The organism is Acaryochloris marina MBIC11017 (genome assembly GCF_000018105.1).
Classification (GTDB): domain Bacteria; phylum Cyanobacteriota; class Cyanobacteriia; order Thermosynechococcales; family Thermosynechococcaceae; genus Acaryochloris; species Acaryochloris marina.
Genome location: NC_009925.1, coordinates 5,131,816 through 5,247,158 on the forward strand (window position 1 = coordinate 5,131,816; position 115,343 = coordinate 5,247,158).

Consider the following 115,343-nt stretch of genomic DNA (forward strand, 5'->3'; position numbering starts at 1 on the left):
ATTATCCGGTTTGCCATTCGTTTCCAATTTGACCAAGCGCTGGGTGGCCCCCCGAACAATACCTGCATTGTTCACAACCGTACCGTCGTTTGTGTTGCGACCGATGTTGCTAACGGTGTAAGCAGTGGTGCCTAGGGCAAAAACCGTCAAGCCTGCAACGGTCCATCGGAGTTGGTTTGTAATTTTCATTGAATTGCTGGTGTCCTTTGACTAGTAAAGGTTTGATACGAAGTCCGCAAATAGCGGTCATAAAAAGATTGATCGGCCATCCCTGGCCCTAGGTTCAGATCAGCTAAGCCACACTCAAGACTCCTTGGCTAATCATTTTGGGTAGATCCAGAAGATTGAGGTATTGATTGTCGTAGAGAATCATGCCCTGCAAAAACTCACGGTAAGTAGCGGAGACAGCGGCTGGAATCGGAGCAATCTGGGCTGATGATAAAGCAGTCACATCGATCACCTCATCAACGGTGAGACCTGCCACCACATCGTCCACCTCAAAGACGACTGCTTTTTGAGGTGACTCCCTGGAGTCGTCGGACAGATTTAAAGCTTTTTGGATATTCACTAAGGTCATCACTTCCCCTCTTAAATTGATATTGCCCACAATATGTTGGGGACAACAGGGAATGGGGGTCACGGACCGAATATTGATAAATTCTCGAACCCAACTTAAGTCCAAACCAAAATACTGATTGCCTAGTCCCACAACGGCTAAAGACCGCAAATCAGCAGGATCGGTGTCGGTGGGTGCCTCTCTTAAACTGGCCGCCCGTTGCCGAAAAATGTCTTGATCGGCCTCAGACGCATCGGGGCAGTAACGCTCAAAAAAAGTACCCAGCTTAGGAGGTTGAATGGCAGTGGGTTCAGGCTCAAATGCCTCTTCCAGAGCAGCCTCTAATGGCTGATCTGAGTCAGACTCAGCCGCTTCTAGATCAGCCGTTAACATTTGTTCTGAATCAGAGCCTGATTCAGAATCATTCAGTAACGCTTCCCACTGTTGATGCAGGGCTGCGATCTCATCCGGATCTTCAACCTCTTCTAGGGTCTCTGATGATGGTTCTGATTCTAGGTTGAGTGGAATTTCTGGAAAGTCGGGCTCTGTCCTGTCCAGTTCAGATTCCCAGGCCAGGCTAGCGACCTGATCCGGCTGGCGGATCAGGGTTTCTGGGTTGAGAAACACAATAGGGACCTCTAGTTCCCGGGTGACGCCTTTGATGTAAGGGGAAGCTTGAGACCTTCCGTATTCAACAGATGTATCAATTGCAGCTGCGCCAAACGTCAGTACATCTTGGACCTGATTAACGACGATCCCGACTTGAATGCCTTGCCAGTCCATAATGATGACGGCATCCTTGAGCTTACAATTGGGCTGAGATTGGCCCAATCGACAAGCTAAATGCATAACGGGGACAATTTTTCCCCGTAGATTTAGCATGCCAATAATATCTGGGGGAGCTTCTGCCAGAGGCGTTAGTTCCGGTAAAGGAAAAACTTCTTGTACGAGCTCAGCATCAATTCCATACCACAATTCTTGCAGCTGAAAGATCAGATAAGCTTGATTGTCCATAACCATATGTCCTTTGGAAAAATATTGAACCCATTAGCGACTCATTTGGGGGGAAGGAATGTACTTTTCGATGGCGTTGAGTAATGTCTCTTTTTCAACGGGTTTGGTTAAATAGTGGGTTGATCCCGCCATTTGTCCCTTTACCTTATTTAAAAGGCCGTCTTTGGCCGTCAGCATAATTACAGGTAGGTTTTGGAACTGTGGGATAGATCTCACCGTGCGACAGAGTTCAAAACCATCAACATCAGGCATCGTGACGTCTAACAGCAACAGCTCCACTGAATTTGAATTGTTGTTCAGCACCTGTAGGGCATCTATCGCACTATTGGCGGTCAAGACTTTATAGTGATCTCCGATGGCCCGTTTAATCATGGTTTGGACAACGAGGCTGTCGTCCACACTTAATATTACTGGCAAGCCTTTTTGTTCTGTTGTCGATGGTTGAGCCGTAATTTTAGGCTGAGCTCCCGTGAAGGTTATCCACCCTAGCTTGTGCCAACGGAGATAAAGCTGTCCCAATGCCAACGGGTCTTGCTTCATTTCAGATGCAATTTGCAACAAAGATCTCTGACCGTCTATCCATGTCTGTAAATGTTTCTGTGCATGAGCATCATCAACTGCATGATTTTTGTTGATTTGGATGGGATGGGGAATGGCATCAATGGACGGAATATCCGGTTCAAGGTCAGTCCAGGCCTGTTGACGCTTCACTAATGTTGCTTGCAGTTGTTGCCAATCTAGTCCATGCCGATCTTCTCCATAACAAAGATCAAACTCTGCTTGAGCATTGGTTACCAGTCGGCCTTCATAAGGTAAAAGCTGGTCTAACCTCAAGACCGTTTGGTTAAATATCAATTTCTCGATCTGCTCCCAGGTAAAGAGATTGATGCGAGTATAAATAGATAAATAAGAATGAATGGAGGTTGGATCCTTTACCTTTTTCTCTGCCATTTTGATGGCAGCATTGATAATTTTCAGATTCAACAGTTTCCCAATTTCTTGTGAGAAGTCTATGGGATTAGGCAAGTCATTACCGATATAAGTAATCGCTCCTTCTTTGAAGAAAGCGACTTGTGAGCGGACTATATTTTGGGTATTGATAGAAACATCAATATAGGCGGCTCCACTAAAAGCGTCTTGTCGGAGTTCTTCTAAAGATTGCTGTAATTGTCCAGCTTGGAACTGAAGCATTATTGACCATCCAGATGAAGCATCATTTTTTCTTTTTATACAGGAGAAAAAAACAATCCCAGTATTCTAGTGCCGCGATAAAAAAGCTCAGGTATATAGAGTCCTATAGAGCCTTCTTGTTGAGCGACATCAACTTATACTTAACCGTTGATAATCGCAATCATATACCTGGGTTGCTGTCTAATGTCATGCTTGACATCCTTTGGCGCAAAAAGGGATCTATCTCCTTAGCATGCCCAACAGTTAGGGGATTCTTTTAATTTTTCCTTAAGGAAAAATTAATTTCTTGTTATGAGTGTTTCAATTGGCTGAAATCTCCTTATGGTCAGGCTTTAGGGCTGGGTGGGGGATCATAACCAGCGGTTAATGAAGTCTCCAACTCATCACTTTACTGGACGGCAGGTTCTTTTCTATTACATTGAGTAACTTTTCTTTTCTGACAGGTTTGGTTAGATAGTGGGTTGATCCAGCCATCTGGCCCTTAACCTTATCAATCAATCCGTCCTTGGCCGTCAGCATAATCACCGGCAAATCTCTGAACTTAGAAATGCCTCGAACCGTTTTACAGAACTCGATGCCATCGATATCGGGCATTGTCACATCCAATAGCATCAACTCTATGGGATAGCGATTTAGAAGATTGAGAGCTTCAACAGCGTTACTAGCGGTCAAGAACCGATAGTATTCACATAACGTTCGTTTAAGCATGGTTTGGACAACGACGCTATCATCCACGCTCAAAATTAAGGGTAAGCTCTGTTGAGCAGTTGTAATGGGGTTTCCGCCTAAATATGGGAGCTGATCACCAGCGAAGATTACCCAATTCATCTTTTGCCAATGTAAATAAAGATGGCCCAATTCCAGTGGATCACGCTGTAACCCCTCGGCAATATCCAGTAAGGATCGGTTGCCATCAATCCATATTGTCAGATGCTGTCTAGCATACTCATCCTCTACCGCTTCATAATTCCCTTGCACAATGGGCTGAGGGATCGCGTCCATAGACGGGATTGCAGGAGTCAGAGAGGCCCATGCTTGTTGGCGCTGGGTTAAGGACAAACAGAGCTGCTGCCAATCAAAACCGTGGCCATCCTCACCATAGGCCAGATCAAACTCAACGGTCTCTTCCGTTCTCAGGGTACCGGCATAGGACCAGAGTTGATCGAGATGAAATACCACTTGCGATCGCATCACCTTTTCCAAGGCGTCCCAGCCAAACAGATCGAGGCGAAAGTAAATGGCTAAGTAAGCCAGAATTGAAGTGGAATCTTTGGCCCTTTTTTCTGCTAACAGCATGGCCGCCTTCATGACTTTAAGCTTCAGCTTTTCGCCAACCAGTTGGGAAAACTCAAGAGGCGTAGGTAAGGTTTTACCTGCGTAGGTAATTGCCCCTTTATGAAAGGCAATAACCCGTGATCTGACTTTGTCCTGTTGGCCAAGGGCTGCATTGATATAGACGACACCTGAGAACTCTTCCTGGTGTAGTTGGCCTAGCGTTTTCTGTAATTTTCCTGCCTCGAACTTAAGCATTTCATTCCTCCCCCAAGAGAAAAGTGCCAACTTTAGAAGTCTGTAAAGGGCGACTTTTGAATACTCAGCTTACTAGTTAAAAATCTAGATAAAGCCCACCCTTAAAAAGAGTTGAATCTAGAATAGACGGATATTTTTAAATTCGCTGTTGTTAGTGGCACTGTGCACTTTTAAATTAGTTTGCCCATTTGAAAGGCGGATTGTTGCAGGAGGATTTGGGAAGAAAATAATGCTCAAGAAAATAAATTCAGACACTAAAAAAGTTAAGTTCTGATTGAAAGAAAAATCCTTAAAATCATCATTGATTTTGTATCGGATGTAACTAAATTATTGAATTTTGTATAAAATAATACGGTTTTTATTCATGGCTTATTAAACTCGGCAGTCTCTTGCAGAAGGCTCAGAATTTTATCTATAGATTGGGAAACTCTCAGGGAAAACTCATACCGCTTCGTTTTAATGAGTCTGTAAGTTAAGGGGGCTAGCCCCTCAGTCCCTTTGTTTAATGAGCAATACGCGCTTTCGACCCATACTCAAATCCTCTCGATTGATGTCTTGAAGCTGCAAAAAATAAACAAACATGGCATAGTGCCCATGAATGACCATTCATTACAAATCCATCGTTGACCAATATGACGTATTTAGAATCCGCAGCAAAGTTTTACAGTCAAGTCGCTGAAACCCCAGAAGTGGGCTTATGTTGTGTCCAAAGTACTCCTTTGCAACTGCCGGGCCTGGTGGTGCCTCCGCAAATGCAGGAAATGAACTATGGATGTGGTACAACCGTTCATCCGACAGAATTATCGGGTAACCCTACGGTGCTGTATGTTGGCGTGGGCGGTGGCTTGGAAGCCCTGCAATTTTCCTACTTCTCCCGTCGCCCCGGCGCTGTGGTTGCAGTAGATCCAGTGGATGAAATGCGCAAAGCGGCTGCCCGCAACCTGGAAATTGCCGCCAAAGAAAATGAGTGGTTCGATACCAGCTTTGTCACGATTAAAGAAGGCGACGCCTTTGCCCTACCCGTCCCTGATAACTCCGTGGATGTTGTCGCTCAAAACTGCCTCTTCAATATTTTTGAGCCAGAAGATCTGTCTCGAGCCCTACACGAAACCTATCGCGTCCTCAAGCCTGGTGGTCGCTTGGTCATGAGTGACCCCATTTCCACTCGCCCCATTCCAGAGCATCTCCAGCAGGATGATCGGTTAAGAGCCATGTGTTTGTCTGGTGCCTTAACCTACGAACAATATGTTCAGCGCATTATCCATGCTGGCTTTGGACAAGTCGAAATTCGTGCCCGTCGCCCCTATCGCCTGCTCGATCAGGAAAACTACAAGCTAGATCAGCATTTGCTATTAGAGAGCTTAGACTCCGTTTCCTTTAAGGTAGATATTGCCGATGATGGGGCTTGTGTGTTTACGGGCAAGATGGCGGTTTATACCGGACCTGAAGAGTATTTTGATGACAAGGCTGGTCACATTTTGAGTTTAGGCATTCCCCTCGCCGTGTGTGACAAGACGGCAGCCAAACTCGCCAAAGCCCATCCCCAAGCAATTATGATCACCGACTCAACTTGGTACTACGACGGTGGAGGATGTTGCTAAACGACGCCGTTTGTTGTTGTGGATCGAGCTGTTATGACTGTATCAACTAACTCAACCCTCACCCCGTTTGCCCAAAAGCTGGTTGCCCCCCTGACGAAGCAGACAATTTCAGTGCTGCAAATTAATTTAGGGCGACGGTGCAACTTAGCCTGTAGCCACTGCCATGTCGAGGCTAGCCCTAAGCGGACAGAAGAGCTATCCCCAGAGATCTGTGAGCAGTTGGTTGAATTGATTCATCGATTCCCTCAGATTGAAACCGTAGACTTAACGGGGGGTGCCCCGGAGATGAATTACGGCTTTCGTCCCCTAGTAGAGGCGGCTCGCTCCCACAACAAAGAAGTCATTGTCCGTTCAAATTTAACCATTTACTTTGAGCCGGGTTTTGAAGATTTACCGGACTATTTTGCTCAGCATCAACTACGAGTGGTGGCTTCCTTGCCCTGTTATCTGGAGCAAAATGTAGACAAAATGCGGGGTGATGGCGTTTTTGACAACTCAATCAAAGCGCTGCAGCGGTTGAATCAGTTGGGCTATGGCTCCGATTCGAACTTAACGCTGAACCTAGTGTATAACCCTCAGGTGCCGACTACCCTGGACTTTGCCCTAGCGCCAGATCAGCAGCCCTTAGAACTGGCCTATAAACAACATTTAGGGGAGCAGTTTGGGATTACGTTTAACCATCTGTTTGCGATTACCAATCTCCCCATCGGCCGCACCAAGTTTCATCTGGAACACCGTCAGCTTCATCAGCCCTATCTGCAGTTTTTGGAAGGTCACTTTAATGACTCGACCGTTGAGCATTTAATGTGCCGCAATGAGCTATCCGTGGACTATCTGGGCAATATCTATGACTGCGATTTTAACCAAATGGAAGAGATCCCTGCCACGACCCCTAAGGGGGAACGATTAACGGTGAAGAAGCTATTGGATGCTGGCAGTCTCGATGTAATTGAGGACGTGAAAACAGCGCCCTATTGCTATGGCTGCACCGCTGGGAGTGGTTCGAGCTGCGGCGGTTCTTTGTTATGACATCACACACATTTTTAAAGGTAAATCTATGAATCTTCGTCGCTGGAAAAAAATTCAACCGATATTATTGGCCGCCTTTGCCTTTTTGGTGATTACGGCTTCACCCGCTTGGGCCGCAGATGGGGGTGGGTTTAACCCCCAACAGCTCTTGAAGGATGCTTTATTGTGGATCGAGAGTTTAGGTACTGTAGGTGCGATCGCATTTATCGGTATCTATATTGTTGCCACTGTGGCCTTTTTACCCGGCTCCGTTTTGACCTTAGGAGCTGGTGTTGTTTTCGGGGTGGTTCAAGGCTCTTTTTTGGTCTTTATTGGCGCTACCATCGGTGCGACTCTCGCATTCCTCGTGGGCCGATATGCGGCTCGGGGTTGGATCTCTAAAAAAATTGAAGGCAACGATAAATTCGCAGCCATTGATCGGGCTGTGGGCAAAGAAGGATTTAAGATTGTTCTGTTAACCCGATTGTCCCCCATCTTCCCCTTTAACCTCCTCAACTATGGCATGGGCGTTACGGGTGTCTCTCTTAGAGATTACTTCTTCGGCTCCGTGGGCATGATTCCCGGCACCATTATGTACGTCTATCTGGGATCTCTCGCGGGGAATATTGCTACCCTCGGCACAGGCGATCAACCTTCTAACCCCACCATTACCTGGGCCATCCGCATTATCGGTTTTGTGGCCACGGTTCTTGTGACCGTCTATGTGACGAAAGTGGCCCGCAAAGCCTTGGCAGAAGCAGTCCCTGAAACTGGTACTGCGGTTGAGCAAGAGCTAAGTTAATGCTGCAAGAAGGACTACGCCATCGGCAAGTGAAAGGTCGCAGACGATTACTAGCAGGATTGGTAGGGGTGTTGTTGCTTCCCTTCGCCATCCGGTATGTTCCCTTGCTGTTTGACCAGATGCATTTGGTGGAGTTTGTTCAATCCCATGGTTTATGGGGGGCGATCATCTTTATCCTGCTGCATATTGTCGCCACGGTGTTGGGGGTCCCTGGAGTCATTTTGACCATCGTGGGAGGTGTCTTGTTTGGCCTGCTGTGGGGGAGCTTTTTATCCCTAGCAGGAGCCACCTTGGGAGCCATGGGAGCCTTCTGGATGGCCCGTTACCTATTGTTAGATTGGGCCCAGAGACGTGTGCGAGATCGCAAGCTGCTCTGTACGTTTAACCAAGCCGTGCTCCAGCATCCATTCAGCTTTGTCCTGATTGTTCGCTTTGCGCCTATTTCTCCCTTTAATTTAGTGAATTTCCTGTTTGGCATGACCACCATTCATTGGTTTCCCTACAGTTTAGGAACGCTGATTGGAATTATTCCTGGGGTGATTGCCTATACCTGGATCGGGGTTGCCGGGAATGATGCCATGCATGGTAAAGGCCCTTGGCCCTTGGTGATTGCCTGTACCTGCCTAGCGGTGCTGTCGGCAATGCCTTTGTTACTGCGTAAGAAGCGATCGCTGACTTAAGCCCTTTTTAGGTTCGCGGCCCCTAAACCAGAAGCTGCCACAGAATCACAAATAGAGACAAGATAGACCCGACAAATCCCAACGACCGCAAAACTGGTACGCCAATAATGTAGGCAAAGGCATGAAAGACCCTGCAGGCCACCATAACGATTGCGGTCAGATTAATCAGTGGGTTGGCAGTTCCCGACAACTGAACGACGAGCAGGGTCACCACCAACATCGGTAAATTTTCATAATGGTTGCGCTGAGCCCGCTCTGCCCGTTGAGCCCAGGGGGGAATCTCTGGCATAGTGTCCCGGTTGCTGGTGGCCCATTCCATTCCCCCTTCTGCAAACCGCGCCAGGGTGGGGATGTAATTGAGGGGAAGAGACCACATGGCTAGTGCCAGGGCACAAAATAATACTGTTGTCATAGCCGGTTAATCTAAGCAAAATACCAATAGCCCTAATGGTACTGAGCAATGGAATATTTGTGTGCTACAGCAAGGTAAAAGTCCTGAAAATTGCCCTATGCCATATATTTAGACTCAGGGGCAAGACTGAAATGGATTTTAAGCAGATTGGTACTCGAATCGATCTTGCGATCGCAACAAGGATGTCGCGCCCCTCGCCGTTAGGGGTGGGGCAAACAAAAAGCCTTGGCCGTGGGTACAGTTGAGAGAATTGAGGTAATTAAGCTGGATTTTATTTTCAACCCCTTCTGCTACTACCTGTAGATCCAAATTATTGGCTAATAAGAGAATCGAACGGATAATGGCTTGCCCCTCTGCTCCCATATCGATTCGTTGGACAAAGGTTTGATCGATTTTTAGGGCATTAATCGGTAGGCTATACAGGTAGCTGAGAGAAGAATAGCCCGCTCCAAAATCATCCAGATAGAGTTCTAGCCCCAGCTCCCGCAATTGTTTCAGTAAACTTATCGTCGTCTGATCATTGCGAATAATCGTGCTTTCCGTTAGCTCTAGTTTCAGATGGGTGGGGTCGATGCGAGAGGCAGCTATGATATCCGCCACCTTAGTGACCAAATCGCTATGAAACAGCTGTTTAGCCGATAAATTAACGCTAATGCGCAGGGTCTCATAATCTGGAAGACGCTGCCATTGACGGAGTTGATTGCAGGCCTGCTGCAAGACCGATAATCCTAAGTCCTGGATCATGCCGGACTCCTCAGCAATGCCAATCAGATCCGAGGCGGCGATGGGTTGATGGTTGCTGTCGTACCAGCGGATCAACGCCTCGAAGGCGTCAATGGCTCCAGTTTTTAGACAAACAATAGGCTGGTAGTAAATTTCAAAGGCTTGGCGTTCAATGGCTCGCCGCATTTCCGTTTCCAACTGAGATCGCGCCATTGTCTGGGACTGCATGCCCGTATTAAAGACCTTATGGCAGCCCTTGCCGGCGGACTTAGCCTGGTACATGGCCACATCCGCATCCTGAAGCACCTGTTCAGCATCGTGGTAGCCAAAGTTGCTGAGGGTAATGCCAATGCTGACATCAATGAAAATTTCATGTACCCCTAAATTAAAGGGTAGGGTCAATTGTTGTCGCAGGCGCTCTGCTGTGGAGGTCGCATCTTCTTGGTTTTGGAGGCCATTGAGCAAAATAACAAATTCATCTCCACCTAAGCGAGAGGCCGTATCACCGGGACGCAAAGAAGAGAGCAGCCGTTCAGCAATGCCCATCAGCAACTGATCGCCCACTCCATGTCCCATGCTGTCGTTAATGATTTTGAACCGATCTAAATCCAAGAACAGTACTGCAAACAGATAATCGGGATAGCGCTGCAGCTGTTTGAGGGATTGTTCGAGCCGATTAATAAATAGGGCGCGATTGGGTAGATCCGTTAGGGGATCGTGGAAGGCATGATGGAGCAGTTCTGTCTCTTTTTGGTGATGCTTTAAGGCTCCACTAAGACTTGCCACCAAGGTTTGCAATAGGGAAATATCGGGCGTAGACCATTGGCGCTCAATATGACGATTTTCAAAGCTCATAAATCCCCAGAGCTGGTCCTCGATAATGATGGGGAGTAGAAACACCGAGCAAATGTCAGCTCGTTTTAGATGCGATCGCTCAATCTCATGAAAATCTCGGGTTAGCTGGGAAAACGGTAGACGACGAACCAAGGACTGGTACCACCGTCGTTGACCAATCACATCGGAGGGAACGGTCCAAGGCAAATGTAAACTGGACGCTGACTCGGTCTTTTTTACCCAGGCATAGCGCAGCTGGGGGGTAAGCACGCCAGCGGTCGATGTATGGAGTTCACAAACATAGAGGCGATCGATCTGGGCGGCATTGCCGACTACTGCCAGGGCCTTGGTGACAGCTGTATTGAAATGGGAACCCGTGAGCAGATATTGACTGGCTTCTGCCACGGCGGTCAGTAGGTTATCCCGCTGTTGCTGAGCTAGTCGATGCTGGAGGTGTTCCGTGCGATCCAGCCAACAACCGATCAGTTCTAGTCCGGGTCCGTTGGGTTTCGACACGAGCTGAAAAATATTCTGAACCCAGCGATACCCTAACTGTTTATGAAAAAAACGGTACTCACACTCCTGCCAAACATCTAATGTGCCTTGGCTAAGGGTTTCTAAGGCCAGAGACCGATCGTCAGGATGGATCAGGGAGAGCCAGCGGGTTGGCTCTGCTAGCAAATCCTGATCTGTATAGCCAAACAGGGAGGTAACGCTCTTAGAAACAGCCGTTAATTCATAGGCACCTGGACAGCTGCTATACATAACCGCAGGGCAAGCAGCAGACAGATGATCTAATTTGGACTGTTGGTCGCTTTTCACGATTTCGGACAGCGGAGGGAACGTCACACCAAAATTACTCCAAGCACAGGTAAAACATGACTTTCACCAATTGAAATGGCGTAAATTCACGTATATTTCTGAATACTGGCTGAATAAACCTGCTTCCCTCAAAGGGTACGAGGTGATTTAGGCGGTTGTCCTCCGCAAATATACGGACATGTTTAAACAGAATATTTCGTATTATTAAGCTCGATTTCTAGGACTAGTAATTGGTCCTATTGACGGGCTCTTTTCATGAGAGCTGTAATTCTTCAAAGCCTTGTAGTGCTATGGCTTGTCAATCTTTGATCGGAGGATAGGGGTTGTTGCAGTTTGAGATTGCTTTGTGTCTAACCACGCTAGACCTGCCCCCAAGGCTTCGGCAAGGGTGTTCATCAATCGATACAAAGCGACACTGCCCAACGCTACCCCGTAGGAAAGGGTGGAGGCCTCGGTCAGGACGCCGGGGCGAATCATCAGCTGACAAACGGTGAGTTCAAACACGCCGACTCCCCCTGGAATCCCAGGAGTGACAAATCCCAGCAGCCAACCAATACTGAAAATGCTAATCAAACGCGGAATCGCTTCAATCTCTACAGGCGTAAGGGCTTGGACGGTGAGAGCAAATCCCAGACCCCTCAGGACAATAATGCTAATTTCACCCAGTAAAGGACGCCAGGGATAGTGCTTGAGCAGGAAGGGTTTAGGTCTTCTTTTCGATTTGGATTTAGAAATAACGGCTCCGAGTTGAGACAGCCGTCGAATCAGAAACCGCAAAATTTTAGGATGGACAATAACTAAGGCAGCTAGTAGTCCCAAGCCTGCCGTCCATAGCCCCCCCTGCGGTACGCTTAATAACCCCAGAATCAACCCTGCTGAAATCATTAGAAGAGTGTCGAGAATGACACTAAGGGAGGCAGCGGTGAGAGGAATTCCTACGTTTTGGGCAGCAAGGGTTCGACCATAAAGGTGGAGGAGATTGCTGGGTAAGTATTTGGCAATATTAGTGGTTAGGTAAATCTGGGTTGCCCAAATATTGCTGACGGGATGTCCTAAATCCTCTAAAATCCAGCCCCAAACCCACCCAGTCCAGGTAAAGGCAAATAGGGTGATACCGGTTGCGATCGCAACGCTAGCCCAAGCCGACAGAGTAATCTGAATGGCTGCAATCGCCTGCCAATGCTCGAATAGGGCTTTCCCTAAAAAGGCCAAAACCGCCATCAGCAAGCCAGCGAAAAAAACGGACTTATAGCTTGCCCATAGCTGCTTCACCCAGCTCCATCGCTGCTCCATAAAAATATGCTCTAACTTGGGTATAGACCGCTAGTCTTTATTAATCAGGACTGAGTCCTTTGGCTTTCAGCCAGTCTGGATTAAACAACTTAGACTGATAGCGAGTGCCGCTATCACAAAGCACCGTGACAATGGTATGCCCAGGCCCCATCTCTTTGGCGAGGGCGACCGCTGCGCCCACATTGATGCCGACCGATCCCCCTAAAAACAGGCCATCTTCTCGCAATAGCTGGTAAATGATCCGTAGCGCTTCGGGGTCATCCACTTGAATGGCATCATCGATGGGAGCCCCTTCCAAATTAGCGGTGACCCGGCTATTGCCAATGCCCTCGGTAACCGAATTGCCTTCCGGCTTAATTTCTCCGGTTTTGACATAGCTATAGAGACCGCTCCCCATGGGGTCCGCCAAAATCGTTTTGAGATTGGGGTTTTGCTCTTTGAGATAGAGAGCTACTCCGGCATAGGTGCCGCCGGTCCCCGTGGAGGTGACCCAGGCATCGATCTTGCCATCGGTCTGCTGCCAGATTTCGGGGCCGGTGCCTTCATAATGGGCGAGACGATTGGCCAAATTGTCGAATTGGTTGGCCCACACAGCATTGTCTAGTTCGTCAGCGATGCGGCCCGACAGTTTGACATAGTTGTTGGGATCACGATAGGGCACCGCTGGCACCGCTCGAACTTCAGCCCCCAATAGCCGTAACGCATCCATCTTCTCTTGGGATTGGGTTTCGGGAATCACGATTAAACATTTGTAGCCCTTAGCATTGCAGATATGGGCCAGGCCAATCCCCGTATTACCTGCCGTCCCTTCTACTACTGTGCCGCCGGGTTTAAGCACCCCTCTTTTTTCAGCGTCATTGATCATAAACAGAGCAGCCCGATCCTTAACGGACCCCCCCGGATTTAAGAACTCAGCTTTGCCCAAAATTTCGCAGCCGGTTTGCTCACTGAAACTATTGAGGCGAATGAGGGGAGTGTTGCCAACTGCGCCGACAAAGCCGTGTTTAATGTCCATGGTCGCGGAAAAGATTTACATATTTGCCTATCTTCCCACGACATGTCCGGCTGTGACCAAGGGTTATGGCTCCGCTGTCCCAGTGTTTCCCAAAATTGAGAAATTCCCCAAACCGATGGTGCAAAGGGTCTGCTGTGTATGTTACGCTAATAAACCGTCGGCGCTTGATGAAAGCTAACGCATCAGCTACTTTCACTAACCGACCAATTGGCTCAGTAGCTCAGTGGTTAGAGCAGGGGACTCATAAGCCCAAGGTCGCAAGTTCAAATCTCGCCTGAGCCATTTATCAAATTTGGAGTATCTGAAGGCTCACAAAGAAGATGGCCTTCGATATAAGTTAGCTTAAATTGTCGGTTTGTGAGGTTGAGACAGTCTCTCCTTACCCTTTGGCTAGGCAACACAAAGACACCTACTCTGCATTTTTCGCCGATTGGGATGTGATCTACTGCTCAAGATTAAGTGAGGGACGTGATCTGTCCGCAACCTGTAAGGGATTGAACTCCTGTTTAATTTCGTAATGAATTCAACATGGCCTCTCGAAAACGTGACTTACCCACTAAGATTTGCCCAGTTTGTGGATTGCCATTTACCTGGCGCAAGAAATGGCGCAATTGTTGGGACGATGTTATTTACTGTTCTAAGAAATGTCGCAGAAATCGTAAATCATCGTCTTAACGTAAGGTTTTTTCATGTATTGAGAAAGTTAGGAGGCGTAACATACTCGGCTAAGTCCTAGAATGCTAAAGATCCTGGATTCAATGTCTTGGAGCTGTTCAAAGGTGCTGGCGTAGAGGCTGTTTTGGCTGCGGAGATGCTGGTGGACTTTGACCAGCAGTTCTAGTTCACTCATCATCCGAGTGGTCTCTGACTCATTTGGGTAGAGACTGGCAATAACTCGATTGATATCGGCGGTGGTATTAGCTATCAGCTGAGCACCTTGTGCAACGGCGGATTGGAGTTCCTGACCATGTTGTTTGATCAACTGACGAATGTAATAACCTGTGGTGGCTAAAAGTTGGTGTTGAGGCATCATGCTAATCAGTCCTGTAGAGATGGATGAAGACGAGATGGAGCCTGAGACAGGCTACTGGTGCGTTCTGATCGTGATGGGGACTTTTGTGATGTTCTGAGTATTGCAGGGTCAGTTTTTTGTTCTTGTCTGATTCTGCGTTTTAGTTGTATAAGTTCGTCTTTCCTTGCTGGTGTTCATATTAAAAGTCTGCAAAAAATCCTGAATCCGTCGATGCTCTTCGGCAATTTCCTTAAAATATTGACTATAGAACGTCCGTTGCAGGTGATTTTAGTTTGATTCGATGCCAAAAATGATGCAGATTGATCCTGCCGAGATCATTGCGGGGTACCGTCAAGGCTATTTTCTGATGGATAACGGTGATGGGTTGGGATGGTATTCCAGTCAGACCCGAACGATTATGCCTTTGGATGAACGGTTTCGCTACCCAAAATCCCTCCGTCGGAGTCTGAACCAAAACCGATTTACCTCAGCCATCAATCGCGATTTTTTTGGGGTGGTTGAAGGCTGTGCCAATCGTGACTCGACCTGGATTTCTGATGAACTGAAGATGATCTATTTGCTTTTGTATAAGGCCGGGTGGGCATTTAGCTTTGAAACTTGGCAAGATGATCAGCTGGCAGGCGGCATCCTCGGATTAGTGATTGGTGGGGTATTTATTGGTGAATCGATGTTTTTCCACATCTCTGAAGGGTCTAAAGCTGCAATGGTGATGTTGGTCGATCATTTGAGATCGCAACAATTTACCTTGTTCGATGTTCAGATTATCAATCCCCATTTGGAGCGATTTGGGGCTTACACTATTTCTGAGCAAGAGTATCAGCAGCAGCTTCAAGCCGCGATTCAGCTGCGGCGGGCTTTTAAGACTGGTTCCTAGAAGACAGCAATCTTAAATGTGGGGTTTTGTCCTGAATAACACCCAAACTTAGGTGTATACTGCGGACGACTTGTGACTTAACATTGTGGTAGAGAGATTTGGCACACTGGGAGTATCCCCGCACCTATCCTCCACTCCCATGATTAAAATTGATTTCACCGCAGAGGAAATCCAACAACTCAATTACGAACGCTATCATCACCCTCACCCACGGGTGCAGCGACGGATGGAAGTGCTCTACTTGAAGAGTCAAGGTCTTTCCCATACCCAGATCTGCCAGCTTTGTCAGATTAGTCGCCCCACTTTAGCCAAAACTCTTCGTCAGTATCAACAAGGAGGGATTGAAGGGCTGAAGACCCTTGAATATAAAGGTCAACCGAGTCTACTCAACGCTCATAGCGATAGTGTGAGAGCTTACTTTGAGCAACATCCTCCCCGCACCAGTGCAGAAGCTCAAGCGGTCATTGAGCAATTAACAGGCATCAAACGCAGTCCCACCCAAATCAAAGCCTTCCTCAAACGCATCGGTTGTCGTTATCGAAAAGTGGGGTATGTGCCGGGAAAGTCGAGTCTGCCCGAGAAAATTGAGGAGCAAGAGCAGTTTCGACACACTCGCCTTGAACCCTTATTAGAGGAAGCTCAACGCCAAGAGCGTCTTGTCTTTTTTGTGGATGCTGCTCACTTTGTTCACCGTGCTTATCTAGGGTTTGTCTGGTGCATCACTCGGATCTTCATCCCTTCTCCTTCTGGTCGCCAACGTTTCAATGTCCTGGGCGCGCTCGACGCTATCACCAAAGACCTAGTCAGCGTTACCAACCACACCTATATCAATTCTCACAGTATGTGCCTGTTACTGGCCAAGCTGGCGCTACTTGACCCAGTCATACCCATCAGCGTGATTTTAGACAATGCGCGATACCAGAAATGTCAGCTTGTAACGGACTTTGCCGAGATCGTCGATATTGAGCTGGTCTATCTGCCCTCCTATTCACCCCATTTGAATTTGATTGAGCGACTCTGGCGTTTTGTACGCAAGGAATGTCTCTATTCAAAGTATTATGCTGATTTTCCCGCCTTCAAAGGGGCCATTCAACAGTGCATCGACCAGTGTAATGGAGAGCATAAGGCGAAACTCACCACCTTACTATCACTCAAGTTTCAGTCTTTTAAGAAAGTTAATATCTTAGCCGCCTAGAGTATAGTTTTCACAATATTGCAGGAACCCCCTGCATCACCTTTCGTCAAAACGGGAATGGGATTTTATTGACATGGGGAATACACAGTTCAACCTGTTCAATCCAATCCTAAAAAAGGTGTTAGAAACATGTTTAGTGCTCCTCAGCATGCAGTGGCTGTCGCTTGTCTAACTTCAGTGATCGCCGTTGCCCCTGTTCCTATGCGCTCTGCCTTTGCTCAGTCCCAATTTACGGACGTCAGTAGCAATTGGGCTCAACCTTTCATTGATACCCTTGCTCAAAAAAATATAATTAGTGGTTTTCCCGATGGCTCCTTCCGACCTGACCAACCCGTGACTCGGGCTCAGTTTGCTGCCATTGTCCGCCAAGCTTTTAAGTCTCCAGCTACTCGCCTTTCACGCCCTTTTAAGGATGTAAGCTATGCTTACTGGGCTTCTCCAGCCATTGACTATGCTTACACCACAGGGTTCTTGTCGGGCTATACCAACGGATCCTTCCAGCCAGATCAAGAGATCCCTAAGGTACAAGCGTTGGTGGCCATTGCCAGTGGATTAAAGATTCAACCTGTGGGGTCTGTGGATAGCACCTTGCTCCGCTTCTACGATGCAGCTCAAATTCCCAACTATGCTAAACCGGGGGTTGCTGCGGCAACGCAACGTAATATTCCTGTGAATTATCCAAATGCGGCTACCTTAAATCCGAATCAACAAGCCACTCGGGCCGATATTGCTGCCTATATTTATCAAGCATTAGTTAGTCAGGGACGCTTGGCTCCCATTGGCAGTAATTTCCCTGCCTCACAATATATTGTTCAGGGCGGCTCTCTCCCGGCGACACCCTCAGAAGCTGGTACTGGAACTTTAGCGGTGGGGACTGAGCTTCCCGTTCAGTTAGAAGGAGCAGAACCCGGTGCCAATCTCGTGATGACCGTGGGCGAAAATGTTGAAACCACGTTTGTCGTTGCGGAAGATGTGGTGAATACCCGTCAACAGGTTGTTATCCCTGAAGGCAGTAAGATTGTCGGTCGTTTCCAGCCCTTTGAAGTAAACAAGACCTTAGGGACTCAGTTCACGGCCAGTAAATTAATGATTGGCAATACGCCCTATACCGTTAATGCGTCTTCTGTTCCCATTGCTGCTCGCAAAAAGAGTTCTCTAAGTATTGCTGATTTAACCGGAAGTATCACCACTCTGGCCGCTTCAGCCGCTTTGGATTCTGCTATTAGTGGGAATGTGCGATTTGGTTCCTTAGTGCCTGGGATTATCCAGACTGGGCAAACCATAGGCAAACAGGTGATCGGCAAATCCGATACCAGTGATGAGGTCATTCTTGTTGAACCCGATCTGATGGGATTAAAGCTCAATGCTGATTTTGAGTTTTTACCGGGTTCAACCACAGCCTTTGTGGATCCTAATTCTGCCAATCTATATCAGGTGGACTCTGGGACAAAGGTCGATCTGGCAGCCCAAACAGACAATGCCAGATACGTCATGGTTCCCGGTGAAACGGTTCCCGTGGAGCTAAAAACGGGACGTTCTATCTATAACCGTCAAAATGAAGTTCTTGTGCCAGAGGGGAGTCTGATTCGTGGCCAGATCGTACCGATGACGGTGAATGGCAAAGAAGGAGCCCAATTTGTGGCTAATGAAATTGTGATTGGCACCCAAACATATCCCATTACTGCTGCTTCAGCAGGGATTTCTCCCTCTTCCTTGCAGTCTTTAAGCCCAGCTGATTTTCAAGGGAATGTGATTGCTTCTCCTGAAGCCAGTCAATCTCTTCGCGGGGTTAGCTCAACTGGCGAGCAACAGTCAGGTGGCTTATTAGGCCTAGGAAGTCTGATTGGTGGAAGCGGTTCCGGTAAAAAGGTGATCTTATTTAACCCCACCTCTGTACAGATGGAGTTTCGTGCTCCCTTGAGCTTAAATAACTTCAATAACTAGAGATAATGGGCTGCCCAAGTTGCCTCGATCAGAGGCAATCCCGGTAGGGGCTTGGGCGGTTACCTTGTCAAGATTTTCATAATTGAAGATTGGCTTTGTCAGGGTTTATCTGCATTATTTGCGATGTAGATAGGCTCTGTATCCATTTTGGAGAAAGGATTGCAGGCTGTTTTTGGGCAATAGTCTACGGGGTATTCAATCTTGCAGAATGTTAACTTATATTATAAATTATAATTATTTATAACCAATTTCTCGCTTTGTTCACCTTGTCAGCATGGACTGAAGCAACTCCTATGGATGTTGTAAGGGTGTCGTTCGTTTTTGCGCTTATCAACTTGTTTTTAAAATAGTCTGGAGATTTAGGTCCCTTGGGTAGGCAACATAAAATTTTGATTGTTGACGACGAAGCAACGATTCGTCGGATTTTGGCGACCCGTCTATCGATGGTTGGATATGAAATTGTGGTTGCTGCTGATGGGGTAGAGGCACTTGAGCAATTTGAAGCTGAAAAACCTGATTTGATTGTGTTAGATGTGATGATGCCCCGCATGAATGGGCTGCAGGTTTGTCAGACCTTACGAGAATCAACGGGTGTTCCTATTATTATGCTGACGGCTCTAGGAGAAGTGAGCGATCGCATTAAGGGATTGGAATTAGGGGCAGATGACTATTTACCCAAGCCTTTTTCTCCTAAGGAGTTAGAAAGCAGAATTCAGGCTATTTTACGGCGAACCGTTCCTGGTAAAGGCAAAGCAGGAGCGGGCCACGCTGCAGAGCAGGTCATTATGGAAATTGGGCCGTTGCGGATTGAAACCCATAAGCGACAGGTTTACTTGCATGGCCAAAGAATTCAACTGACTGGCATCGAATTTGATGTCCTCAAGCTATTAGTCTCCAAGGCTGGTCAGACCGTCTCCCGCTCCGATATTTTGCAGCAAGTATGGGGATACTCTGCTAACCACTATGCCGATTTGCGAGTGGTCGATGTGAATGTCTCCCGGCTTCGTTCCAAGATTGGCGATAGCTCCAAACAACCCGAGTACATTCATACGGACTGGGGGATTGGCTATTTTTTTCAAAAAATGAGAAAAAAATCTCCTGAACAAGTGATGTGTTAGAAGGATTTGATATCCTGTTTTTCTGTCGTACCGAGTAGGGTGTGATGGACTTTTCTTTGAATACCTAAAAACAGTTTTCAAAATGGACAGCTCTGTTTTGGGGATGAATTTTTCAGCGCATTTCTGCCCCTAGGAATTATCTTGAAGACCTTAATGGGCCTTGGCTATACTGGATAAACTAGCTTGAAACAAGGAGAGCTGATTTTGAACGGGCTCGAAACCCTTGAGTTGATCGGCAAAGGCTTCTAAGAACGAACAAAGGTTTGTTATCCTAGGCAAAATTCACCAAAAATTTCGGAGTTAAGGAATTGCAATTATGGCGCTGAGAGATCAAGTCAAAGACGAAGAAACTCAAGCTAGTATTGCTGCAGATTGTGCTCAACTTATGGATCAGCAAGTCGCAGCAAAAACAGGAATTTCGGGTCTAGCCTTGAAGACCGCTTATAAAGCGCTAAAGGGAATTGGTCCAGGATACATTCCCCGGGCTCTCAAAAGCCTAGTGCCTCAAGCTTTAGACGCCTTAGATCCCATGTGGACCGCAGGGGTACAAGCCGGAAACCCAGTAGAGCATCTGAGCCAAAACTCTGCGGAGACCGCAGATGTTTTATTAGGGGTGACGGATAATAAGTTGAGTGTCGCGAAGAATAAGATCGTGATTGCCACCTATAAAAAAGTCCGAAAGTCCGTGAAAGGCGATGTGGAAGCAGCGGTGCCTGGGTTAGCTGAAATTCTTGGTAATTATGCCCATAATTAGGTCGGCTCCATTTCATACCTATTAATTGCTCCATACCTAATTAATTGCTTCATACCTGTTGATTGAAGAGGGTGAGTAGATGTATCCCTCTGCTGGATTAGGTGCTCAGCCCTTTATGTCATCCACCCATGCTGGGTTGGATAAACCTAAATGATCTTCCTCTACTCGTTGGTCGCATTGATCCCCATTGCAACAGTATTCTTGCTGTTGGTGGTGGCTCGGCGGCCTGCGAGTCAAGCCATGCCTTTGTCTTACCTAGTGACGGTTGGTATTGCGTTGGGCGTTTGGCGGGTTCCTGGGGTAGAAGTGGCCGCCTCTAGTCTTCAGGGCTTGGTGGCCGCGGCTGAGATTCTGTATATCGTTTTCGGCGCAATTTTGCTGCTCAATACCCTACAAGAATCCGGTGCGATCTCAACCATTCGCCAAAGTTTATTAGGTATCTCCCCCGATCCTAGGGTGCAGGTGATTATCATTGCCTGGTTGTTTGGCAGTTTTATTGAAGGGGCTTCTGGGTTTGGTACCCCTGCAGTAATTACCGTGCCGTTGTTGGTCGCCATTGGCTTTCCGGCCATGGCCGCCGTGGTGGCTGCGTTAATTATTCAGAGTACGCCTTCGACCTTTGGGGCAGTGGGGACGCCGATCATTATCGGTATTGAAGCGGGCTTAGACGGTGTGCCTGCAGTCAAGGAACAGCTGGTTGAATTAGGATTAACTCAACCTGAGTATCTGACCCTGATTGGGCGATGGGCTGGTCTGATGCATGGTGTCGTGGGGACTTTTCTGCCCCTGGTTCTCGTGATGGTACTCACGGCTGGTTTTGGGGCACGTCGATCCCTTAGGGATGGGCTAGGGGCATGGAAGTTTGCCTTGTTTGCCGGACTTGCGTTTACGATTCCCTATACCCTAACCGCTTACTTTCTGGGACCGGAATTCCCTACTTTGATTGGGGGGTTAGTGGGGTTGGGGCTGGTGATTCCTGCTGCTCAGAGGGGGCTGTTTACCCCTCAAACCCTTTGGGAATTTCCGTCCGAATCAGAGGTCAATCCCGCCCCCTTGGTCAGCAACCCACCCCAAAGCGGTCTGACTGCTCGGCAAGCATGGTTGCCCTATGGGTTACTGGGGGGTTTTTTACTATTGTCGCGTCTGGAGTTTTTGCCCCTTCGCAGGGGACTGCAGTCTTTATCGCTAACTTGGACGAATATCTTGGGGACAGAGGTCGGTGCTGCGACGCGGCCTCTCTACCTGCCGCCAACGGTTTTTCTTCTGGTGGTCATGATTACGTTTTATCTGCATCGGATGTCGATTCAATCGATGCAGCGAGCGGTCATCCGAACCCTGCCCATCTTGCAAAAGACAGCGCTGGCCTTGGGGTCGGCAGTTCTGATGGCCAGGGTATTTATCAACACAGGTATCAATTCAGCCGGTCTGGCGAGTATGCCCCTGGCGTTAGCGGAGGGTATGGCAACCCTCGCGGGGCAATCCTGGCCGTTTTTTGCCCCGATGGTGGGGATGGTGGGGTCCTTTGTGGCGGGGAGTGTAACTGTAAGCAATATGATGTTTGCGCTCTTTCAATTTGGGGTTGCCTCCCAAATCGATGTACCGACGGCAGTGATCTTAGGGCTGCAATGTGTGGGAGCCTCTGCTGGCAATATGATCTGTGTGTCCAATATTGTCACGGCGGAAGCGACGGTTGGTCTGGCGGGCTGTGAAGGTCTGCTGATTCGAAAAGTCTTGATGCCGACACTGTACTATTTGATTTTTGCAGGTATTTTAGGTGGATTAATTGTCCTGCTGGCCCCAATCGTTATAGGTAGCAGCTAGCGAAGTGGGGGTGTAAAGACATTGCGAAGGGTTCAAAACTCACATTTTTAGGTCGGGAGTAATCCAACGATTAATCCCAAAACTGCACCGAGCGGGACTAAAAGCCAGGTTGGGGTTTTGTAGCGGATCAAAGCGACTAAGGCGAGTAGTCCCATCACCCCAGACATAATGGAATAGAACAGAGTCGGTTGGGCCAAGGTGGTTCTGAGAAGGGGAAGGGTCGCGGCTGCGATCGCACCCAGTACTGCAGGTGTAACTCCCTTTAAAAATGCCTGTATCCAAGGATTCTTGCGGGCACGGAGTAGAAATGGGGCTGCCAGCATAATAAAGGCAAAGGAGGGTGCGAAAATGGCGATGGTTGATACCAACGCGCCTAAAACTCCTGCCACCTTAAAGCCGACAAAGGCTGCCGTTAACACTACTGGACCTGGCGATAGCTGACCGATGGCAACGCCATTAATAAACTCCGTTTGGGTTAGCCAGTGCAACTGCTCGACCACTTCAAATTCCAGCAAAGGGATAATCACTAACCCACCCCCAAAGATAAAGCTACCCACCTTCAGGAAAAAGGTGGTGAGGGGGAGGAGAAATTCACCGATTCGTTCCAGTCCCCAAAAGCTAGAGAGAGTTAGGGTATCTGCTGGTAGATGGGCCAGTAATAAAGGCATTGGCGGTATCCACCAGTTCCGTATTGGAGAATCGGTTCCTCGGGGGCGGAACCACCAGAGTCCGACCAGGCCAGCCAAAATAAACTGAATCAGGACGTTAATGGCAGTGGTGAGGGTGAGGATAAAGATTGCGATCGCAATACCCATCCCCGCAATATCCTTCAGGGTTTTCCTGGCCAGCTTCCAACAAAAGGCCAGAATAATAGCGATTACGACGGGGGAAACCCCCAGAAAAATATCATTAATCTGAGGCAACCCTTGGAAACGAAAATAGCCCCAGGCCAAGGCCACCACAATTAAAAACGCAGGTGCAATAAAGCAAAAGCCGGAGACTAAGGCGCCCAACTGTCCCGCCCGAACGTAGCCAATATAAATGCCCATTTGGGTTGAGGCGGGCCCCGGCAGCATTTCACAAACAGCCAGCCCTTCTGTGAACTGTTCTGAGGTCAGCCATTGACGACGAACCACAGCTTCATCATTGGCCATAGCGATATGGGCTTGAGGACCACCAAAGCCAATGGTTCCCAGTTTTAAGAAGACTTTGGCCAACTCAGCGAGGCGTTGGGATAGGGGTTGTCCAGGAGCAGGCTTGATCTCTGACTGAACCATCTGGCGCCCCCACAACGAAGAGAAACACTCGAAAATATGGCTGATAGAAAGCCATCCTCACTTGTACAAGGGGCAGCTTAAGTTACGGTTAATGGGGTGAAAGTCCGGTACAGTCTTAGTGCCAAGATATCACTGAGCCGGCTGGTAAACCGGTAGATCCTGGCACTAACTCCCTAGCCGTTTCGACAGACTTCCCCTATGAATATTGAGCAGCTTAACGCGGACTATGGCATTGCCGATCAACTTCAGTTCAGCCTGGGTCAGGGCGATTTCCCCATCATCAAAATTAATAACGCCCATGCCCAAGCGATGATTTCTGTCTATGGGGGACAAGTCTTGTCCTACCGCCCCACCTCTGCTCCAGAAGATTTGATGTTTATTAGCGAGCAGGCTTATTACCAAACTGGAAAAGCCATTAAAGGGGGAACGCCCATATGCTGGCCCTGGTTTGGGCCGGACCCTGAGAGCTTAGGGCGAGCCAGCCATGGGTTTGTGCGCAATCGTTTGTGGACGGTGCAATCTACCTCTACCACCCCCAGCCAAGAGATAAAAGTCAAACTGGGTTTAGTGGATACACCTGAAACCCGAGACATTTGGCCCCATTCCTTCGACCTATCCATCGAATTTACGATCGGTTCGACCCTCAAAATTGAGCTAATAACCCACAATACGGGGGAGCAGCCTTTCTCCATTACCCAGGCCCTGCACACCTATTTTCAAGTGGGGGATATTGCGCCTCTAAGGGTCAAAGGTCTGGAAGGCGCCGCCTATATCGATAAAGTGGATGGGGGAGTGCAAAAACAGCAGTCCGGTGAGATAGCCATTGCCGAAGAGGTGGATCGAATTTATTTAGGGGTGTCCCCAGCATTAGCCGTTGAAGATCCCACTCTTAACCGCCGGATTGAAATTACGGCATCGGGGAGTCAAACGGCTGTAGTCTGGAATCCTTGGGTCGATAATTCCACCAAAATGGCTGACTTAAAGGATGATGATTATCAAAAATTTGTCTGTGTAGAGACCGCAAATGCAGCGAATGAGGTGATTGAGATACAGTCGGGGACTGCCTATAGCCTGACTGCAGACTATCGAATAGTCCAGCTTTAGCGAGCTACGGATCGAAGCTACCCAGGAATAGGGGACATCAATCTAGCCCCTATCCCCCGGTGAGACCATTCAATTAAAGGGAATCTTCCAAAATGCGATGTTCTGGAGGAATTTTTTCAATGGCAGCCCTTTGCCGGGCATCTTTTTCAGCCTTCTGCTTGGCTTTAATACGAGCTTTGGCCGCTTTGGCTCGCATTTTTAAGGCATCGTCATTATAGTTTTTGCGAATCACCTCAGTGTTTCTTGAGGGCACAACCGTGTATTTATCTTGATCCGACATAAACAGATGAATGATGAGACAACGTAAGCGCCTGCATTATGACAGTTATTGATAGGAGTTAAAACCAAGAGGGGGGAGGTTTTAGAAAACGTAATAACTCCGTTAAAGAACTAAAGGGAAAATCGGGTAAAAAAACATCAAATGTATAATTTGCCTGGCTTCTAGAGAATAAATGATAAATTATTGAGACGCCTCAACCCCTTTAGCTGAATATCTCTGTTATCGACCCATGCAGCAACTTGAAAAACAGTCAGACTTGGCAAGCTGGCATGGTCGTCTAAGCTTAACCTACGAGAAAAAAGCTCACCAAACTCAGGTTCAGCAGAGCTATCATCAAGCCCCTCTCAATCTACAACGCCCTTTTTATCCTGAAGGGCCAGTTTGCCATAGCGTCATGATGCATACCGCTGGGGGCATGGTGGGCGGCGATCGTCTCTCCATTAATGTGACGCTGCAGCCCCAGACCCATGCGCTACTGACAACAACATCTGCAGGCAAAGTCTATCGGTCTAATGGTCATGGAGCCCAACAGACGGTCCAGTGCCAGCTGGATACTAACGCGATTCTAGAATGGCTGCCCTTAGGAACAATCGTCTTTGACCAGGCTCAGTTTCGCCAAACCTTACAGGTTGAGCTTGGCCCTGGGGCTATTTTTTGCGGATGGGATCTGACTCGATTTGGTCGCAGTGCCCGAGGTGAGCGATTTATGCAGGGGGACTGGCGATCTCATACTGAGATTTGGCAGCAGGGCGCGCCCCTCTGGATTGATCGACAGTGGTTGCCGGGGCAACCGGACATTTGGGAAAGCCCCCATGGCTTGGCTGGACAACCGGTTGTTGGCAGTTTTCTGTGGGTCGGACAAGGGGTTGAACCCAATCTGGTCCAGACGGCTCGTGACCTTTGGCAGCCCACTACCGATGGGGCTGAGATGGGGGTAACGCGCTTACCCCTTGGACTGGTCTGCCGATATCGTGGTCCCTCTAGTCAAGCGGCCCGTCAATGGTTTATACAGGTGTGGAATCTGTTGCGATCCACCCATTTGGGACGCCCAGCCTGTCCTCCCCGTGTTTGGCCACTCTAAAACGAGGTAACCCATGCAGCTCACTCCCCAGGAAAAAGATAAATTGCTCGTGTTTACCGCGGCACTGTTAGCAGAACGGCGGAAGAACCGAGGTATCAAGCTCAATTACCCTGAGGCAGTGGCCTATATTACGGCTGGTATTTTGGAAGGGGCTCGGGAGGGACGCACGGTTGCTGAATTGATGAGCTTTGGCACGACTTTGCTGAGTCGTGCAGACGTGATGGATGGCATTCCGGAGATGATTCCTGAGGTCCAGGTGGAAGCGACGTTTCCGGATGGAACCAAACTAGTGACGGTTCATCATCCCATTACTTAAATTGGCACGAGAATTGGAACGAGGGGGATAATGCCCAATCAAGGGGGATGGAAACGTTGGATCAGCGTCATGGTTTGCTGGTGGCTGCTTCTAAGTGGTCCAGCCTTTGGGTTTGTTACGGACAATGCCCTGACGAACAATACACCTAACAATTTTGCAGATGATCTCCAAGATGCGGCTCGGTGGAGTAATGTGCCGGGCTCCGTATTGTCTAATGTGCGGGGACTGGGGGAGGGATTGGAATATGCGATCGCATCCGACTTTTGCCCCCAAATCATTCCCCTCTTCCAAGATCGCCAACCGCCCACCTGTAACCAAATTGAGAAGGAGATTCAGAGCGCTTTAGATCACTGGGGAGAGAATCATACCGTCCTTCACTTTACGCCAGTGACCGCCAGCTTAGCCGCCCAAATCCCCCCGGATGGTGCTCGGGAGCCGTGGCGAGGGTTTGGGGCAGAGATTGATCTGTTTGTCCGGAGTCCAGAAGACTATCCCCTCGTCGCTAATTTTGGGGCTTACACTAGCTTTTGGTTCACCAATGAAAACCCCATTGGTCTGCAGGGACAGCCGGTTCCAGGAAAAACGATTACCAGTGCTGATATTGTTTTCAATAATCGCAGCTGCTACTTTTGGGATACCCAAGCCCCAATTGCTGGCTGTAATCACTTTGAGTCTTTGTTGATTCATGAGGTGGGGCATGCCTTGGCGTTAGATCACCCCAATGAGTTTCCCCAACGTAACTTTGATACGGACCAGATTCCCGGCAATGTGATGCCCATTGACTGTCAACAGCCAACGAAGGCCCTGAAGCTGGTTTCCAAAATTGATGCGGCGGCCATCATGAATAGTAGTTTGGGGGAGGCTGCTAAGCCGCTACCGCAGCTCAGTCCTGATGATTTGGGCGGTCGGAATTTCCTCTACCCCCTTTGCCAAACCGTGAGTTCTATTAACCTCTCTGGTACTGGACCGAACCCTTGGCAGCTATTTGGTCTCTTGCTGGTGATCAGTTTTTCGGGGGTGTTTGGTATTGCGGCGATTTTGCAGCGGTTAGAAAAGCAGCGTCGCAAACAACGCCGAAAATGATTCTAAATTGAAGTTCTAGACCTATGGGAAAAAGTACCGTACAGTGGCTAGCAAGTGTACTCCGGTCTGACCCATCATGATACCTGGCGAACTCTTTCCTGAAACAGGCGATATTGAACTTAATGCAGGGCGGGCAACGGTGAAGGTGGCCGTTGCGAACACTGGAGATCGCCCCGTGCAGGTGGGGTCTCATTTTCACTTTTATGAAGTGAATCCAGCCTTAGCGTTTGATCGAGCGCAAGTTAAGGGAATGAGATTAGATATTCCTGCCGGAACGGCCGTACGCTTTGAGCCGGGGGACCAGCGAGAGGTCACTTTGGTTCCCTTAGTCGGGCAGCGACAAGTGTTTGGCTTTAATGGAAAAATCCAAGGTGCTTTATAATTCTTTTGAGCGAAATACCTGTTTTTGAACTAGCGTTTTTATTTAGTGAAATCTTTCTCTAGAATTATCTCTTGATAGATTTTTTGGGGAGAATTTCTAAATCTAAAAACAGTAAAATTTTCGAGTTAAACAGTTTGTTGATAGAGAAAAATAAGATTGGGGAATGATTCATCATTCTCCGGGGCAGATGCTTTCATGATTGTGATGTATGGGGCATCCTGATTAGAAAGGTGCATTGTTAAGGAGTCTGTTCCAAATGGAGCTTGCTATCTCCCAAAACTTACCCCAGTACAAAATTTTGCATGTTTTGTACGAGAGTCAGCGAACGCGAGTCTACCAAGGGATAAGAGTGGCAGATCAGTTGCCTGTGGTCATCAAAACCACGGCTCAGCCTTTGCACTTTTCAGAACATGTTGCTTTTCGCAATCAGTATGTAATTGGTCAAAATCTCAAGCATCCTAGCATTATTCAGATGCTCAGCTTGGAATGTTTTGACAGCACTTATGCCTTGATTATGGAGGATATGCAAGGAGTTTCTTTGGTGAAATTCCTTGAGTCGAAGATTTCCATTGCCGATGGATTACGCATTGCTCTGCAGTTAGCAGATGCCCTCCATTATTTATGTCAGCAACGGGTGATTCACAAGGATATTAAGCCTGCAAATATTATTATTCACCCCGAAAGTAAGCAGGTTAAGCTAACGGATTTTGGCTTGGCTTCCTTGTTACCGAAGGAAATGCAAGGGATTAAAAGTCTCAACGCCCTAGAAGGAACCTTGGCTTATCTGGCCCCTGAACAGACGGGGCGTATGAATCGAGGGGTGGATTATCGAGCCGATTTCTATGGCCTAGGCGTCACCCTATATGAGGTGCTGACGGGGCAGCTACCGTTTCCTTCTACAGACGTGATGGAACTGGTACATTGCCATATTGCTAAAGCCCCAACACCGCTCCATGAGATTAATCCTCAGGTTCCCGTTCAGGTTTCAGATATCGTCCTCAAGCTATTGGCGAAAAATGCCGAAGATCGCTACCAAAGTGCGTTGGGCTTAAAGCATGACTTGGCTATTTGTCTGAGTCAGTTGAATGAACGAGGAGTCGTTGAACCGTTTGAGCTGGGGGTGCGAGACGTGTGCGATCGCATCTTGATACCCGAAAAACTCTATGGCCGTGAAGCCGAAGTTCAAACCTTGCTGGATGCCTTTGAGCGAGTGACTCAGGGGCCTTCAGAACTCCTGTTGGTTGCTGGTTCCTCGGGAATTGGTAAAACGGCGGTTATCAGCGAAGTTCACAAACCCATTACTTGCCAAAATGGTTACTTTATTCAGGGCAAGTTTGATCAGTTTAATCGTAATATTCCTTTCTCTGTTTTTGGGCAAGCGTTTCAAAGTTTGATTGACCAGCTACTGGGTGAATCGGATACGGTTTTGGCAGATTGGAAAGCCAAAATTTTAGGAGTTTTAGGAGAGAACGCTCAGGTTTTGATCGACGTCATCCCTAACTTAGGACAAATCATAGGAGCACAACCTGCGGTGCCTGAACTCTCAGGTTTGGCTGCGCAGAATCGTTTTAATTTACTGCTTGGCAAATTTATTCAACTTTTTGCCAGGGCAGAGCATCCCCTGGTGATTTTCTTGGATGATTTGCAGTGGGCTGATTCTGCCTCTTTGAGCTTGCTAACACTGTTGTTTGATGAATCCGAGTCAAGCCATCTGCTGGTGCTGGGAGCATATCGGGAAAACGAAGTGTTTCCAGCCCATCCCCTCATGCTGACGGTGCAGGGGCTACAAGAACGAGGGAATGTCCTGGATACATTACCCCTGGTACCTTTGGCCGAATCTGATGTCAATCAGCTTGTGGCAGATACGTTGTTATGTGGGGCCAATACTGCTACGCCGCTATCCCAGCTGATATATCAAAAAACTGGCGGAAATCCGTTTTTCACGATTCAATTTTTAATTGAGCTATACGATCAGCACTGTATTTCTTTTGATAGCGATGCGGGCCATTGGCTTTGTGACATTACCAAGGTTCAACAGCTGGCCCTAACAGATGATGTTGTGGACTTCTTGATCGAAAGATTAAAGCAGTTACCCGATACAACCCAAAAAATACTCAATCTTGCTGCTTGTTTGGGGGATTCATTTGATTTATCTACCTTAGCGATTATTACTCAGCAAACCCAAACAAGCCTGGCCGATAGTCTGTGGCCGAGCTTGCAAATGGGGTTAGTCATCCCGACAAATAATACGTACAAATTCTTTCAAGGCACGTTGCAGAATCAGTCCTCGTCAACGGTTTGTGTTGCCTATGAATTTCTGCATGATCGTGTTCAACAAGCAGCTTACGAGTTGGCCTGTAACGAGCAGGATGCCCAATCCCTCAGACTTGAGATTGCCCGCAAACTCTTGCAAAAGCATTGCTTTGAAGCGGACCAACGGCGGCTGTTTCTGATTGTTGAGAACTATAACTGTGGTTCATCCGTTCTTACAACCCCTGAGGAGCAAAAGCTCCTTTTCTCGCTGAATCTCCAGGCCGGTCAACAAGCGCTGTCTACCCTTGCCTATGACGCTGCAAGCCTATATTTCACTAAAGCGAGGGCTCTTTATGATGACTACGGCATCACGAATAGCGACTTAAAGTTCCAGCTGTATAGAGCCTCGATTGAGGCTGAATACCTCAATAGTCGGTGGGACAAAGCGACAGAGCTATTAGAGACGCTTACTTTATCTCAGCTCAGTGAGCATCAACAGCTTCAGATCTCGGCGCTCACGATTCGGGTATGGGTTGCTCAACAGCGGTTTGGGGAAGCACTGGATAGAGGCGTGTCTGTCCTAGCCAGTCAAGGCTTACACCTCGTTAGCCCAACCGAGAATGATCGCATTAAAGCCCAGCTGCTCACGATTCAACTTGAGAAGATTCCATTGATGGATCGTGACATCACCCTGAAGATGGGACTTTTGCTGGAGATGTGCAGCTCTGCTATCTTCACCAATCCCCCCCTATTCTTCCAAATTATCCTGACATTGGTGGATCTCTCCCAGCAATTTGGTTATTCGGAGCAGTCGGCTTTTGGGTTTGCGAATTACGGCATGCTATTAGGCAATATGGAGGATTATGCGGCGGCCTATCAAGCTGGTCAAGTCTCTCAAGTATTGCTGAAGTACTTTAATAGCAAGCTTTTTCGCACCAAGGTTGATATGGTTCACTTTTCCTATGTGGCGTCCATTCAAACCCCTTTACGAGACTGTTTGCAGCCTCTGATCGAAGGCTATCAAAACGGTTTAGATATTGGTGACTTAGAATTTGCAGGATATTGTGCCAATAACTATTGCACATATCTTTGGATGAGTGGCAAACCTCTTGATGAGATCCTAGACCTTCAAAAAAACTACGTTAATTGGCTCCAATCCAAAAAACTGTATTTTTCCTGGGCCTATGTCCAGTTTTGGCATCTGTTGTCTCTTAATCTCTCAGGACACTCCAGTATCGTCACGGAGTTTAAGTCTGAAGACTTTGATGAATCTGTGGTCATTGCTCAACTGGAAGCTGTCCAGGCAGGGACAGGACTATATGCCTATTATCTAGCGAAAGGTATTTTGTTTGTCTATTTAAGCTTATGGAAAAAAGCTGATAGCGCTTTTCAGAAAGCTGCGAACTATCAATCATCTATTGCTGGCTATCAGGCAAAGTTGCTGCCCTTTTATCAGGCAATAACCGCTGCCAATCTCGATTCTGAGTCTACTTACATTTGCATAAACACAGCCAAGAACTTTTTGGCTGTGTTAGCCCAGTGTGCTCCCGAAAACTTTCAGCATAAATATCAACTGGTGTTGGCTGAGCAACATCGTTTGGCGCAGAATTATGCTGAGGCTATTACCTGCTATGAAGCGGCGATTCAGGGGGCGAAAGAGAATCAATACCTCCAGGACGAAGCGCTTGCCAATGAGCTAGCGGCTAAATTTTTTCTCAACTGGGGCAAAGACAAGATTGCTGCTGGTTTTATGCAGGAAGCATACTATTGCTATGCTCGTTGGGGAGCCAAAGCCAAAACGGATGCGCTTGAACAGCACAATCCTGATTTGCTACAACCGATTCTTCAACCCAGTCTTCAGCCTATTAATACTTTGGACTCCATAGCGGGTCTTGCTGGGATTAACCTTTCGATTCATTCTTCTGCTTCTGTTCATTCCAACTCCCGTATTAATACAGCTTTTGACTTAACTGCCCTTCTCAAAAGTAGTCAAGCGCTTTCTGAAGGTCTAAATCTGGATGAACTGCTAAAGCGACTGGCACCAATCATGCTACAAAACTCTGGTGCAGATCGACTAGCACTTTTGCTGCCTGAACCAGAGGGGAGCTGGCTGATTCGTGCCACTGCTACCCCTGAAAATACCGATTTATCTTCTATCCCTTTTGCCAATGCTTCCGATTTACCGGCTCAACTGATTCAATATGTCAAAAATACCCACGAAGCGCTGGCCGTTGATGATCTAAGGACTGACTTGCCGATCATAGACGATTATCTTCAGATTTATCAGCCTCGGAGTGTTCTGTGCTTACCGATTCTGCATCAAGGTCACCTCAACGGTTTGCTTTATTTGCAAAATCAATCTGCGGCGGGAGTATTTACGCACGATCGCATCACTGTTCTTAATTTTCTCTGTACTCAAGCTGCGATCGCATTAGCTAATGCCCGGCTATTTCAGACGCTAGAACAACATGTGGATGAGCGAACGAAAGCACTCCAGAAAAATAAACATATCTTGGAAAACCTCCTGTTCAGCACTGGATCAGTGACGGGAGAAGCCGTGTTTCCCACGCTGGCAGAGCAAATGGCGAACGCCCTGCAATGTGCCCACGTGTTGATCTCCCAAATCAATGGAGAAACCTTAGAAACCTTAGCTTGGTATACCAATAACCAGTTACAGGCCAAACTGACCTATCCAAGGGCCCATACCCCTTGTGAAACATCAATTCAGCAGGGCAATTATCACTGTCCTTGTGGGGTACAGGAAGCCTTTCCCCTTGACCCTGATTTAGTCGAGATGGGGGTCGATAGTTATCTGGGTACTGCCTTGAAAGATCGCTCAGGGCAAGTGATTGGGGTGATTTGCATATTAGACTATGAGACCATTGAGAATATAGAATTTGCCCGCATGGTGCTGCAAGTTTTTGGAGAGCGCGCAGCAGCAGAGCTAGAGCGTCAGCAAGCGCAAGAGGCTTTAGAACAGCTTAACCAGGAATTGGAAGCCCGAGTTCGAGATCGCACCGCCCAATTAGCTGCATCAGAACAGCGTTTGCAAACCTTATTTAATCAAGCTGCCGATGCGGTTCTATTACTCGGTGAAGAAGGGTTTATCGATTGTAACCAGGCAGCGATTGATCTGTTCAGATATACCCAAAAATCTGAAATAGTAACGCTACAGCCTTACCAAATTTCACCGGAGAGGCAGGCCGATGGTCAACTCTCAGTGGATAAGACTGCAGCCATCATGGAAGAAACCTTACAAAAGGGCAGCTCCCAATTTGAGTGGCTCCATCAACGTGCCGACGGAGAAACCTTTTGGGCAGAAGTTTCCCTTACACCGATTCAATATCAGGGGGAACTGATCGTCCATAGCATTATTCGAGATATTAGCGATCGCAAGGCCGCTGAAATCTCTTTGCGAGAAAGTGAGGCGAAATACCGTAACCTGCTCTCTAATCTTGACGGTGCGGTCTACCGCAGTCAGTATGATGCCGATTGGACCCTAGAGTTTGTCAGCGATGCCATTGCCGACTTATCTGGTTATCCCGCGGCTGACTTTATTGATAACCGACATCGTAGCTATGCCAGCATTATTCACCCTGATGATGTTGAACGGGTGGATCGGATTGCAGCCAAAGCCGTTGCTGCTCGTCAATCGTTCTCGATGGAGTATCGCATCCTTCATCGAGATGGTTCGATCCGCTGGGTCACTGAAAAGGGAAAAGGCATTTTTAATGAATCAAATCAATTCCTATATTTTGAAGGAGTGATTTTTGACATTAGTGATCGCAAACAAATGGAGACAGCCCTCCATTTGAGTGAAGCCCGTGCCAAAGCTACGTTTGAACAAGCAGCCGTGGGATTTTTAGAAGTTGATATTAGCACCCAGCAATGTGTCCGCGTGAACGACCATTTTTGTCAGCTCATCGGTTATTCCCGCGCTGAACTTCTGGGGATGTCGGTGATTGAGTTTACTCATCCTGACGATATCCATGAGTCTAAAGCAATGCTCCAACAGCTTTATGCCCAGGAGATTGAGGATTTCACTTTGGAAAAACGCTATCTGCGCAAAGATAGCACCTATTTTTGGTCTGAAACAACGGTCTTTTTGGTGGATTTGCAAGATGGTGAAGCCGTTTATAGTGTTGGCTTAGTGCAGGACATTAGCGAGAAAAAGCGGTTAGAAGCTGAGCACGAGCAGGCGGAGGCCAATTCTCGCTTATTGGCCTCCGTCGTTGAATCTACGGATGATGCCATTATTACCAAGACCCTTGATGGCACCATCACTAGTTGGAACCAATCTGCAACTAACCTATTTGGCTATACCGAGGCTGAAGCAATGGGCCAGCCTATTCTGATGCTTTTTCCTCCAGATCGGTATAAGGAGGAGGTCGAGATTATTGCTCGTCTTAAGAATAAGGAGTGTATTGAGCACTTTGAAACGATTCGGCTTCACAAAACGGGGCATCCCATTGATATCTCTGTAACTATTTCTCCTTTAATTGACAGTCAAGGTGAAGTGATCGGTGCCTCTAAAATTGTGCGAGATATTCGCGAACGCAAAGCAAGAGAACAGGAGCTTATTCTCACAAAGTTTGCCCTTGAAAATACAGAGATTGGAATTTTTTGGATCAACTCAGATGGCCAGTTTATTAGTGTCAATGAGTCCGCCTGTATTCGCTTAGGCTATGATCCAGATGAGCTGTGTAATCTTTACGTTTGGGATATTACGCCTGGTTTTTTTGCGGAAGATTGGTTAGAACACTGGACTGAAATCAGCAAAAAAGGCTACTCAAGATTTGAGGTTTTTCATCAAGCAAAAGATAAAACGATTTTCCCTGTGGAAATCATGAGTAACTACATTGAGTATCAGGGGATTGGTTATTTATTTGCCCAAGTTCAAGATATTAGTGAACGAAAAGCAGCTGAAAAAGAGCGTATCCTCACTCAATTTGCATCTGAGAATACGGCGACTAGTATTTTTTGGATTAACCGGACAGGTAGTCTGATCAATGTCAATCGTTCAGCCTGTGCAACCTTAGGCTATCCTCCGGATGAGCTGAAGCAGATGTTTATTTGGGATATCGACCCCCTTTTCCCAGCCGAGGTCTGGTCAAATTATTGGGAACAGCTCAGTCTCAATGGATACGAACGATTTGAATCCCTTTTCCAAGCGAAGGATGGCTCGACGTTCCCCGTAGAAATTATGGGTAACTATCTGGAATATGAAGGGGAGGGGTACATATTCGCAGAAGTGCAAGATATTAGCGATCGCAAAGCCGCTGAAAAAGTATTGCAGTTTACTCAATATTCCGTTGATAACGCTGCTGACTGTATCTTTTGGATCAAACCCGATGGCGGTTTTGCCTATTCTAACCATGCGGCATCTCGGATGCATGGGTATTCAATTGATGACCTCATGCTAATGTCCGTATTTGATGTGAATCCCACCATCTCTAAGGCGTTTTGGTCACCCCATTGGCAGACTATCAAAGAGCAGGGGAGTGTGAGCTTGGAGTCCCAACATCAGAATAGAGATGGACAATTGTTCCCAGTGGAAATCGTTGCCAATTACTTAGAGTTTGAAGGAGAAGAATATAACTTTGTTCGGGTGCGAGATATTAGCGCTCGTAAGGCGGCTGAACAGGAATTAATCCTCAAACAAAATCACCTAGAAGCGCTTCTCAATAATATTCCCCAGATGGCCTGGCTTAAAGATGCTGATAGCCAATTTATTGCTGTCAACGAGCCGTTTGCCCAGGCTTGTGGGTTGTCGGTTGGTGAAATCATTGGTCTGACGGATTGTGATATTTGGCCACAGGATATGGCCCAAAGCTATCGAGAGGATGATTTCAAAGTGATGGCTTCTGGGCATCGCAAAAGGGTTGAAGAACCGTTTTCCCAAGCCGATGGAACGTTAGGCTGGCTAGAGACGACCAAAACGCCCTTTCAAGATGAGCAAGGGAGAATGGCAGGGACGGTTGGTATTGCTGCAGATATCACCGAACGCAAGGCTGCCGAACAAGAGCTTTATGAGTCCAAGCAGCTACTGAAGCTTGTCTTAGACACAATTCCCCAAAAAGTGTGTTGGAAAGATAGAAACTCCGTTTATTTGGGCTGTAACCAGGCCTTCACAGAGATGGCAGGTTTCACCTCATCTGATGAGATTGTGGGGCAAACTGACTATGAGTTGCCCTGGAAAACCGAAGAGGCTGAGTTCTTTATTGAATGCGACCAGCGCATTATGTCAACTGCAAAAGCAGAACTAGGGATTGTTGAACCAATTTTAACGGCAGATGGAAAGAATGCTTGGCTAAGTACAAATAAGGCACCCCTTAGAGATGTTCAAGGCAATGTCATGGGGATTTTGGCCATGATCGAAGATATAACTCCACTTAAGCAAGCAGAAGAGACGCTAAAAAACATTAATGAAGAACTTGAAGCCCGAGTTTCAGAGAGAACAGCTGCTCTAGAACAAACCAATCATGCATTAGCCGAGGCCAAAGAAATTGCGGATAGTGCGAATCAGGCCAAAAGTGAGTTTTTAGCGAATATGAGCCATGAGCTTAGGACGCCTCTGAATGGGATCCTGGGCTATGCCCAAATCCTCAACCGCTCGGACCAAATCTCGCCTAGAGATAAGCGGGGGCTTGAAGTGATTCACCAGTGTGGGTCGCATTTGTTAACCCTTATTAACGACATCCTTGACTTATCCAAAATCGAAGCCCGCAAGTTAGAACTCAATCCCCATCCGACCGATTTACTGACATTGCTATCCTCAGTGGTGGATATGTTCCACCTTAAAGCGACCCAGAAAGGCATTGAACTCCTGTTTCAACTGGATAATGATCTTCCCAAAGGGGTAGAGATAGACGAGAAGCGATTCCGGCAGGTGTTGATTAATTTGATGGGCAATGCCCTCAAGTTTACTGAAAAAGGTAGTGTGACCTTCCAGATATTGCAGCTTGAGGCTAATGCAGGTCAAGCAACCCTCAGATTCGCAATTATTGATACAGGGGTTGGTATTGCCACCGAACAATTGTCTCGACTCTTTAAGGCGTTTGAGCAGGTTGGCGATCCACGAAATCATACCGAAGGTACCGGGTTAGGATTAGCGATTAGCCAACGGATTGTGCAACTCATGGGTGGAGACATACAAGTATCGAGCCAGCTGGGGGCAGGTAGTGAATTCTCCTTTTGTGTGACGGTTCCACTGGCCCAAGATGGGGCTATGACAGTGACTGAATCTCCTTCCCAGCCAGTCGTGGGCTATCTAGGAGATCGTCGCACCCTATTAGTGGTGGATGATCGCTGGGAAAATCGAGCCGTCATTGAAAACCTGCTAGCCCAGCTTGAGTTTGAAATTGTGGAAGCCACGAATGGAGAAGAGGGGTTGGAAAAACTTCAGGTTTGTCAACCCGATGCGGTGATTCTAGATTTAGCGATGCCGGTGATGGATGGCTTTGAATTTCTACAGCACCTGCGCCATGACGCTGCTTTCACCTCTTTTAAAGGGATTCCAGTGATAGTTTCTTCGGCATCTGTTGGACCAACCGATCAGCAACTGGCGGTAGAGCAAGGGGGGGATACCTTCCTGACTAAACCGGTTGATGCCCAGGCATTGTTTCGAGTGTTAGCTGAGCAATTGAATTTGGCCTGGGTGTATGAGGATCAATCTGGAGAACTTGAAACCCAGGTCATCTCTAAGTCTCAAATGGTGATGCCCGCATCACACATTCTGAAAACCTTGCTGACCTTTGCTCAGATGGATAATGTCGGTGATCTCAGGGAACACTTGGAACATTTGGTTGAAACAGATATTCAGTATCTCCCTTTCGCTGAACCTCTGCTGAAGTTAGCAAAACAGTATCGTACGGAAGAAATAGAAACTTTACTCCAGGAGTATTTGGCCCAGGAGCAAACAGATGGAGAGTAGTACTGAAATTATGGTGGTGGATGATACCCCCGCCAATTTAGAGGTTATTTCTGAAACCTTGTCTTCTGCAGGTTATCGAGTTGCCGCTGCTATTAGTGGGGAACGGGCTCTCAAACGCCTCCATACTCATCCTCCTGCCCTTATCCTTTTGGATATCCAAATGCCAGTGATGGATGGGTTTGAAGTCTGTCGGCAAATCAAAGCCAATGCAGCAACGGCCAACATTCCCATCATCTTTATTACGGCTCGCTCAGATACCCAAAGCATTCTCCATGGCTTTGAGATGGGTGCCGTTGATTACATCAGCAAACCGTTTCAAGAAGCTGAACTCTTAGCTCGCGTTAGAACGCATTTGCAGCTTTGCCATGTCAGTCAACTCTATGATGTGGAGCGCGAAAAAGCAGAGCAACTTCAGCAGCTCAATCAGCAACTGTCCCTCACCCAATTCTCGGTGGATCATTCCGTAGATGGCATTCTCTGGTTCAATCCAGATTCGAGTATCGCCTATGCCAATGGGGCAATCTGTGAATTGCTGGGATACGCCTTAGAAGAGTTATTGCAACTATCCAGTGCGGATCTAAAAGCAACCGGCCATCATTCTGAATGGAACGACTTTCAACAAAAGGTTAGAGAACAACACCGTTTAAGGTTTGAAGCTCAGTTACTTACTAAGGGGGGGCAAGAGCTGCCCGTGGAGATTGCCCTTAACTATCTTCAATTCTCTAGTCGTGAATATTATGTGGTGCATTGTCGCGATATTCGCGATCGCAAAGCAGCAGAAGCAAAGCTGCGACAACTCAATACTGAACTAGACCAGCGGGTTCAAGACCGTACTCAAGAACTCTCGCACACCCTAGAAACCCTGAAATCAGCTCAAGCGAGTCTGGTCGAATCCGAAAAAATGGCTGCATTAGGGGCGCTTGTGGCCGGTGTCGCCCATGAAATAAACACGCCGATTGGCAATACCATCACGGTAGCGTCCACCCTTGCCGATGAAAGTGCAGTCTTTGTGAATGCAGCAGAAGCAGGACAACTCAAGCGTTCAACCCTCAATCACTACCTTGATGTGGTCAATCGATGCACGAAGTTAATTAATAGCAATCTGGGCCGAGCCGGAGACTTGATTCAAAGCTTCAAACAAGTTGCAGTGGATCAATCCCATCGCGAACTGCGGACGTTTAATCTGAAAGACTATGTGGGAGAAGTGGTAACCAGCTTAGAACCCCAGGCAAGACGGTCAGGACTCACCTTAGACTTGGCAGGGGATGATTCCATTGTCCTCACTCATGATCCAGGGGTGTTTGCTCAAGTAATTACGAATCTAGTCACGAATTCCATCAAACATGCATATCAGCCTGGAGAGGTTGGACAACTCCAGATTCACCTTGAACAGCAGAACGATCAGGTCCTGTTGACCTATCGTGATGATGGCTGTGGGATTTCTACTGAAAATTTGTCCAGGGTTTATGAACCCTTTTTTACGACTGCCCGGAATCAGGGGGGGACGGGATTAGGACTCAATATCGTCTACAACATTGTCACTCAATCTCTAAAAGGCACCATTAAGATTGATAGTCAGCTTGGACAAGGAACAACCTTTACAGTTGCGCTTCCCTACGCATCCTAGATTGCCTCACCCCAATGGTTAACGGGCTAAATCTGAGGCAAACTCTTTATGGCTGTGGTCCAATATCGAGTTTTGTAAAGGTTACAGCGATCAAACGTTACCGTTCGATTTAGAATTTACTGGATCAGTCTTCATAAAGGGCAGCTATGGCATATCGAATGGACCGCCGCGCCTATGCGGAAACCTATGGCCCTACGGTGGGCGATCGCATTCGCCTGGCTGATACTGAGCTGATTATCGAAGTGGAGCAAGACCACACCACCTACGGAGATGAGGTCAAGTTTGGTGGCGGTAAAGTGATTCGCGATGGCATGGGCCAGTCGCCGATTACCAATGCCGATGGCGCCGTGGATACTGTGATTACCAACGCCCTTATCTTGGACTGGTGGGGCATCGTCAAAGCGGATATCGGTATTAAGGACGGTAAGATTGCTGCCATTGGCAAGGCGGGTAACCCCTATATCCAAGACAAGATTGATATTGTGATCGGCCCAGGTACAGAGGCAATCGCGGGGGAGGGGATGATTCTGACGGCGGGAGGGATTGACTCCCACATCCACTTTATTTGTCCCCAGCAAATTGAAGTTGCGATCGCATCCGGTGTCACAACCATGCTTGGCGGCGGCACAGGTCCTGCGGCAGGCACCAACGCCACCACCTGCACTCCTGGCCCTTGGAATATCTATCGGATGCTGCAATCTGCCGATGCCTTTCCTATGAACTTAGGCTTTTTAGGCAAAGGCAACTCCAGCCAGCCCGCCGCTTTAGTCGAACAAGTTAAAGCCGGAGCGATGGGCCTGAAGCTTCATGAAGACTGGGGCACGACTCCTGCTGCCATTGATACCTGCTTGAGCGTTGCCGACGAGTTTGATGTCCAGGTGGCGATTCACACGGATACCCTGAATGAAGCGGGCTTTGTCGAAAATACCATTTCAGCTTTCAAAAACCGCGTCATTCACACCTATCACACGGAAGGGGCCGGGGGTGGCCACGCCCCGGATATTATCAAGGTTTGTGGAGAAGCCAATGTCCTACCGTCCTCCACCAACCCTACCCGGCCCTACACCGTCAATACCCTAGATGAACACTTGGATATGCTCATGGTGTGTCATCACCTCGATGCAGGCATTCCTGAAGATGTGGCCTTTGCTGAATCCAGAATTCGCCGAGAAACCATCGCTGCTGAAGATATCCTCCATGACTTGGGGGCGTTTAGTATGATTGCCTCGGATTCCCAGGCTATGGGCCGTGTAGGTGAGGTGATTATTCGTACCTGGCAGACGGGCCACAAAATGAAGGTACAGCGGGGACCGCTTTCAGAAGACTCAGATCGCAATGATAATCATCGAGCGAAGCGTTACGTCGCCAAGTACACGATTAATCCAGCTATTACCCACGGGATTGCCGACCATGTGGGTTCGGTGGAAGTGGGCAAGCTAGCCGATCTTTGTTTGTGGAAGCCAGCTTTGTTTGGCGTCAAGCCAGAAATGGTGATTAAAGGTGGCTTTATTGCCTGGTCCCAAATGGGAGATGCCAATGCCAGTATTCCCACGCCCCAACCGGTGCATATGCGACCGATGTTTGGGGGATTTGGAGGTGTGATCGCAGCGACGTCTCTTACGTTTGTCTCTCAAGCCGCTATGGAGATGGGGATTCCTGGCCAAATTGGTTTGCAGAAAAACGTCGTTGCCATTTCCAATACGCGCAATCTTAGCAAGGCGGATATGAAGTTAAATGATGCTTTGCCAAAAATTGAGGTGGATTCTGAGACTTATGAGGTGAGGGCCGATGGAGAATTGCTTACCTGTGAGCCTGCAACAGTGTTGCCCATGGCACAGCGGTACTTTTTGTTTTGAAAGGCCAATCCATTGGAGTGAAAGGTGAACTAGATATATCGACGCTTTTATGGTTTTGGCTGTAACCCTCATATTGACAGAATTGAAGATTTTTTAATAAATAGCCTAAGTTCGGGTTAAGCTTATTTTTGAGATTTTTCTGCGAAAGGATAAAGGTTTCAGCTTACTCAAGAATAAAGGGTTTAGCTTATTACGAACTCAGGTTAACTATCTTTTTGAATTTTGTTCAGTGTAGGGAAGCAAGGGAAAAGACTACCTCTGCTTATTCGATTTCATGATTTTACTTCTCCTGATCTGTGCTTCCTTTAAGATCTGTATGCAGACGAAAGATCTTGAAGTAATGGAATCTTTTTGTATGAAATACTCAAATGAGTAAAAAAATCCCAAAAATAATGTCAGGAAAGATGTCGTAACAACAATATCTTGTATTAAGATGATTGCGAAAGAGATTATAGTTGCTAAAAACCTGTTTGCATATTGAGTGCTTTTTGTAGATAGCTTTTCTTGCCTTTCTAAGAAATTCTCTACGATCTTTAAATCTTCTTCTGAGAATAGTGATAAATTCTTGATCTTATATTCTATTAGGTGATTATTGAAATTTGGTAATAACTCTTCCTCCAAAGGCATTCTCTTCCTATAGAAAACTCCATTCTTAACCTTTTCTATATAGTTCAATCTTCTTTCTGTTTTACCTCTTCTGCTTTTGAAATATGATAATAAGCTATGAAGGCCAATAACTGGAAGATATATTAATATCATTATTATCAGAAGTGCGAGATATATTCTTGTGAATTCAATGAAGTTGAATATTCTTAAGCTGCTAAAGAGTATCAATAGTAAGCATATTAATATAGAGACTAAAACAGACCCTAGTAATATTTTTTTTATTTATGAGGAGCTGCATGATTAAATAATCTATACAGAAAAATTTTTAGGAGTTTTCCAATCTTTGGTTCAAACCCTTCTTCGAATATATCTTGAAATTCATCTATTATTGGACCATATGCTTGCTGCCTCCGTATAGGCCATTCAGTATCAATTATTGGGGAGTATCTCTTTTCTCTAAAGAGGAACCACTCATCTTCTTCTTTAGATTTATCTTTATTAGAGTTAAATTGATTTGAATATTGCATGTTTGCTATTTAGGATATTCAACTAACTCATATTGACATTGAGATTGCTTTGATGATGCTCAGATTAAAGAAGAATACTAAATTTTTTAAACCGATTCTCAGATGTTGTTAGCGCTGTTGATGCAAGAACTTGCTTATCCTCGCTGACATCATCCTTGTTTATCAGCTTCTTCACTAAAGGAGTTAGCAGTTAGGATTAAGAGGAAGTACTTCAGATTCATGAGCATGGATGCTCTTGTTGTTTCAGTGCCACCCTCCACTCAACTGACTGATCGGCAGTTCTATGACTTGTGTCTAGCGAATCCTGATCTAAAAATTGAACGAACTGCCCAGGGAGAACTCATCTTTATGCCGCCCACAGGAGGGGAAACGGGAAAGCGGAACGCTACATTAGACCTCTTGCAATATTCATTTGACGATGTGGTATTGCTGTTTGCCATCCCTCAAGTTGTCAAAGATAGCTCGTAGTTATAGATAGCTGCAATCAAGTTACACCGCAGCGCGTAGCGACGACGACGATTGCGATAGCGCTCCGACAGAATTCTGAAAATCTTCAGGCTGCGATTAATGTGTTCAATGCCCATTCGTTCCTGACTCAGAGCACGGTTATACTCTCGCTGCAGGGAAGTCAGTTCACCGTGTTGTGGCTTCTTGAGAGGAACATAGCTGTTGGCATGATAGGCTGCAATCCCTTGATATCCGCTATCTTGCAGACTCTCGGTATCTGGATGGATATGGATACCTGAACCCTTGAAGATCTGAAAATCATGCCGACGACCTGGACCAACGTTAAGGCAGATAATCTCTAAAGTGTTGCGGTTAGCGATAATCTGGCATTTGAAGGTATGTCTCTTTTTTTTCCTGAATAATACGCTTTTTGTCTTGTCTGGGGACGTTCAATGGGCGTTTCAGTCACATCCATCACAACGACATCCGGTCGCTCGAACCCTTGTAGCAGAGATTTCTGACCGGGTAAGCGAAAGAGTCCTGAGTTCATCAGAGCGGTCTCGACCTGGTGGACAATACGGCAGACGGTTGATTCAGAGACTTCCCAATCTCCAGCAATGTGGAAATAGGTCCGATATTCTCGCCAATATTGAAGGGTTACCAACAGTTGATCACATTGACACAACTTTGGAGGACGCCCTGCATTGGAGCGACTCAGGTGATAGGTATGCCATGCATGGAGCATGCGTTTAAAGGTTCGCTTGTAGACTCCAGTTCGTCGCTTAAAGTCCTTTGCACTCAGCTGTTGGGCTGTTTCGTAATTCATTGGGTATGGCACTGAATAGAAAGAACATCAGGCTCAATACCATATCGCACATTCAATTATGCAAGAGGTCTATTGACCAGTCGCTTTGTCATATGGAACGAGAGCGCTAGCTTAGGAGAAGTATTTGACTCTTCTACTTGTTTCAAACTGCCCAATGGTGCAAATCGCTCTCCCGATGTCGCTTGGGTGGGCCAAGAGCGATGGAATGCTCTTTCTCCAGAAGCGCGAGAACAGTTTCCTCCCATTGCACCTGACTTTGTTCTAGAGCTGATGTCTCCTTCAGATACTTTGACGGTTACCCAAGCCAAAATGCATGAGTATAAGCAGATGAACAAAATTAATTACATAGAATTTCCTGGTTGTAAACTACCTGAGTCCTCTGTTTACATCCATTGATTTGATGTTATTAGTCCGTCCTATCTCCACCGAAAGCTTACGCTTATTGCATCGGATTTATCACAGTAGTCGCCATCATCAGGTCAGACAACGCGCCCATTGCCTCATTTTGTTCGCCCAGGGTTGGCCCCCCTACACCTTAGCCTCCCTTTTTAGTGTGAGTCCTAAAACGGTTTACAACTGGCTTAAGGCTTGGAACAACCGAGGATTTGCAGGACTCTATAATCACCCAGGTCGAGGTCGAAAACCGATGTTTAATCCCGACCAACAACAGCAGATTTATGAGTGGACTCAGGCATCTCCCATCCAACTCAATCAGGTGTTAGCTCAGATTGAACAACAGTGGTCAGTACGCGTGTCAAAGGCCACAGTTAAACGCGTCTTGAAGCAGATGGACATGAGCTGGCATCGCTTTCGCCAAGGGACATCAGGCCAGCCTTTATATGCCCACTACCTCGAAAAAAACAGCAGTTAGAACATCTCAAGGAACAGGAAGAGAAGGGAGACATCCATCTATTCTTTATGGATGAGAGTGGTTTTTCGTTAGTCCCCTGTATTCCCTATGGATGGCAACCCATAGGGACGTATCTGGAAATACCGACTCGTTCAAGTAAACGCTTGAATGTTCTGGGGTTTTTGAGTCGACGACAAGGGCTACATGCTTATACATCAGAACAGACCATCACCAGTGAGGTTGTCAGTCATTGCATTGATACCTTTTTTGCTGACGTGGAGTTGCCCACCGTCATTGTGGTGGATCAAGCCCCTATCCATACGAGCCAATCAATCTATGAGATGAAAGCAGAGTGGGCCGAACGGGGAATTACCTTGTTTGAGTTGCCAAGCTATTCTCCCCATCTAAATTTGATTGAGCGTCTGTGGCAATTCATGAAATATCAGTGGATTGAAATGAGTGCCTACTGGGGGTGGTCATCTTTGGTCGAATATGTGGAAAGAGTTTTGAAAGCCTACGGCGATGATTATGTAATTAATTTTAGCTAGGTGCTTATCGATAATGGTGTGCGTTTAGGCTGGCTAATCAATCGTCAACAAAGCTTTGTGGAAGTCTATCGTCCTCATCAACCCGTTAGTCGATTAGATTCGCCTCAAACTTTATCTGAAGAGGAAGTCCTACCTGGGTTTACCTTAGACCTATCTACTATTTGGAGATAGGGCTGAGTACTGCGGTTAAACCTTGTGGACGCTTTTTGAGCTTCGCTCTATTGCCACATCTTGAGTTTCTAACCAACCATCAATCATGGGGTAAAAACTCTTTGGCAAAGTTGGAAACCTCTTTTAGCGGCATGGGGTTAGCACAGTAAAAACCTTGTAAGAGGTGAACCTTGAGTTGTTTCATAACTTCGATATCCTCAGGCTTCTCAATCCCTTCACCAATCACCGTAATCTTGAAACTACTGGCCATTTCCACCATGGCGGACAGTACATTTTGCATGCGCTGGTCTTGAGTTGCACCCGCGACTAGAGAACGATCAAACTTGAGGAGATCGACTGGAAGCGTCATGACGGAACGCAAAGAGGAATACCCCGCCCCAAAATCATCAATGGCGACCCGAACCCCCAGGGTATGCAACCGATCAATTTGAAACCTGGCTTTCGATTCAGCTTCAATCAGCCCCCTCTCAGTAATTTCTAGAATCAGTTTGGCTGGATCAATTTGTTCTGTAAAAACGAGGTTCTCCAGATAATCAACAACCAGACCTTCTACTAAATCCTGTGCTTCGACATTGACCGTAATGCAGGTCTCTTTGAGCGCTGGAATCTTTTTCCACTTTTCTAGAGATTTCTGGGCTTGGTTAACCATGAACCGGGCAATATCGCTAGTGAGACCAATATTGGCTGCAATGCTAATAAACAAATCAGGAGGAATATTTTTTTGATCTAGCTTCCAGCGGGCCAATAGCTCAACCTTGGCGATGGTGCCCGTTTGATAGTTAATGATCGGTTGTCCCCAAGCTACGATCTTATTTTCTGCAACGGCCTGTCTGAGGCTGCTTTCTAGCCCCAGGCGTTCTTGAGCATCTTGGCGTAACGATTGGTCATAGTAAATGACCCGCCGCCGCCCCGCTTCTTTAGCGCGATACATGGCCTGATCCGCATCTCTGATCAGCTGTTCTAGATTGGCGATATCTCCGCTGGTTGTAGCAGTACCAATGCTGGCTGAAATATAGGCTTGGCCTGAGGTTAATGTAAAGGGTTGTTCTAGGGTGTTGAGGATCGTGTCTGAGATCGCAAGTAAGTCTCGCAACGGACATCCCGGCAATACTAGAAAAAATTCATCTCCCCCCAACCGAGCCAATAAATGGGACCGATGCTGGATAACATCTTGAACCCGTTGACCCACTTGTTCGAGCAGCTCGTCCCCCATCGTATGACCCAGGCGATCATTGACCTCCTTAAATCGATCGAGATCCACAAACATCGCTGCTAAAGGTCCAGGAGGAAGCTCAGAGAACTGTTCCTCAATCCCCACACGATTGAGCAATCCCGTGAGGCCATCGTAGCGAGCTTGGTAGGTGAGAGTGGTGCGTAACTTCACCTCATTCATCCGAACTTGTCGAGCTGAATCTAATGCTTTAATCGCCGGGATCAGGAAGAAAATGGTACCGATGCTAATTTGCCATTGACGCGTGGCAGCCATCATCACAATCGCCGTTGCCAGAATTGCTTGAATAAAATAGTCATTGCCAACGGTCACCATAATGGTCTGGGCTGCTAAGGCAATGGCCCATAAGGTCGTCAATGTCCAAAAAAACTCTCCGCCTTGAATAAAGGCTGGCCAATTGGTTAAGGCAATTCCACAGATCCAAATGCCTCGACTGGCGCTAATCATATTGACTAAAATTGGAGTTTCGTAGCGATCTCGCCATTTCCCCAGAATCCGACCGGAATGGGCCAAAAAGGTGATGCCGATCCAGATTGCATAGCCACTCATCCAAACGATGAATAGATTTGAGTTGACTTGAGGCCAGACAGCAACCGTAAAGGCCAGCATCATTGCAAATGAGCCTTGAACAATGCGCCATCGTTCACTCACCAACCTCCGATCCACATCCCGTTGGAGAGCGGTTTGAATCGTCTGAAGATGTGGCTGATTGGAATAACTCAAACTTTTATTGCCGCAATGCTACCCAACTCCATTGTGTTGATTGAACTCTCTCATGTCAGTATTTTGTGATGGAATCTACCCCTGCATAGCTTATAAACAGAGATAAGTACCCATGGCAACAGTGTAAGGGATGCCCTTAAAAGAGAGGGCTTGTTACAAGCCATTATGCCCACGTTAATTCACGAAAGTTTTATTCAATCGTTAAAATAATATTTCAAAAAATATAATTCAAGTCTTTCAGCTTAGGGAGCCAACTGTATCGGATTGTTTAAGCTCCAGCCACAGGCATTATTTCGACTTTGAAGAAATTTGAAAAAATGCATCTTTTGGTATTGGATTTGGCCTGATCACCATTATTAATTGATGAAATAGACAGTTTATGAATGATTGCGTGGATCAGAATAGATTTGGAAGTATGCTAATAGAAATAGTGCAAACACGTTCTTCCTATGGGCATCGAATACTCCGTCCATATCCCTAGTGAATTTATTAGCTCAAATGTCTGCCAGCTCCTCCCTGACTGGCTAGTTCCTGTTCTATCTGTCTTAATTGTGTTTCAACACTGCCCAGTCCTCCTAGTAGAGAAAACAGCAGAAACAGAATTTCATAAACAGCAACTTCGAGCCCAATTTGTTCAAATGGGGAGGTTGATTGTGTTGTCGTTGCAACACCTGGGATATCGAGCTGAGATATTTGATCCCCGTACCGGCTATCCCATTCTTTCCCAGCCAGGACCATTACGGCTAGATGACGTTGCTGTTGTGCAAACGAGTTTGGGATATCCTCTAACCGAAACGGGAGGATGTTGGATCGTCGAGCATCCCCATTGGGGCAATGCCGTGTTCCCCTCCGTGTTGTTATCGTCTGCATCCCCGGACGTCACCCAAGCCGTAGTAGAAAAAGTCCTAGCCTCTTATACCTGCTGACCCAAGAGCTGTAGCCGATACAAGCTCGCGTAGAGGCCATCCTGCTCCATCAGTTGATCATGGCTACCGGACTCCGCTAAATGCCCTCGATTCAGAACCAGAATGCGATCAACATTGCGAATGGTCGATAAGCGGTGGGCGATAATAATGGCAGTTCGCCCCTCCAGCAATCGTTCCAATGCCTCTTGAATCACTGCCTCTGTGCCTACATCTAAACTAGCTGTTGCTTCGTCTAGCACCAAGATTCGTGGATTCCGAATCGCGGCTCTGGCAAAGGCCAAAAGCTGTTTTTGGCCCCCCGATAGATTGGTCCCCCGTTCCCTCAGAATCGTATCGTAACCATCCGGCAAGGCTTCAATAAACTGGGCCACATTCATTTGCTCAGCTGCTGCCTTGACTGCTTCTAGGGAATACTCCTCGCCCAGGGAGATATTGCTTTTCACATCCCCAGCAAAAATAAACCCGTCTTGAAGAATGACCCCCACATGGCGTCGCAACTCTGCCTGGGGTAGATCTCGCACATCCACCCCATCCACGAGAATTTGGCCTTTGGAGATCTCATATAGCCGACATAGCAAGCGAATGATGGAGCTTTTGCCTGCCCCTGTGGGACCCACAATCGCGACTTTCTCGCCGGGATGGATACAAAAATCTAAGTCTTTGAGCACCCAGTCTTCTTCTTTATAGGCAAAGGACACATCCGCAAACTTGACCTCCCCTAACGGCTGATGGTTGGAATGAACGGGCAAAATCTGGGGATGTTCCGGGTCTCGGATTTCGACGGGCTGGTTCATCAAATCATTGATCCGCTCCACCGCCGTCAAACCTGCTTGGATGGCCGTAAACTTCTCTGCCAACTGCTGCAACGGAAAAAATAAACGCTGAGAATACAAAATAAAGGTGGATAAGGTGCCCAGGGTGAGGGCTTCTCCCACCACCTGAACACCACCAATCCAAAGCACCCCTGTTACGGCAATAAAGGCAATCCATTCTAGGGTTGCTGAAACCGCAGAATCGTAGAAAATGGTGTGATCAATTGCGGTGACATAACGCTGATTGATTTGGCGAAAAAGTTCAGCATTATAGGATTCACGCCGGAACAGCTGGACGATACTAATGCCCATAATGTTCTCTTGCAGATTAGAATTGAGGGCCGACAATTCTTCTCTAGCTTTGTAATTGGCGCTCCGATAGCGATGTTGAAAAAAGATAATAAGTCCCGTAACCGGAATCAGCAATAACACCAGCATCAATGCCAATTGCCATTGTTGGAGAAACATAAAAAGCACAATGACGAGGATTGAAAACAAGTCACTAACAATTCCCACTGCACCGGTTGAAAACACATCTCCCAGGGCTTCAACATCATTAGTTAATCGGGTAATCAGTTGACCCACGGGAGTGCGATCAAAGAAGCGAACGGCTAAAGACAAGACATGGGCAAATAAATCATTGCGAATATCTGCTGTAATCTCTTGTCCCACTTTTTGGACTAAATATCCCTGTACGGACTGCAGTCCAAACCGGATAACCACTGTGATCAGGAGTAAAACGGTTAATAGGTTAATGGTTTCGGGCAGGGTTAATCCTTGGAGCAAGGCCGCAAACCCCTCAACCCAGCTATTGATCAAGGACGGTAAGGAAAGATTCTCTAACCCATTAAACAACCAGGCCACGGCATCATAGAGTTGGGACTCGCTGCGAATGGCTGAAATAGCTTGGCCTACCAGAATCGGCTGGAGTGCACCCGCTACGGATAAGGGAATCAAGAGACTGAATACCGTTAAAAGTTCCCGGCGATACCGTCGAGCATAGGGAACGACTCTGAGAATTAATCGCCAATCGCCTTGAGAACGGCGCTTAGAACCAGAGGATGCGGGGGAAGCTGAAGAAGAGGTCATACGTCACAGTGTAGGGCGCAATGTTACGAAGTTGCACAATCCTAGCGGTCATTCCAACGATCCTAGCTGGCCTTAACCTGGTGGGGCTTTTTAGTTGCTAAGTTACAAGCAGAGACAACGGTTGGAGCAGGGTAGTGTCTCTGAGGAAGAAAAAAAAATGAAAGTTGCTATTTTTAGTAGTAAACAGTACGACCAGCAATTTCTGCGGGCTGCCAATCGGGAAGGCCATGAACTTGTTTTTTATGAGCCTCGCTTAACGGCTACTACAGCTCCGCTTGCCAAGGATTTTCCTATTGTTTGCGTCTTTATTAACGATCAGTTGGATGCGGAAACCCTGGAGATTTTGGCAGATCAGGGGACCCAATTGGTGGCCCTGCGATCGGCAGGCTTTAATAATGTCGATGTAGCTAAGGCAACTGAACTGGGCATCACGGTTGTTCGGGTGCCTGCCTATTCGCCCTATTCCGTGGCAGAGCATGCTGTAGGCATGATTTTGATGCTCAATCGCAAGCTGTATAGAGCCTATAACCGAGTTCGGGATGATAATTTCTCCCTGGAAGGGCTACTCGGGTTTGATCTCCATAACTGTTCAGTGGGAATTGTAGGAACGGGCAAAATAGGTCAATGTTTTGCCCAAATTATGAAAGGTTTTGGCTGCCAGCTATTGGCCTATGATCCCTATCCTAACCCCGCCTGTATTGAGCTGGGTGTGACTTATATGGCACTGGAAGACTTGCTGGCTCAATCCAAGATTGTTTCTTTGCATTGCCCGTTGATGCCCCAAACCCATCACATCATTAATGCCGCGACCTTAAAGGTATTGCAACCTGGCACGATGTTGATTAATACCAGTCGGGGTGGGCTGATTGATACCCCTGCTGTGATTGATGCGATTAAATCGGGGCAAGTGGGATATTTAGGCATTGATGTCTACGAACAAGAGGAAAACCTATTTTTCGAAGATCTGTCTGATACGGTGATTCAGGACGATCACTTTCAGCTCTTACAATCCTTCCCTAACGTTTTAATTACGGCCCATCAGGCATTTTTCACTCGCAATGCCCTGGAGAATATCGCCAGCACTACCTTGAGCAATATTGGTGATTTTGCAGCTGGGCGTCCCTGCATTAATCAAGTCAAATTGACCTAGTCCGGGGTATCCTAATCAACGGTTACTTCTATATTTCAGTGGCTATCAACTAGCGCTATCTAGATTTCATTCACTCTCATTAGTGCCAATATTCATGAGTATCAACACCGTCTATACCCAACCGTTCTCGGACCAAAAACCAGGAACCTCAGGACTGCGTAAGCAGGTAACAGTTTTTCAACAGTTTCATTATTTAGAGAATTTTATTCAATCCATCTTCGATAGCCTAGACAACTATCAAGGCCAGACCTTAGTAGTGGGGGGGGATGGTCGCTTCTACAACCGCCATGCCATTCAAGTCATTTTGAAAATGGCGGCGGCCAATGGTTTTGGCAAGGTATTGGTGGGCCAGAACGGTATTTTATCGACTCCTGCCGTCTCCTGCGTGATTCGTCAGAACAAGGCCTATGGAGGGATTGTCCTCTCTGCAAGCCACAATCCCGGTGGCCCGGACGGTGACTTTGGCATTAAATACAACATCGGCAATGGTGGTCCCGCTCCTGAAAAAGTGACCGAAGCCATTTACGCGCGCAGTAAGGAAATCGATGTCTATCGGATCACTGAGGCGGATGATGTCAACCTCGATCAATTGGGAACGTCTCAATTGGGAGAGATGACGGTTGAGGTGATTGATTCAGTCCAAGACTATGCCCAGTTGATGGAGTCCCTGTTTGATTTCGACCGTATTCGACAGCTGCTGACTTCAGGTGGATTTAGCCTGATCGTCGATTCTATGCATGCGGTCACGGGTCCCTATGCCCATGCCCTCTTTGCTGATCGTTTAGGGGCGGGGGCAGATAGCGTGATGAATGGTAAGCCCCTAGAAGATTTTGGTGGCGGTCACCCCGATCCAAATTTGGTCTATGCTCATGAACTAGTGGAGCAACTGTTTGGGGATAATGCACCTAACTTTGGTGCAGCCTCGGATGGGGATGGCGATCGCAACATGATACTAGGGCAACGCTTTTTTGTGACCCCGAGTGATAGTCTGGCCATTCTGACGGCTAACGCGAAGCTTGTACCGGGTTATCAGAATGGTTTAGCGGGCGTGGCCCGGTCGATGCCCACGAGCCAAGCGGTGGATCGAGTAGCCGCTAAGTTAGGCTTTGACTGCTATGAAACCCCCACGGGCTGGAAATTCTTTGGCAACCTCTTAGATGCAGATAAAGCAACCCTCTGTGGTGAGGAGAGTTTTGGCACTGGCTCAAACCATGTGCGGGAGAAGGATGGTCTCTGGGCGGTATTGTTCTGGCTGAATATCCTGGCTGTACGTCAGCAGTCCGTAGAATCCATCGTTAAAGAGCATTGGCAGGAATATGGCCGCAACTACTATTCCCGCCATGATTATGAAGCCGTTGACTCTGAAAAAGCCAATACCCTAATGGCGAATCTGCGAGGTAAGCTCGCGAAGTTGAAGGGTCAAAAGCTGGGGCAATACGAAGTGGACTATGCCGATGACTTTAGCTACACGGACCCGGTGGATGGCAGCGTTAGCCAAAAACAGGGGGTCCGCATTGGCTTCACGGATGGCTCTCGCATCGTCTTTCGACTGTCCGGGACGGGTACCCAAGGAGCTACTCTGCGGGTGTATCTAGAAAGTTATGAACCAGATGTCAGTAAACAGGGCCTCGATCCGCAAGATGCTCTAGCACCGCTAATTACTTTGGCAGATGAAGTGGCTCAAATTCGCACACTGACGGGCCGTGACGAACCCACGGTGATCACCTAAATACCTCCATCGCTCCAATGACAATTAGTGGCATTGGAACGATTTGCCCACTCAAGGTTCTGCCGCATTTCCTGCCCCATGGCCTGAACACTGGGATCAGAGCTTTGGAGCAGAGCTTCTGAAACATTGTGCTGCTCAATTAAGCTGCAGTTTTGGCTGAGCTTATACTTGTCTGTTAGTGACGTTGTTAGACCATCAGCATCACCTTGATCAAGTGCTGAGTCTGTTTAAACAAAATTTTCCCAACCTTACAGCTGCTATGTACTACAACCTAGGTTTAGCCTTAAGGTATGAAGGTTTCCAAGATTTAGAAGCTCAAGTCTCTCTTCAAATGCAGACTTCTTTTCCCAAAGCCTGCGTAGAAAATTCAGGCTTATGTTGAGCAAAAGCTTGCCTCAAGATCCGGTCTTCTGCACTTGCTCGCAAATCCAAACAACCATACTAAACGGGAAAAAATAGGTTAGTTGCCCAGTTTTGGGACGATTGCAGAGGAGGCTTGTAAACAGAATCAAGTTTTTCGTCATCAAGCCAGTTCAGTCTATATTTTTTTGGTTATTCAGTTGACACAATTAGTTCTTCTCGGCGGTCCTCCAGGGGTAGGAAAATCTACGGTCCTAAAAACCCCACCTTTAAACGATTTTAGATGTTTGGAAGCAGATGATATCTGGGCACCCAATAGAATAGGTCCGAGACAGGAAGCAATCCGTGAAGTCATTAGGGCTTCTCAGCTCATCCAACACAGTCATCTTATCTTGGGTCTTCGCTAGATCAGAGCTTTAAACTCCTTTCTACGACTATTTTGCGGACCTAACCTCAATTCAATCGATCTACTTAGTGTGTGATTCAAAAACTTTAGCTTCGCGTCTCGAAAATCGAGGTACTGCAACTCAAGAACACTATGCTCTAGAAAAACTCAGGCTAATTCATACATTACCATTCAAGAAAATAGATACTACCGATAAGGCACCTGAAGTTGTCGCAACAATACTCATTAAAACTATCAAATCTTCTACCTAAAAACTTCTCGTCGAAATATCAATACAGGCTTGCTCTAGTTGTCAATATCTAGCTAGTTAGGCAATAAAAACTCTAGCTTCTATCTTTTTGGATTATCAAAAAAGATAGGAGAAGTCGCTAGCTAATCTCAGCGTATATATGCTATAGACACAGAAAAAAAAGCCCAGATCTGACTAAACAAATGGATGATGATAAGGAATACAAGCTCTCAATTCGGATCGCTGGTAACACGCAGATTCCATGTTTACAAGCAATTTATTCTAAAGGGTATATTCTCTCACACTACTACTTGAACAATACACCTGGCGAATGGAAAGATCCACAATGGGATGCAGAAAAGAATGGTCGAAGATTCAGTGCCACGTCCCTTGAAGAGCTTCTAGGTCTCATTGCTATGTGGGAGATCCGTGGTGATGACTGGCGGCATCAAAGTGGGGAACAAGAACTGTATGATCACCTTATAGAGTCTGCTCCCATGTATAACAGTGAAGGCAACATCATTGACAATTAAATGATATAGCAAGCAAGATCTGAAATTCTGCACAGTTTTCCAGAAAAATTGCACATTCACCACAATATGCCCCTTCTAAACTGAAAGCCTGTTGTAGTTAGGGAAAGGATAATGCGCGTACTGGTGATTGGTGGCACCCATTTTATTGGGCCTTATGTGATTCGATATTTGGTCTTTGCGGGACACACCGTTAAAGTGTTTCATCGAGGACAAACAAAGGCGGACTTGCCCACGACCGTCACTTATCTCCAAGGCAATCGCCAAGACATACACCAGTATCAGTCGCAGATCGAAGCCTTTGCTCCCGATGTCATTCTGGACATGATTCCCTACACAGCAGCAGATGCCCAAACCGTGCTCAACACCATCACCGGAACTTGTTCGCGCATCGTTGCCATCAGCAGTCAAGATGTCTACCGAGCGAGGGATGTTATTTGGGGCTTAGAAACAGACATAGTGGATTCAACACCCCTAACTGAATCCTCGCCCCTCCGGTCACAGCTGTATCCCTACCAAAATGCTCCCCAACGACCGCTAGGTGTTCCCTCCAATTACGACAAAATATTGGTAGAACGGACCTACTTGAATGCAGCTGATATGGCAGTAACCCTCCTCAGATTGCCCATGGTCTATGGTCCTGGCGATCCCCTTCATCGCTTTTACGCTTATCTTCACCGCATGGACTCAAAACGTCCTGTAATTGTGCTCGATGCTCGACTGGCTCAATGGCAGAGTAGCTATGGCTATGTTGAGAACATTGACTGGGGCATTGCCTTAGCAGTTATGCAGAACCCTGAGTCAGAATCAACGACTAGCCATCGAATCTATAATCTGTCTGAACTGCATCCACTGAGTGAGAAGGAGCGGCTGAACTTGCTTGCTCAATCAGCAAACTGGCCAGGCCAGATCCTAGCTGCAATGCCAGACCAGCTCCCTCCCGATCGGCTTATTCCCTTCAATTTTCAGCAAGATTGGACAACAGACTCTTCCCTAATTCGCCAGGAATTGGGATATCAAGAGCCAGTCTCCATTACGACCGCACTAGAAAGAACCCTCCATTGGGAGCGTCAAAACCCACCCACAGATATCCAGAACTCCGCCAGTGCCATGGTCTTACTAGATCCAGAAATAGAAGATCGAGTCGTTGCTGCCTTCAGCCATTAGCTTATGCACTCGCGATTTCTAACGCTTGTTGTAGGCGTTTGAGATCTTCTCCCCGCTGATGGAGTAATAACCAAGACTCCATCAAATCGGGACCCTTCATATCTCCAGTTAATGCAGCACGAAGAGATCGCATTACCAATCCCTTCTTCAGCTTGTTGGCTTTCACCGTCGAATTAATAAACGATTTTGCGATTTCTGCTGAAAACTCCGATTCTGCAGCCGCCGCCAGCGGGTCAATCACCCCTTGTAATGCTACCGCTACGCTCTCTTGGCTCAACTGCTTCTGAGCATCCTCACTCCAGGTCAATTCACGGGTAAAGAGAAACTTCGTCATCTCGACAACATCCTTCAGTCTGACCAAACTCGGCTGAATCAAGGCCGTCACTTGGTCGAGCCAAGGCCGATCGGCCACCGGGTCAAAGTCATATTTCGCAGCTTGCCAATAGGGCATCAACGCATCCGCTAACTCCGCCAAAGGCAGCCCATGAAGATATTGACTACTGATCCAATCCAACTTGTCCCAATCAAACTTAGCCCCCGCCTTATTCACCCGCTCAAAATCAAATTGAGCCGCCGCATCGCTCAAGCTGAAAATTTCCTGGGTCGCATCAGGCGGAGACCAGCCCAATAGGGTCATATAGTTCGCCAAGGCTGGGGCCGTAAATCCCATCTTCTGAAAATCAGAAATAGACGTCACGCCATCCCGTTTCGACAGCTTCCGCCCCTCCTTATTCAGGATTAAGGGAGTATGAGCAAATTCAGGTACCGTACCGCCAAAGGCTTGATAAAGCAAAATCTGCTTGGCCGTATTAGCAATATGGTCTTCCCCTCGGATTACATGGGAGATGTTCAAATCCATATCGTCTACAACTACTGCCAAGTTGTAGAGGGGTTGGCCCACTTCCCCAGAAGCGGTGGCTCTCGCAACCACCATATCGCCCCCCAAATCTCGTCCTTGCCAATGCATGGGACCGCGAACCAAGTCCTTCCAGGTAATGGTTTGGTCATCCTCAATCTTGAAGCGGATCACCGGCTGACGACCTTCGGCTTGGAAAGCAGCTTCTTGCTCCGCTGTTAAATTGCGATGGCGATTGTCGTATCGGGGGGCTTCATTCCGCTCTTTTTGAGCCGTTCGCATCTCATCCAGCTCTTCAGGCGTACAGTAGCAGCGATAGGCAAGGCCCTGATCGAGCAGCTTTTGAATCGCCTCCCGATACAAATCCAACCGTTCCGACTGGAAATAAGGACCTTCATCCCACTCCATTCCTAGCCAGCGCAATCCTTCCAGAATATTCTCGGTGTATTCCGGTTGCGATCGCTCCTCATCCGTATCTTCAACCCGCAGGATGAAGGTGCCCTGGTGATGGCGAGCATATAGCCAATTAAAGACTGCAGTTCTAGCAGTGCCAATATGAAGGTTCCCCGTTGGACTAGGGGCGATACGAACTCGAACGGTCACTAAATCTCTCGGTTACATTACAGATTCCATCCTACCGATAAAGCCACCCGAATAGAGATCCGAAAATCTCCCAGGTGGCTTCATACAGAAATATGGGACAAGAACGGGACTGACGGGATTCGAACCCGCAACTTCCGCCGTGACAGGGCGGTGCTCTAACCAGTTGAACTACAGTCCCTTGCGTTGAGCAATCTTTATTGTGCTTACAGAAACGGCATTTGTCAAACAAATCGTGTGAAATGCCAGAAAATTATCCTGCTGAGAGGATCAATTAGTGAACACGTTGAGCAATAAGCTGCTCCTCTAACGCTGCAATACGGTTGTAAGCAGCGGTCAGTTGAGCCGTCAATCGCTGAATCTGAATTTCAGGCGTGATGGGTCTCTCACCATGCTGTTCTCTCGAATCAAAGGAGTTATCTTCTGCCAGCACATCCTTATGGCTCAAACTTGGGCTGGTATGTAGCGAAGATTCATTAATGATGGCCCCAGGGAGCGGACGTTGGTGCGATTCTTGCTGAGAAAGGGTTGACGTCAGTTTATGATCAAGCTGCTCGATTACCTGGTGCAGGGCATCAACCTTATTACTCACCAGGGTGAGTTGTTCTTGCATTGGATCCATGGTCTTTCCCTACTGATTTGACTTTATTCCATGTTAAGGATTTTTGGAGGTAAAAGGAGTCTTTATGAAGGCACAAAACGGAATTAAATCTAAAGTCTCGTCGCCATAAATTGGGTGTTAGATCCGCATTTTTACCTATTCGACATCACTAAATCCTTGGAACATCTACTGGGCTTGAAAGTTGAGTACTTCTATTTTCAAAAAACTTACAGAAAACATCATTCCATGTTTGTTGAACCGGGACTCGAATAGTCATAATTCGTTAGAAAATAAGAGCCACTTCCCTGATGGCATGCATTATCGACCGTTTGAGTCTTCAAACATCGGTTTCCAATCCAGCAGCGTTATCCTAATAGAGGTGATGAATAAAAAGTGATGGATCGACGTTCTTTTTTACAGACCTTAGGTGCAGTAACCTTGAGTCAATTATTAGGGGCCTGTCAACAGAACAACCGCACCGCATTACAAGTAAATTTGTTGCAGAAGACCTTACCCCCTCAATTGGTAGATAAATTCCGCTCAAACTCAAATATTCCTTTACAAATTTCCCTTAAATCCTCTACCCAGGAAATTTTTACTCAGCTCCAAAAATGGAACAAAGAAGATCAAAAGCAAAGGTCTGAGAAAGTACCTTCAGAAGATCAACCCAAACTCCCATCCCGATTAGCCAGCCTAGGAGATTACTGGTTACCCCAAGCGATCCAGCAAAACCTAATCCAACCCCTATCCGCCGATGATCTGAATCGATGGTCCGCCTTAGCGCCTCAATGGCAGCAGCTCGTTCGTCGCGATCTGCAGGGCAATCCCAGCGCCGAAGGCAAAATTTGGGGGGCTCCCTATCGGTGGGGGGCCACCATGATTGCCTTTCGAAAAGACAAATTCAGAGATTTAGGATGGCAACCCCAAGATTGGTCAGACTTATGGCGCTCTGAACTGAAGGAGCACATTAGCCTCCTCGATCAACCCCGAGAGGTCATTGGTCTTACCCTCAAAAAACTGGGCCAGTCCTACAACTTAGAGGATCTAGACACCATTTCAGAACTCCCCCAAACCCTGAAGGAACTGAATGAGCAAACCCTCTTTTATGCCTCTAGCCAATATTTAGAGCCCCTAATCTTGGGAGATACCTGGGCTGCGGTGGGATGGTCATCTGACATATTACCCACTCTAGCCCGAGAACCTGATTTGGAAGCAGTCTTCCCTGCATCTGGCTCAGCCTTGTGGGCGGATCTATGGGTCCAAGTCCAACCGAGTGAAACGATTAATCAATGGATTAATTACTGGTGGGAAGACACCGTTGCCAATAATTTATCCAAATTTACAGATACCATCTCCCCGCTGTTATCCACCACACTTCCGGTCAAGTCGCAAAGCCATCGACTTGTTGCCGCTCCTAAGCAGTTCGAAAGGAGTGAGTTCTTGTTCCCCCTCTCACCACCCACCCTGCAACAATACGAACGTCTGTGGCAAGCTATGCGAATACCAGTCTAAAACACACTTCGAGGATAATTTGGGTTTAACCAAAGCCGACAAGGTAAAGCCTGGGTGGACTTAGGATCTGCATAGTCCGGAATCGGTTGAGATCGTTCATCCAGCATGCTGGGAATGAACTGTGGATCGCTTTGAGCAAAGTCACAGGTATAGGCCCCTAAGACAAAATCTTGGGAATCTAGCACCATCAGCTGATAGCCAAAACTGCTAGCATCGGACCCAAACTTGAGCACAAATGCGTACCGTTCAAAGTAAGTATATCGAGTCCATAATTCGGGTCGAACCCTCACATTAATTTGTTGGTTGCCCACCTGCCCAACCCCATAGGCTTTCCAGTCCGAGACTAATTTTTCTCCGAATTGCTCATTGGTCCACCAAAGGCTGGGCACTGTAAACCCTTTTTGAGATGGGGTATCTGCAGAAATAATCGGCCCATCCGGACGATTTTCGATCAAGGTTTGTAATTCCATTGGTAGGGCATCCGAGGCCGGTTGGCGTCGGGGTTGAGCTATGGCAATGTCGCTGATCAAGTGAGTCAAACAGACCACCCCTCCCCAACAACATCCCATCATTCCAGCCTTCAGTCCCAGTCGTGGGGTCCCAAGCTGAAGCTTACAGGATGCCTGGCGGACGGTAGCTAGCCGACCTTTCAATAGGAGGAATAATCTTGACATTACCTCAACTCTTGGGATGGTAGGGTTGAATGCACTTCCAATCCCGAAATATAGCTATAAAACAACAGCCAACTAGGCCAAAGACGCTTGTGATCAATAGTGGCCAGTTAAGGCTTAAAAAGTCAATGCAATCCATCTAAATACTTTAGTCAATCCTTCAAATAGACTAAAGTATTTAGAAATTGGCCAGATATATGATCCGATCAAGAACCGGGTGCAATCTACTCATAGCCACCATTACAAGAAACAAGAAATATCAGTCCCTGATCCAAGGAAGCTGCTTTTTAACCAGCAGGATACAAAATAGGGATGCAGAAATGAATACAGAAATATTTTAATCGCCAAAGAGTAATAATCACAAATATGCATAAGTCTACCTCTATTACTCTTCAGCAAAACTAGCAGTTTTACCCCTACAGAAGAGTAAGTTTAACTGACCAGAAGGTCCAATCATCCCTTTTGGAGATTGGCATCCAGCCCAGTGGAAACTATTTTTGGTAGTTGAATTTTGTTTTCTTAAAAAAAATCAAACAAGGGGACCGAAAATGATACAGTTTTTTTCTGGAAATGAAAATATTTTCTTGATCTAGATACCATTATTAATGGGCATATTCAATATATTACATTCCTCCAAAGCTAACGACAGCTCTAGCATCTGTGAAGACACGATCCATGCGTTTAACGATGGCCTGACCATGACGGTTGACCACATCACCCTAAGTCGATACCAAATTCTAGAGCAACTATACGAAAGCTCTAGGACATTGGTTTATCGCGCCCACAACCAGGTCACTCAGACAGATGTTGTCCTTAAGATACTTAAAACCCCCTACCCCACTGCTCAAGAATTAGCTGAGTTCCGGCATGAATATGAAATAGCCCGCGAGCTTGATGTCCCTGGAGTCGTTCAGCCGACTGCACTTTTACCTTATAACAACGGCTTGGCGATTGAGATGCCCGACTTCGGCGGTATCTCCCTCTCCGATTTTGCAACCCCTTCGACCGAGCATGGGAAGCCCCGTTCTCCCATGGCTATCCATATATTTTTAGACATTGCTCTTCAGTTAGCGAAAGCGTTAGAGAGTCTGAGTCAGTATCAGATTATTCATAAGGATATTAAGCCTCACAATATTGTTGTTCACCCTCAAACCTTAGAAACAAAACTAATTGATTTCAGCCTGGCATCTCTATTGCCTCGAGAAAGCACTGCTTTACTGAGTCCTAAATTGCTAGAAGGAACGCTACTCTATCTTTCTCCAGAGCAAACGGGACGCATGAACCGGAAGGTGGACTATCGAACAGACTTTTACTCTTTAGGCATTACGTTTTATGAGTTGCTAACGGGCCAACTTCCTTTTCAGGCCCAAGATCCAATGGAATTGGTACATTGCCATATTGCTCAGGTCCCTGTTGCGCCGATCGTTATCAATCCCAATATTCCCGAAGTCCTCAACCAGATTGTCCTGAAGCTGATCGCTAAAATGGCTGAGGATCGGTATCAGACCGCCTATGGACTCCATTACGACCTAGCCTACTGCCGTCATTTACTGCAAGAGCAAGGGCAAGTGAGTTCTTTTGCCCTTGCTCAAGAAGATCAGCCGACGGATTTTGTCATTCCTGAAAAATTGTATGGCCGAACCCAAGAGGTTGAGATATTACTCAATACCTTTGAACGGGTTGCTCAAGGGGCCAGCGAACTGATGCTGGTCTCAGGGCATTCTGGTGTTGGCAAAACAGCCGTAATTAGCGAAATTCATAAGCCCATTGTTCGGCGACGGGGCTATTTTATTCAGGGCAAGTTTGATCAGCTGCAGCAGAGCATGCCCTTCGCGGCACTTTTACAAGCTTTCCAAGATCTATGTCAGCAGTTATTGATGGAAAGCCCTGAGAGCGTCAAGCAGTGGCAAACCAAAATCCTGACTGCAGTGGGTGACAATGGCCAAGTCATTATTGATGTAATCCCTGAAGTAGAGCTGCTCATTGGTCCCCAACCCCCTGTGGCTGAACTCGAGCCTGGACCTACTTTAAATCGATTTAACCTTGTTTTTCAGCAGTTTTTCCAGATCTTTCCGGGGGTCGATCATCCTCTGGTTCTCTTCCTAGACGATTTGCAATGGATTGATTCTGCCTCCTTAAAGTTCTTGCAATCTCTGTTAGAAGAGTCAGAACGAGGGTATCTATTGCTGATCGGGACGTATCGAGACAACGAAGTTCTGGACGCTCATCCGTTGATGCAGACCCTAAGACGGCTCGAACAATCAGAACTCACCATCAGTCGGCTCCATCTGACAGCTTTACAAGCCAAGGATTTGAATGCACTGATCTCAGACACCTTGGCCTGCTCACCAGAGCAAACCTGTACCCTCACCCAATACTTGTTTCAGAAGACCCAGGGGAACCCCTTCTTTAGTCGACAATTCTTGCAAACGCTGGAGAAAGAACAGCTGATTCGGTTTAACCAAACCTTGCGATCTTGGGAATGGGATATTACTGAAATTCAGGCCTTGGCTCTGACAGGGGATGTCGTTGAATTTATGCGACGTCAGTTACTCAAGCTCTCGCCAGAAACGCAAGAAAGTCTCAAACTCGCGGCATGCATTGGTAATCGTTTTACCTTGAAGACTTTGGCCATTGTCTCTGGCACTAGCGAGGAGAAAACCGCTCAAACTTTATGGGAAGCTTTGCAGGCTGGGCTACTTGAAGGTATTAAAAATGTCAATCTGACAGAACAAATCCAAGCGGCTATAGACGAGAATCAACCTCTATCAATAGAGTCTCGAACATCAGGATTAGCCCCATCCATCAGCACCTATACATTCCTCCATGACCGGATTCAGCAAGCGGCTTATTCCTTAATTCCATCGGGACAAAAACGAGCCACTCACTTAATGATTGGTCAACAGTTACTCAAGCTAGTTCCGGAGATGGAGCGGGATGAGCAAATCTTTGAGCTAGTCAATCAGCTCAACCGCGGGGCTACTCTGCTGGAAACATCAGAAGAACAGGTGAACCTGGCTGAACTCAACCGAGTTGCAGCCAAAAAGGCACGGACCTCTACTGCCTATGATCTCGCTGCTGAATATGCCTCAATGGGTTTGACCCTTTTGGGGAAAGACGGATGGCAGCAGCACTATGATCTGACGTTGGCCTTATCTGAGCTGGCCGCGGAAGCGGCTTACTTGCACAGTGCAATTGGGACCATGGAATCATTGGTCGAGTCAATTCTCGCCCATGCCGCTCATCCCCTTGATCAGGTAAGGGCGTATGAAATCCAAATCCAAGCCTACACTTCTCATAACCGACTGCTAGATGCCCTGGCCACCGCTCGCCAAGCCCTGGCTCGCTTTGGTATCCATTTTCCAGAATCACCTCAGCCAGAAGATATCCAAGCGGCCTTCCAAGACCTTGCCCAAGAAACGGCACTGTTCAACGTTGCTGAGTTTGGCAATTTGCCAGTGATGCTTGAACAACAGCAGCTTGCGGTGATGGGAATTGCGGCCAGTATGATCCCAGCAGCCTACATTGCTGCACCTGATTTATTTCCCTTAGTGACGGTATTGGGGGTTAAAACCAGCATTCGCCATGGCAACTCCCCTCTGGGGGCTTTCTTTTATGCCACCTACAGTATTTTACTCACAGGGGTGTTGCAGGATATTGACCTGGCAACAGAGTACAGTCACTTGGCACTCCAGGTGATGGAGAAGTTTGATGCCAAACCCGTTCAGCCCGCTGTTCTATATAGCTTGGGCGCGTTCGTTACTCATGATTCAGTGCATCTCCAAAATGCGATCGCACTCCTGCGCGAAGGTTATCAAATTGCATTGGATACAGGCAATCTAGAATTTGTTGGCTACTGTGCTAAGGATATTTGCCAATATTCCTATTTCTGCGGTCAAGACTTGGGCTCCTTAACGTCGGACATCCAAGCCTATGTCAAGATTCTAGACAAATTCCAAATCGCCACTACCGCCTCGTTTACCCGCCTGTTTTGGCAAGTGGTTCTCAATCTGCGAGGCCAAAACCAAACCCCCACCCAGTTAGTGGGAAAGGCCTATAACGAGGCGGATGTCTTACCTCAGATGGTGAGCACCAGCAATGTTGCGGGGCTGCACTTTTACAGTGTGCATAAACTCGTTCTCGGCTATTTATTCCATGACCGCGATCATCTCCAGGCCCTTGCGGATCAGGCCCGTTTCTATCTAGACGGCGGCCCCGGCTATTTTACGGGAACGATTTATCACTTTTATGACTCCCTAGCCTTATTGGCCCTCGTTCCCACCGGATCGAGTATTCCTGAACCTTGGCAAGAAAGAATTGAGCAGAACCAGGCTTACTTAAAGCGCCGTGCTCAGTATGGTCCCATGAATGTCCAGCACAAGTATCATCTGGTGGAGGCGGAACGCTATCGAGTCTTAGGTGCTCATCTTGAGGCCATTGATGCTTACGATCTCGCCATTTCTTTAGCAACAGAGCATCATTTCACCCAAGAAGCCGCCCTAGCTCAGGAACTCGCCGCTCGGTTTTATTTGCAATGGGGCAAAACCACCATTGCCCAGACTTATATGGTGAATGCCTATTACGCCTACGAACGCTGGGGGGCAACCGCCAAGCTGGCAGACCTGGAAAGTAACTATGCCCAGTTACTTGCCCCATTCCTGAATAGTGGGCTGCGAATTCAGGCATTAGAGTCCTTTAGTTTGGCCCGAACCCAACCCACCCACTCCAGCCACCAAGGTGGATTTAAAGGCCTGGACTGGGCTGCAGTCATGAAAGCCTGTCAAGCCCTATCTGAAGAGATTGAAATCGAGCGACTCCTAGCCACCACAATGCAGGTGGTCATCGAGAATGCTGGCGCAGAGCGAGGCTGTTTGTTGTTATACCAAGATCAACAGCTCTGCTTAGTGGCGCAACACCCAGAGCAGGCAATGCAGCTTCCCATTTCTTTGAACCATGTGGGAATTAATGGTCACTTGCCTCTATCCCTGATTCACTACAGTGAACGAACCCAAGAAACCCTGGTCATTCAGGATGGTCGTACTGAAACCAAATTTGCCGGTGACCTCTATCAAATTAATCAAGCGCCTCTGTCTCAGCTGTGCATGCCAATTCTACGGCAAGGGGACTTAGTCGGATTACTCTATCTAGAAAATAATTTAACTCCTGGGGCTTTCACCCCCAATCACTTAGAAGTCCTCCACCTGCTCGCTGCCCAAGCCGCCATTTCCATCGACAATGCCCAACTCTATGCCTCAGTTGAGAAAAAAGTCGCCCAACGGACCCAGCAACTCCGTACAGCCCAGCTCGAAGCCGAACACGCCAACCAAGCAAAAAGTGATTTCCTGGCCAGCATGAGTCATGAACTGCGCACTCCCCTCAATGCCATTTTGGGGTTTAGCCAGTTAATGGCCCAAGATGCGAGGTTGCCGCAGCACCTAGGCGAATCTCTCGCCATCATTAATCGTAGCGGGGAACATTTACTTGATCTGATTAACGATGTATTAGCCCTCTCCAAAATTGAGGCAGGGAAAACCACCCTTCAACTCGATACGTTCAATTTTTATGAATTTTTACAGGCCATTCATGGCATGTTGCAGCTGAGGGCTAAATCCAAAAACCTGGACTTTCACTTCGAACAATCCCCTGATATCCCTGAAGTCATTCAAGCGGATGAACGCAAACTTCGCCAAATTCTGATTAATTTATTGGGGAATGCCATTAAATTTACGGAACAGGGGCGGGTGACATTGCGAGTCACAAACGCCCACTCACAATCAGAGGGATTGACTCCCCCAGATATTTCTGTCCTCCAATTTGAAGTAGAAGACACAGGGGCTGGAATTGCAAAGGATGAACTCGATAGCGTTTTTGAAGCCTTCGTTCAAACCCAATCAGGCATTAAATCCCGGCAGGGTACTGGCCTAGGGCTCCCCATCAGTCAAAGCTTTGTGCAGCTCATGGGAGGCCAACTCCAAGTCCGCAGTGAAGAGGGTATCGGAACTTGCTTCTTTTTCAATTTGCCGGTTTTGGTAACGACCACTCCAGTCACCCACAAGCCGTCCCAACAGAAAATTCTTCGATTAGCGGAAGATCAACCAAATTACCGCATTTTAGTGGTGGAAGACCAAGTCGATAACCAACGACTCTTAATCGATCATTTATCCCCCCTCGGTTTTATGATGGCTGCCGTCAATGATGGTCCATCAGCCATTGAAAGTTGGCAATCTTGGCGCCCTCATTTAATCTGGATGGACTTACAGCTACCTGGGATGAATGGGCTAGAAGTTGCCAAAAAAATCAAGGACTTAGCCGCCGCTAGTAACAGCCCTCCGCCCATCATCATTGCCCTTACCGCTAATGCATTTGATGACGTTCGTATTCAAGCCCTGGCCAATGGTTGTGACGGATTTGTCAGCAAGCCTTATATTTTGACGGAGATATTGGATTTAATGGCTGAAAAACTCAATCTTAGTTGGATTTATGAGGAGTCGACCCCTGTTCAGCCTCAGACCATTCCCGTTCGAACCCTTGACCCTGAACATCTCAACCGACTGCCGCTCACTTGGCGAGAGCAACTCAATCAGGCCGCTCTATTTTTAGATGAAGGTAAAGTGGTTGATCTTATTTCAGAAATTGAACCGAACCATCAAGAAATTGCTGCAAGCCTATACCAACTCGTCAAGGACTATCAGTTTGAAAGACTGATTCACTTAACTGAGTCTAGCTGAGGTGAACCGTTCTCACCCTCCGCCTCTTTCAAGACATTACACCTATTAATTGCGGTTTACTTTACACCTATAATTTCTGACTGCTGATACCAAGCCAATAAAGCCGCCTGATAAACCTGTTGCCAAGATAAATGATGCGTTTGGGCAATCTGGGCACAGTCTTCATATTCGGGCTGGACGTTTACCAACTGCTGATCATGATAGGCCAGCTTAATCTGTACTGGACCATAAGCCGTATCAATCGTTTTAATTTCTCGTTGTAGAGCGGTGCGTTGCTGTTGCGATCGCCGAATACCCAGCGTACTCGTCTCTTTAAATATCACCGTTTCACAAGCTGAGACGGTTTCAGGGCGGCAAATCACCGTCAATAGAATGCCAGGCCGGGACTTTTTCATGCCCACTGCCTGGGTAAACACATCTAACGCCCCAACTTGAAACAGGGCATCAAAAACATAGCCAAAGGCTTGGGGGTTGAGGTCATCGATTTGCGTCTCCAGCACAGTTACGGTTTCAGGGTGAGTCCCTGAAGCTGGAGATGCTGCCGATTCCCCCAGCCAAATACGGAGGATATTCGGTAAAGACAAGTCCAGGGTGCCTGCCCCCAAACCGATCTGGTGGAGAGACAGGGGGGGAGGAGGCCCAAATGATTGAGCCAGGGTGGTTGCGATCGCAGCCCCCGTTGGCGTCACCAATTCCTTGTGAATACCATTGTCATAAACCGGTACTTGTCGCGTTTGCCAAAGCTGTAAAACCGCTGGGACTGGAACCGATAATTTTCCATGAGCTGCTTTGACTGTCCCGCCTCCAGTGGGGAGGGCTGAACAAAACATCTCTTCAACCCCCAACCAATGCAGACCTAAACAAGTGCCAACAATATCGACGATGGCATCCGTTGCTCCTACTTCATGGAAATGTACTCGATTGGGTTCAATTCCATGCACCTTACCTTCGGCAAGGGCTAAATTTCGGAAAATATCTAAACTCCAGCGTTCAGCCTGGTGAGGTAATCCAGCGCTCAAAATCAGACGTTCAATTTCCGGCAAATGCCGGTGGTGGGAATGCTGATGTTTCCCTGGTGGCCCAGGCTCAGCTCCCAGCTCAACTCGAACATAGGTGGCTTGCTGGCTTTGACGGTGAACAGCGCTGACCTGTAATTCAAATTCTTGCTCAATGTCCAAACGCCTGAAATAGTCTTGGAGTAAGGAAAGGGGTACCCCCAAATCTAAGAGCGCTCCCAAGCACATATCTCCGGCAATGCCTGTAGGGCACTCGAAATAAGCTAGTTTGGTCATAGAGGGCAGTCCCCGCGCGGGAGCATCGAATTTTAGTGTACCTGTCCTCATGGCTGGAAAGCCAACTGGTTTTGCTCATGGAACAAAGCCAGATGACAAAGGAGAAGATCATGGCCCAAATTTATACAGTTCATCCTCAAGATCCCCAACAGCGAACGATTGACGCTATTCGGGCTGATCTACTGAATGGAGCGGTCATGCTCTATCCTACAGACACGGTTTATGCCATTGGCTGTGATATCAACGCCAAGGCTGCGGTTCAACGGGTTCGGCAAATCAAGCAGATGTCCAATGACAAACCGCTGACATTCTTATGTTCATCTCTCTCGAATATCGCTCAGTATGCGCGAGTGAGCGATTCAGCCTACAAAATCATGCGTAAGCTGATTCCAGGTCCCTATACCTTTTTGTTGCCTGCCACCAAGCTCGTCCCTAAATTGGTCCAAAATCCCAAGCGAAAAACCACTGGCATTCGAGTGCCGGATCATCCAGTCTGCCTGTCCCTATTGGACTCCCTAGCCACTCCGATTATCTCGACATCCGCGCATTTCTCGGATCAGGAAAGTGTTCACGGCTGGTCAAAAAAACAAGAGCCTCTCACCCCAGTTGAACTCTTTGATCATTTTGATAAGCAAGTGGATCTAATTATCGAAAATGGCCAAGACCTAAGTACTAAAGTCTCAACGATTTTAGATCTCTGCCAAGACCAGCCTGCAGTCGTTCGCGAGGGGCTGGGTTGGGATACCCTTTCATCCGAATTCGCCTGGGTTTAGTTTGGGTCCCGCAAACGGTAATAGTCTTCTAAGGTTTGTTCCACCGCATTCAAGATATCGTTTTGTTGCCACCCCTGGTAGAGATGAGCTGCGATCGCACATCCTCCTGCACCGACCCCTTCTTTCACAAACCCCTGCTCAAATATCTGTAACTGTGGATAGCGCGAGGTGGCGAAACTGAGCTGAGTCGCCACCAAGGGCACCTCACCCACCTGATTCGCGAGAGCAACCGTATCTCCAGAAGGATCCTCAACGACCCAGCGGGTGGTCCCTACCAGCAAGTTATCAGGGGTCCAAGGCAGTCGAAATATCTGTGAAATCTGTCTCGCCAAGGCATACACCGCCAGCATTTGTGTCCCCCCTGCCAACATCACCCCACAGGTTCGACTGGCCGTAATCATCATCCCTGCCACCACAACTTGCATGGGATCGCCCACGGCCGCCACTAGCGCCAATGGATGGGCCAGCCAGTCCTGCTGCCCCGCTTGAGCTAAACCAGCCTCGACCAGCTGATGCTTTTGCTGATGATTACAAACTGGATGACTGCTATTGACCTGGCCTGCTACCGAAAAGCCTAACCCTGTCAATATCCCCTGGGCTGTTGACGTCCCCCCCACTACACATTCAGCCAAGATGAGATATCCATCTGCCGCTTGCTTCGCCAGGGTTTCTCCCCACTCCAACCCTTGTTGGAATAACAGCTCAACGATGGGTAGGGGGAGAGCCATACCTGAACTAAGACAACGGGCCGCTTGTCCTCTCAAATCCACCGTGGGAACCGGGGGCGAATGCCTTAAACCTGCATTGAAGAGCTGGAAAGGAAAGTTTTGAGAGGTATAAATGGGCCATGAAATCATGGCTGGAGACACGCCTTGAGCAAGATCAGGTAAAGGATAGGTGGGCTGAGATTGAGGGCCGTTGAACAAGAACTCTGCATCAGCGAGGGCCGTCAAACTTCGATCTGCTGGTGTCGCCCCCGCCGTCGAAACATTAGGAATCAATCCTGTCTCCGTAAATCCCAAGACACAGGCAAAAATCGGTGAACGTCCTTCGTATTGCTTCAGCCACTGATTCCCCCGTTCTAGCTGGGTATACACCCGCAGCATAGGTTATTCGTCCTGGTATTCAAGAAAGGTTTGCAGCCATAGGGGCGGATCAGGGATAGATACACCGATGCGATCAAAAACGAGCCAAGCCACTAAGTGAACCAACAGGATATATAAAAAAGCATTCAACAAAATCAAACCAACCGCAAAGAGCTGGATGACAATCACATCGGGCTGCAGAAGCAGACCTAACTTAATCACCACCCAATCTAAAAAGCCTGTAATTTGACGGTTAATATAAATCCAAAGATTCGTCCCGACCAATAGGGATAGTAGGTTGAGCTGGAAGAAAAATCCAATAGCCATCACCAGGATGCTCCAGCCCATCGAAATGGCCCAGCTGACCTGCCGTTTCCACAACCCTCCTAATATGACCCCCACCACACCATAAGGCATTAAAAACTGAATACTCCGAGGAGGCCCCATCAAAACGGTAATGAGAAGGGTCGTCACCCAAGCGCTCATCCATGCGGAACGATTGCCCCACCGCGAATAGATCAAAGCGGTGGGAATAGGGAAAAAAATCCGTAACAACGGTCCCAGGGGGAAATAGGTATTGATATACCAAATTAATGCTGTCGCACTAGCCAAAAAAGCCGTCTCTACCATAGGTAGTGGCTTATCGACTGGATTGGGAGGGACCTTGGACATTACCGGCGTAAACTGAGAACGTTATTCTTCCGACGCTGAAGACTGAAATTAATCTGGCTAATTCGCTGGTGGATCAAACCCCCAAGAGTATGCTCACCCATACGCAAGCATCAACGTTTCGATCCGACTGGAATAGGCCAGTCTACAGATGGATAACCCAACAGCTATAGAATCAAATCTTCTAGGGCATCAGTATCAATGATGCACAGCACATCCTGATTGCGTTGAATAAGGCCTTTGTTTTCCAGCTTACCTAATTGGCGAGTCACCGTCTCTCGGGCCATGCCGCTAAGGCTGCTTAACTCTCGATGAGGTAAATTGGGAATCTCTATGCCCCCTTTCCCTTCTATTCCTTGACCTTCTGCTAAGAACAGAAGGATATCGGCCACGCGGGATTGAGCATCTGCCTCTCTCAATCGTAACCGCCGATTAAGCTGCCGCAAACGACGAGCCATTAGCTTGGCCAGACGGATGCCAGCTTGAGGCTGCGTCTGCATTAAGTTCACAAAATCCGTAGAAGGCATATTCGCTACAGTTGTGGGGGTAAGGGTAATCACATCTGTAGAACGGGGAACCTCATCTAAGGGAGCCATTTCGCCAAAAATCTCACCCTTGCCGACAATATTTAAGGTGACTTCTTTGCCATCGATGTTATAGGTCCGGATTTTGACCCATCCATTCAAAATGAAGTAAACGGAACTTCCCCAATCATTTTCTAGAAGAATCACCCTATTTGCAGGATGTTCGCGGGTCACAACTTGAGCAACCGCTTGATCAACTACTGGATCAGGTAGACCAGCAAAAAAGGGCGTTGAACGAAGCTGAGTTTCTAGTTTGTCGTCACGGGAACTGTGCCGATCATCCATAGACGTTTTAGGGGGGAGAAATGAGACGGTATCAAAAGGAGTGAAGCACAATTACTGGCTTGAAGCAACCATAACAAACAAACTTCCCTCCTTGAGGAAATCTTGAAGGAAAGTTGCAGACCCTAACATTGTGTGTTACATTTCTTAATATTGAAGGTTTTATTGATTGATGAGCTATCTTCTCCCTCTACATATCAGGCCTTCCTCTTCCCAACACAGCTTATTGAACCAGTCGATTTCTTCCGGCTGGTTCTTCCCAGTTCATGAATATTCCCTAAGCAGATAACAGTTGTTTAGATTTCATTACTTTGCGGTCGTAGACCGTGATACCTTAAAAACTGGTGCGCTTTGTAAAAGAGACTTTTTTCAAAAGCTTTTTACATAAGGCTGTGACTAGATTCAACCCCTGTGAAATCTACTTTCCTGAATATTCACCTAGATTTTTCGCGGCAAGTGGGCTGCAAGATTCAGAACGGTTCTCATATTTACTAGGCTTATCAATAGAGAATTCAGTGGTAATCATACGGCAGAGTAGCGTGGCGGTGGGCACTTGGCTTATGCCAAGTCACCCTCCTGTTCAAATCTAGTGTCCTTTTATTTTTTTTAGCTCATATATCAATCTTCTGGAGGTATTCTCAATGTCCATCCGCCTATACGTCGGTAATTTACCCAAAGAGTTGGACCGGGACGAACTAGCTGCGTTATTCACTGCAGAGGTGGGTGAACTCACGTCCACGAAAGTGGTTACCGATCGAAAGACCGGTAAATGTCGCGGGTTTGGTTTTGTCACTGTGGAAACAGATGAGCAAGCAGACCAAGTGATTGCTAAATTAAATGGGCATATGTTCAAAGACAATGCCTTGAAAATTGAGAAAGCCTTACCGAAGAGCAAGGAAGCAAATAGCCAAGGGGCAGGCAATAACGCCCCCCGTCGTGGCAACAAGAACAAATCTCGCTCTTACACTCAAGCAGAAGCAGCTCAACCTGATCCAAGATGGGCTGACGAGTTAGAAAAGCTCAAGGAAATGTTGTTTGCTCAAACTCAGTCTTAAGTCGTCTTCATATCTTCAGACTTTTGATATAAAGACCCTTGATACAGCGTTTGCTCTTGATGAGTCTCTAACACGCAATCTGAACGGGGATAGGCCACGCAGGTAACGGTATAGCCTTGGCCCATCTCCGTTGCGTTTAAAAATTTCTGTTCTGCCTGATCGACAGTTCCACTCACGAGTCGGGCAACACACGTTGAACAATCCCCCTGTCTGCAGGCAGCAGGGAGAGGTAAGTCATTCTCTTCGGCAATATCGAGAATGTATTCATCCTCTGGAATGGTGATCGTTTGATCCAGTCCTAAGTCAGGGTTGATAAATCGGACTTGGTAGGTTGTCATGATCAGGTGGACGCACCCTGTACGCAATGAATGGCTTGTAACAGTCCCCTAGCCTTATTGAGGGTTTCTTCATATTCTCGAATAGGTTCAGAATCCGCTACAATTCCTGCCCCTGCCTGCACTGTTACTAGATGTTGACCCTTGGTTTGTTGTTGGACAACCATGGTGCGGATCGAAATGGCTGTATTCAGCTGTCCCTCAAAATCGTAGTAGCCATACACCCCTGAATAAGGACCCCGCCGACATCCTTCTAGCTCATGGATAATTTCCATGGCCCGGATCTTGGGTGCACCACTGACAGTACCGGCCGGAAAACAGGCCTTGAGCAAATCCCAGGCGGTTTTGTCATCCGCAAGTTCTCCCACAACATTGCTCACGATGTGCATGACATGGGAGTAGCGTTCAATCACCATGAGATCTGCTGACTTCACTTGAACCGACCCTTTGCTACAGACTCGCCCCAAGTCGTTCCGTCCTAAATCTACGAGCATGACATGCTCTGCGATTTCTTTTGGATCCTGGAGAAGTTCTGTCGCTAAAGCCATATCTTCTTGGGAGGTTCGACCGCGGGGACGAGTCCCAGCGATGGGTCGCACGGTTACAGCCAATCCTCCCTTCTCCTGGGTGCTATGTTCCGCTTTCACCATCACTTCAGGACTGGAACCAATAATTTGCCAATCTTTAAAGTGCAGGTAGGACATATAGGGCGATGGATTGATCAAACGTAAGGATCGGTAAAGCTCAAACGGGTCGCCCTGATAGGCTGTAGATAACCGCTGGGATAAGACCACCTGGAAAATATCGCCAGCCTTGATATAGTCTTTAGCCTGCTGAACATTGTGACAGAATCCAGCTTGGGTCGTATTGCTTGTAAAGTCCGCCGTAACGGACTGAGTGGGCGTCATCCCCGTCAGCTCCAAGCTTTGCCGATCGAGGGGCTGTTGTAGCTTTTGGACCAGATACTCAACGCGATCGCAAGCTTGCTGATAAGCAGTCTTTAAATCAGGCGTTTGTTGCAAGTCCGCATAGGCAATAACCCAAATTTTGCGCTGGACCTGATCGAAAACCATTAAATTATCCACCTGCATCCACAGCCCATCCGGTAAGTCTGAGCTAGCTGCAGGATAGATCGGTACCCGGGGTTCAATCCAATTAATGAGTTCGTATCCCCAGAAGCCAACCAGACCGCCAATTCCAGCAGGAAGCTGAGGAAGGGTTACGGGGTGATAGGGCGCTAAACAATCTTGGAGAATTTGAAACGGGTTACCGGGAAAAGGCACTACCGATCCATTCCGATGGGTCTGGGTCGTTTGCTGACCGCGAGTTTCCAAAATCCAGACTGGATCACATCCCAAAAGGCTATATCGAGCCAGATGTTCTCCCCCCTCAACGGATTCCAATAAGAAACTGTAGGGTTGATCGGCACAGACCCGATACCAAGCTGAGACTGGCGTATCTAAATCCGCAATCCATTCTCGATAAACAGGAATAAAATTGCCCGATCGGGCCAATGCTTCAAATTGACTAAAGTCAGGCAAAACTGTCACTGCAACAACCTATTGATTGAGAGAAATGGCCAAAAACACGTTAATGGCTAGACAATATCAAAAAAAAGTTGAACCCCACCAATGGAGGGGTTCATAAAGTAGAAGAAAAAATGCGCAACACAATCAACCGAAGTTGAAAGGGTTGTTTTGGAGGTAATCGGCCTAATCGTAGGCTTTCTTGCCTGTGTATTTGATGGCACCAGGATTCGGGTTTTCACCAATGGAGCGAGCGACGCTATTGACTGCCGCACGGCCTTCATTGGATTTTTCAGGAAAGACCCCATCTTTTGGATGAAGGAGAGTATTCGATCCATCCGGTAACACCCGGTAGATCTTATAATCCATGATCTTCTTAGTGCGCAGTTGTCGGAGACCCAGAGCAAGGCATTGTTCTTTGCGAGCAAGATACAAGAGATTTTCTCCCTCGTTCATCACCGCTGCGCCACCAGTAGGCATTTCGAAGACCTGTTGCTTCGGACTTGTCCAGGTGATGGCATATTTTTCTTCTGTTTCAGCGCTCGAGAGCAATCCGCCAGTGCTGCCGCCGAACAATGGAGTTTGTCCAGTCAGTGTTTCTGCCATTAACTTTTCTCCCAATACGGTACTGATTGAGGTACCTAAATCTCTTCTAGAGGGCATCCTATCATCGCGTCCGTCCCCTTTAATCAAGTTCAGCTGGATCTGTTACAGTTCTTCAGGGATCAAGGGCAGGAGGAATCTACAGACCGATGATTCGGTAAAGAAACCTGAGGTGAAGAGGAGGGCGTGTGAGGCTGGGGAGGCGTCTGTACACTGTGAATCGTAAAGTGCATCGTGGTCCCCTGATTCCGTCCTTGGGATGAGGCCCAAATTCTTCCCCCCAGATTATGAATAATTTGACGACAGATAGCCAAGCCTAAGCCAGTTCCCCCGGTGGTTCGCCTGAGGGCTCCTTCTTCTTGATAAAACCGCTCAAAGACTGAACCTAAACAATCGGGATCGATACCCCTACCTGTATCCGCAACGGTCACTTCTAACATCTGTTTAGAGGCGACTTTCGCATCAATTGTGATGTGGCCATCAGCCTCGGTGAATTTGCAGGCATTGTCCAATAATTTGGCCAACACCTCAACTAGCCACTCGCCATCGACTTGGGCCAGGGGTAAGTTTTCAGGGATATGAGCCTCAATCTTAGGAAGGGGCTGGCTCTGCGCCCTAATATTACTAAGGGCTAAATTCACACATTCTTGCAGGGCTAAGGGTTCAGAATTCCATTCAATTCTGCCACTTTCTAAGCGGGATAGAGTTAAAAAATCTTGGATGAGCTTGCGCATGCGCTCAGCATCGGAAAGCGCCGTGCTCAACATAATTTGCTGCAGTTCGGGTGCCATATCCGGCTCATTGGTCAGACTCTCTAAACAAATCTGAATGGTTGAAAGGGGGGTCCGCAGTTCATGGCCTGTGATTGCAATTAAGTTACTTCGAGCTTGTTCTAGATCTGCCAACTGCTGGTTCAGAATGCCTAAGTCAGCAAAGGATTGGGCTTGAATAAGAGCAATACTGATTTGAGAGGCGATCACATCCACTAACGAAATTTCAGCGTCCTTCCACGCCATCTCTTTTTGAGAATCCGACTGGTGGAGTTCAACCATCCCCAGTAATCGCCCTTGGTACCACATGGGCACCAGCAAGAGGGTCTGGATTTGAGCCGTCTTTACCCAATCCTGCAACAGGGCTGACTGCTGTAAACGAACATCAGCCATCGCATCACTGACATACACCCACTGCTGAGTGTGGAGCACGTCCTGAAACCAGGGGTTGTCCCGCAAGGGCCAGGTTTGGCCTTTCAGGACAGGCTGCCCGGGTTGAACAAACTCATATTGCAGTTTGGTCACCTTATCCTTGGCCAGACATCGGTAGATTAAACAGCGGGCTGTACCCAGGGTTTGTCCAAGCTCTTGTACCGCGACCCCTAACACATGATCTGGGTCCAGGGATCGGCGGATTGCAGCCGTAATGGAGTTGACTAAGTGTTCTTTACGGGCTTGAGTGGCAATTTGTCGGTAGGCCTTTTGTTGGCGATACTGGCTGGCCTGCAGATAAGTGACCAATCTGTCCGTAAACGGACCTGGCTCCGTTTGCCGAACGGTCGAAGCCACATAAGGAACAATCTGAGCGAGGGCCTGAGTCACCTTGGGGGTGAGGTGGGGACAATATTGGCTGATTCTCTGCAAGAACAAATGGGCCGCTTGACAACTCACCCGCCGATCAAAGGTCCAGATGCCTTCGTAACGACGAGCTTGATCCATCCGTGGGGCATTTAAGGCATCTGAAGTCTGGAGTTGAGGGTGTTCACGACAGGCAAGGCAAGCCGCATATTGTTGGCCTACAACAATTACGTGCCATTCCTGAGTCAAGGGATCGGCGGCATCAAAGGCAATCGTTTCATAGGGCTCGGCCCCATCCCCAAACTCTTGTTCAGGGGTCGCCAGAATATAGACTTGTGGTGAGCGAGCGGCCAGACGAGCATAGCGGTGGAGAGCCTTACGATAGTAGCGTTCCCGTTGACAGCTAATAATCACTAAAGGGTGATCAGTCCCTGCAAGTACTTGATCTTCCATGGCCCGCGATAAAGCCGTGAGGGAAGACTTAAAATACATTTGCGGTCTAAGCTGGGGCTGTGTCTCCAGAAGCTCCTGTATCAGGGAGGTAGCAATGAGCATCAACGTTGGCTTTGATCGAAATACAGTAAGTGCCGCCAAAACCAGCCTACTCGATTCTCCCAGCCTTACAGCACTCTAGAAAAAGGCAAAATATCGTTATTACATGCAAAAAGTTGATTAGTTATGAATTTGGCGTCTTTCCCTTGGCTAGAAGCTGAAATAATTCGTCATAGTTTGAGACTAATAAAGAGTTATCAGCACTGGACAGGAAAACCACTGACAGGGGATGCTCCTTCCCCTGCCGAGATCGCCCATGATTTATTTCATGCCTCTTTTGTACTGCTATCCCATGGTACAGAGACTGACCCCGTTCTTAATTACGGCAACCAGCCTGCCCTTGATCTCTGGGAAACAACCTGGCCTGAACTGACTGCGATGCCCTCTCGCTTGACCGCAGAGCCACATGAGCGGCAAAGCCGGACCCAGCTCCTCCACCAAGCCGCCCAGCAACACTATATTCAGAACTATCAAGGGATCCGGATCTCCACCACGGGCCGCCGATTTAGAATCAGCAATGCGGAAATATGGGATATCTGGGATGAGCAAGAGCAAAAATGTGGACAAGCAGCCAAGTTCAGCCACTGGGAATGGCTATAAGTCGCTTTATCCCCCCCTCAGGGCGACCGCACATAGAAGTTAACAAAGCCGTCGAATTCGGAAGAGGTGGAGGATAATGCCTCAAAAACAACGCTCAGCAAGCCATGACATCCTCTCCCTTTGCCTCAATTATTGAACACTTCAGCGACTTAGACGACCCGAGAGCAGCCCACCGCATAGAGTATTCGCTAGAAGATATCATCATCATCACCCTATGCGCTGTCCTTTGTGGAGCAGATAATTGGGTGGAAGTGGCCAACTATGGTCGTTCCAAAGCCCAGTGGTTAAAGCAATGGATAGCATTGCCAAACGGTGTTCCCTCCCATGACACCTTCGAGTGGGTCTTTGCCAGATTGAAACCTCAACAATTGCAGCAATGCTTTCTCAATTGGACTCAAGCCATCTATCAACTGAGCGCAGGAGAATTGATTGCGATTGACGGCAAGACACTCCGGGGCGCGATTGCGCCAGGTGAGCAGTGCAGCTTGATTCACATGGTCAGTGCATGGGCCAGTCACAATCGTCTAGTTTTAGGTCAACGCACCGTTGACGAGAAATCCAATGAGATTACGGCTATTCCTGAATTACTGAAAGTGTTAGAGCTTGAAGGAGCCTTGGTCAGTATTGATGCGATGGGCTGTCAAACAGCGATTGCCGAGACGATTATTGAGGGCCAAGGTGATTATGTGTTGGCCCTCAAAGGCAATCAAGGTGATTTATATAACGATGTGGTGCAACTGTTTGACCATGCTTGTCAGACTCAATTTCAGGGGATTGAGCATGATAGCTATCAAACCGTCGAGAAAGGGCATGGGCGAATTGAGCATCGCACCTATTGGACAATGGGGCAAACCGATTACTTACTGGGGGCTGAGCGTTGGGCTCAATTGAAGTCGATTGGGTGCGTTGAATCGTGTCGTCGTCAGCCAGGACACCCAGGCACACTTCAGCGGCGCTATTACCTTTTGAGCATTGAGAGTGATGCACAACGGTTTGCCGATGCTGTGCGCTCTCATTGGGGGATTGAAAACCAGTTGCACTGGATTTTGGATGTGGGATTTCGTGAAGATAAACTGCGTGCCTGTCAGGGATGCAGTGCTCAAAACCTATCCGTCATTCGTCATATTGCTGCTAATTTGCTGCAGCAAGAGTCAACGGCTAAATGTGGGGTTAAGGCAAAACGGCTCAAGGCAGGTTGGGATGATAACTACCTGGTCAAGATCCTCAGCGTTGCTGCCAAGGGAATACCTTCTTCATGAAGAACTATGTGCGGTTGCCCTGATCCCCCCCTGGCTAAACTGGACTGCCTCCTAAATCGGCCCCTTGCCCTAAATACTCTTAGTTATTCTTACTTAATTGAGCAGGTAGAGGTCCAGGTTTAACGGCAATGGTTTGCTCCTTCCCATTACGTGTAATTCCTAATTTTAGAGAGTTTCCTAAGGATGTGGCATCAACCTTCTGCTGAACTTGGCTAGCCTTACTAATGGATTGGCCATCAATTTCACGAATAATGTCTCCAGGACGCAAGCCTGCTGCTGCTGCAGGAGACTTAGGAATCACTTCAAAGATTAAGACACCTTTCTCGTCTTTGACTTGAAAATCCACATCTGGGCTGCTGTTGATGCGCTCTTTTAGTTCAGGGGTCAAACCAGCCATCCGAATACCCAGGAAGGGATGATCCACTTTACCTTTGGCAATCAGTTGATCAGCAATCCGCTGGGCTGTTTTGATGGGAATGGCAAATCCCAGGCCTTGAGCTCCCCCAATAATGGCGGTGTTCATACCAATGACTTCACCAGCCTGGTTAAGCAAGGGTCCCCCGGAATTACCGGGATTAATGGCCGCGTCCGTTTGAATAAATCCAACCCGCTTATCTGGAACGCCCACGTCATTGCTGGTACGCCCTGTCGCACTGATAATGCCTGCGGTCACGGTGTTATCCAAGCCGAGGGGGTTACCAATAGCGATCGCCCATTCACCCGGCTGTAGCTCATCTGACTTGCCCATTTTTACCGTGGGCAGATCTTTGGCTTTAATTTTAATGACTGCAACATCCGTCAAGGAATCTTCTCCCATCACGGTGCCTTCATAGCTACGGCCATCTTTGAGAACGACTGTAACTTTATCCGCCCCATTCACCACGTGGGCATTGGTGAGGACTAAGCCATCATCACTGATGATAAATCCAGACCCTGTTCCCCGTTGAACCCGTGTGCGAGGTTGTTGTCTAGGAATATCTCGGCCAAAAAACTCCCGGAAGAAGGGATCGTCAAACAGCCTGGATCGACGACGGCTCACGGTGCGAGCAGAGTCAATCCGGACCACGGCTGGTCCTACCTTTTCCACCGCACGGGCGATAAAATTGGTATCCGTTTGCCCCGGGAGCGGCTTCGGCAATTGAGCGACACTCGGTTGAGGTAAAAGACTGTTACTCGGAATAACCTGTGTTCCCAGGAGTGTACCTAAGGAACCGACTAACAATAAAGATAGATAGGTCGCGGACCTTTGGACTGAAAATTTCGCTGACATATCGAACGATAACTAAAGGACTATGGGATAGCAGTGACTTAAAGGAACAGAATGGATCATGTGGGGAATAAAAACTTAGCCTTTAAGGGAGAGAGTGCTCCGGTTGAACAGACTTACCTTGGCAAGGACATTAGCTTCTTGGACTTTGTTACTTCTAAGAATGTTTCCTGAAGATGAGGCTTGACCATTCACAGGCTTGGGATAGAGCCATCGCTGGGCTACAGAAGTTTTGGGGGTACAGTCAGTTTCGCCCTTTACAGGGAGAGGCTGTTACCAGCCTACTGAAACACCAAGATGCCTTGGTGATGCTGCCAACTGGCTCGGGTAAATCCGTCTGCTTTCAGCTTCCAGCACTGTTACAGTCTGGCCTAACGATTGTGATCTCTCCTTTGATTGCTCTGATGGAAGATCAAGTGCAAGCACTCCAGGCAAAAAAGCTACCTGCTGGGATGATTCACAGCCAGCTCTCTTCTCAGAAGCGTCGGCAGACATTGCGACAAATAGAACAGCAGCAATTACGCCTATTATATCTATCTCCCGAATCCTTGTTGAGCCCACCCATTTGGCAGCGGTTAGGGGATCCGCACTTGCAGATTCGATGTTTAATTGTGGATGAAGCCCACTGCATTGAGCAATGGGGGAGCAGTTTTCGCCCAGTCTATCGCCGCTTAGGGTCGATTCGGGATGCGCTATTGCCAAAGAACAGTGCCGCACCCATTACCGTAGCCGCCTATACGGCGACCGCTAAACCCACAACACAAGCCGCAATTCAAACCGTACTTCGACTGCATCAGCCTCAGGTTCTGAGTTGTAGTCCCTATCGAAATAATCTAGATTTGACCGTTGAAGTGGCCTGGACCCCTGCCTGTCGGCGACAAAAACTTTTGGCATTTATTGGCCGACAGGCCCATTCGGCAGGACTGGTGTATACCTCTAGCCGACGTTTATGTGAGAGTTTAGCCGCTTGGTTCTGCCAGCAACATCAGCCCACGGTGGCCTACCATGCGGGACTCAGCGCGCCTGAACGTCGCCGCATCGAAGCTCAGTGGCTTCAGGGGAAGCTACCATTTGTGATTTGTACAAGTGCGTTTGGCATGGGAATTGATAAACCCGATGTGCGGTGGATCGCCCACTATCATCCCCCTTTGAGCTTAAGTGCTTATCTGCAAGAAATCGGTCGGGCTGGTCGAGACAACTTGCGATCGCAAACCCTGCTGCTAACCAGTGAACCCACTGGTTGGCTGGATCCTCAAGATCGGCAAATGCGACAATACTTCCTCAAACAGTTGAGGGGACAACAAGCATCCGCCCAGCGGTTGGTCCATCGACTTCCCCGGCAAGGTCATATTGACACCATCACAAAAGCCTTCCCAGAGGCCGACCTCGCCCTAGCGCTCCTGCATCAGTCGGGTCATCTCATCTGGGAGGATCCATTTCACTTTCGAATTCTGGCTGCTCAAGGGTTCAACCCTCCCCTCATTCCCACCAAGCTGGATATCACGGATTATCTCTACACCCGCCAATGCCGTTGGCAATTCATTTTGCAACAGTTTGGTTTTGACCAAGAAGCGCATCACTTTCGATGCGGCCATTGTGATCGCTGCCGTTCCCGCACATCCAAGTCCAGATCCTTCCATTAAGCCCCTCGTAAAGGGCCAAGGCGTTGGCTGTAATTCCCTCCAAGAAGGAAAAGTGTGGGGCTTACCCACCTCCTGAATTTTCAGGGTTAAAAGAGGTTGTCTGGTCCCGGCCAGCATGATTTGATAAGGAGGATCTAAGTTAAGTGTGTACCCATGCCTCTTCTTATTCGAGTCCTTGAATCCGTTGGTTGGACCTTCTTAAGTGTCGTCCTGTTCTATGTGGGGCTAAGGCTTTATGACATTTTGGACCCGATTGATCATCGCGCCGAAATCCGTAAAGGGAACTTGGCTTCCGGCATCTTGCAGGCTGCCATTGTGATTGCCCTTGCAGCCATCGTCATTGCCGTTATCTTGACCCCAGATATCTCCTAACTTAGAGACTCAAGCGTTCCTTAAGTACCTCATCGGAAGCCCGGAACCCAACTAACACAGGGGCGCCATCTTTCAGAATCAAAGGACGCTTGAGGAGCATGGCATCTTCAGCAAATGCGGCAATCCACTGGTCTTCGCTCCAGGTTTTTTTCTGTTCTCCTAAAGCCCGATAGGCCCCACCCGATGTGTTCCGCATGGGCTTAGAGCCAAACGTATCAACCCAAGCAGAAATTTGTTGAATGCTGGGGGGTTCTTCCTTTGTATTAATAAACTCAAACTCTAGCTGATTCTCTTGCAGCCATTTCAATGCCTTCTTGCAGGTGCCGCAAGTGGGGATGCCATAGACCTGAATAGTCATGTATTGGTGATTACTGAGTCAACGAAATTATGGAACGAATTTAAACGAGTATCATTTATTTGTACATCCCGACTTTCCATAAACTTCATTAGTTTATGAAACTTTGGGAATAAATCTAGGGCGCTATCAAGATTAAACGCGAAATTTTTTATCTATCAAAGGCAGAAGCTGATCCATTGCCGTAGCAGCTTGAAAGTAATATCCCTGATAGTGAGAACATCCTAATCTTTGTAGGCAGTGCAACTGAGAGGAGGACTCAATCCCCTCAGCTACAAAGGTTACCCCTAAGCTGTTCGCGATCGTCAGAATACCTTTCATGATGCCTTCCTTGGCTGGATCAATGTCGATATCGCTGACAAAAGTGCGGTCAATCTTAAGGGTATCGAAGGATAAATTCAATAAGTAAGCCAAGGACGAGAAACCTGTTCCAAAATCATCGATGGCAATTCGAACTCCCTCATTTTTTAGGGCAGTCAACAATTGACTGGGAACTTCACCGGGATGTAGAAACACACTTTCTGTAATTTCTAGTTCTAATGCAGAGCCGGGTAGTTTGGCAGCGGTTAGGGCTCTCCTCACCCGCTTGACTAATGTACAAGGCGCTAAAAATTCCTGAGCAGAAATATTCACCGCCACATACAGATGAGGATAGGCACTGTTAAGGGGAGCAAGGATGGCTAGGCTATGGTCCAGAACCCAATCTGTTAGGGCAGCAATCAGATGGCTTTCTTCGGCGATGGGAATAAAGGTCGAGGGGGGAACAATACCTAAGGTTGGATGATGCCATCTGACTAATGCTTCTAAACCCAAAATTTGCCCTTCAGGGCCGACCTGGGGTTGAAAAACCAGGTTTAGTTCGTCCTTTTCAATGGCAGTCCTTAAAGCATGCTCAATGGCCAACTTGCGCTGTAGGGTTGCAGACAGCTGAGCACTGTAGAACTGATAATTATTGCGCCCTTGAGCCTTCGCCCGATACATGGCCAGATCTGCCTGCTTCATCAGCTCACTGGAGGTTTTTCCTTGAGCTGGATAAAGGCTAATGCCAATACTGCCACCAATAAAGATCTCGTGGTTTTGAACGTGAAACGGGGTTCGTAATTGCTGAAGAATGGCTTGAGCCATTTTGGCTGCTGCATCTGGGGATGCGGCCCGGGGAAGTAAGACCACAAATTCATCTCCGCCCAGGCGAGCCACGGTATCGGATGAGGTCACAGCCCCCTGGAGCCGCTGAGCCACTTGGCAGAGCAATTCATTTCCAATCGCATGACTCAAGCTGTCATTCACCTTTTTAAAGCCATCTAAATCGATGAAGAGCATGGCAAAGGGTGTGGGTTGATCCGCCGTCTTAGCAATGAGGGCTTCTAAGGTATGGCGAAATAAGGTGTGATTGGGAAGAGCCGTCAAGGCATCATGATGGGCCATAAAGTGAAGCTGATCCGTGAGGGAACGCACCTTGGAAATATCTTCACAGGCCAACAACAGTTGAGGAATTCCTCGATGATCATGGACTCTACGGGCATTTTGACGAGCCCAGATCAGGGTGCCATCAGCTTGGAGCATTTGCGCTTCACGGCTGTAAATCTCGCCAATTTCTAGGTTAGATAAGGTTTGTAAGTAAGCCTGAATTTCTGCAGTTTGGTCATCCGGGTGGAGGATGCTAAACGGGGAACCAATCAGGTGATCCACTAAATATCCCAGTTGACTCGCCCCAAAATGGCTGACACGGTGAATCATGCCCTGTGAATCAAGGGCCAGCAGCAGTAGAGGACTGCCATCGATAAAAAGGCGTACTTGCTCTTCACTATCTCGAAGAACGGCGGCGGCTTCATCTTGTAAGCGAATACGCTCAAAGGTTGAGCCCATTAGTTCGGCCAAGGTCGTTAAAATCGACAATAATTGATTGCCATCTTTGATCCGCTTAGACGAGGCAGCGTTGAGAATGCCTGTAATTTCACCCATTACATGAACAGGAACGCTCCAGCCACAGCGCAATCCTGCTTCCATGAGCATGGCATGTTCGATAAAATCGCTTTCACCCAACTGAGCAAAGAAATAGGGTTGGCCTAGCTCATAAATAAACCCCAAGCCTGATTTCTCTTTGGGTAAAACAATATCCGTGGGTAAATAGGCATCTCCGGTAAAGCGGAAAATGCGAAATCCTTTTAATTCTGGGGCTGGTTCAGCATAGCTAACGCGATCCACCGGAATAATTTTTTTGATGGCCTTTGCGATCGCATCAAAGACTTCCTCATCAGAAATAGCGGCGGATAGTTTGCGGGCAATTTCGTTCAGTACCTGCAGTTGCTCCGCTTGGGACCGATACCCTTCCATAGCCACCTGGGTCTGTTTGAGCAGCATTTGCCGCTCCAGGTTGGTGGAAATCAAGGTCGTGATTTGAGTCAAGAGGCTAAGAATTTGCGTCTCAGCCAAACTCGGATTGGAAAAAGCCGCATTCACTGCCCCGATGGCTTGACCATGAATCATCAACGGTACGCTGACGAATAGAGACATGCCCTCTGCAGACAGACGGACGATATCGAGATAGGGACTGTCGGGAGACGCCCAGTTTACCTGGGGCTGCCCTGTTCGAACCGCTAATCCTGCAGCTGTTCCGTCACAGGGAATGGTTTTACCGATCGGGCTGACGCCTTCTATCCCGTTTAATGCATAAATTTCTAGCTCATGCCCTTCTTCTGTGAGGAGGATGATACTGGTTCGAGCGACCGGGAGAATATCTGGGATATAGGCTGCAACCGTAGCATAAACATCCGTTTCTGATGTAGCCGATGCGATCGCAATAATCAGTTTCCCTAATGCGATCGAAACATCAGGATTCTCTAAAATCGATAGGGACTCAGATAAACTCACAAATTAAGAGAGCAAAATGGATGACAACACTATTACTTAGGGTGCCCGCTATTGCAGTCAGCTATTTAGCTAAACCGAGATATGCTCAATTGTTGGCTGATTTAAAAGGCTCAACGGTATCGTTTTAGTAGAGCCAGAAACACAGTTGCTGAAGCATTTCTCTCCCCCCGATGATATTCCCTGCGGGCAGTTTAGATATCTTTTCAGGAAATCTATCCTTTATGCAAGCGTAAGGCGACTGAATATACGGTAGATCATAGTATCGAGTACTTCTCAAGTGTGTCGATCGCTTACCCCATCGTTCTAGTGCATCTAAATCCCTATGGCAGCTTCTAATCCTTCCAAACCTCTTCCACTCCCTCCTGGCAGTTTAGGCTTACCAGTGATTGGAGAATCATTGCAATTTTTTCAAGATTCTGATTTCGTTTCCAAACGACAGGAACGTCATGGTGCTATCTTCAAAACCCATATATTGGGACGCCCAACTGTAATGATCTATGGGGCAGAAGCCAATCAGACCATCCTAGGCAATGAAAGCAAAAATTTTGAAAATAGTTGGCCAGCTTCGACAAAAGCATTACTCGGCCCTTTGTCCTTGGCACTCCAAACTGGGGAGCTGCATCGCAACCGTCGCAAACTGTTAGCCCAGGCTTTTAAACCTCGAACATTGGCCACCTATGTGGAAATCATGGGTGATATCGCCCAGCAATATACCCAGAAATGGCAGCAAGCTGAAACGCTAACCTGGTATCCAGAATTGCGTAGTTTCACCTTAGATGTGGCCTGTAAGCTCTTTATTGGGCAAGATAATGGCTGTCAAACACCTTTAGGGCAACACTTTGAAACTTGGTGTGCGGGGTTGTTCTCTTTGCCAATTTCGTTGCCTTGGACAAAATTTGGTAAAGCCAAACGCTGTCGGGACCTGCTTTTACAAGAGCTAGGGCAGACCATCCAAGCACGACAGTCAATGGCAAATCCTGGGAATGACACCTTGGGATTACTACTGCAAGCGCGGGATGAGCAAGGTCAAGGACTGAGTCAGGATGAACTCAAGGACCAGATCCTCCTGATGCTGTTTGCTGGGCATGAAACTTTAACATCAGCGATTACCTCTTTCTGTCTTCTAACAGCCCAACATCCAGAAATTACCGCTCGTCTCCGCCAGGAACAACAGCAATGGAAATCTAAAGAGGCTTTGACGGTAGACGACCTCAAACAAATGACTTATTTGGAGCAAGTGCTGACGGAGGTAATGCGGCTGATCCCACCTGTGGCAGGGGTGTTTCGCACGGTGCTGCAAACTTGTGAAATGGATGGATACCAAATTCCCCAAGGCTGGTCCGTTCAATGTTCTATTGGCAGTACCCACCAAGATCAAGCCCTCTATTCCAACCCAAAACAATTTGATCCTGAGCGATTTAGCCCTGAACACTTGGCTCAACAGAGTACAGAACAGCAGAGATATGGCTATGTTCCTTTTGGTGGAGGGATTCGAGAATGCTTAGGCAAAGAGTTTGCACGGCTAGAGATGAAAATCTTTGCAGCTCATTTACTGCAGAACTATGAATGGCAACTATTACCAAACCAAGCTTTAGACTTGGTTGTTATCCCTTCTCCCCGTCCACGAGATGGCCTCAAAGTGACCTTTAAAGCTTTGTCTGAGTAATTTTCAGTTGTATATTCAAGAATTAAATAATGGGCGTACCCAATTTCGTTAAGGAATCTACTAAGCCATAACGACGCTTATCTCGAAAATGACCTCAACCCCAAACGAGTTAGCCCGACGAACGCAGGTAGCTCTTGAAGCCATTCAAGATTCTACTGGAACTGAGGCAGGGAAATTTGGTGCTGATCTGTTTGTCTCACATCACCTAGAAGAAATTGACGCTGCCTATTGGTTGGAAAGGCTGGGAACTGGCAAGCCAGGTTCAAGACAGATTTTGGGACTTCTGATACCAATCTTTGACTCGGATCAAAGAGAAGATGGCGACTTCGAAACACTTGACTTTACTCTGCCTGGAGATGTTTCAAATTACCTCCTCAGTGTTCAGTTCGACGATAGCGGCAACGTTATTGCGATTTACATGGAATCGTAATGTGTAAGGATTTGGTCTAGATCTCAGCAACACTGGCTTGATAAAAACGCTTGTCCTCAAAATTGGTGACCTAATATCAAGGGCAACTAGCCATGCTACTTTTTGCTATGGCAGATATCGAAGGTTGTGGTTCTGCACGGTTAGGACAGGCGTTGAGATCGCCATAAATTACCCTCAAATAGGGAATTTTGAACTCCGGTTGATTTTTAAAGACTAACTCTATGGTTCGGGCTCTCCCTTAGAAAAATGGGCTAAGGGAGAGCATTACCCCACCAAGTATCCTGACCTAGCTCCAATCCATCGAATAGAATAGGACGAAAGGAATTTAGCATCGTCCCTGGTCATCCATGAGCCACAGCCCCACCGATACCGACGCCGCTACCTACGACTACGATGTGTTTATCTCATACAGCCGTGCTGATAAGGCTTGGGTGCGGAAGGTACTGGTGACGCGACTGCAAAATGCGGGGTTAAAGGTTTGTATTGACTACGAAGATTTTCAGCCAGGGGCACCCGCGATTAAGGAGATTAAGCGGGCGGCGATGACCAGCCGCAAGACGTTGTTGGTGCTAACGGCAAATTATTTGAAGAGTGGTTGGACGGAATTTGAACGATATTTGTTGCAAACCCCAGATCCGAATAATACAGAACTGCGATTGTTGCCTGTCTTGAAGGAAGCTTGTGCCCTGCCGCCGGACATTAGTTATCTAAGTTATGTCAATTTTACCGACCCTGAGGAACTGGATATTGCCTGGAAGCAGGTGTTTCGAGCGTTTGGGATTGAGGAAGCCGAAGCGGCTCCACCGCAAGAATATACACCAAAACAATGGTTTCTGGCTCACCCCTACGGGATGCCACCACACTTTACGGGGCGCGTCGCTGAACGGCAACTGCTGAGTGATTGGCTAAATCAGGGTTCCCAGCCATTGCTGGTGCTGAAGGCTTTGGGGGGCTTTGGCAAAAGTGCCCTGACCTGGCATTGGTTGCTGCATGATGTGGAAGAGGGTGATTGGCCCCTAGTGGTGTGGTGGAGCTTCTATGAAGAGAAAGCGGGGTTTGATAATTTTGTCTCTGCTACGTTGGCTTATCTGAGTGGGCAAAAGCCAGATGGTTTGAATCCGACAGAGCGGGTAAGGCGGTTGTTGGAGTATTTGTTGCAGCATCGGATCTTGCTGGTTCTGGATGGGTTTGAGCGGGCACTGCGGGCCTATGGCAGCCTGGGGGCGGCCTATCAAGGAGATGGGGAACAGGAAATCGCCGATGCGGGGCGCGATTGCGTGAATCCGGGGGCGGAGTTGTTTTTGCGGAATTTGGCGAGTTTGCCGAAGCTGCAGGGCAAGGTGCTTATGTCTACCCGGTTGAGGCCCCGTCCGGTGGAGGTGACTGGGGGGGCTTTGCTGCAGGGCTGTCAGGAGGTAGAGCTGACACAGATGCAGGCAGCGGATGCGGTGGCGTTTTTTCGGGTGCAGGGGATCCGGGGCAATCGGGGAGAGATCGAGCAGGCTTGTAAGGCTTATGGGTTTCACCCGTTAAGTTTGCGGTTGCTGGCGGGGCAGGTGGTCAAGGACTTGCGCAATCCGGGGGATATTCAGGCGGCACAGCGGCAGGATTTGACGGGGAGCCTGGTGCAGCGGCAACATCATGTGTTGGAGCAGTCCTATAACATTTTGAGCCTAGAGGGGCGGCAACTGCTGAGTCGGATTGCCTGTTTTCGCAGTCCGGTGACCTTTGAGGTGCTGGCGGCATTGGCGACAGAAGAGTCTGATTTAGAAAATGGTTTGCAGGATTTGATCGAACGGGGATTGGTGCAGCGGGAGGGCCAGCGATTTGACCTGCACCCGATTGTGCGGCGCTATGCCTATGACCGTATGGAGACGACAGAACGCAGCAGCACCCATGGCCAACTGCGGGACTACTTTGCGGCGGTGCCGGAGGTGGAGCGGGTGAAGACGGTGGATGACCTGGCCCCGGTGATGGAGCTGTATCACCATATGGTGCGGGCGGGGCAGTATGACGAGGCGCTGAAGTTGTTTAGAGATCGTCTCGACAAACCCCTCTACTACCAACTCGGAGCCTACCAACAATATATCGAACTCCTCCGTGCCCTCTTTCCCCAGGGGGAAACCCAGCTCCCCCAACTCCAGTCTGAAGATGGCCAGGGTTGGACGCTGAACTCGCTGGCCAATAGCTACAGCCTCAGCGGTCAACCTGCGCAGGCTGTGCCCCTGTTTGAGCAGAGTTTTTTGCTAGCGGAAAAGCAAGGAAATAAGAAAAACTGGGCGATCGGCCTGGGTGCTGTTGCCTCTGTTGCGTATTTCCCTATCGGTGCCCTACAAGCCGCTGAAGCCAACCTGCGCCGTCGAATTGCCATCTGCCAGGAGCTTGAGGACGAGTTCCGGGAGGCGATAGGACATCGGGATTTGGGACGACTGCTGGCTTGCTGGGGAGACTGGGGAGCAGCGGCAGAAGCGTTGGATCGGGCACTGGAATTGTTTGAGAAAGGTAACAATATCCAATCCCAAGGAGTTGTTTGGGTCTATCGAGCTTTAAGTGCTTTGCTGCGGACCCGATCGCACCAGACCTCCAATTCACAGCGGACTGAACTTGCTGCCACTGCCCTTGCCGCCGCCCAGCGTGCGATCGCCCTGGCCGATGAAGATACCCGTACTCGATACCCCCACGAACGAGACTACGTCCGCGCCCACTGGCTCCTCGGGGCTTCCCACCGCCTTACCCCCGATCTCTCTGCCAGCGACCACCACCTCAACGAAGCCCTCCGCCGCTGCCGCGCCATCAATGTAGTTTCCGATGAAGCCGATATCCTGCTCGACCTCGCCCGTCTCCGCCGAGACCAGGGCAATCTCCCCGAAGCCAACCGTCTGGCCGAAGACGCCCGTGCCATTGCAACCCGCAGTGGCTACGTCCTCCAAGGGGCCGATATTCATCTATTTTTGGCCGAGTTAGCCCAGGCGGCGGGCAAATTGCCGGAAGCGAAGGAATTGGCCCAGACGGCGTTGCAGTTGGCCACCTGTGATGGCGGAGAGTTTGTTTATCGGGTCGCCTATGACGAGGCGGTGGCGCTGCAGTTGCAGCTTGGGGGATAAGAACGTTGGCGACGGACAAAGCCCTTGCCATTGATGTTTCACCTTGCGCAGGAGTGGACGGAATTTATAATCCAGGCATCGACCAAAACGATTGGTCAACCCACAGCTCCATGTTAGATAAAAGTTGACTGCAGATCTCAGCGACTTATTCTTGATTACAAGGTAAAAGTAAAGTCATTGACCAATAACCCTGGCATCCGAGAACCACCCAAGGAGCGAGCACCATAGGTGTCTACGCAGGGAATAAACTCCTGGGTATCCGTGAGGTTCTCTAGCTTTGCACCTAAAAATTCATAGAGACTGTCGTCAAACCGCAGGTCTTTAATAGGTGCGATAATTTCACCTTGCTCCACCCAAAAGCAGGCATAGCGGGTCATCCCCGTGATTCGTCCGCCAGTGCGATCGCTCCAGTTTAGGTAATGCAAATTAGATAGGTATAATCCCGTTCCCAATTGCGCCAGAATATCTGCCGTACTGAGGGTTCCAGGTAATACTTCAGGCGATCGCATCCCTTCATGAGCACTGGCGGCATTACTTTTAACCTGATATTCCTTGGCCGTGCGGGCATTAACTAGAGTATTAACGAGCTGACCGTCCACCAGCAGAGGTACTTCTTCCGGGGCGACCTCCCCTAAGCTATTAAATCGAGGTACTAAGCCCAAGCTGAAGTTCTCTTTTAGAGTCAAATGGGAGGACAAAGACTTGCCCTCTCGCAGTTTAGCTAGGGCACTGCCGCCCTGCTGCATGGAGGCTTCACTCACCCCACCCCAGGACAACATACCTATCAATTCGGCAGTGGCAGCAGGGGCAAAATAGGTGCGATATTGGCCCGGTTCAATCACCTTAACGGGTCGATCTAACATTTTGAGCTGGGTGATGGACTGCTGGATTTTGTCCGTGTAGGCGGTTTGGTCCCAGGTTTGGCCCGCCAGAGTTGCTTTGACGGCCTTCTCGGAGGGGGCAATTAAGGAATAATCGAGCACAAAGGTTTCCGTGGCAAACCAATGCTGCTGGCCTGCGGAGTTGCGGTTGGCTCGGACAATGGGACCTGAGGCATAAATGCCTGTAAAATCTACCCCTTGCACCGCTGGTAATAGAGCAGCAGAGACCTGATCGGGTGCGAGTAACTGACCAGGATAGGCTTCCCGACTAGAGCCATAGTTTTCCGGCAGGACAATATAGGGGTCTTCCGGTAGCTGGGGTAAGTCTTGGCGCAGTTGTTGGAGCTGCTCTAGGGCCACGGCACTGTCTACCGCCAGATCCCCTGTAAAGGGGAAGCCTGCGTAGGCAGTGCGCTGGTTGGCAATCAAGCGGATATTAATGCTGGCATCGGTCACCAGGCCGGTCTGGCGAACTTTTCCAGCATTGAGGCGCATAAAGTGGCTTTGTTCCCCCGCCAACTCAATGGAGAGATGTTCTCCCGCCTGTAAGTTATCCAACAGCAGGTCGGCCAACTGATTAAAGGTGGACTCCCAAGCCGCCAGGGTTTCGGTGGGGTGGGTGGCAACACTGGTGCTCATGCGGCTCCTCCAAATACTTCGATTTCTTTAAATACACAGGTGGGTGAGGCATGGCCGACCCGGATGCATTGATTGGGTTCGCCCTTGCCACAGTAGGGGGTGCCATACATGGCAAAGGTGCTGGCATCCCCCACTTGAGCCAGGTTCCCCCAGAATTGATTAGTAATGCCTCGGTAGTTGGGGTTGCGTAAGACCTTGGTCAGCTTGCCGTTTTCGATTAGGCGGGCATACTCACAGCCAAACTGGAACTTATTGCGATAGTCATCAATGGACCAGGATCGATTGGCCTCCATATAGACCCCAGATTCGATATTGCTGATCATTTCCTCAAAGGAGGATTGGCCCGGTTCTAGATTTAGATTGGCCATCCGGTCAATGGGGGCTCGATTCCAGGAACGGGCTCGGAAGTTAGCCACCCCAGGCACCTGGGCTCTGGCTTGGCTTTCTAAGCTCCCTAGTCCCCGCAGTAGCAGTCCTTCTTTGATCAGATACTCTCGCTGGGCAGGCATCCCGGCATCATCAAAGGCATAGCCCGCAAATTCACCGGGGACTGTAGGGTCAAAGGTAATATTCATCAGTGGCGACCCATACACCAGATGACCAAAATCAGAGAGCTTTACAAAGCTAGACCCGGCATAATTGCGCTCATCTCCGAGGATCCGATCCAGCTCTAAAGGATGGCCGATACTCTCATGAATTTGTAGCATCATTTGGTCTGGTGCCAGTACCAAGGTGGTGGTAGCTGTGGGGCAGTCTTCAGCAGCCAGTAGGGCAATGGCCTGTTCCCCCACTTGCTGGGCACGGGCGAGCACCTGGTCGGGGTCAAACACTTCAGAGCCAGCTTGATAACAGCGGGCTAAGGGACCATTATCGGTGCGCTTTTGGATAATGCTGCCGTCCTGGGCTGTCGCTTCATAATTGGTGATCACAAACCTAAAGGTTTGGTGGGTATCCGTACCATTACTGCTAACGAAGATCTGTTCGGTTTCTAAGGTTTGGGTAAAGGCGCTGGTTTTAACAATTTGGTCGGAGACGTGGAGGGTGTCACAGACTTTCACCAACAGATCCAGCTGATCGGCAACGCTAATCAGGTCCAAGGGCTGCTGAAAGGGAGATTGGTATTGGCCCACGGCCTTGGGACGCACCTCGGGAGTAAAGGAGTGGACCGCCCATTTAGAGGTTGCGATCGCTTGTTGATACGCCTGCTCGGCGGCCCCTTGTAAACTAGCTGGGTCTAAGCGGTTGGTGGCGGCATAACCAAACTGGCCTTCAGCAAGGACCTCCACCATCACGCCCTGGGTAAAATCGCGACCATTACTTTGGGGTCGCCCGTCACGAACGGCATGGGTGGTGGTCTTCTCATTCACCTGACGGAGGCCCACCCAATCCGCGTTGATATCTAAGGTGTTGAGAGCCTGATGAAGGTCAAACTTCATATCTATATTGCTCGATAAATAAGGTGCGTAAGCGCTAGTCTAACGTTTCCTAAGAGGGCACAACAGCTCTTTATTAAAATGAGTGTCGCTTCATCATGGATTTCCCAAAGACCGAATTGTGGAGGGTTAAGCCAACCTAATATTTGGAAGCCAGCTGTTGATTCACAATTGGTGTCGTCCTCACTACAGCCACAAGCGCACCCCAGCAATGGTGATGGGATTGCTCCAAAGGCCCGTTAAAATCGTCGAGATATTGACAGTCAAAGCTTTTGCATACATCGCTTCTTAACTGAACAGTGCCTGGAATTTGGCACTGACTTAACCATTCAAGCAATAATAAAGTTTAGACGTGCTAACCAACATACCTAGATGTAGTTAATCCTAGAAGCATCTCACCAATCAGGAGCTTGATAGTGGTTCAAACTGAATTACCACCCACTGATGGACTAATATCCACCCCTGTCGCCGAGCAGCGCTTAACCCTCCATAGCGTGAGTTGGGAGACTTATGAAAAGATCTTAGAGGCGTTTGGTGAACATCGGGCTGCCCACATCACTTATGACGAAGGAATTTTGGAATTTATGGTTCCTTTGGAAGCCCATGAAAACCCTAGCGACATCATTGGAGATTTCGTCAAGGCTGTGACCAGCGAAAGTGGCTTCAATATCAAAAGTATGGCCTCTACAACGCTTCGTCGCCATGACCTGCTTAAGGGAGCTGAGCCTGATCGCTGCTACTACATCCAAAATGAAGCCTTAGTAAGGGGACGAACGGTTGATCTAGAGAAAGATCCTCCCCCTGATCTAGTTATTGAAATTGATATCACCCATACGGATGTCGATAAAAATAGCCTCTATGCGGTGATGGGAGTACCAGAGTTCTGGCGCTACAATGGCAAAACGCTTAGTATTTTTCAGCTTATTCAACGTCAATATCAAGAAGTCGAAGTTAGTCCTACCTTCCCTTGGGTTCCCAAAGAGATTTTTTATCGATATTTAGAACAGTGTAAACAGGATGGGGAGATCCCAGCTCTAAATGATTTGAGAAGCTGGCTTCAGACCCATCAGCCCGATCAAGAGCAATAACTCCTAAGTCTATTGCTAGATTGGATGAGCATTTACTTTCGCTCAGATCATGACCATTAGTGAAAAAGTCATTAAGGGTGCTGTGCTGATAGGCATAGAAGAGATCTGGATAAATGTTTAGAACTGCTTTTCCACGTTGCACTGTCCCAGGCTCAGTTGAACCCGTTCCATTCTCACATCTCACAAGTAGGGGAGCTGTTCCCCAAAAGTGTCGAAATTGCGAATACCTATTTGAGGGAGAGTGTATGCGGGCGATGGAGCAAGTACAGGGATACCTGGGACTCGATCATGGCCCGTGTCCCATTAAAGGCCCCACAAATCCTGTTTTGGTGGATACACCCTACTACACCAGTAAAGTTTATGTCTCCGCAAAATGTCGGTCATGCCGGGATCTCAAACTAGATGACATCCAAGGGTTTGTGTGTAGTTACGAACAAGAGCGTTGGGGAAGCTTTCCGCGCACACTGGATTGGGGATTATGGAACCCAGCACATCCTAATCTGGGTCTCAAAAGTGGACGCTCGGTTCCAATTGAATTTATTCAAGCGGTTCAAGACCAATACGAGGCGCAAGCTGTCAAAGCATTTCGCGCTGCTCATCCTGACGCGACCTTTCGAGAAGCGAGGGATGCTTACGCAGAATTACTCGCTAAATTACAGGACGATTTAAACAAAGACTGAATTTCCTGTATGCTGCTGACCCTGTCTAATCTTGGCGTTCTGCCTTTGACGATTAAAAACCGTTAGAGAATAGCAAGGCAGCGTACAATAGTTCAGTTGAAATCTAGGCAATACATTGATCGAGCGGTATACCTTGCCCAAAATGGGCGATCTGTGGACAGATGAGAATAAGTTCAGAACCTGGTTGCAGGTGGAAATTGCCGTTTGCGAGGCCCAGGCAGAACTGGGAAAGATTCCTGCCGATGCCTTGGCCACGATCAAAGCCAAAGCCAATTTCGACGTTAAGCGCATTCTAGAAATCGAAGCGGAAGTCAAGCATGATGTGATTGCGTTCTTGACCAACGTTAATGAGTACGTCGGTGAAGCTGGACGATATATCCATTTGGGCATGACCAGCTCTGATGTGTTGGATACGGCTATTGCCCTGCAGATGGTGGCCAGCCTCGATATCCTGCTGCCCCAACTCGAAAATCTGATTCAAGCCATTCGTTACCAAGCCCAGCAGCATCGCCAAACCGTGATGGTGGGCCGTAGCCACGGTATTCATGCCGAGCCGATTACCCTGGGATTTAAGCTGGCAGGCTGGTTAGCTGAAATGATGCGACATCGCGATCGCCTGATCGCAGCGCAAAAGGAAGTCGCCGTCGGTCAAATCTCGGGTGCCGTTGGCACCTATGCCAATATTGACCCTCAGATTGAATGTCTCACCTGCCAAAAATTGGGGCTACAGCCAGAAGCCGCCTCCACCCAGGTAATTTCCCGAGATCGCCATGCCTACTATCTCAATGCCCTAGCTTTAGTGGCCGCCTCCATCGAACGATTTGCGGTAGAAATTCGCAATCTTCAGCGCACGGATGTGCTGGAAGTGGAAGAATTCTTTTCCAAGGGGCAAAAAGGCTCTTCGGCCATGCCCCACAAGCGCAACCCGATTCGGTCAGAACGACTCACGGGACTGGCTCGGGTGGTACGAGGCTATGCCATGACAGGGCTTGAGAATGTGGCCCTCTGGCATGAACGGGATATTTCCCATAGCTCTGCAGAGCGGGTGATTGTCCCCGATGCCGCCATCTTGACCCACTTTATGTTGGTGGAAATCACCGACCTAGTGAAACATCTCCAGGTCTATCCCGAGAATATGAAGCGGAATATGAACCTGTATGGTGGCGTTATCTTTAGCCAGAGCGTTTTACTCGCCCTGGTGGATAAAGGCATGGTGCGCGAAGATGCCTATGCCATTGTCCAAACCCATGCTCACCAGGCTTGGAACAAAGAAGGCGGAAATTTTAAAGCCGCCCTCAGCCAAGACCCACAGGTGCAAAAACTGCTCTCGGCTGAGGAACTAGACCACTGCTTTGACCCCAGTCGCCACTTACAAAACCTCGATCAGGTTTATCAGCGATTGGATATCTAGGGGGCTACCACTTCTTATAGGGTAGGAACTTACCGCACATGGTTACCTGAACGCGATCTCCTTTTGGATCTGGCACTTTATCCACCTCAATGGAGAAATCGATGGCACTCATAATACCGTCGCCAAATTTCTCGTGAATCACGGCTTTAACCGGCACCCCATAGACCTGCATAATTTCATAGAATCGGTAGACTAAGGGGTCCGTGGGAATCACGGGTTCTAAAGAGCCTTTCATGGGCGGCACGGTTAGGGGTTCCGCCAACTCTGCGGGTAAGCCCAAAGCTGTAACAATTTTCTCGGCTTCTTCTGTAGAGGCACTCGCCTGGCGGTAAATCACAGAGGCAATCCAGGTTTCATCACAGCCGACAATTTTTTCTAAATCTTCAAAGGAAATACCTTTCGCTTTCTTTGCTGCTAGGAGTTTCTCGGTAATTTCAGCAATGGCCATAGGAATGGGTTCTCCAAAATAAGAAATTTGCAGTCGAAAAGTGAATATTCAGGGGGGTTAGGCTTTGACCTTGATCCGGTCCTGTTCTACAAACCGCGTTTCCCGGTATAGGTGGGCTTCCATTTCTGCCTTGAGCTTGTGGTACTCAGGATGTTGCTCCACCTCCAAACGGTTGCGGGGTCGGGGGAAGGGCACCTCTAAAACCTCATCAATTTTGGCGGCTGGCCCCCGGGTCATCATCACGATCTGATCGGACAGTAGGAGGGCTTCATCAATACTGTGGGTAATCATGACCACCGTCTTGCGATCCTGCTCCCATATGCGCTCCACCTCTTCCTGCAGGAAGCCCCGCGTCAAGGCATCTAAAGCCCCAAAAGGCTCATCCATCAGCAGGATTTTAGGGTCTATGGCTAAGGCCCTGGCAATGCCAACCCGCTGCCGCATGCCGCCGGATAATTCATGGGGGTGTTTTTTCTCCGCCCCATCCAACCCGACTCGATCAATATTTTCCCGGACAATCCCTTGCAGACGCTGCTTGGATAGCTTCGGATAAACGGTCTCCACTGCAAACCGAATATTTTCCTCTACGGTCATCCAGGGCATCAGGGCATAGTTTTGAAAGACCATACCCCGATCTGGGCCAGGACCGAGGATAGGCTGACCATCCAGATCGACGGTGCCAGAGGTGGCGGTACTCAATCCAGCAATAATATTCAGCAGCGTCGATTTGCCGCAACCCGATGGCCCAATGATGGTGACAAAGGTATTGTGCTGGATATCTAAGCTGATATCTTCAATGGCAATAAAGTTCGAGGTTGAGTTGCGCTTGAAGAATGGGATTCCTCCTTTGGCGGGGAAAACTTTAGAGACATTGCGCAAGCTCAGTTGAACACTAGTGGACGTTTCCATATCGACAGGAGGAGAAGAGGTGATCATGATGCTTGCCGTCCAAAAGAAACTAATTTTTCCAGATAAGCGAAGATTTGGTCCAAAACAATACCCACCAAACCAATAATGAAAATGGCCACCAGAATATTGGAGATGGACAAGTTATTCCACTCATTCCAGACGAAATAGCCTAATCCAGATCCCAGGAGCATCTCAGCCGCAACAATCACCAGCCAGGCAATCCCCATGCTGATGCGTAGCCCAGCAATGATATTGGGAAGGGCCGCCGGAATAATCACCTTAAAGACCGTTCTCAATTTGGACGCACCCAAGGTTTTCGACACATCGAGATACTCAGGACTCACATTGGCGACGCCAAACACGGTATTCACCAGGGTCGGCCAGATGCTGCTAATTAAGATAATGAAGACACCTGTATTCTCGGAATTGCGGAAAATATACAGTCCTAAAGGTAACCAGGCCAAAGGAGAAACGGGTTTAAGGAGCTGCACATAGGGATTAAAGGCCTTCGCAGCTACCCGGGACATGCCCAGCAAGATTCCCAGAGGAACCGCAATAATGGACGCCAAGGTATAGCCAATCGCCACCCGGCGCAGGCTCGTCAGCAAGTTCCAGCCAATCCCTAAATCATTGGGGCCATTGTCAAAGAAGGGGTCGGAAATCCAAAACCAGAGTTCTCCCAGGGTGTCGGTGGCATTGGGCATGCCCTTGGCAAAGATTTTGGCATTGGCCCCCACTTCCCAAACCGCGAGAAACAGTGCCAGAAACAGCAGGGAAATCAGGATTGCTTGAGCATTCTCAGAGAGTCCTGGTTTGGTGGGGGCTTTGGGGCTTTGATCAGTACTCAGGGCCATGATTTCTGGGATTAAACATCATATTTCTTGATTTGCTCTTCGATGTATTGGGCTGGATTTGCCGGATCAAATTCATCAAAGGCCAGCGTTTCAGTTTTATAGATTTCGTCAGGCGGAGTCTGCCCTAGTTCCGTCGCCAGTTCACGAGCCACATCGGTGAGGAAAATATCTTTGCCTACTTCGTCATACTTGCCATCAATGGCAGTTTTGGCTTTGCCATCCCCTTGCAAGTCCCAGCGCACGAGCTGCGACGAAATCCAGTTGGCAAAGCTTTGCCAAGGATAGGGGTCAAAGTCAATCCGATCGGGAATGTCCAGGGTTTGACCATTACCATCGTCAAACTTGCCCGTCAGAACGGCTTCCACGACTTCCGTTGGCTGGTTCAAGAAAGCTCTTTCAGAAATCGCCTTGGCAATTTCGGGTCGATTTTCGGCCTTGCTGGCATAGCCTGCTGCTTCGATAATCGACTTGTTTAAGGCTCGGAAGGTGTTGGGATTGGCGTCGATCCATTCGTCACTGGCGGCAAAAGCACAGCAGGGATGATTGGGCCATAAATCTTTCGTTAATTTGTGGATAAATCCTTCACCCTCGAAGACGGCTCGCTGGTTGAAGGGATCCGGCATTAAGTAGGCATCAATATCACCGGCCACCAATTGGGCAATACTGTCGGGCGGGGGAACAGGACGAATCTTGACATCTTTATCGGGGTCAATTCCCCCCGTAGCAAGGTAGTAGCGCAGCAGAAGGTTATGCATGGAGTAGGGGAAGGGAACGCCGATCACAAACCCCTTGAAGTCCGCCGGACCTTTGACTTTACCTTTATGGCGGTTGGCCACCGTAATCGCTTGGCCATTAATATTCTCGATACTAGCCAGCTTGACGCCAAAGGAGCTAGACCCTAATCCCAAAGTCATGGCGATGGGCATGGGGGCTAGCATGTGATACGCGTCCAGTTCACCTGCGATCGCAGAGTCTCGCACCGCCCCCCAACTCGGCATTTTGACCACTTTGGCATTCAAACCATGCTTTTTGTAGAACCCTAACGGCTCAGACATAATAATCGGCGTTGCGCAGGTAATGGGAATAAAGCCCACCTTAAGCTCCGTTTTCTCCAGCTTGGCGGTTAATTCAGGGTCTACATTGGTATCCCCAATATCGGGCTTGTTGCCGCCAGGGGCACAGTTGGTCAGGGTAACTAGGGCGGCCCCTACCGCAATGTTTCGCAGAAATTCCCGGCGAGTCACGCTACTGGTTCGTTGAGCATCCCGAAAGAAGTCTCCAGCTTTAGGCCCAAAAGCAGCAGCAAATGCCTGATCCAGCCCCCCTGCTAATTGGATTAAGTCACCGACCAAGCGTTCTCTTTTAGAGTCTCCTTTACAGACTATTTTTAAGAACAATTGCTTGCGCAGTTCTGCCTCACTGATCGATTGGGCAATCGTAAAAGCATCTGGCTTATATAGACCCATTTTTGCCAGATCATCAACCATTTCTACTGGATCACTCGGCATCGTTGCGAGGTGCTGCCAATGGTCTTGTGTAAAGTGAACACCTCCGCAGACTAGACAACTTGGTGGAACTTGAGTAGGACTCTCTCGCTGAGCCTTGAAATCTTCCGCCCTTGGGATTCTATTTTTGGTTGTTGCTACCACCATATTTTTTGATCCAGTCGTTGAATAAACTTAAATTAAAGGACTAAAAAATATTTTTTTGTAGTATTTGATACCTGAAATAAATAAAACAAAATAATTATCATTACATGGTTAATCCTGCTGAAATATCCTGTTTGCAAGGCTTTGGCAAACAGGATAAGAGACTTAAAAAAATATAAACTCAGAGTTTATTGGTTCAGCCTCTATAGATTTGCTGGAGACTGAACGGCTATTAATTAATATTTAATTTCTGATAATTACTGCTCATTTATTAGCTTACCAACGAACCTAGACGCTGAAAGTGGACATATTTTAGAAGTCAATAGGATTTTTTTTAGATTTTTGATTTAACTCAGGGAGGACTCAATATGGGATTGTCGTCGCCATCCGTGAGGGGAGGTACCATGATGCTGGCGAAATTGACGGATAAAATAACCTGGATCAGCATAGCCAAGGGTAATCGCTATTTTCTTGATGGACTGTTTAGTCTGCAACAGCAAGGTCCGTGCTTCACTCATCCGTCGTTCCACAATCCATTGCTTAACGGTACGCCCCGTTTGAGTTTGCATCAGGTGGGTCAGATAGGCAGGAGAGTAACCGGCGACAGTTGCCACATCTTTTAGATGCAAGGGCTGGCAGTAGTTCGCTTCAATAAAATCAAAAACCGCATTCAATTGGGGGCAATGGGGAAAGATGCGATCAGCGGTAGAGAGGTCTGGGGCAGGTGGAGTCCCCATCTGACCCCGCAGCTCGGATTGTCTTTGGAAACGGGTTGCGATCGCAGCTAAAAAATCATCAATCGTACAGGGCTTCGTTAAATAGTCATCTGCCCCCAAGGTCATCCCCTGGCGCAATTCTGACATGGTCACTTTGGCTGTCAGAAAGATAAACGGTATTGTCGCAGTCTCTGGATGTTGCCGCAATTGAGACAGCACCTGATAGCCATCCATATCTGGCATCATAATGTCGCAAACCACCAGCCCAGGATGAAACTTCTGGGCAAGTTGAACGCCGAAGGATCCGTTGTCTGCTCCCAGGGCTTCAAATCCCTCAAATTTTAAGCAATTCAAAAATAAGTTGCGGGTTTGCGTTTCATCTTCAATGATCAGGATCTTCTGCATAACGGCAATACCCCAGTCAGGCAGGGCATTTTTTGAGATTGGATGAATTGGTTTTTAACTGCTCCCTGATTAATCTGTACGTTGTTGCCAACCCTAGAGTAGTGTCCTGGAATACAGTCTGAAGAGAGGTACCCCACGGAAGATGCAGATCGGCACTGATTCTGCATGTATATGTCTCAACCCCACAATCAGTCTCTTTTGACCTCTCCCCTATCGAATGAGCCTCCTCCTCGCGATCTCGCATTAGAAATCCTCTGGCAACACCATCAACTGATTCTCGACGCCATTGGTGAAGGGGTATATGGTCTAGATATTGAAGGCAATGTCACCTTTGTTAATCCCGCGGCAGCCAAAATGATTGGCTGGTCCACCGCCGAGCTGATCGGTCAACCCATGCATGCGGTGCTCCATCACTCCCACCCCAACGGCAGCCATTACCCAAAAGAAAACTGCCCCATCTATGCCGCCTTTCGCGATGGGAAGGTCTATCGGGTGACCGATGAGGTGTTTTGGCGTCGGGACGGTACCTGCTTTCCTGTGGAATATATCAGTACGCCTATCCATGATGAACAGGGCCAGATTGTAGGCGCAGTGGTCACCTTTTGCGATATCACCCAGCGTCAATGGGCTGAATCTGTTCTCAAACAAACCAATGAAGTCTTAGAGTCAAAAGTCCGAGAACGCACCGCCGAATTAGAACAGGTCAATCAGCAACTGCAAGAGCTAAGCGCTCTCAAATCACGATTTGTGGCGATGGTCTGCCATGAGTTCCGCAATCCTCTCAATAATATTGCCCTATCGATTTCGTCCTTAAATCGCTATCACTCAAGGTTAACGGTTCGACAACAGTCCGAATATTTGGCAGGCATTGCCGAGAATGTCGAGCGCATGACGGAGATGATTGATGACATCCTCGTCATCGGCAAATTGGATGCAAAACGGATGGAGCTGAAATCGGCAGAGGTGGATCTCGTGGCATTTTGCCAAGATTTAGTCGCCGAGGTGCAGTCAATGGCTCCTCATCATGTCGTTTTACTCATCTGTCGGCATCGGCAGTTAATCACCCCTATAGATGTCCAACTTCTCCGGTCAATTTTGACGAATATTTTACACAATGCGATTCGCTATTCCCCCGAGGATGGGGAGATCCAATTCAAGGTTTCACGCCGAAAGCATATCATTACGTTTCAAATTTCTGACCAAGGGATGGGGGTTTCGCCTGAAGAGCAGTCCCTTATTTTTGATCCATTTTATCGTGGCAAAAATGTCAGTAATGTACCAGGAACGGGATTGGGATTGAGTATTGTCAAACAGTTTGTGGAGCTACTACAGGGCACGATTACTTTAGATAGCAGGATTGGCGTAGGAACAACCTTTACAGTCCGATTGCCCTGTAGTCGTTAGATAGACTTTGGGCCTTATTGACACACGGTCCTAACCATTAAGTCCGTTGCAGCCGATCGAGGATAGTGGCGTTGCTGTTCTGGGTAAGTTATCCAGGATAAACTTCTACAATCTGCTAAGCTCGAAATTTTTTCACGCCCCAAATAGTAAATAAAAGAGTTATAGAATCCTTGCTCATGCTTAATAGAACAAACATTGAGGAGAATCGTTTGTCCGCCTGCAGCTTGGCCCATACGCTGTAAACAAGCTGAGGCAATTTTTTGCGGACCGGCTGGCTGAGGCTTAGCCATAGGAATGGAATGGGCATGAGCAGCAACATTTGTGCTGAGAGCCATTATCGTACTTAAGAATAAGAATTTTGTGCGTTCACCGAACATAAATTAAGTAAAAATAACTGTATCCTTATAATTCCCAAATCATTATCTCACTCCACATTGGAGCTACATTTGGTATTACTATTTATCTCAAAAAAACAATAGGAATAAGGTATGCAGTTAAAAATTATTTATTTATTTTCTGTAGATTAAATAATTAGAATTATGCCTATAAATCATCAAAAATCCAGATTTGAATATTCACAATTGACTGCCTTTGTGGAAGACTTCTCATTCAACTCTCAGGGAACACTCAGCTAAGTCAGGTCTTCAATTTAAGCTTAATAAGGTTGACTAGCTGTATAACGTGCTGTAATCACTCCTTCTGAATGACGGTTCCCGCCACTAACTTTGATGACATTCTGGTCATTATCCCTGTTTTAAACGAGGAAGAAACGGTTGGAACCGTTATTCATTCCTTACAGGATCTTGGACTACAGCAAATTCGAGTCGTTGATAATGGTAGTTGCGATCGCACTGCCGAAACCGCCCTCAATGCAGGTGCAGACGTTCTCTCTGAACCTATTCCTGGCTATGGTCGCGCCTGTTGGCAGGGAATGCAGAATATCCCCGAACATATCCACTGGATTTTGTTTTGTGATGGCGATGGCAGCGATGATCTATCCGTATTGCCAAAGTTTTTTGCTCAACGCCAAGATTTCGACTTAATTTTAGGCAATCGCCGCGTCCGGCCAGAAAGTCGGGCCGCCATGACCCCTGTTCAGAACTGGGGAAATGGATTAGCCACAACCCTGATCCGCTGGGGCTGGGGACATCCCTTTCAAGACTTAGGTCCTCTTAGGCTGATTCGCCGCTCTCGCCTTGAACAGCTCAATATGCAAGATCGTGGCTTTGGCTGGACGGTGGAAATGCAGGCTAAGGCCGCCGAACATAAATTGCGGACCTGCGAGATTCCCCAAGGCTACCGCCCTCGCCAGGGGGGACGCTCCAAAATTAGCGGCACGATTAAGGGAAGTATCCAGGCTGGCAGCATTATTTTGAGCACCCTGGCGGTCCTCTACGGGCAGCATTTACAACTGCTCTACGCAAAATCTCCTCTGCGGAAATACTCTGTATGGCTAAGCGCCATTCTGCTGATGGCAGGCTGCGCCATGATCGTTCCTTATGGTGATTTTACCCAGCCAGGAATGGTACCGCCGTTTTGGCGAGGGGTAAGCGTGATGGGATTGGGGTTTGTTATGTCTTGGACATTGCCCCAAGTGTCAAAGGTGTGGTTTTGGATGGTTGCGATCGCAACCCGATGCATCCTCTTAGCCATGGCTCCTGGCAATGATATATGGCGCTATCTCTGGGAAGGACGATTGCAAAACTTGGGCATTAGTCCCTTTGAACTTGCCCCCACTGCTCCTGAACTCACGCCATTACGCACAGCATGGTGGTCAATGATCAATAATGCGGATGTCTCTGCCATTTACCCACCCATTACTCAGCTAGGCTTTCGAGGACTGGCTGCAATTGCCACCTCCATATTGCTCTTCAAGCTTGCGTTTGTAGCAGCAGACTTAGGGGTTTGTTGGTTGCTGCAGCGGCGCTTCGGCCGCCTAAGAGCCCTGATCTATGCCTGGAACCCACTGATCCTTTACTCCTTTGCAGGCGGAGCCCATTACGATAGCTGGTTTATTTTGCCCCTAGTCTGGGCTTGGCTCTGTTTGGACACTCAACCCCGTCGGGCTGCTATCACCCTTGCCGGATTAGGGTTGCTGGGGGTCAGTATTGCCACCAAATGGATTTCTCTACCTATCATTGGGTTTGTAGGTTGGATCTTTGTGAGAAAGCGAGAGTGGACGTGGGCGAGCATCTCCGTTCTGGTGCCAGTCATGCCTATGCTGATCAGTGCCTTACCATTCTGTTCTCTGACCAGTTGCCCCCTCATTCCCACCAGTTCCTCCTTTGTCACCAAAGGCCGTAGTGCCGAGTTTTTACCCATTGGCACATTGTTATCGGCCCCCGAATGGCACAATGCGGTTTTGTTGATACCCCTTGCGATCGCACTCCTCTTTCTCCTTTGGCGCTCCACCCAGGTCGGTGACTTTACCGAAAGCTATCTAGGAATCTTGCTTTTACTCTCGCCAGTGGTTCATGCCTGGTACTTTACTTGGCTGGTCCCTTTTGCAGTCGCGAGTAGAAACTGGGGAACCCGTCTGGTCAGTCTCTCAGCCTTTGTTTATTTTGCCCTTCCCCACCGCGAAAGCTTGGGGGCAGGTAATTGGTTATTGACCTCTAGTGAGCGCATTTGGCTATGGACTCCCTTTGTTTTGGGATGGCTGTGGACTTGGTATTTTCGACGTTCCCAATCACTTTTTAAGACCAGCCCAGGGACATCTCAGTAAATTCTCAGTTCCATCGGGCTACATAGAAGCATATAGTTTTTTCTGAGATGCCTGGAGATAAATAGATATGAAGAAGATCAAACCCTTTTCTATTTTGTTGCCAGGCGTGCTTCTACTGGGCAGCTGTGCCAATCTGCCATTTATCGGTGCCGAAGATATTCCGGTCCAAGCAGCCATAGACGCCAACAAGCCTTTTAGCAACGATGAATATGCCAAGCTGCTAGCGCAATACGTCACGGATGATGGCTGGGTCAATTATGAGGCACTCCAAGAAAATCGAGGCGAGCTGGATCGCTACTACGCTCAGTTGGCTGCCGTTACCCCAGATACTTACAAAGGCTGGGACGAGAATCAGCAATTGGCATACCTGATGAATGCCTATAACGCCTTGACCTTACTCGCCATCATTGAGCAGGAACCTCTCAAAGCCAGTATTCGAGATATTCCAGGGGTCTGGAGTTCCAAGAAATTTCAGCTGGCAGGTGAATCCAAAACCCTAAACAATATCGAGCATGATATTATCCGCCCCACCTTCAATGAGCCTCGCATTCATGCAGCCCTAGTCTGTGCCGCCAAGAGCTGTCCTCCCCTGCGTAATGAACCTTTCACAGCCGAAAATGTGGATGCTCAATTAGAAGATCAGACCAAAAGATGGCTCGCCCGTCCTGATAGTGGTTTTCGGATTGATCGACAAGAGAACAAAGTCTATCTGTCTAAAATCTTTGACTGGTATGGCGATGACTGGAAACCTGATTTTGCCGTTAAGGATCAGTTCGGTGGCGATGATAAGCAAAAAGCAGTCCTCAACTTTATTAGTAACTATGTCTCTGCCGAAGACAAAGCCTATTTAAAAGCTGGCAAATATCAAGTCAGTTATCTAGGCTATGATTGGTCCCTCAATAAGCAATAAACTCCATGGAATACCCTGACCCTACCGTGGTTCATCCTATGGCGGGGTTTCCGCAAATTTGCTTTATCAAAAATACGGTCACCAATCCCAACATCGTGATTGGTGACTACACCTATTATGATGACCCCATTGACTCCGAGAACTTTGAGCGCAACGTCCTCTATCACTTCCCTTTTGTTGGTGACAAGCTGATCATTGGCAGGTTCTGCGCTTTATCCCGAGGCATTCGGTTCATCATGAATGGGGCAAACCATAAAATGTCCGGCTTTTCTACCTATCCTTTTGAGATCTTTGGCAAGGATTGGCAGCGGATCAATGAGTATCCCTACAAGGGAGATACCGTCATTGGTCATGATGTTTGGATTGGTTATGAGGCCGTGATCATGCCCGGAATCAAGATTGGCGATGGGGCCATCATCGCTGCTCAGTCTATGGTCACCAAAGAAGTTCCACCTTACACCATTGTGGGCGGTAATCCTGCCACTGTAATTCGCCAGCGTTTTCCCGATACAGTCATTCAAACATTGCTAGAGATTGCCTGGTGGAATTGGGATATTGAAACCATCACAGCCAACCTGGAGAAAATTGTGGGTGCCGATATTGCTGCATTGCGAACATGTCGATAATTCTCTACCTTTTGGGCATTGCTAGAAGGAATGCCTTTAGCAGGGCATAAACGAATTAATGTCGATCGGGATTATCAGTATGGGGATTAATTTCGTTCCCATGCTTAATACCGAGCTGAACTAGAATTCCCGAAACAGATAGCTTTGCCCCATCCAAGAGAATTGAGAGAAATCAACCATGCTTGATCGTCTTGTTCAGCCCCTGGTGCGGACGCAAGTCCAGCTATTAGCCCAAACTCACTCTGCTAGCCATAAACTCATTAGTATGATTTCTCAGTGGTTAGGGTATCTGGGCATTCAAGCTAGCGTGACTCATCTCAAAACGAGTAACGGGAAAGTTCAGATATCGCTCGTGGTGGATAAACCGGAACAATGCAGCGAAGACGAATGGCAAAAGATCCTGACCAATATCAATCAAAGTCGTGGTGCTCAGGTTGAGGCAGAACTCACTTATGCCAAGATGTCTAAAAGTCAACAAGGCAAGGTCCATCGCCTATTAGCCTATGTTATTCGGGCAGGCAGCCCTGATCCGACCTTTATTGGCCACGCGCTAAAGCCCCGTTTAGTCTCCATGGGTTTGGAGGAAGGGATGGTCCTCCAGATACAATCTGCCCTAAAAGTTCCTGTGGTCATTGAACCTTTATTAGAAGACTTAGAGCCTGATATTGCCGCTTTTGTCTTATCCAAAGCCATTACGATTGCCTTAATCGATCAAAAAATTAGCCAAGACGAAGATAGTATTCTCAAGGCTATCTATCGAGTGCTCGAGCATAAAGCAAAAGTGTAATGCCCTGGGTCTGTGCTTTAACTGAGATGTTGCACCAAGGGTCTCACCTATGAGAAAAGGGCGTGCAGTTATAGCAGTCGCCATATTGAGAAGGACTTAAACTAGAGAAGTTATTCATTCCTTCTGTTTTGTGATGCCCAAAATTTATAGTTACGACCTACGTTGCAAAGTGATAGATGCGATTGAGCTAGATGGGATGCGCCCTTCAGAAGCGAGTGAACTGTTCCATATCAGTCGTAACACGATTAACCAATGGCAACACCTCAAGGCGGAAACAGGTGATTTGCATCCCAGGCCAGTCCATCATCCTGGCCATAGCCATAAAATCACAGACTGGAACAAGTTTCGAGCATTTGCCCACAAGCATCGGCATAAAACCCAAGCTCAGATGGCCCAACTATGGGATGGAGAGATTAGTGATCGAACCATCTCAAGAGCTCTCCAGAAAATTGGATTTACTCGAAAAAAAAACGTATGGGTACCGAGAACGAGATGAGCACAAACGGGCAGAGTTCATCAAACGTCTAAGTACCGTAGATCCAGACGATATCGTCTATGCAGATGAGTCGGGCATGGAGCATCGAGACGAGTATGACTACGCTTACGGTCCCAAAGGTGAGCGGGCTTATGCCTTGAAATCTGGCCGTAGAAGTGGTCGAGTCAATATGATTGCGGCGTTGAGAGCCAAGCAATTAATGGCGCCGTTCACGATCGAAGGGGCTTGCAATCGAACCGTATTTGAAATTTGGCTAGAGCGTTGCTTGATACCTATGCTCAAACCTGGGCAGAAGCTGGTGATTGATAATGCTACCTTTCACAAGGGAGGACAAATACAGGAATTAGTGGAAGCAGCAGGCTGTGAGGTTTGGTATTTACCGCCTTATTCTCCTGACTTGAACAAGATTGAGCGGTCTTGGTCTTGGATTAAAAGTCGCATCCGCCACCAATTAGACCATTTTGGGTCTCTCAGAGAAGCAATGGAACATGTCCTGCATCTAGCGTCCTGAATAGTATGGCGACTGCTATATCCCTCTTTTATCACTTTAGACAGAGAGAAAATCAGGATGCTTGAGCAATTTCCTCACCAGTGGACAGCAAAATGCCTCCATCTTTGATGTGAGTTGCTCAAACCCCTTTTTCAAAGCACGGCTGGGAAAGACTTCTAACCAGCGCTTTAGAAGATTCCAACTGATTAACGGTTGAATGATCAAGCGCACATTATTGAGCAGATTCTTCCACCCGTTTTGGTTATCCCACCAAGGATGCTGCGCAAAGTGTTGATGTGCCACTGGACAAGAGTCATTGAAGACATCAGCGAACAAACTCACCATCAAGAAAGCGCTCATCACTATCTCCCACCACTTTTCAATTTGTTCGTAGTGCGTCATGCGAAAATCAGCCCAACCCAAGGTATCTTTAGACTGTTTGAGACCATACTCAATCCAAGTTCTGAAGCCATAGCAATCCCCAATTTCATCCAGCTTGATCTCGGGTGCCGCTGCCATGACATAAGAGGTTGAGTTCTCTGGTAGCGTTTGGGGGTCCGTGGTTAATAGCCAATAGCGCTTCTGGTGGTGTCGCTGGCCATAAATGATCTCTTGCCTGTAACGAGTTTCAGTGGTGCCATTGCTGAAGGTTCGTTCAAATGACTGCCACGGTTCGGCAAAGACTGCTTGTTCTGCGGGTAACCACACCGCATGATTGCTACGAATCGCTAGGATATAGGGCAGCTTTAACTCCTCTAAGACATTCACAAAGTTTGTTTGAGCTTCCCCATACAAGCTGTCAGCCAGGACGAGCTCAAAGCAAAAGCCCATCCCTTGCAACTGTCGGATCATTCCAGCAGCAATTTGGGGTTTGCTGAGATACTCATCCTCCTCTTTAAGACGTTCTCGGGGTTTGTACACTTCAAAGGACAAAGGCAAAATCATCCCTTGAAACAGCCCGTAGGCAGTGACTGCGACGATGCCATTCTCTTTCTTGCCCACATTGCCGATATACTGCCGTTTCACATAGTCGGTACTCTTGCCTTTTTTGCAATCGCCCGTCTCATCGATCAATAGAATTAACCTGCGCCCATCCAGTATTTTCAAGATGATGTCCAATCTCTTGTCAGACAAATGTGACGCTACCCAAGGTGATTCACTCAGAAAATGATGCAGGCTTTGATGGTTCTCCAAGCCCACTGCTCTTGCAATGGCGGGCAATGATTTACGTTTGATATCACTAATCATCCCCAGATGGAGATGCTTGAAGGCTTCATAACTGCGGACTTGGGGAAATAACTCTGCAAATAGTTGGCAGTACTCATCAACAAAGCCAATGGTTGGTTCTGGACTTCTTGAAGCTGACATCACTCATTAGAAAAATAGAAACTGAGAATAGTCTATTTTTTATCTGTCTAAAGTGATAAAAGAGGGATATATAGAAACAAGCATGCCAAAACACATCCTTGCCCATGCCCAAGGGCTAGTCTACACTTTGCTCCATCTGATGCCGAGTCCCTATCAGCAAGAGACCTTACAAGCCTTATTGGAGTTGTTTTTAGAAGCAACTGGTCAATCTTTATCTGCTCATAGCAAAGTTAAATCTGCCAGTGCCATCAGTCGATTTCTCAATCAGTATCAATGGCCCACTCGTCAAGTGATTCGTGCGGTACGTCAAGCAGCCATTGAGCAACTATTGAAGGTCAGGATGCCAGGACGTCAGCCCTACTTACAAGTGATTCTAGACCTAACCACCCTAGAGAAAACAGGCAAGTTCAAAACCATGCCAGGTTTGATTCGGGTGTATCACGGCAAACGAGGTCTGCATCTGGTCGTGATGTATCTAGTTGTGGGGAAATGGCGCTTGCCTTGGAACTTTAGGGTCTATCGAGGGAAAGACACGCCTTCTCCTGCTCAATTAGGACTACAGTTGCTTCGGCGATTACCACAACCGTTGGCTCAAGGGTTTCAAGTGTTGGTGTTAGCTGATACAGGCTTTGGCAGCATTGACTTTCTAGAAGGAACCAAACAACTGGGATATCCCACCATTGTGGGGGTTCGTAAAGACCGAAAACAACAAGCAGGGGGACCCATTTCTCAACTGTCTCAGCGAGGGCAGCAGACGCACTTAGTCGGTTTGAGGTTTCCGGTTTGGGTGTCTTGGTTTTGGCTTAAGCGAGAGAATAGCCAGCGGGAACTTCGGTATGTGCTTTCCACGAAGCCTTGGAAGGGTAGCACGATTACTAGATGGGGGAAACGACGATGGCAAATTGAGGGATGGTTCAAGACGGCCAAACATCGGTTTAGCTTAGATCGATTTGCCCAAGGGACATTGACAGGAGTGTATCGCTGGTTGGTATTGTCAATGATTGCCTATTTGTTAGCTCATTGGGCCTATCTCACCACTGCTATGTCAGGGTTACCGGTCTGGGGACAAGCTGCTCGGCTAGCGATGGAGTTATGGTTCCCCCATCTACTGGTGATGACGTTGATTGCGGATGTCGAACAACTTAGACCTCGCATGCAGCAACTGGGACTGGACCTCCATTTATCTTGGTGCAAGATATGAGTTAAGCCTTGCATCTAACATTCACCCCCTAGCCGCCTGACTTTTTCGACGTTGCAACCATCCGGTGATGATAGCCAACGAGAAAATCCCCAAAACTGCCCCTACGGCTAACAATTGACCATTGCCCTCAGCAAATAAGCCCGCACCTATGGCGACAACAGGAGTGTTGTGAATGGTTATACCAATCAGCAGTGCAGGGATAAACTGTACCCACCTGGTTGTCGTTAACCCAACGCCATAGCTGACAAAATCAAATACCCCTGTCATTAAAAACCCCATTAGGAGAAAGAAGTTAGTCTCCAAATGCCGTTGGCTGACTTTGTCAACTTTATCCATAAACTTGGTTCCAACAAGCTTTTCCACCAAATTTCGGCCAAATTTTTTCGCTAGGAAAAACGCCAGGCTACAAGCAATGACATCTGCCAAAACAACCGTAATTAATGCTGTCCAGAAGTTAGCTAAAACACTCCCTGCCAACAGAGACCAGGCCGTACTAGGTAAAGCTGGAATCACCACGCTGATAAAGCGGAGGGCAAAAATGCCGATCGGTGCCCAGACGCCCATATGGGCGACATTGGCCCGAATTCTCTCCATCCCATATTGTTGGATGAGCCAGATTAAGCCCACCACAACCCCGATAATCAAAAGGAATTTAAGCAGTCTGCGCAGAGTTCTAGTCATGGCAATGAAGATTGAGATTGCCAATAGTTTAAAATAGTTTGCTTAATTATTGCTTAATATTTCATCCTAAAGAAGCTCTACCGTTAGCCCACTACTCTTCACCAAGGAACAATGAGGGTAACGTGATGCAGGTTCACTCTATGGACGAGTGGGCCAGGCACTCACAGCATCGCCGCCCCGAAAACATTTTCCTCTTCTCAGCGGGGAATAACTGAATCCATTAAATCCCTCGGGTTACAATCATCAGCTGGTCTTGATTGCTGATAAGCCAACCTCGCACCTGGTCCGTTGAAAAGGTTTCAGTTCTAGCTTTACCTTTATCATCGATGAGTCTCTTGAGGGTCGCCTGGGAGGCTTGGATATCTTTTTGACGACTGCCTTGCAAAATCCGGTTGAAGCGGGCTGCGATCAATTCATCATCCACATTGCTGCGGTCAAAGGTTTCAGCTGTTTGCAGAACCTTATTTGACTTACATCCATACATCACTTCCATCGTCATACCGGGCGCAATTTCGTACTGCTCAAACCAAGGGTCATACCAAGATTTGGGATCAGCAACTAAATCCGCATCCGTGGGTTGCCGATGGATGGGCCAGTTGGATCGGTAAGTCTGGATGGGGGAGTGGCCAAATTTCGTTTGTACTTTATCCTGTTGAGTCTTGGTGTCCACTTCTGATAAGTAGGAGACGCCAAGCCCTGCCAAACTTCGCTTTGCTTTACCAGGAGGCTTCTCCAAATTAATTACATCCAACTGTTGATCGATGGGTTGCCCCAGCTCTAGGTGGACGAGATTCGCAACTTTTTCGCGGGCATCCTGGGCATGTTTCGAGGTGGTGGGCACATTCAATAGGGTACGGATGGCCCCCAGCTCATGCCCCTGCCCGGAGAAGGTATTGGCCGCTTGTACCAAAGGCGTGCCCGTATCTCTGGTCTGATCGGGGTTGGCCGTTACAGCTTGAGGGCCTAACCCTTGGAAACCGAGGGCGATCGCAAATCCAATACCGCCTGCCACTAGAGAGGTCATCACTACAGAGGGGGAAAGCGCCAGGGTCTGACGCGTAGGTGCAGTCGCGGGCTCAGCAAGCTCAGGCTCAACCTGATCTAATATTGTGGGTCGTTCATGAATCGTTCGCTCAGAAATCAGCGTGGCAGCGGCACTCGCATTCTGGAGGGTCAACGCATCGAGCATCTCAGCCGCAGTACTAAACCGATCATGGGGGCTAAATTCCGTCGCTTTGTCCAAAATTTTTGCTAAATGATCACTGACATGGGGCGCATATTGTCGCCATTTAAACTGCCCCGTATCATAGTCGGACTCCATCTCCACCGGTAGCTTTGCCGTCAGAGCATAGATGGCCGTCATCCCCAAGCTATACAAATCGCTGGCATAGACCGTTCGTTGGGCCGCCTGCTCAGGGGCCATAAACCCTTCAGTTCCGATGATCACGGAATCTACAACACTTCCCGAAAAGCTGATCCGGGTTTTGAGATGCCGCTTCATGGAGCCAAAGTCGATTAGCACAGGGCGACTATCCACCTGCCGCAGAATCAAGTTATCTGGCTTAATATCCCGATGAATGACTTTAAAATTTTGCAGATATTCCAGAACCGGAAGCACTCGGAGCAGCATCTGTTGAACTTCTTCTGCCGAGAGCTGTCCCAACGCTCGAACTTTTTCGCCTAAGGTGGGTCCATCAACCCATTCCTGGATCAGGAATAAGCGATTCTCTTGCTCAAAATAGCCATACAGCTGAGGAATTTGATCATGCTTCAGTTGTTCAAGAACCGCCGCTTCCTCCTTGAATTTCTTGAGCGCAATCTCATAGCAGCTCTGGTTAGGCACCTCCGGCTGTAATTGCTTCACCACACAGTGACGCCGCGACAGCATATGGGTATCTTCTGCCAAGTACGTTGCGCCAAAACCACCTTTGGCGAGTTGTTTTAAGATTCGGAAGCGATTGTTCAATAGCATGGGAGAGCTCCAGAGTAGGCCATTCTTTGAGGGGTTGTTCGTGGCCGATACCCAAAGGCTGAATAAAAATCTCAGCCTTTGGTGGTCAAACCGTCCAGAATTTTGGGTTCATTTGCCTGTCCTTTGAGGTAGCGGGGTGTGTCTATAAGATATACAGCCACTGACTTTGTCACTCAGTGATAATCGTCAAATGGGGGTGTGATTGTTGTCACTGAGAAATCAAGTTGCATCACCCCATGGCCTAGAAAGCTCAAGGCATATAAGGCTTTCTGATGACCTATCGTTAGTGCAGAGATGGATATGCATGCCGTCTCATGGAGATGGAAGATCTGGCAAAGATTGATCAAAAGCTACTTCGAGGCGTACAGGTATTGCGCCCCGATCCTAAACAAAGCTCCATACCAAATCCCCCTCACTTCGCCCAAATTCAGTCATATTTTAATAAATGGATATTGATCAGACTGGAGTTAGAATGGCGCGCAAAATTGGATTTGGTTTGATATGGCTAGGGTTTAGTTTCTATGCCTTTGTTTTAGCGCCTCCAGATCAGGGAAATTCCCTGGAGTTAATTCAACAACTCGCTACGATGAACTGGGAAGGCATCAATCCCTTTGTGATTGCCCTGTTTAACCTGATGGGCATCTGGCCCATGATCTATGGAAGCGTCCTGTTGGCTGATGGTTGTGAGCAAAAAATATCAGCATGGCCATTCGCCAGCCTATCCTTTGCTTTTGGAGCCTTTGCTCTGCTGCCCTACCTGGCTCTCCGCCAATCACCTCAACCTGAGCTAGCAGGAGAAAGCAGCCGCAACTTAAAGTTTTGGGACAGCCGAGGATTAGGGTTGGGATTATTAGTGGGTGGGGTCGTGCTTATTGCCTTCGGCCTTTCCCAAGGAGACTGGGCCAATTTTGTCCAGCTCTGGCAAACAAGTCGATTTATTCACGTTATGAGCTTAGATTTTTGTATGCTCAG

At 48.0% G+C, this 115,343-nt stretch carries 87 protein-coding genes, 2 tRNA genes and 3 pseudogenes (2 of these 92 only partly in view); 51 read left to right on the top strand and 41 right to left on the bottom strand.

The window, feature by feature from the left end; translation table 11 throughout:
- The 4 genes from AM1_RS22995 to AM1_RS23010 form a co-directional block, all read right to left on the bottom strand.
- Positions 1–189: the 5' end (the start) of a methyl-accepting chemotaxis protein gene (locus AM1_RS22995; protein WP_012165313.1), read on the bottom strand. The gene continues 1,170 nt to the left of window position 1, outside the view; the window shows 189 of its 1,359 coding nt (coding positions 1–189); its start codon is at positions 187–189; the stop codon falls past the left edge of the window.
- A 103-nt stretch (positions 190–292) separates the two neighbouring features.
- Entirely contained in the window at positions 293–1,570 is a 1,278-nt protein-coding gene (locus AM1_RS23000) for a chemotaxis protein CheW (RefSeq protein WP_012165314.1), read from the bottom strand.
- A gap of 33 nt (positions 1,571–1,603) precedes the next feature.
- Positions 1,604–2,761 carry a response regulator gene (locus AM1_RS39935; protein ID WP_012165315.1) on the bottom strand — a complete coding sequence of 386 codons (1,158 nt, stop codon included), beginning with the start codon at positions 2,759–2,761 and terminating at the stop codon, positions 1,604–1,606.
- 363 nt (positions 2,762–3,124) lie between these two features.
- Positions 3,125–4,291 (bottom strand): response regulator, encoded by a 1,167-nt coding sequence (locus AM1_RS23010; RefSeq protein WP_012165316.1) that lies wholly within the window; start codon positions 4,289–4,291, stop codon positions 3,125–3,127.
- A gap of 632 nt (positions 4,292–4,923) precedes the next feature.
- Here AM1_RS23010 and arsM point away from each other — a divergent pair.
- From arsM to AM1_RS23030, 4 genes are read left to right on the top strand one after another with little or no spacing between them, the layout of a single operon-like run.
- The gene (gene arsM / locus AM1_RS23015) at positions 4,924–5,892 is read left to right on the top strand and encodes an arsenosugar biosynthesis arsenite methyltransferase ArsM (protein WP_012165318.1); all 969 of its coding nucleotides are present in this window, start codon (positions 4,924–4,926) and stop codon (positions 5,890–5,892) included.
- 33 nt (positions 5,893–5,925) lie between these two features.
- Positions 5,926–6,921 carry an arsenosugar biosynthesis radical SAM (seleno)protein ArsS gene (arsS, locus tag AM1_RS23020; protein ID WP_012165319.1) on the top strand — a complete coding sequence of 332 codons (996 nt, stop codon included), beginning with the start codon at positions 5,926–5,928 and terminating at the stop codon, positions 6,919–6,921.
- Positions 6,922–6,949: 28 nt separating this feature from the next.
- On the top strand, positions 6,950–7,702 hold the full coding sequence (locus tag AM1_RS23025) for a TVP38/TMEM64 family protein (protein WP_012165320.1): 753 nt from the start codon (positions 6,950–6,952) through the stop codon (positions 7,700–7,702).
- On the top strand, positions 7,702–8,382 hold the full coding sequence (locus AM1_RS23030; protein ID WP_012165321.1) for a TVP38/TMEM64 family protein: 681 nt from the start codon (positions 7,702–7,704) through the stop codon (positions 8,380–8,382). Before AM1_RS23025 ends, AM1_RS23030 begins: the two co-directional genes overlap by 1 nt.
- Positions 8,383–8,404: 22 nt before the next feature.
- Here the strand turns inward: AM1_RS23030 and AM1_RS23035 are convergent, their stop codons facing one another.
- The 4 genes from AM1_RS23035 to AM1_RS23050 all read right to left on the bottom strand — a co-directional run bounded on the left by AM1_RS23035 (position 8,405) and on the right by AM1_RS23050 (position 13,481).
- Positions 8,405–8,794 carry an MAPEG family protein gene (locus AM1_RS23035; RefSeq protein ID WP_012165322.1) on the bottom strand — a complete coding sequence of 130 codons (390 nt, stop codon included), beginning with the start codon at positions 8,792–8,794 and terminating at the stop codon, positions 8,405–8,407.
- Between the two features lie 138 nt (positions 8,795–8,932).
- On the bottom strand, positions 8,933–11,200 hold the full coding sequence (locus AM1_RS23040; RefSeq protein WP_012165323.1) for a bifunctional diguanylate cyclase/phosphodiesterase: 2,268 nt from the start codon (positions 11,198–11,200) through the stop codon (positions 8,933–8,935).
- A gap of 261 nt (positions 11,201–11,461) precedes the next feature.
- Entirely contained in the window at positions 11,462–12,466 is a 1,005-nt protein-coding gene (locus AM1_RS23045; RefSeq protein WP_012165324.1) for a lysylphosphatidylglycerol synthase domain-containing protein, read from the bottom strand.
- A 40-nt stretch (positions 12,467–12,506) separates the two neighbouring features.
- A complete protein-coding gene (locus tag AM1_RS23050) occupies positions 12,507–13,481 on the bottom strand; it encodes a cysteine synthase A (protein WP_012165325.1) in 975 nt (324 codons plus the stop codon).
- A 209-nt stretch (positions 13,482–13,690) separates the two neighbouring features.
- Here AM1_RS23050 and AM1_RS23055 point away from each other — a divergent pair.
- Positions 13,691–13,763, top strand: a tRNA-Met gene (locus AM1_RS23055).
- A 246-nt stretch (positions 13,764–14,009) separates the two neighbouring features.
- Positions 14,010–14,156 (top strand): DUF2256 domain-containing protein, encoded by a 147-nt coding sequence (locus tag AM1_RS38810; RefSeq protein ID WP_071819963.1) that lies wholly within the window; start codon positions 14,010–14,012, stop codon positions 14,154–14,156.
- 28 nt (positions 14,157–14,184) lie between these two features.
- Here the strand turns inward: AM1_RS38810 and AM1_RS23060 are convergent, their stop codons facing one another.
- Positions 14,185–14,514: a hypothetical protein gene (locus AM1_RS23060; protein ID WP_041660198.1), complete on the bottom strand. Its 330-nt coding sequence runs from the start codon at positions 14,512–14,514 to the stop codon at positions 14,185–14,187.
- A gap of 292 nt (positions 14,515–14,806) precedes the next feature.
- Between AM1_RS23060 and aat the strand changes: the two genes are divergently transcribed.
- The 6 genes from aat (at position 14,807) to AM1_RS23090 (ending at position 22,220) form a co-directional block, all read left to right on the top strand.
- Entirely contained in the window at positions 14,807–15,388 is a 582-nt protein-coding gene (gene aat, locus AM1_RS23065) for a leucyl/phenylalanyl-tRNA--protein transferase (protein WP_041660204.1), read from the top strand.
- Between the two features lie 139 nt (positions 15,389–15,527).
- The gene (locus AM1_RS23070; protein ID WP_041658446.1) at positions 15,528–16,583 is read left to right on the top strand and encodes an IS630-like element ISAcma14 family transposase; all 1,056 of its coding nucleotides are present in this window, start codon (positions 15,528–15,530) and stop codon (positions 16,581–16,583) included.
- Between the two features lie 129 nt (positions 16,584–16,712).
- Positions 16,713–18,527, top strand: a complete 1,815-nt coding sequence (locus AM1_RS23075) for an S-layer homology domain-containing protein (protein WP_012165328.1) — start codon at positions 16,713–16,715, stop codon at positions 18,525–18,527.
- Between the two features lie 389 nt (positions 18,528–18,916).
- Entirely contained in the window at positions 18,917–19,645 is a 729-nt protein-coding gene (gene rpaB / locus AM1_RS23080) for a response regulator transcription factor RpaB (protein ID WP_083776764.1), read from the top strand.
- A 316-nt stretch (positions 19,646–19,961) separates the two neighbouring features.
- Complete coding sequence (locus tag AM1_RS23085; protein WP_010477618.1) at positions 19,962–20,399, top strand: DUF6918 family protein; 438 nt, start codon at positions 19,962–19,964, stop codon at positions 20,397–20,399.
- Positions 20,400–20,549: 150 nt separating this feature from the next.
- Positions 20,550–22,220, top strand: a complete 1,671-nt coding sequence (locus AM1_RS23090; RefSeq protein WP_012165331.1) for an L-lactate permease — start codon at positions 20,550–20,552, stop codon at positions 22,218–22,220.
- Between the two features lie 47 nt (positions 22,221–22,267).
- On the opposite strand, the gene chrA is transcribed toward AM1_RS23090, so the two are convergent.
- Positions 22,268–23,497, bottom strand: a complete 1,230-nt coding sequence (chrA, locus tag AM1_RS23095) for a chromate efflux transporter (RefSeq protein ID WP_012165332.1) — start codon at positions 23,495–23,497, stop codon at positions 22,268–22,270.
- Between the two features lie 198 nt (positions 23,498–23,695).
- Here chrA and AM1_RS23100 point away from each other — a divergent pair, with 198 nt between their 5' ends.
- Complete coding sequence (locus AM1_RS23100; protein ID WP_012165333.1) at positions 23,696–24,601, top strand: D-hexose-6-phosphate mutarotase; 906 nt, start codon at positions 23,696–23,698, stop codon at positions 24,599–24,601.
- Positions 24,602–24,674: 73 nt separating this feature from the next.
- Here the strand turns inward: AM1_RS23100 and AM1_RS23105 are convergent, their stop codons facing one another.
- Positions 24,675–24,881: a hypothetical protein gene (locus tag AM1_RS23105; RefSeq protein ID WP_010477613.1), complete on the bottom strand. Its 207-nt coding sequence runs from the start codon at positions 24,879–24,881 to the stop codon at positions 24,675–24,677.
- A gap of 229 nt (positions 24,882–25,110) precedes the next feature.
- Between AM1_RS23105 and AM1_RS23110 the strand changes: the two genes are divergently transcribed.
- From AM1_RS23110 to ureC, 7 genes are all read left to right on the top strand, one after another.
- A complete protein-coding gene (locus tag AM1_RS23110; protein WP_012165334.1) occupies positions 25,111–25,962 on the top strand; it encodes an urease accessory protein UreD in 852 nt (283 codons plus the stop codon).
- 13 nt (positions 25,963–25,975) lie between these two features.
- Positions 25,976–26,278 (top strand): urease subunit gamma, encoded by a 303-nt coding sequence (gene ureA, locus AM1_RS23115; protein WP_012165335.1) that lies wholly within the window; start codon positions 25,976–25,978, stop codon positions 26,276–26,278.
- Positions 26,279–26,308: 30 nt separating this feature from the next.
- Positions 26,309–27,361 (top strand): zinc metalloprotease, encoded by a 1,053-nt coding sequence (locus AM1_RS23120; protein ID WP_012165336.1) that lies wholly within the window; start codon positions 26,309–26,311, stop codon positions 27,359–27,361.
- Positions 27,362–27,437: 76 nt separating this feature from the next.
- A complete protein-coding gene (locus AM1_RS23125; protein ID WP_012165337.1) occupies positions 27,438–27,743 on the top strand; it encodes an urease subunit beta in 306 nt (101 codons plus the stop codon).
- Between the two features lie 256 nt (positions 27,744–27,999).
- Positions 28,000–37,929 (top strand): PAS domain S-box protein, encoded by a 9,930-nt coding sequence (locus AM1_RS23130; RefSeq protein WP_012165338.1) that lies wholly within the window; start codon positions 28,000–28,002, stop codon positions 37,927–37,929.
- A complete protein-coding gene (locus tag AM1_RS23135) occupies positions 37,919–39,556 on the top strand; it encodes a hybrid sensor histidine kinase/response regulator (protein ID WP_012165339.1) in 1,638 nt (545 codons plus the stop codon). The genes AM1_RS23130 and AM1_RS23135 overlap by 11 nt, the downstream gene beginning before the upstream one ends.
- A gap of 146 nt (positions 39,557–39,702) precedes the next feature.
- Positions 39,703–41,412, top strand: a complete 1,710-nt coding sequence (gene ureC / locus AM1_RS23140) for an urease subunit alpha (RefSeq protein ID WP_041660221.1) — start codon at positions 39,703–39,705, stop codon at positions 41,410–41,412.
- Positions 41,413–42,296: 884 nt separating this feature from the next.
- On the opposite strand, the gene AM1_RS23150 is transcribed toward ureC, so the two are convergent.
- The gene (locus AM1_RS23150) at positions 42,297–42,545 is read right to left on the bottom strand and encodes a hypothetical protein (protein ID WP_041660239.1); all 249 of its coding nucleotides are present in this window, start codon (positions 42,543–42,545) and stop codon (positions 42,297–42,299) included.
- A gap of 225 nt (positions 42,546–42,770) precedes the next feature.
- On the opposite strand from AM1_RS23150, the gene AM1_RS23155 reads away from it, so the two are divergent.
- Positions 42,771–43,013, top strand: coding sequence for a PDDEXK family nuclease (locus AM1_RS23155; protein ID WP_049783771.1), 243 nt, complete (start codon positions 42,771–42,773; stop codon positions 43,011–43,013).
- On the opposite strand, the gene AM1_RS23160 is transcribed toward AM1_RS23155, so the two are convergent.
- Positions 42,989–43,818 (bottom strand): IS5 family transposase gene (locus AM1_RS23160; protein WP_238549049.1). Its coding sequence is split into 2 segments (ribosomal slippage): positions 42,989–43,401 and positions 43,401–43,818, totalling 831 coding nucleotides; the frame shifts between segments, so codons are not numbered across the junction. The genes AM1_RS23155 and AM1_RS23160 overlap by 25 nt on opposite strands.
- 72 nt (positions 43,819–43,890) lie before the next feature.
- Between AM1_RS23160 and AM1_RS23165 the strand changes: the two are divergent.
- The 3 genes and pseudogenes from AM1_RS23165 to AM1_RS38815 form a co-directional block, all read left to right on the top strand.
- A pseudogene (locus AM1_RS23165) lies at positions 43,891–44,139 on the top strand (Uma2 family endonuclease); the annotation flags it as partial.
- A gap of 79 nt (positions 44,140–44,218) precedes the next feature.
- Positions 44,219–45,216, top strand: a protein-coding gene (locus AM1_RS39940; RefSeq protein WP_148215715.1) for an IS630-like element ISAcma34 family transposase whose coding sequence is annotated in 2 segments (ribosomal slippage) — positions 44,219–44,672 and positions 44,672–45,216 — 999 coding nt in all. Because the reading frame shifts where the segments join, the coding sequence is not laid out codon by codon here.
- 6 nt (positions 45,217–45,222) lie between these two features.
- Positions 45,223–45,387, top strand: a pseudogene (locus tag AM1_RS38815) (Uma2 family endonuclease); the annotation flags it as partial.
- Positions 45,388–45,466: 79 nt separating this feature from the next.
- Here AM1_RS38815 and AM1_RS23180 read toward each other — a convergent pair.
- Entirely contained in the window at positions 45,467–47,341 is a 1,875-nt protein-coding gene (locus AM1_RS23180) for a putative bifunctional diguanylate cyclase/phosphodiesterase (protein WP_041660248.1), read from the bottom strand.
- Positions 47,342–47,790: 449 nt separating this feature from the next.
- Here AM1_RS23180 and AM1_RS23185 point away from each other — a divergent pair, with 449 nt between their 5' ends.
- Complete coding sequence (locus tag AM1_RS23185) at positions 47,791–48,267, top strand: methylmalonic aciduria and homocystinuria type D protein (protein WP_010481006.1); 477 nt, start codon at positions 47,791–47,793, stop codon at positions 48,265–48,267.
- On the opposite strand, the gene AM1_RS23190 is transcribed toward AM1_RS23185, so the two are convergent.
- Complete coding sequence (locus AM1_RS23190; RefSeq protein WP_012165348.1) at positions 48,255–50,168, bottom strand: ABC transporter ATP-binding protein; 1,914 nt, start codon at positions 50,166–50,168, stop codon at positions 48,255–48,257. The two genes, AM1_RS23185 and AM1_RS23190, sit on opposite strands and share 13 nt — an antisense overlap.
- Before the next feature lie 157 nt (positions 50,169–50,325).
- On the opposite strand from AM1_RS23190, the gene AM1_RS23195 reads away from it, so the two are divergent.
- The 4 genes from AM1_RS23195 to AM1_RS23220 all read left to right on the top strand — a co-directional run bounded on the left by AM1_RS23195 (position 50,326) and on the right by AM1_RS23220 (position 55,739).
- Positions 50,326–51,318, top strand: coding sequence for a 2-hydroxyacid dehydrogenase (locus AM1_RS23195; protein WP_012165349.1), 993 nt, complete (start codon positions 50,326–50,328; stop codon positions 51,316–51,318).
- A gap of 94 nt (positions 51,319–51,412) precedes the next feature.
- Complete coding sequence (locus AM1_RS23200; protein ID WP_012165350.1) at positions 51,413–53,047, top strand: alpha-D-glucose phosphate-specific phosphoglucomutase; 1,635 nt, start codon at positions 51,413–51,415, stop codon at positions 53,045–53,047.
- Between the two features lie 1,198 nt (positions 53,048–54,245).
- Positions 54,246–54,575: a hypothetical protein gene (locus tag AM1_RS23215; protein WP_041660272.1), complete on the top strand. Its 330-nt coding sequence runs from the start codon at positions 54,246–54,248 to the stop codon at positions 54,573–54,575.
- Positions 54,576–54,686: 111 nt separating this feature from the next.
- A complete protein-coding gene (locus AM1_RS23220) occupies positions 54,687–55,739 on the top strand; it encodes an NAD-dependent epimerase/dehydratase family protein (protein WP_041660274.1) in 1,053 nt (350 codons plus the stop codon).
- Between the two features lies 1 nt (position 55,740).
- Here AM1_RS23220 and gltX read toward each other — a convergent pair whose 3' ends face one another.
- The 3 genes from gltX to AM1_RS23235 all read right to left on the bottom strand — a co-directional run bounded on the left by gltX (position 55,741) and on the right by AM1_RS23235 (position 57,817).
- Entirely contained in the window at positions 55,741–57,198 is a 1,458-nt protein-coding gene (gltX, locus tag AM1_RS23225; RefSeq protein WP_012165355.1) for a glutamate--tRNA ligase, read from the bottom strand.
- A gap of 104 nt (positions 57,199–57,302) precedes the next feature.
- Positions 57,303–57,376: transfer RNA gene (locus AM1_RS23230), tRNA-Asp, on the bottom strand.
- 93 nt (positions 57,377–57,469) lie between these two features.
- Positions 57,470–57,817, bottom strand: coding sequence for a hypothetical protein (locus AM1_RS23235; protein ID WP_010468166.1), 348 nt, complete (start codon positions 57,815–57,817; stop codon positions 57,470–57,472).
- Between the two features lie 375 nt (positions 57,818–58,192).
- Between AM1_RS23235 and AM1_RS23240 the strand changes: the two genes are divergently transcribed.
- Positions 58,193–59,308, top strand: a complete 1,116-nt coding sequence (locus AM1_RS23240) for an extracellular solute-binding protein (RefSeq protein ID WP_012165357.1) — start codon at positions 58,193–58,195, stop codon at positions 59,306–59,308.
- On the opposite strand, the gene AM1_RS23245 is transcribed toward AM1_RS23240, so the two are convergent.
- The gene (locus tag AM1_RS23245) at positions 59,305–59,982 is read right to left on the bottom strand and encodes a hypothetical protein (protein ID WP_012165358.1); all 678 of its coding nucleotides are present in this window, start codon (positions 59,980–59,982) and stop codon (positions 59,305–59,307) included. The genes AM1_RS23240 and AM1_RS23245 overlap by 4 nt on opposite strands.
- Before the next feature lie 602 nt (positions 59,983–60,584).
- On the opposite strand from AM1_RS23245, the gene AM1_RS23250 reads away from it, so the two are divergent.
- Positions 60,585–66,707, top strand: a complete 6,123-nt coding sequence (locus AM1_RS23250) for a hybrid sensor histidine kinase/response regulator (RefSeq protein ID WP_012165360.1) — start codon at positions 60,585–60,587, stop codon at positions 66,705–66,707.
- A gap of 56 nt (positions 66,708–66,763) precedes the next feature.
- On the opposite strand, the gene larC is transcribed toward AM1_RS23250, so the two are convergent.
- Positions 66,764–67,999 (bottom strand): nickel pincer cofactor biosynthesis protein LarC, encoded by a 1,236-nt coding sequence (gene larC / locus AM1_RS23255; RefSeq protein ID WP_012165361.1) that lies wholly within the window; start codon positions 67,997–67,999, stop codon positions 66,764–66,766.
- A gap of 110 nt (positions 68,000–68,109) precedes the next feature.
- On the opposite strand from larC, the gene AM1_RS23260 reads away from it, so the two are divergent.
- Positions 68,110–68,772, top strand: a complete 663-nt coding sequence (locus AM1_RS23260; protein WP_012165362.1) for an L-threonylcarbamoyladenylate synthase — start codon at positions 68,110–68,112, stop codon at positions 68,770–68,772.
- Here the strand turns inward: AM1_RS23260 and cobT are convergent.
- The 3 genes from cobT to AM1_RS23275 all read right to left on the bottom strand — a co-directional run bounded on the left by cobT (position 68,769) and on the right by AM1_RS23275 (position 71,395).
- The gene (gene cobT, locus AM1_RS23265) at positions 68,769–69,878 is read right to left on the bottom strand and encodes a nicotinate mononucleotide-dependent phosphoribosyltransferase CobT (protein WP_012165363.1); all 1,110 of its coding nucleotides are present in this window, start codon (positions 69,876–69,878) and stop codon (positions 68,769–68,771) included. The two genes, AM1_RS23260 and cobT, sit on opposite strands and share 4 nt — an antisense overlap.
- A gap of 3 nt (positions 69,879–69,881) precedes the next feature.
- Positions 69,882–70,529, bottom strand: coding sequence for a DUF2232 domain-containing protein (locus AM1_RS23270; protein WP_012165364.1), 648 nt, complete (start codon positions 70,527–70,529; stop codon positions 69,882–69,884).
- Between the two features lie 164 nt (positions 70,530–70,693).
- Positions 70,694–71,395 carry a Crp/Fnr family transcriptional regulator gene (locus AM1_RS23275; protein ID WP_012165365.1) on the bottom strand — a complete coding sequence of 234 codons (702 nt, stop codon included), beginning with the start codon at positions 71,393–71,395 and terminating at the stop codon, positions 70,694–70,696.
- 638 nt (positions 71,396–72,033) lie between these two features.
- Between AM1_RS23275 and AM1_RS23280 the strand changes: the two genes are divergently transcribed.
- The gene (locus AM1_RS23280) at positions 72,034–72,447 is read left to right on the top strand and encodes an RNA recognition motif domain-containing protein (protein ID WP_012165366.1); all 414 of its coding nucleotides are present in this window, start codon (positions 72,034–72,036) and stop codon (positions 72,445–72,447) included.
- On the opposite strand, the gene AM1_RS23285 is transcribed toward AM1_RS23280, so the two are convergent.
- The 4 genes from AM1_RS23285 to AM1_RS23300 all read right to left on the bottom strand — a co-directional run bounded on the left by AM1_RS23285 (position 72,444) and on the right by AM1_RS23300 (position 77,034).
- Complete coding sequence (locus tag AM1_RS23285; RefSeq protein WP_012165367.1) at positions 72,444–72,785, bottom strand: 2Fe-2S iron-sulfur cluster-binding protein; 342 nt, start codon at positions 72,783–72,785, stop codon at positions 72,444–72,446. The two genes, AM1_RS23280 and AM1_RS23285, sit on opposite strands and share 4 nt — an antisense overlap.
- A gap of 2 nt (positions 72,786–72,787) precedes the next feature.
- Positions 72,788–74,332 carry an anthranilate synthase component I gene (gene trpE, locus AM1_RS23290; RefSeq protein WP_041660278.1) on the bottom strand — a complete coding sequence of 515 codons (1,545 nt, stop codon included), beginning with the start codon at positions 74,330–74,332 and terminating at the stop codon, positions 72,788–72,790.
- 162 nt (positions 74,333–74,494) lie between these two features.
- Positions 74,495–74,914 (bottom strand): photosystem I reaction center subunit II PsaD, encoded by a 420-nt coding sequence (gene psaD / locus AM1_RS23295; protein WP_012165369.1) that lies wholly within the window; start codon positions 74,912–74,914, stop codon positions 74,495–74,497.
- A gap of 119 nt (positions 74,915–75,033) precedes the next feature.
- Positions 75,034–77,034 carry a DICT sensory domain-containing protein gene (locus AM1_RS23300; RefSeq protein ID WP_012165370.1) on the bottom strand — a complete coding sequence of 667 codons (2,001 nt, stop codon included), beginning with the start codon at positions 77,032–77,034 and terminating at the stop codon, positions 75,034–75,036.
- A gap of 123 nt (positions 77,035–77,157) precedes the next feature.
- On the opposite strand from AM1_RS23300, the gene AM1_RS23305 reads away from it, so the two are divergent.
- Both AM1_RS23305 and AM1_RS23310 read left to right on the top strand, forming a co-directional pair.
- Positions 77,158–77,631: an MEKHLA domain-containing protein gene (locus AM1_RS23305; RefSeq protein WP_012165371.1), complete on the top strand. Its 474-nt coding sequence runs from the start codon at positions 77,158–77,160 to the stop codon at positions 77,629–77,631.
- Between the two features lie 104 nt (positions 77,632–77,735).
- The gene (locus AM1_RS23310; protein WP_012165372.1) at positions 77,736–78,890 is read left to right on the top strand and encodes an ISAs1 family transposase; all 1,155 of its coding nucleotides are present in this window, start codon (positions 77,736–77,738) and stop codon (positions 78,888–78,890) included.
- 79 nt (positions 78,891–78,969) lie between these two features.
- On the opposite strand, the gene AM1_RS23315 is transcribed toward AM1_RS23310, so the two are convergent.
- On the bottom strand, positions 78,970–80,160 hold the full coding sequence (locus AM1_RS23315; RefSeq protein ID WP_012165373.1) for an HhoA/HhoB/HtrA family serine endopeptidase: 1,191 nt from the start codon (positions 80,158–80,160) through the stop codon (positions 78,970–78,972).
- Positions 80,161–80,333: 173 nt separating this feature from the next.
- Between AM1_RS23315 and AM1_RS23320 the strand changes: the two genes are divergently transcribed.
- Complete coding sequence (locus AM1_RS23320) at positions 80,334–81,800, top strand: RecQ family ATP-dependent DNA helicase (RefSeq protein ID WP_012165375.1); 1,467 nt, start codon at positions 80,334–80,336, stop codon at positions 81,798–81,800.
- A 153-nt stretch (positions 81,801–81,953) separates the two neighbouring features.
- Positions 81,954–82,172 (top strand): DUF350 domain-containing protein, encoded by a 219-nt coding sequence (locus tag AM1_RS23325; RefSeq protein ID WP_012165377.1) that lies wholly within the window; start codon positions 81,954–81,956, stop codon positions 82,170–82,172.
- A 1-nt stretch (position 82,173) separates the two neighbouring features.
- On the opposite strand, the gene AM1_RS23330 is transcribed toward AM1_RS23325, so the two are convergent.
- On the bottom strand, positions 82,174–82,530 hold the full coding sequence (locus tag AM1_RS23330; protein WP_010468205.1) for a Spx/MgsR family RNA polymerase-binding regulatory protein: 357 nt from the start codon (positions 82,528–82,530) through the stop codon (positions 82,174–82,176).
- Positions 82,531–82,662: 132 nt separating this feature from the next.
- On the bottom strand, positions 82,663–85,398 hold the full coding sequence (locus tag AM1_RS37740; RefSeq protein ID WP_012165378.1) for a bifunctional diguanylate cyclase/phosphodiesterase: 2,736 nt from the start codon (positions 85,396–85,398) through the stop codon (positions 82,663–82,665).
- A 322-nt stretch (positions 85,399–85,720) separates the two neighbouring features.
- On the opposite strand from AM1_RS37740, the gene AM1_RS23340 reads away from it, so the two are divergent.
- The 3 genes from AM1_RS23340 (at position 85,721) to AM1_RS44670 (ending at position 90,598) form a co-directional block, all read left to right on the top strand.
- A complete protein-coding gene (locus tag AM1_RS23340) occupies positions 85,721–87,064 on the top strand; it encodes a cytochrome P450 (RefSeq protein WP_012165379.1) in 1,344 nt (447 codons plus the stop codon).
- Between the two features lie 88 nt (positions 87,065–87,152).
- The gene (locus tag AM1_RS23345) at positions 87,153–87,494 is read left to right on the top strand and encodes a DUF2004 domain-containing protein (RefSeq protein ID WP_012165380.1); all 342 of its coding nucleotides are present in this window, start codon (positions 87,153–87,155) and stop codon (positions 87,492–87,494) included.
- Between the two features lie 347 nt (positions 87,495–87,841).
- Positions 87,842–90,598, top strand: a complete 2,757-nt coding sequence (locus AM1_RS44670) for a TIR domain-containing protein (RefSeq protein WP_012165381.1) — start codon at positions 87,842–87,844, stop codon at positions 90,596–90,598.
- A 155-nt stretch (positions 90,599–90,753) separates the two neighbouring features.
- Here AM1_RS44670 and AM1_RS23355 read toward each other — a convergent pair whose 3' ends face one another.
- Both AM1_RS23355 and AM1_RS23360 read right to left on the bottom strand, forming a co-directional pair.
- On the bottom strand, positions 90,754–92,118 hold the full coding sequence (locus AM1_RS23355; protein WP_012165383.1) for a TldD/PmbA family protein: 1,365 nt from the start codon (positions 92,116–92,118) through the stop codon (positions 90,754–90,756).
- On the bottom strand, positions 92,115–93,554 hold the full coding sequence (locus AM1_RS23360; protein ID WP_012165384.1) for a TldD/PmbA family protein: 1,440 nt from the start codon (positions 93,552–93,554) through the stop codon (positions 92,115–92,117). Before AM1_RS23360 ends, AM1_RS23355 begins: the two co-directional genes overlap by 4 nt.
- A 413-nt stretch (positions 93,555–93,967) precedes the next feature.
- Here AM1_RS23360 and AM1_RS23365 point away from each other — a divergent pair, with 413 nt between their 5' ends.
- The 3 genes from AM1_RS23365 to purB all read left to right on the top strand — a co-directional run bounded on the left by AM1_RS23365 (position 93,968) and on the right by purB (position 96,730).
- Positions 93,968–94,639, top strand: coding sequence for a Uma2 family endonuclease (locus AM1_RS23365; protein ID WP_012165386.1), 672 nt, complete (start codon positions 93,968–93,970; stop codon positions 94,637–94,639).
- Positions 94,640–94,893: 254 nt separating this feature from the next.
- Positions 94,894–95,319 carry a hypothetical protein gene (locus AM1_RS23370; protein WP_148215805.1) on the top strand — a complete coding sequence of 142 codons (426 nt, stop codon included), beginning with the start codon at positions 94,894–94,896 and terminating at the stop codon, positions 95,317–95,319.
- Between the two features lie 115 nt (positions 95,320–95,434).
- On the top strand, positions 95,435–96,730 hold the full coding sequence (purB, locus tag AM1_RS23375; RefSeq protein ID WP_012165388.1) for an adenylosuccinate lyase: 1,296 nt from the start codon (positions 95,435–95,437) through the stop codon (positions 96,728–96,730).
- 4 nt (positions 96,731–96,734) lie between these two features.
- Here purB and cynS read toward each other — a convergent pair whose 3' ends face one another.
- From cynS to AM1_RS23400, 5 genes are all read right to left on the bottom strand, one after another.
- Complete coding sequence (gene cynS, locus AM1_RS23380; RefSeq protein WP_012165389.1) at positions 96,735–97,178, bottom strand: cyanase; 444 nt, start codon at positions 97,176–97,178, stop codon at positions 96,735–96,737.
- 57 nt (positions 97,179–97,235) lie between these two features.
- Positions 97,236–98,114: an ABC transporter ATP-binding protein gene (locus AM1_RS23385; RefSeq protein ID WP_012165390.1), complete on the bottom strand. Its 879-nt coding sequence runs from the start codon at positions 98,112–98,114 to the stop codon at positions 97,236–97,238.
- A complete protein-coding gene (gene ntrB / locus AM1_RS23390) occupies positions 98,111–98,941 on the bottom strand; it encodes a nitrate ABC transporter permease (protein WP_012165391.1) in 831 nt (276 codons plus the stop codon). Before ntrB ends, AM1_RS23385 begins: the two co-directional genes overlap by 4 nt.
- Positions 98,942–98,952: 11 nt before the next feature.
- Positions 98,953–100,593, bottom strand: coding sequence for a CmpA/NrtA family ABC transporter substrate-binding protein (locus AM1_RS23395; RefSeq protein WP_041660283.1), 1,641 nt, complete (start codon positions 100,591–100,593; stop codon positions 98,953–98,955).
- 344 nt (positions 100,594–100,937) lie between these two features.
- Positions 100,938–101,711: a response regulator transcription factor gene (locus AM1_RS23400; RefSeq protein ID WP_012165393.1), complete on the bottom strand. Its 774-nt coding sequence runs from the start codon at positions 101,709–101,711 to the stop codon at positions 100,938–100,940.
- A 171-nt stretch (positions 101,712–101,882) separates the two neighbouring features.
- Here AM1_RS23400 and AM1_RS23405 point away from each other — a divergent pair, with 171 nt between their 5' ends.
- Positions 101,883–103,115, top strand: a complete 1,233-nt coding sequence (locus AM1_RS23405) for a PAS domain-containing sensor histidine kinase (protein ID WP_012165394.1) — start codon at positions 101,883–101,885, stop codon at positions 103,113–103,115.
- Between the two features lie 14 nt (positions 103,116–103,129).
- Here the strand turns inward: AM1_RS23405 and AM1_RS23410 are convergent, their stop codons facing one another.
- Positions 103,130–103,450: a hypothetical protein gene (locus AM1_RS23410; RefSeq protein WP_012165395.1), complete on the bottom strand. Its 321-nt coding sequence runs from the start codon at positions 103,448–103,450 to the stop codon at positions 103,130–103,132.
- A gap of 368 nt (positions 103,451–103,818) precedes the next feature.
- On the opposite strand from AM1_RS23410, the gene AM1_RS23415 reads away from it, so the two are divergent.
- The 5 genes from AM1_RS23415 (at position 103,819) to AM1_RS23440 (ending at position 109,170) form a co-directional block, all read left to right on the top strand.
- Positions 103,819–105,840, top strand: a complete 2,022-nt coding sequence (locus AM1_RS23415) for a glycosyltransferase family 2 protein (protein ID WP_012165396.1) — start codon at positions 103,819–103,821, stop codon at positions 105,838–105,840.
- A gap of 67 nt (positions 105,841–105,907) precedes the next feature.
- Positions 105,908–106,750: a DUF547 domain-containing protein gene (locus AM1_RS23420; RefSeq protein WP_012165397.1), complete on the top strand. Its 843-nt coding sequence runs from the start codon at positions 105,908–105,910 to the stop codon at positions 106,748–106,750.
- 5 nt (positions 106,751–106,755) lie between these two features.
- On the top strand, positions 106,756–107,376 hold the full coding sequence (locus AM1_RS23425) for a Vat family streptogramin A O-acetyltransferase (RefSeq protein ID WP_012165398.1): 621 nt from the start codon (positions 106,756–106,758) through the stop codon (positions 107,374–107,376).
- 178 nt (positions 107,377–107,554) lie between these two features.
- Entirely contained in the window at positions 107,555–108,163 is a 609-nt protein-coding gene (locus AM1_RS23430; RefSeq protein WP_012165399.1) for a hypothetical protein, read from the top strand.
- Positions 108,164–108,296: 133 nt separating this feature from the next.
- Positions 108,297–109,170, top strand: a protein-coding gene (locus tag AM1_RS23440; RefSeq protein WP_148215806.1) for an IS630 family transposase whose coding sequence is annotated in 2 segments (ribosomal slippage) — positions 108,297–108,626 and positions 108,628–109,170 — 873 coding nt in all. Because the reading frame shifts where the segments join, the coding sequence is not laid out codon by codon here.
- Between the two features lie 36 nt (positions 109,171–109,206).
- On the opposite strand, the gene AM1_RS23445 is transcribed toward AM1_RS23440, so the two are convergent.
- Positions 109,207–110,517: an IS701-like element ISAcma8 family transposase gene (locus tag AM1_RS23445; protein ID WP_012160919.1), complete on the bottom strand. Its 1,311-nt coding sequence runs from the start codon at positions 110,515–110,517 to the stop codon at positions 109,207–109,209.
- An 82-nt stretch (positions 110,518–110,599) separates the two neighbouring features.
- Here AM1_RS23445 and AM1_RS23450 point away from each other — a divergent pair.
- Positions 110,600–111,723: pseudogene (locus AM1_RS23450) on the top strand (transposase).
- A gap of 16 nt (positions 111,724–111,739) precedes the next feature.
- On the opposite strand, the gene AM1_RS23455 reads toward AM1_RS23450, so the two are convergent.
- Together AM1_RS23455 and AM1_RS23460 are read right to left on the bottom strand one after the other, a co-directional pair.
- Positions 111,740–112,399 (bottom strand): TVP38/TMEM64 family protein, encoded by a 660-nt coding sequence (locus tag AM1_RS23455; RefSeq protein WP_012165402.1) that lies wholly within the window; start codon positions 112,397–112,399, stop codon positions 111,740–111,742.
- Between the two features lie 220 nt (positions 112,400–112,619).
- Positions 112,620–114,371: a serine/threonine-protein kinase gene (locus AM1_RS23460; protein WP_012165403.1), complete on the bottom strand. Its 1,752-nt coding sequence runs from the start codon at positions 114,369–114,371 to the stop codon at positions 112,620–112,622.
- Positions 114,372–114,843: 472 nt separating this feature from the next.
- Between AM1_RS23460 and AM1_RS23470 the strand changes: the two genes are divergently transcribed.
- Positions 114,844–115,343, top strand: the 5' portion of a protein-coding gene (locus AM1_RS23470) for a hypothetical protein (RefSeq protein WP_012165405.1). 166 nt of this gene lie beyond the right edge of the window; only the first 500 of its 666 coding nucleotides appear in the window; the start codon lies at positions 114,844–114,846; its stop codon lies beyond the right edge, outside the window.

What these genes read in the sequence shown, in the direction of transcription:
- AM1_RS23000 (WP_012165314.1), bottom strand. Translation starts at nt 1,570, where the DNA reads ATGGACAATCAAGCTTATCTGATCTTTCAGCTGCAAGAATTGTGGTAT.
- AM1_RS39935 (WP_012165315.1), bottom strand. Translation starts at nt 2,761, where the DNA reads ATGCTTCAGTTCCAAGCTGGACAATTACAGCAATCTTTAGAAGAACTC.
- AM1_RS23010 (WP_012165316.1), bottom strand. Translation starts at nt 4,291, where the DNA reads ATGCTTAAGTTCGAGGCAGGAAAATTACAGAAAACGCTAGGCCAACTA.
- arsM (WP_012165318.1), top strand. Translation starts at nt 4,924, where the DNA reads ATGACGTATTTAGAATCCGCAGCAAAGTTTTACAGTCAAGTCGCTGAA.
- arsS (WP_012165319.1), top strand. Translation starts at nt 5,926, where the DNA reads ATGACTGTATCAACTAACTCAACCCTCACCCCGTTTGCCCAAAAGCTG.
- AM1_RS23025 (WP_012165320.1), top strand. Translation starts at nt 6,950, where the DNA reads ATGAATCTTCGTCGCTGGAAAAAAATTCAACCGATATTATTGGCCGCC.
- AM1_RS23030 (WP_012165321.1), top strand. Translation starts at nt 7,702, where the DNA reads ATGCTGCAAGAAGGACTACGCCATCGGCAAGTGAAAGGTCGCAGACGA.
- AM1_RS23035 (WP_012165322.1), bottom strand. Translation starts at nt 8,794, where the DNA reads ATGACAACAGTATTATTTTGTGCCCTGGCACTAGCCATGTGGTCTCTT.
- AM1_RS23045 (WP_012165324.1), bottom strand. Translation starts at nt 12,466, where the DNA reads ATGGAGCAGCGATGGAGCTGGGTGAAGCAGCTATGGGCAAGCTATAAG.
- AM1_RS23050 (WP_012165325.1), bottom strand. Translation starts at nt 13,481, where the DNA reads ATGGACATTAAACACGGCTTTGTCGGCGCAGTTGGCAACACTCCCCTC.
- AM1_RS38810 (WP_071819963.1), top strand. Translation starts at nt 14,010, where the DNA reads ATGGCCTCTCGAAAACGTGACTTACCCACTAAGATTTGCCCAGTTTGT.
- AM1_RS23060 (WP_041660198.1), bottom strand. Translation starts at nt 14,514, where the DNA reads ATGATGCCTCAACACCAACTTTTAGCCACCACAGGTTATTACATTCGT.
- aat (WP_041660204.1), top strand. Translation starts at nt 14,807, where the DNA reads ATGCAGATTGATCCTGCCGAGATCATTGCGGGGTACCGTCAAGGCTAT.
- AM1_RS23070 (WP_041658446.1), top strand. Translation starts at nt 15,528, where the DNA reads ATGATTAAAATTGATTTCACCGCAGAGGAAATCCAACAACTCAATTAC.
- AM1_RS23075 (WP_012165328.1), top strand. Translation starts at nt 16,713, where the DNA reads ATGTTTAGTGCTCCTCAGCATGCAGTGGCTGTCGCTTGTCTAACTTCA.
- AM1_RS23085 (WP_010477618.1), top strand. Translation starts at nt 19,962, where the DNA reads ATGGCGCTGAGAGATCAAGTCAAAGACGAAGAAACTCAAGCTAGTATT.
- AM1_RS23090 (WP_012165331.1), top strand. Translation starts at nt 20,550, where the DNA reads ATGATCTTCCTCTACTCGTTGGTCGCATTGATCCCCATTGCAACAGTA.
- chrA (WP_012165332.1), bottom strand. Translation starts at nt 23,497, where the DNA reads ATGGTTCAGTCAGAGATCAAGCCTGCTCCTGGACAACCCCTATCCCAA.
- AM1_RS23100 (WP_012165333.1), top strand. Translation starts at nt 23,696, where the DNA reads ATGAATATTGAGCAGCTTAACGCGGACTATGGCATTGCCGATCAACTT.
- AM1_RS23105 (WP_010477613.1), bottom strand. Translation starts at nt 24,881, where the DNA reads ATGTCGGATCAAGATAAATACACGGTTGTGCCCTCAAGAAACACTGAG.
- AM1_RS23110 (WP_012165334.1), top strand. Translation starts at nt 25,111, where the DNA reads ATGCAGCAACTTGAAAAACAGTCAGACTTGGCAAGCTGGCATGGTCGT.
- ureA (WP_012165335.1), top strand. Translation starts at nt 25,976, where the DNA reads ATGCAGCTCACTCCCCAGGAAAAAGATAAATTGCTCGTGTTTACCGCG.
- AM1_RS23120 (WP_012165336.1), top strand. Translation starts at nt 26,309, where the DNA reads ATGCCCAATCAAGGGGGATGGAAACGTTGGATCAGCGTCATGGTTTGC.
- AM1_RS23125 (WP_012165337.1), top strand. Translation starts at nt 27,438, where the DNA reads ATGATACCTGGCGAACTCTTTCCTGAAACAGGCGATATTGAACTTAAT.
- AM1_RS23130 (WP_012165338.1), top strand. Translation starts at nt 28,000, where the DNA reads ATGGAGCTTGCTATCTCCCAAAACTTACCCCAGTACAAAATTTTGCAT.
- AM1_RS23135 (WP_012165339.1), top strand. Translation starts at nt 37,919, where the DNA reads ATGGAGAGTAGTACTGAAATTATGGTGGTGGATGATACCCCCGCCAAT.
- ureC (WP_041660221.1), top strand. Translation starts at nt 39,703, where the DNA reads ATGGCATATCGAATGGACCGCCGCGCCTATGCGGAAACCTATGGCCCT.
- AM1_RS23150 (WP_041660239.1), bottom strand. Translation starts at nt 42,545, where the DNA reads ATGCAATATTCAAATCAATTTAACTCTAATAAAGATAAATCTAAAGAA.
- AM1_RS23155 (WP_049783771.1), top strand. Translation starts at nt 42,771, where the DNA reads ATGGATGCTCTTGTTGTTTCAGTGCCACCCTCCACTCAACTGACTGAT.
- AM1_RS23185 (WP_010481006.1), top strand. Translation starts at nt 47,791, where the DNA reads ATGGGCATCGAATACTCCGTCCATATCCCTAGTGAATTTATTAGCTCA.
- AM1_RS23190 (WP_012165348.1), bottom strand. Translation starts at nt 50,168, where the DNA reads ATGACCTCTTCTTCAGCTTCCCCCGCATCCTCTGGTTCTAAGCGCCGT.
- AM1_RS23195 (WP_012165349.1), top strand. Translation starts at nt 50,326, where the DNA reads ATGAAAGTTGCTATTTTTAGTAGTAAACAGTACGACCAGCAATTTCTG.
- AM1_RS23200 (WP_012165350.1), top strand. Translation starts at nt 51,413, where the DNA reads ATGAGTATCAACACCGTCTATACCCAACCGTTCTCGGACCAAAAACCA.
- AM1_RS23215 (WP_041660272.1), top strand. Translation starts at nt 54,246, where the DNA reads ATGGATGATGATAAGGAATACAAGCTCTCAATTCGGATCGCTGGTAAC.
- AM1_RS23220 (WP_041660274.1), top strand. Translation starts at nt 54,687, where the DNA reads ATGCGCGTACTGGTGATTGGTGGCACCCATTTTATTGGGCCTTATGTG.
- AM1_RS23235 (WP_010468166.1), bottom strand. Translation starts at nt 57,817, where the DNA reads ATGGATCCAATGCAAGAACAACTCACCCTGGTGAGTAATAAGGTTGAT.
- AM1_RS23240 (WP_012165357.1), top strand. Translation starts at nt 58,193, where the DNA reads ATGGATCGACGTTCTTTTTTACAGACCTTAGGTGCAGTAACCTTGAGT.
- AM1_RS23245 (WP_012165358.1), bottom strand. Translation starts at nt 59,982, where the DNA reads ATGTCAAGATTATTCCTCCTATTGAAAGGTCGGCTAGCTACCGTCCGC.
- AM1_RS23250 (WP_012165360.1), top strand. Translation starts at nt 60,585, where the DNA reads ATGGGCATATTCAATATATTACATTCCTCCAAAGCTAACGACAGCTCT.
- larC (WP_012165361.1), bottom strand. Translation starts at nt 67,999, where the DNA reads ATGACCAAACTAGCTTATTTCGAGTGCCCTACAGGCATTGCCGGAGAT.
- AM1_RS23260 (WP_012165362.1), top strand. Translation starts at nt 68,110, where the DNA reads ATGGCCCAAATTTATACAGTTCATCCTCAAGATCCCCAACAGCGAACG.
- cobT (WP_012165363.1), bottom strand. Translation starts at nt 69,878, where the DNA reads ATGCTGCGGGTGTATACCCAGCTAGAACGGGGGAATCAGTGGCTGAAG.
- AM1_RS23270 (WP_012165364.1), bottom strand. Translation starts at nt 70,529, where the DNA reads ATGTCCAAGGTCCCTCCCAATCCAGTCGATAAGCCACTACCTATGGTA.
- AM1_RS23275 (WP_012165365.1), bottom strand. Translation starts at nt 71,395, where the DNA reads ATGGATGATCGGCACAGTTCCCGTGACGACAAACTAGAAACTCAGCTT.
- AM1_RS23280 (WP_012165366.1), top strand. Translation starts at nt 72,034, where the DNA reads ATGTCCATCCGCCTATACGTCGGTAATTTACCCAAAGAGTTGGACCGG.
- AM1_RS23285 (WP_012165367.1), bottom strand. Translation starts at nt 72,785, where the DNA reads ATGACAACCTACCAAGTCCGATTTATCAACCCTGACTTAGGACTGGAT.
- psaD (WP_012165369.1), bottom strand. Translation starts at nt 74,914, where the DNA reads ATGGCAGAAACACTGACTGGACAAACTCCATTGTTCGGCGGCAGCACT.
- AM1_RS23300 (WP_012165370.1), bottom strand. Translation starts at nt 77,034, where the DNA reads ATGCTCATTGCTACCTCCCTGATACAGGAGCTTCTGGAGACACAGCCC.
- AM1_RS23305 (WP_012165371.1), top strand. Translation starts at nt 77,158, where the DNA reads ATGAATTTGGCGTCTTTCCCTTGGCTAGAAGCTGAAATAATTCGTCAT.
- AM1_RS23310 (WP_012165372.1), top strand. Translation starts at nt 77,736, where the DNA reads ATGACATCCTCTCCCTTTGCCTCAATTATTGAACACTTCAGCGACTTA.
- AM1_RS23315 (WP_012165373.1), bottom strand. Translation starts at nt 80,160, where the DNA reads ATGTCAGCGAAATTTTCAGTCCAAAGGTCCGCGACCTATCTATCTTTA.
- AM1_RS23320 (WP_012165375.1), top strand. Translation starts at nt 80,334, where the DNA reads ATGAGGCTTGACCATTCACAGGCTTGGGATAGAGCCATCGCTGGGCTA.
- AM1_RS23325 (WP_012165377.1), top strand. Translation starts at nt 81,954, where the DNA reads ATGCCTCTTCTTATTCGAGTCCTTGAATCCGTTGGTTGGACCTTCTTA.
- AM1_RS23330 (WP_010468205.1), bottom strand. Translation starts at nt 82,530, where the DNA reads ATGACTATTCAGGTCTATGGCATCCCCACTTGCGGCACCTGCAAGAAG.
- AM1_RS23340 (WP_012165379.1), top strand. Translation starts at nt 85,721, where the DNA reads ATGGCAGCTTCTAATCCTTCCAAACCTCTTCCACTCCCTCCTGGCAGT.
- AM1_RS23345 (WP_012165380.1), top strand. Translation starts at nt 87,153, where the DNA reads ATGACCTCAACCCCAAACGAGTTAGCCCGACGAACGCAGGTAGCTCTT.
- AM1_RS44670 (WP_012165381.1), top strand. Translation starts at nt 87,842, where the DNA reads ATGAGCCACAGCCCCACCGATACCGACGCCGCTACCTACGACTACGAT.
- AM1_RS23355 (WP_012165383.1), bottom strand. Translation starts at nt 92,118, where the DNA reads ATGAGCACCAGTGTTGCCACCCACCCCACCGAAACCCTGGCGGCTTGG.
- AM1_RS23360 (WP_012165384.1), bottom strand. Translation starts at nt 93,554, where the DNA reads ATGAAGTTTGACCTTCATCAGGCTCTCAACACCTTAGATATCAACGCG.
- AM1_RS23370 (WP_148215805.1), top strand. Translation starts at nt 94,894, where the DNA reads ATGGAGCAAGTACAGGGATACCTGGGACTCGATCATGGCCCGTGTCCC.
- cynS (WP_012165389.1), bottom strand. Translation starts at nt 97,178, where the DNA reads ATGGCCATTGCTGAAATTACCGAGAAACTCCTAGCAGCAAAGAAAGCG.
- AM1_RS23385 (WP_012165390.1), bottom strand. Translation starts at nt 98,114, where the DNA reads ATGATCACCTCTTCTCCTCCTGTCGATATGGAAACGTCCACTAGTGTT.
- ntrB (WP_012165391.1), bottom strand. Translation starts at nt 98,941, where the DNA reads ATGGCCCTGAGTACTGATCAAAGCCCCAAAGCCCCCACCAAACCAGGA.
- AM1_RS23395 (WP_041660283.1), bottom strand. Translation starts at nt 100,593, where the DNA reads ATGGTGGTAGCAACAACCAAAAATAGAATCCCAAGGGCGGAAGATTTC.
- AM1_RS23400 (WP_012165393.1), bottom strand. Translation starts at nt 101,711, where the DNA reads ATGCAGAAGATCCTGATCATTGAAGATGAAACGCAAACCCGCAACTTA.
- AM1_RS23405 (WP_012165394.1), top strand. Translation starts at nt 101,883, where the DNA reads ATGTCTCAACCCCACAATCAGTCTCTTTTGACCTCTCCCCTATCGAAT.
- AM1_RS23410 (WP_012165395.1), bottom strand. Translation starts at nt 103,450, where the DNA reads ATGGCTCTCAGCACAAATGTTGCTGCTCATGCCCATTCCATTCCTATG.
- AM1_RS23415 (WP_012165396.1), top strand. Translation starts at nt 103,819, where the DNA reads ATGACGGTTCCCGCCACTAACTTTGATGACATTCTGGTCATTATCCCT.
- AM1_RS23420 (WP_012165397.1), top strand. Translation starts at nt 105,908, where the DNA reads ATGAAGAAGATCAAACCCTTTTCTATTTTGTTGCCAGGCGTGCTTCTA.
- AM1_RS23425 (WP_012165398.1), top strand. Translation starts at nt 106,756, where the DNA reads ATGGAATACCCTGACCCTACCGTGGTTCATCCTATGGCGGGGTTTCCG.
- AM1_RS23430 (WP_012165399.1), top strand. Translation starts at nt 107,555, where the DNA reads ATGCTTGATCGTCTTGTTCAGCCCCTGGTGCGGACGCAAGTCCAGCTA.
- AM1_RS23445 (WP_012160919.1), bottom strand. Translation starts at nt 110,517, where the DNA reads ATGTCAGCTTCAAGAAGTCCAGAACCAACCATTGGCTTTGTTGATGAG.
- AM1_RS23455 (WP_012165402.1), bottom strand. Translation starts at nt 112,399, where the DNA reads ATGACTAGAACTCTGCGCAGACTGCTTAAATTCCTTTTGATTATCGGG.
- AM1_RS23460 (WP_012165403.1), bottom strand. Translation starts at nt 114,371, where the DNA reads ATGCTATTGAACAATCGCTTCCGAATCTTAAAACAACTCGCCAAAGGT.